This window comes from Pseudomonas sp. UTLPPB19802 (assembly GCF_059730225.1).
Genome location: NZ_AP048545.1, coordinates 4,209,506 through 4,324,848, shown reverse-complemented (window position 1 = coordinate 4,324,848; position 115,343 = coordinate 4,209,506). Strand labels below are relative to the sequence as shown.

Sequence of the window (115,343 nt, the reverse complement as noted above, 5' to 3'; positions counted from 1 at the left end):
GCCTGGGCAAATGGCATTGCTGCGAATGTTGCGGTCGCGGTACTCCACCGCCAGTGCGCGGGCGAACATGTGGCAGGCACCCTTGGTGGTGCAATACAGCACCTCCATTGGCGTACCGGCCACCGCCGAGATCGACGAGGTGCAGACAATGCTGCCGCCACCGGCCTCAAGCATGCCGGGCAGCACCGCCTGGGTGACCAGGAACATGCCCTTGACGTTGATGCCCATCAACCGGTCCCACTGGGCCTCCGTGGTGTCCAGGAACGGCCCGGCGGCGATGGTGCCGGCGTGGTTCATCAGTACCGTGATCGGCCCGAAGGACGCCTGGCCCTCGGCAACCGCGCGCTTGACCTGTTCGGCGTTCGATACGTCGGCGGCGACGAAGCGGGCCTGTCCGCCGCGTTCATTGATCTGGCCGGCGACACGCTCGCCATCGCTGGAGGGCAGGTCGAGGATGATCACCTTCGCACCTTCGGCGGCGAACAATTCGCTCGCGGCCAACCCGCAACCGCCAGCACCGCCTGTGATCAGTGCCACCTTGCCGTTCAATCGACCCATGTGGGAACTCCTGTGTCTGGATGGGATTCGATCGTCAAGCTATGGGCTGGGCGGCAGGGCGTCCATATACCACTGGATATACGCCTGGGCATGAACACGCTGGCCGGGCCTTGCCAGGCTGAAATTTTGCGGGGGTCGTTCGTAAGGTTTATATCGCTTCCGCAAGTTGGGCGGCATAATGCCATTGCCTGGGTTCAACGGAGGCGGAGCCCATTCACCATCACCCGCTTTATTTGAGGTTTGCAAGTATGCAGTTCAATGACGATTCAGATGCCATGTACCGCCTGCTCATCCAGAGCGTGGTCGACTATGCCATCTACCTGCTCACTCCCGAGGGCATCGTCTCGAACTGGAATCCTGGTGCTCAGCGGGCCAAGGGTTATACCGCCGACGAAATCGTCGGCCAGCACTTCTCGGTGTTCTACAGTGAGGAGGAACGTGAGCGCGACCAGCCGGCGCAGAACCTGGAGACCGCCCGCCAGACCGGCCGTTTCGAGGACGAAGGCTGGCGGCTGAAGAAGGACGGCAGCGCCTTCTGGGCCCACGTGATCATCGATGCCGTTCGCGATGCCGACGGCCGGCTGCTGGGTTTTGCCAAGATCACCCGCGACTGCACCGAGCAGCAGAAGCTGATGCTGGCCCAACAGGAGCAGGAGCGTCGATTCCGCTTGCTCGTGCAGGGCGTCAGTGACTATGCGATCTACATGCTCGACCTCGATGGGCATGTGGTCAACTGGAACGCCGGGGCCGAACGCGCCAAGGGCTACCGGGAAGAGGAAATCGTCGGCCAGCATTTTTCGGTGTTCTACACCCCCGAGGATCAGGCCGCCGGGCTTCCCGCACAGGGGCTGGAAACCGCCCGTAGCGAAGGTCGCTTCCATGCCGAAGGTATTCGCCAGCGCAAGGACGGTTCGAGCTTCTGGACCAGCGTGGTCATCGATGCGATCCATGACGACGACGGGCAGATGATCGGCTTTGCCAAGATCACCAAGGACATCACCGAAAAACGCGAGAATGAGCTGCAACTGATGGAGGCCAAGGTGCTGGCCGAGCAGTACAGCGTCGAAATGGCCTCGCTGTCGCGCTTTCTCGATTCGGTCATTTCCAATATTCCCGCCAGCGTCATCGTCAAGGATGTCCGGAGCAACAAGGTGCTGCTGGCCAACCAGCAGGCCGAGGCGCTGTTCGTGCCCAATGGCGGCAGCATGGTCGGCAAGCTCCTCTGTGACTGCCTGCCGGCCGAGTCGGCGGCCTACATCGAGCAGCAGATGAACCAGGAGCTGCGACTCGGCCAGGTCCGGACCGTCGAGACCCTGGTCCATACCACCCGCGGCCACAAGACCCTGAGAAGCCGCACGGTGCTCAACCAGGACCCCGGCAACGCCTCCGAATACGTGTTGTTCGTCGCCGAGGACGTCACGGTCGAACTGGCCGCCAACGCCAAGATCCATCACATGGCGCATCATGATGCGCTCACTGGCCTACCGAACCGCGTGCTGTTCCACGAGCGACTGAAGAACGCGCTGCAGGAGGCCGAGGGCAGTGGCAAGATCACCGCGACCTTGTGCCTTGACCTGGATGACTTCAAGAACATCAATGACGCCCTTGGCCACGGCTTCGGCGACAAGCTGCTGCGTGTGCTCAGCGCTCGCCTGCGCGCCGAACTGCGCGAACACGACACCCTGGCCCGACTGGGGGGCGACGAATTTGCGGTGATCCTGCCGGAGCTGGAAACCCCCGAGGCCGCCGAGCTGACCGCGCAACGGCTGATCCAGGCGATTCGCCCGCCATTCCTGATCGATGGCCATAGCTGCTCGGTCGGTGTCAGCATCGGTATTGCCCTGTCGCCGGAAGACCACGACAACCCCGAACAACTGATGGGCTATGCCGACATGGCCCTGTACGAAGCCAAGCGCAACGGCCGCAACCGCTTCGAACGCTTCAAGCCCCAACTGGACGAAGCGGCGCGCTACCGCCGGACCATGGAAACCGACTTGCGCACCGCGCTGCACTTTGGCCACCTGCAACTGCACTACCAGCCGATCGTCACCCAGTGTGGCGAGGAGATCTCCGGCTACGAGGCGTTGCTGCGCTGGCGGCACCCGAGCAAGGGTACGATCATGCCCAGCGACTTCATTCCCATGGCGGAAGAAACCGGCCTGATCCACGAGGTCGGCAATCGCGCACTGAACCTGGCCTGCCAGGAGGCCGCCAGTTGGGGGACCGGGCAGACCGTTTCGGTGAACCTGTCGCCGATCCAGTTCAAGAACCCCGGCCTGGTGGACTCGGTAGCGCTGGCGCTGGCGGACGCCGGCCTGGATCCGTCACGCCTGGAGCTGGAGATCACCGAGTCGGTGCTGCTGGACAACACCGACGAGAACGTCAACATGCTCCGGGCGCTCAAGGCGCTGGGCGTGGCCATTTCGCTGGATGACTTCGGTACCGGTTACTCGTCCCTTGGCTACCTGCGCTCGTTCCCGTTCGACCGGATCAAGATCGACATGTCGTTCGTGCGGGAGATGGCGCACAGCAAGGAAGCCCTGGCGATCATCCGGGCGATCACCGGCATGAGCAACAGCCTGCTGATCAAGACCACGGCGGAAGGGGTGGAAACGGCCGAGCAGATGGAGCAGTTGATCTCCGAGGGCTGCTCGCACTTCCAGGGCTACTACTTCGGGCGGCCGATGCCGGCGGACATGCGGCTGGACAATGCCCGGCAGAAGGACGAGCTGTTACCGGCAGCTCCCCAGCTCAAGGCGCTGGAGAAGCTGCCGGATAGCCAGGATTGAGAGGGGGTGCCTAACCGACATGTGCTCCCTGGCGCAATGCCAGGTAGTAGCACGAGCCGGGACCATTTTCGGAAGTGGCCGAGAATGGGGCCTGCCAGTTCGATGACTGGTATTGCGAAACCATGCTGACGCGGCTGCAAGGGCCGATTCCGCTGCGTTTGGTGAGCTGAGCTGCGGCACGGGGCGGATCGGCTGCAGTACAGCCGGATCCACCTAGTGCGGGATTTAGACGACTTCGTCGATCAACGAAGTTTTCTCAGGGGTCGTTGTGACCGGGGGATTGACTGGCGGCTTGAGCAGATCCCTGAGTTTTTGCGCGGCTTCTTTCTGTTCATCGGTCAGCGGCGGTGGCGGTGTGCTGGACGGCGGGAGGTTGATCGGCGACTGGGTGCCGCCACTGGTCAACGGCGGGAAAGGGCGATTGCTTATTTCCATGTCACTGCTTCCGTGAGTGAGGGTTGAATCCAGGTTAACGGCCACTTTCCGCAGAGCTTTAGGGTTGGATGCGATTTTGTAGCGCCTTGATGTGTTGCCACATCAGCACGGGGTTGGAGTACATCGGAAAGTGCCCGCACGCGGGGATGCACGCCAGGTCCACGCCTTGCGCGGCGATGTGCTCCAGGTAGGACAGGTGCGAGTTGGTAATGCCGTACTGGTACTGGCGCGGAAACGGCAGCGCCAGGAATTTTTCCATCAGGTCGCCATGGTCGGACAGCTCGACCATCGACTCGAAAATACCTCGCACTGCGCCGGCACGCACCTTGTGGGCCAGGCTGGCGGCGTACAGCGCGCTGGCCGGGTCTGGCGCCAGGCGGGTGCGCTCGATGAAGTCCCGGAAGAACCGCGCATCGTCGTCACGCGGGTGGTCGTGGATCTGCCGGCTGAGGAAGCAGTCCTCCGGAGCGATGTTGCCCTCGATGTCGACAAAGCTCAGCACCCGTCCGGGGGCGGCGTGGGCCAGCAGCAGGCCGGTGAGGCCACCCATGGAATGGCCGACAAGGTGGAACCGGTCGATGCCGAAGTGGGCGAGTACCGCCTGGGCGGTCTTCACCAGGAAGGGAATGGTGATGCGGGAAAGATCGGCACAGTCGGTTTCGCCGCAGCCCGGTGCATCGTAGGCAATGAACGGATGGCCATCGAACGCCGCTTGCAGGGTGATGTCGGCATAGTCCTCCTTGGTCGAGCCGAAGCCGTGCAGGAACAGGATCGGCGCTTTCGGACCGGCGCGGTGGATCACTGCCAGGTCGAGTGACACGCCGTCGATGTTCAACGGCAGTTTCTCGTGGATGAAGCGGGCTGGGTGGGGCACGTTGGGGACTCCTTCTACGGAAAGGCCAATGTCCATTCCAGACGGTGATTTGTAAAATACGAAACCCTGAAGCCTGTCATATGCCGAACCTATGGCAGGGTAGGCTCCCTGACCTGGTCGATCATGGCTGCGACCAGCGGGTTATTGTGTTCCCCATGCCAGGCCATGGCTGTAGTCACTACCTTCACTTCCGGATGCAACGGGCGGATCACCACGTTCTCCGGGACCAGCTTGCCGGTCGAAGCGGGCACCAGCGCAATGCCCTGGCCGCAACTGACGAACGCCACCTGGGACGCCACCGAGCGCACCTGGTGGAGGATCCGTGGCGGGAAACCACTGGCCTTGCACAGGCCCACCAGATAATCGAAGTACACCGGGCTGACGTCGCGCGAAGCCATCACCAGTGCTTCGTCGGCCAACGAATTCAGTGCGACGGTTTCGCTCGCGGCCAAGGCGTGATCGGCGGGCAGCGCAACGGCCAGGCGATCCTCGGAAAGCGGCAACGACTGAACATGGCGGCCCAGGCTGCCTTCCAGCCGTGCGAAAGCCAGGTCGATGTCGCCCGCTTCCAGCGCCGGTATCGCCTCGACGCTATCGATCTCCCTGACCGACACCGTGATCAGCGGATGCGCCTGCTTGAAGCGCTCGATCAGCGGTGGCAGCACATCGATCATCGCCGGGGTGATCGCGCCGATGGTCAGTACACCGGCGTGGCCGGCGACCGCTTCATGCACTGCCAACTCCAGCCGTTCCAACTGCTCGGCGAACTTGCGCACTGCCGGCAGGATCGCCGCACCGGCGGCGGTGAGTTGCGCACCACGCCGCGAGCGGGTGAACAACTGCACCCGCAGGGACTGCTCCAGGGCCTGGATCTGCTCGGTCAACGGCGGTTGAGACATGCCCAGGCGCTTGGCCGCGCGGCTGAAGTTCTGGTCTTCGGCCACGGCCAGGAACAGCCAGAGGTGGCGAATCAGGCGAAAGTTGATCACTGGCAATTATCCATAGGTTTGGAGTATGACAAGCTTAGCTTCTTAGTAATATACGTATGAAAACAGCTTGCCGATACTCACGTCTCCCTGACAAGAGGTCTGCAACCGATGAGCCTGAAAGCCCCGCTTGAGCGCCTGGCGGCCCTGGACACCAACACGGTTTCCGATGCGCTGGATTTCCTCGACCTGCCTGGCGCCACCAATGGCCTGCGACCGCTGTGGAACTGCCCGAAGATCGTCGGGCGAGCCAGCACCGTCCAGCTCGGTCCGAAGCAGGATGCGGCGCCTACCGTCCACCTGATCACCCCCGTGGTCGAGCAGGTCACCAGCGATGACCGGGTGCTGGTGATCGCCGGTGGCGTCGACGGCATCTCCAGCTGGGGCGACATCCTGGCCAACGCCGCCCGGCGCAAGGGCATTCGTGGTTCGGTCATCGACGGCTTCAGCCGCGACATCCGTGGCAGCGCCGACATCGGCTACCCGGTGTTCGGCCGTGGCGTCACCATGATCAGCGCACGTAACCGCCTCATCCAGCTCAACGCCGCCGTCAAGGTGCGCATGGCTGGCGTGGAGGTGGATGAGGGCGACTACGTGATCGCCGACGAGTGCGGCACGGTATTCATCGCGGCAGCGGCCATCGACCAGGTGCTGGACCTGGCCGAGCGGATCGACCGGCGCCAGGCCGGCATGGTCGAGGCGGTGCGCGCCGGGCGCTCCGTGGAGGAAGTGATGCACGACAGTCAATTCGAAGCCATCAAGGTGGAGCGCTGATATGAGCCTGTCCGATAAGGAACTCGTTGCCCTGTTCGAAGGCCTGGATACCCCAGGCGTCTCCGATGCCCTGGACAAGCTTGGCCTGCCGGGCCAGGCCTTTGGCATTGCGCCGCTGGCCAATTACAGCCAAGTGGTGGTCGGCCCGGCCTTTACCGTGCAGTACGTTAGTGCCAGCACCCCGCCCGGCACCGTTGGCGACTTCATCGATGACGTGGCGCCGGGGGACGTGGTGGTTATCGCCAACGACGGTCGCATCGACTGCACCGTCTGGGGCGACATCATGACCCAGTACGCCCTGGCCCGTGGTATCGCCGGCACGGTTATCGACGGTGTTTGCCGCGACGTGAACAAGGCACTCGGCGAGGGCTACCCGCTGTTCAGCAAGGGCCGCTTCATGCGCACCGGCAAGGACCGCGTGCAGGTGCTCTCGGTCAACCAGCCGGTTTCGCTCGGGCAGGCCCGCGTGTGTGCCCGGGACATCGTTGTCGCCGACGCCAATGGCGTGGTCATCGTGCCCCGTGAGCGCGCCCGTGAAGTCGCCGAGACAGCCCGTCGTATCGAACATGTCGAAGCGCAGATCCGCGAACAGATATTCGGGCTGCGGCGATCAATGCGATCCAGCTGGGCCATACCCGCTATACCCAGGTGGCGGGCCTGCGCGCGCTGCGCGAGGCGATCGCGCGCAAGTTCCGGCGCGAAAACGACCTGGACGTCGGCTGGCAGGACACCCTGGTGTGCAGCGGCGGCAAGCAGGTGATCTACAACGCCTTGGCCGCCACCCTCAACGAGGGTGACGAGGTGGTGATTCCGGCGCCGTACTGGGTCAGCTACCCGGAAATGGTCCAGCTGTGCGGTGGCGAGTCGCGGATTGTCGCCTGTGGCGCCGAGTCCGGCTTCAAGCTGACCGCCCAGGCGCTGGCCGAGGCAATCGGACCCAAAACCCGCTGGCTGATCCTCAATTCACCGTCGAACCCGACCGGCGCGGTGTACGATCGCGGCGAACTCCAGGCCCTGGCCGGAGTGCTGCTGGCCCATCCCCAGGTACTGGTCCTCGCGGACGATATCTACGAGCACCTGATCTTCGACGGTCGTGAGTTCCTCACGCTGGCCCAGGTCGAGCCACGGCTGGCCGCGCGTACGCTGACCATGAACGGCGTATCCAAGGCCTACGCCATGACTGGCTGGCGCATCGGTTTCGCCACAGGCCCGCGCTGGCTGCTGGAGGCGATGGAAAAGCTACAGGGCCAGCAGACTTACGGTGCCTGCTCGATTTCCCAGCACGCGGCGATTGCCGCGTTGGACGGGCCGAAGGACTTCATTAGCCATAGCCGTGAAGTGTTCCAGCGTCGCCGGGACTTCATGGTAGAGCTGCTGAACCAGGCACCGGGCATTCGTTGCGAGGTCCCAGGGGGAGCCTTCTATGCGTTTGCCGATTGCTCGGGGCTGATCGGCCAGCGTTCGCCTGCGGGCCATGAACTGGTCGATGACGAGGCGGTAGCCCTGGCGCTGCTGGAGGAGTCCAACGTGGCCGTGGTGCAGGGCAGTGCCTTTGGCCTGCCGGGGTATCTGCGCATTGCCTATGCCCTGGATGACGAGTCGCTGCGGACGGCGTGCGCGGCGATACGCAGCTTTGGTGAAGGTGCGCGTTGAGCCCGCTGCGGGGCAGTCACGCTGACAGTGTGCCTTTCCACAAGTCATCGATATTGCGAAATCCCCAGCTTTCCGGGGATTCACGCCCGACGATCCGCTCTGCACCGACCAACTTGGCCAGGTCGACCACTTTGGGCAGGATTGGCGTGCGCCCCTTGGTCATGAAGAACACCTTGACCTTGGGTGTCAGCAGCGACCGCTCGTGCTGTTCCATCACCACCCCCAGTGCGCCGCTGGCAAGCCGGACCAGCGAGCCCACCGGGTAGATGCCCACCGTACGGACAAAGGCCTGGAAGACATTTTCATCAAAGTGCCCTTGCCACTCGGCCATCTTGTGGATCGACTCGGCAGGGCCCCAACCCTTTTTGTAGGGACGGTCCGAGGTGATCGCATCGTAGACATCACAGACCGCGCCCATGCGGGCAAACAGGCTGATCTGCTCGCCACACAGCCTGGAGGGATAGCCCGAGCCATCGACCTTTTCATGGTGATGCAGGCAGACATCCACGGCCAGCGCGCTGACATGCTGGCTGAACACCAGGATCTGGCCGCCGGCCCGTGGGTGCTGGCGTACCAGCTCGAATTCCGCGTCGTCGAGCTTCCCGGGCTTGTTGAGGATGGTGTCCGATACGGTGGCCTTGCCAATGTCGTGCAGCAGGCCGGCAATGCCCGCTTCATGCACCAGATCCTCGGAAAGTCCGAGCTGCCGGGCGAGGGCGATCATCAGGGCGCACACGGCGACGGAATGCAGGTAGGTGTATTCGTCGGCGGTCTTCAGCCGCGCCAGGCTGATCAGGGCGTTGGGATGTCGGTGAATCGAGCTGGCGATATCATCGACCAGTGTATCGACGCCTTCGAGCTCGATCACCGCGCCCATCCGCGCATGATTGAACATCTCCAGCACGGCAGCCTTTGAGCGCATGCAGATCTTGAACGCCGAGGCCAGCTCGTCCTCCATGCTCGAGCGGATGACGGTGGTCTTCTCGGTAATGCCCCCGAGGCGCTCATCCGCCTTTTGCCCAACCTCCTCGGGGGACAGGCTGGCCGTGCCAAGTGGCACGTCGAGCCCCTTGCTGGTGTCGATCCAGACCTGGGTGACGGAGGAAACCAGGATCTGCTTGAGATCCTGCTCGCTATCGAGCAGGAAGCGCCCCCTCAGGAACGGATGATTCAGCCAGGAACCGCATAATTCCTTGATGTACATGCCAACGCAAAGATCGGTTGTTCTTATACATTTCAACATGGCAGGCAGCCTTTTCAAGGTGAAAACTCAAGTCCTTGATTGGATGTGCCTTCCCTTGGCCGCCATTATTTGGCCATCACGACTCATTGTTTGTGCCATTTGCTGTCGATAGTCAAGGGGCACGTGCAATCGAACCACTCGATGCTTGCCGAAGTGATGGCGCGGGGAGACGAAGATGTGTCGCAAACGACAAGCAGGTCAGGAGCGGGAGTGATAGCCTGCAAGCTCAGACGTGACGGGCATTCAGGCAGACCGCCTGCTTTCGCCGAACGACACGGATTTCGAACGCAACGTCGAGGACACTCATGTCGCAGACCCTGGCCCGTGTGCAACCCCGTGCGGACTCCCATGCCAAGGGCATTGCCTATTGCATCCTCGCCATGCTGGTGTTCGCCGCCCAGGATGCGATCACCAAGACCCTGGTAAAGGACTACGCCGTCGCGCAGTTCGTCATGATCCGTTATTGGGTATTCGCGGTTTTTGCCGTCATGTATGTCAAATCCCGCGGTGGGCTGAAGCCGGCCTTCAAGACGCAGCATCCGTTTCTGCAGTTGTTGCGTTCAACGCTATCGATCGTCGAAATCGGCGTGTTTGCCCTGGGCCTGAAGTACCTCGGCCTGGCGGAAAGCCATGCCCTGTTCGCGGTATTTCCCCTGGTGACGCTGGTACTGGGCGGTTTGTTCTTTGCCGAGCGCGTGACGCGCAAGCAATGGTTGGCCGCAGTGGTCGGTTTTCTCGGCACGCTGATCATCCTGCGCCCTGGCCTCGGTGTATTCGATCTGGCTGCAACCATTCCGCTGAGCGCGGCGTTGATGTTTGCCGTGTACAACCTGATGACCCGCCATATCAGCCGCCAGGACAGCTTCAATACCAACATGTTGTACATGGCGCTGGTCGGGGCAGGGCTTTCGACGGTCGTCGGAGTACCGAGCTGGAAGCCCGTGGCACCCGGTGACTGGCCGTTGATGTTGACCTTGTCGGTGACCGGGGTGTTCGCCCATCTGCTGCTGGTCAAGGCGCTGGAGTATGCGCCGGCGACGACGTTGCAGCCCTTCAACTACAGCCTGCTGGTGTTTGCGATCATCATCGGGTTCGTGGTGTTCGGTTCGGCGCCGGACCTGTATACCTTGCTGGGCGCGGCGCTGGTGGTGGCGGCGGGGTGGTATGCGTTCAAACGGGGAACGTCGGCGGGTTGATGTTCCAGCTGCTGGTGGAAATGATTCTGAACACTTCGACAGAGGCAACAGTCTACCCGTGCACAACACCGCAAAGGTAGGCGTGGAAAATGAAGAAAGCTACTGAGGCACCGTCGAAAACCCAGGGTGAGCAGGAACGCGACAACGATGCCCATCGTCCGGATGGCTCGACCGGCACCGCTCACGATTCGACCGCACAGAAAACGGCACGGGGCCAGGGCCCGCACTCGTCCGAACAGGCCAATGCCAAGCATGACCTCGGGTTCGACCCCGACTCGCCGGATCTCGAAGACCCGCAAGTGGATCCCCAGGGGCCGGCGATAGCGCCCAGGGACAACGAAAAAAACAGGTAGGCAGGATGGTCCCGGGGGCCGGTTGGCGCCCCCGGACTCAGCTTATCGACAGGCAGCGACTGTCACTTGTCGTGAGTGGCCTTCAGCGCCTTGGCCTGCTCCAGATGGTGTTCAAGCGTCGGCAGGGTTTCGCTGGCGAAAGCCTTCAGCTCGGCCTTGTCCGAAGAAGCCGCTTCCTTCTTGAACAGCTCCACGGCCTTTTCATGGGCATTGACCTGGTTCTCGACATAGGACTTGTCGAAGGACTCATCACGCCATTCCAGGATCATTTTCTTGACCTTGTCGGTCAGCGCCGCCTCATCCGGCACCTTGATATCCAGCTTGTGGGCGATCTCGCCCAGCTTCTGGTTGGCCTTGGTGTGATCGCTGACCATCTTTTCAGCGAACTGCTTGATGTCGGCGCTGTGGCTCTTTTCCTGGGCCAGCTTGCCGATCACCACTTCAGAGATGCCCGCTTCGGTGGCGGCATCGACGAAATCGTTGGAGGTGGCTGCCTGCACCTGCAGCGAAGCCAGGCCCAGCATCAACGACAAACCTGCGTACTTGAAGAATGGATTGCTCATCTTTCACTCCTTGTTATCGGTGGTGCGACCTCTGTGTCGCGAAGGGTGGACCCAGGGCGTTGACAAAAGGTTTAGTTTTTTTGCATGCGCAGCCGACCAGGGCCACAAGTCACAATTAAATAAAACCTTCGCGGCACGGGTGGGTCAGTCTTTGTAAGGGCCCTATTTCCAAGGGCCAGGGAGGTGTCAGATGAAACTCATCTGTCTGTTGTCGGGCTGCCACTGGCGCAGCCTGCTGATCGGTGAAATCGCCGGGCTCAAATGCGAATGCTGTGAACGCTGTGGCGCGTTGCGCTACAGCCAGTCCGGTCAGCCGATCAACGTGTAGGGACGCGCTATCACGTAAAAACTCTGAATTATCCGGGCGGCAGGCCGGTCCACCGATTGAAACCCAATGCCGCCCCTGTGGAAGCTGGCTTGCCAGCGAACCGCCAAGGCGGCCATGCAAACGGAGAACCCTCATGCCGACACCCGAGAACCCAAGAACCCCGGTCGAAATCGACGACACCGAAGACCGCATGGGCAGCGTCCATGAACTGGACTTCAGCGAACGTCGCGATGAACGCCAAGGCCGTGTTGGCGATGAACGCCCGGCGCGGGAAGTGGCGGAAGACTACCCGTCCCGCCGCGTGGCCGAGAGTGGCATGACCGGCGGCGAAGTGCTGAGTGACAGCCTCCACGAAGACAACGTCACCCTCGATGACCTGAGCCCCGACACACTGTTCGACGAAACCGGCGCGCGTGACCCGGATGAGCCCGGCAACGGGGGAGGCCCGGCCGACAGGCGTCTGCGCCGCGTCGATGCCGACGAGATTGGCGGTGGTATTGGCCTGGACGAGGCCGAACTGGCCCGCTCGGCACCGCTCGATGGCGAGCCATGGACCGACGATGTGGTACCGGAAAAGGGGAGAGAGCCTAAATGAACGAACAACGCTGCGCCTGTCATCATTGCTCCTGCACTGTAGGCGCCAACGCGGTGATCCGCGATGGCAAGCGTTATTGCTGCGAAGCCTGCGCAAGCGGACACCACCATGGCGAACCGTGCTGCCAGGGCTCCTGCCAATGTGGTCTCGCAGACTCATCCACGCGTGATTCGATGTCGCCTTGAGGTCGGGCAGGCGCCCACCTGCCGGGCAGGCGTTTGCCGGTGGTATTGACTCTGACAGGAGTCATCGAGACCCAGTCGACCCACCCGCAAACAGTTGTCCCGGTTCTGCCTGGTCGCAGAACGGGGCAACGCCCGACCTCATCGGAGTCACCCATGACTTATTACCCCCTTAGCCCCACCAGCACCGATCGCCACATCCTGTTCATCAATACGCAGGCCTCATTGCTGGATTTGCACGCTTACGGCAGCGAACGGCTGCGGGCCGGACGGGACATGATCGACAGTCTGTCCTGCCTGAACCTGAGCAAGATCGACGACGAGGACCTGACGCACTTCATCCAGGGCGCGGCGCTGCTGTTGCGCGATGGCTACGACATCTGGAAGGTGATTGAAATGCGCGCGAGGGAAGCGGAAAGAGAGGCACCCTCGTTGCAGCCTTGACCGACCGAGGGCGCCTGTCGTGCAGGTGCCTACCGATTCACATCGACAATCAGGCGGCCGCGAATTTTTCCGGCAATCAGATCAGCGGCAGCGGGTAGCGCTTCCTCCAGGCCAATGTCCTGGGTAATCAGCGACAGCGCCTCCAGGTCCAGCTCGTTGCCCAGCCGCTCCCAGGCCTCGACCCGCCGCTCATAGGGCTGCGTCACACTGTTGATGCCCAGCAGGCTCACACCGCGCAGAATGAACGGCGCAACCGTGGCAGGAAAATCCATGCCCTGGGCCAGCCCGCAAGCCGCCACCAGCCCCTCGGATCGGGTGCCCGCACAGGCATTGACCAGCGTATGACTGCCCACCGAATCAACTACCGCCGCCCACTTCTCCTTGGCCAATGGCCTACCCGGAGCGGACAGCTCGGCCCGATCGATAATCGTCGTGGCTCCCAGGCTCTTGAGATAAGCCTCTTCACTGGCCTTGCCCGTCGCCGCGATGACCGTATAGCCACGACGTGCCAGCAGGCTGACCGCGAAACTCCCCACGCCCCCCGTGGCGCCTGTCACCAGCACCGGCCCGTCGGACGGTTTCAAGCCATGACGTTCCAGCGCCATCAGGCAAAGCATCGCGGTGTAGCCGGCCGTACCGATGGCCATCGATTGGCGTTCGGTCAGTTGCCTGGGGTGGGGGATAAGCCAGTCGCCATTCAGGCTGGCTTTTTGCGCCAGGCCACCCCAGTGACCTTCACCCACGCCCCAGCCGTTGAGCAGCACCCGGTCGCCCGTTTGGTAGCGCGGGTCGCTGCTGGTTTCCACGGTGCCGGCCAGATCGATGCCCGGTACCATGGGAAAACTGCGCACCACCGGGCTCTTGCCAGTGATGGCGAGGCCATCCTTGTAGTTCAGCGTGCTGTACGCCACCTGCACCGTGACGTTGCCGGCCGGAAGCTGGCTGTCCTCCAGGTCGGCGAGTCGGGCGGTGTAATTGTCATCCTGCTTGTCGACCACAATGGCTTTGAACATGACCTAACCTCTTTTAGACCGATCGTATTTAAATCACCCAAGAAAGATCATCGGGTGATGCCTGCGAGAAAACCCTGGAAAAAGATGTCGAGAGGGCGCACCTGCTGAGCGAGACGGGCACGCAGCACGGCGCCTTCCCAGCCGACCCAGAAGAATGCAGCCAGCGCCTGGCAGTCGTGCCCGACGCCCACCTCACCTTGCTGTGCAGCTTCCTCCAGGCACGCTGCCAGGCGCTGTTCCCAGTCGAGCAGCGTCTGTTCAAGCTGCTGGCGAAAGCTGTCTGGCAGCATCAGCACTTCCTGCCCCAGGTTGCCGACCAGGCAGCCGCGGCGGAACTGGTACTTGGCCATGCCGACCTTGGCCTCATCGACGAACCGGGCCAGCCGGCCCAGCGGCGACAGGTTCTGGTCGAGGAAGCAGCGATCGAGCTTGCGCGCGAAGTACTCCGCATAGCGCTCCAGCACGGCCCGGCCGAAGGCTTCCTTGCTGTCGAAGTAGTGGTAGAAGGACCCCTTGGGCACCTGGATCCGCTTCAGCACCGTGTCGATGCCGGTGGCGGCGAAACCCTGTTCGGTGAGGGTTTCCATGCCGCAACGCAACAACAGCTCCAGCGTGTCGCTGTGCTCACGGGCGATCTTTGGTGGCCGGCCTCGGCGGGCGGTGGGCTTTGGAAGTGTCATGGAGGTAATTTAGACTGATCGTCTCTAATGTCAACGACTGTATTTCACCTTTGGATCTGCATACCAATCCCATAGGTGTTTCAAGTCAGGTAGCACGATAAGCTGCCCGAGGCTCAGGTGTTTCACGCCGCTCCGTAGAAAAATGTGTCCACGACTGTTCTGGGCAAACTGGCGCGATTAATCAGTCATGTAGGAAACGGAATAGTCTTCAAAAGGTCATTTTACGCGGTTGTCAGCGATTGTGGGCTTGAGAACCGAGTCACGGGGAATGACCTACTTTCCAATCGGAAAAATCGCCAGGCCCACGCTGTCTTTGGTGAATTGTTCCGGATGGATGAGACCGTTCATGCTCGGTCCTATTCTTCGGCTGATCCCGAGGAGCCGGGTTTCGCAGCCCTGAGCAAATTATGGAGTCAAGCACCATCAAGCATTTGCTGGCATCCTATGTGCCTAGCACCGTTTATGGTGGCTGTGTGGGGGAGATCTCCGGATCTGCCGTGTTTCCATATGCTCGGTCTGCGAACCCGCACACAGCCGCCACCCATTCGTTTCGCAGCGAACAGGCGGCTCAGTTTCATACATATGGAGTTTTGACTATGAATACCGAGCATGCCCCTAGACGCTTTATCCCGATGGACAGTGTTTCCACTCAGTTCCCCGTTCTCTATATTGACAGCAATGCACCGCTGGTCGATCTGCATGCGTGCGTCGCTGAGCGGATGCGTGCGGTCAATAAGTTGATGACGCTTTTCACCTGTAGTCGATTGAGCGATAGCGATCCGCGAGATTTGGGCAATATCGCGGCGATTTCAAGATTGCTCTTGCAGGATGCAAATGATGTGTTTGATGTGATCGAAAGCCGAGGCCTGGAGGCGAAGCGTAGGGCGTCGCCTTCGTAAGTCTATGCCTAGGGAGGCTGGCGTAAGAAAGCCCTGAATCGGATCAGGGCTTTCGGGATATGTTCTGCCTATCTCGCTGCCCCCCTACATCCCCCAACCAGCTAAGGTAGCAACCCTTAATGAAAGCGCTCTATCACACCTGACATTATCGTTTTCACAGACGGTATGTCCTCTATCACGATATTTTGTGGCTCAGTGGACTGCAAACGAACACCAATAACGACATGTTTGTCTTGTTCCTCGCGAGCAAAAGCAATGAAGCCATTTTCCAGCGGGTGAATATACTCAGCGGTGTGTCCCCCTGGATAGTTCGGAGTGATATGAAAATCGCTCCGTAGCGCAATAATTTTCGTTACTGCCTTGAATGCAGGGCTGAAATTATTGGTGAGATAGCTGTAGCTAAACGCAAGTAGTATACTACTGATCAATGCACCTATGCTGTGGAAAATAATTATATTCCGTGAGGCTCTCTGGGTGGTTTTATAGCCGAACAACGACAATATCGGCGTCATATTTTTCCAAACGGTATCGAGCAGAAGGCCTGCCAAGGCAACGATCAGCATCAATAGTGCAACCCCAAAAAGGATAACCGCCACGACACCTAGTAGTGATGGGATATAAAATAGCAGCGCGAGAAAACCGACCGTTAGGTCAAAACTCTGCGGTGGCAGTCCGAGCGACTCGGCAACGGCGAAACGCGCGCATGCTGTCGAAACCAGCAGCGCAAGCAGATGTAGTATGATAATGGGGACTTTAGAGAGCGGTTGATCCCAAACAGTATGCAACCAGCGGGCGATGGGAAAGCACCACGCAACGAAACCACAAATTATAAATGCAGATGCAACCGTAGTCCCAGCTGTTAATGCAGGCGGTCCGGCATGTGAATAAGCTGTGAGCCCAATAAGGTATGTGAGTATCGAGGCAAGATAGAAGCGGTAAGAGACAGAGGTTTGCAGGTACTTGGTTATAAGCTTTGCTAGTAAGGCTTTCATTAATGCTCCCTGAGTTCTAATCCAGTTTCGCTGTTTGCGTCCGGATTTATGGACTAGCCGTATCAGCTCATTTAGAACAAACGGCCCAGCTGAGATCATCATTTGCTGCTGTTTTCTATGTTAATTGTTAAGCCACCTCCGCATGGTGACAAGTCTCAGGTGAGGCTACAGTTCAAGGACCCTGCAACTCCACAAACCCCAACTCCCGGATAAACAACGAAAACAGCTCCGGCTGCGAAGAAATATCCAGCTTCGCGTACAAATGCCGCCGGTGCGCCTTGATTGTCTCCGGTGAGATCCCCAGTCGCTGCGCCATGGCTTTCGACGAATACCCCGCAGAATCAGCCGGGCGATTTCCAGCTCCCGCTCCGATAACACCCCCTGGCCAAACTTCGCCAACGCATCACCCGCCGGAGGCTGCACTGGCAAGGAGATGCCGATGCGGGTCCAGTTCTGGTTCAGCAGGGCCAGCACCCAGCCACTGACCAGGCTCAGTTTCCCCAGCTCCGCCGAATCGAACGCCCGGCGCATCCCCAGGGATAGCGACAACACCCCATCCGGCAGTTGCAACAGGTATTGGACTTCATCCACCAGCACATGGTCCTGGAAGTAGTTCAGGTAATAATCCGCTTGCCAGAAGTGGTCCGGCGCAACTTCTTCCAAATGGTAGAAACCGCTGGCCAGGCCTTCGCGAGCCGCCTGGTAGAAGGGGTCCAGCAGGTACAAGCCATCCAGATACAGCTCACCCGCCGCGGGTGCCGGCGCCGCGTCGTATTCCTCCAGCACATGGGGCGCGCCCTGGGACGGAAAGTGAATTGCCAACGCATTGTCGAACGGTACCCAATGGCGCAGCACCAATATCAGCTGCCGCCAGAAGCGCGGGCTGCCGATCTGCTCGATCGCGCGGGCCAACGCGGTGTGGCTGGCGACTTCATTGAAGAGAATGTCCACGGTTGCATCCTTGAAACAGGTAGGGCATTGGCGCCCGATTTGCAGTGGCTGTCAAACGGGGGTACCCCTTAGGGGGAATTGTCCAACCTGGAGTACCTGCCTAGATTTCAAACCCATCAAGCGAGCCAACGAGCCCGCAACCGATCGAATCCTGGTTCTGCCTCCTAACACCTACAACAACGTGAGGATGAACATATGACGTCCAGTAATGCACCATCCCCTGAGCTCAAGCCGACGCTGAGCGTTCCCGATGTGGTCGCCATCACCGTTTCCTCGGTGACGCCGGCCAGTTCCGTCTTCGTCATTGCGCCCTTTGCCATTGCCCAGGCCGGCACCGGCGTGATCTGGGCGTTCATCCTGGGCGGCGTATTGGCGCTGATGTTTGCCCTTTGCTACGCCGAACTGGGTCGGGCACACAGTGCCGCCGGTGGCGAATACGTGTTCGCCAAGCGAGTATTTGGCGGCCTGGCCGGCTATGCGACGTTTCTCACCGTGCTGGCGATGCTGCTGTTCATTCCGCCAGTGCTGGCCACGGGCGCGGCGACCTACCTCAACGCGGCACTGGGTACACAGTTCGATGGGCAGGTCGTCGCGCTGGTGATTGTGGCCCTGAGTTATCTGCTCGGCATTCTCAATATAAAGCTCAATGCCTGGGTCACCGGCAGTTGCCTGTTCCTGGAAGTGGCGGCACTGATGGTCATCGTGGTGTTGGGCTTCGGGCATGCGCAGCAACCGGTCAGCAGCCTGCTGAGCCCGGTCATGCTCGACAAGGGCGTGTTGCACGCGGCGCCCTGGGCGCTGGTGATCGGTGCCGTGGGTACCGCGCTGTTCTCCTTCAATGGCTATGGCGGCGCGGTGTTGCTTGCCGAGGACATGAAGTGTGCAGGGCGCGGCATTCCCAAGGCGGTGCTGTGGTCGCTGGTGCTGGTGGTGGCCATCGAAGTGATTCCCCTGATTGCGCTGCTGGTGGGGGCGCCGTCGCTTGAGGCGATGCTGGCCAGTCCCGACCCCATTGGCTACCTGCTGACGGCCCATGGCAACGAAACGCTGTCCCGGCTGGTGAGCGCGGGGATTTTCCTGTCGGTGTTCAACGCGATCATTGCCCTGGTGATCCAGATCGGCCGGGTGATCTACAGCAGCGGACGTGATGAGTTGTGGATGCCGAGCCTGAACCGCGCCTTCACCCGTATCCATCCCAAGTGGGACTCGCCCTGTCTGGCCACGCTGTTCCTGGCGATCCCCTCGGCGGCCTTGACCTTCAGTTCCAACCTGTCGGAACTCACCTCGTTCACCGTATTGCTGATTCTTTGCGTGTACCTGGTGGTCGGCCTGTGCGCGTTGTTCAGCCGGGTGCTGCGTCGTGATCGGGAACACCCCTACCGGATGCCGCTGTGGCCGCTGCCAGCGATCGCTGCGGTGATAGGGGCCGGGTATCTGCTGGTGGCCTTGCTGGGTACCGCTTCGTCCCGAGACATCTTTATTATCCTGGGCATCCTGCTGGCGTCCCTGGTGCTCTATGGCACCTACGGCAAGCTGAGTCCGGCTTTCCAGAAACTTTGAGCGAGAGAAACGATGCGAGCACGCGACTTTGGTATCACCCTGGGCCTTGGAAAGCCGGGCCCTCTCAACGCAATCACCGATGTACCCGGCGTAAGGGTTGGCCATGCCACGCTGGACAAGGTTCATGACGGCAAACCCGTGCGAACCGGTGTCAGCGTCATCGAACCTCGCGCCGGCGCCGCGCGGTATGAGCCCTGTTTCGCCGGCTGCCATGTGCTGAACGGCAATGGTGATGCAACAGGCCTGGAATGGATTCGGGAGGCAGGCCTGCTGACGACGCCCATTGCAACCACCAACACCCACAGCGTCGGTGTGGTGCGTGATGCGCTGATCGCCCATGAGCATGCGACCCTGGCGGACTCGTCGACCTACTGGTGCATGCCGGTGGTGATGGAAACCTACGATGGCGTGCTGAACGATATCTGGGGCCAGCATGTGAATGCCGAGCTGGTTCACCAGGCTCTCGCGGCGGCCAGTGCCGGGCCGGTGACCGAGGGCGCCGTGGGTGGCGGCACCGGCATGATCTGCCACGAGTTCAAGGGCGGGATCGGTAGCGCTTCACGGGAACTGCCGGTGGAGCAGGGCGGCTGGACCGTGGGTGCCTTTGTCCAGGCCAATCACGGCCGACGTCGGGAACTGCGGGTGGATGGTTATCCCGTAGGGCGGGTATTGGTGGATTTGCCGTCGCCTTTCGTGAAGCAGGATACGCCGGGGATGGGCTCGATCGTGGTGGTATTGGCCACCGATGCGCCATTGCTGCCGCATCAATGCCAGCGCCTGGCCCAGCGGGCATCGCTGGGTATCGCGCGCACGGGCGGTGGTACCGATGATTCCAGTGGCGATATTTTCCTGGCGTTCTCGACGGGGAATACCGGATTGGCGCCGGCGGACTACAACCGTCGCGACCTGCCGAGGACGGCCCAGGTGGACATGGTCAACAACGATCACATCTCACCGTTGTTCGCGGCGGCGGCCGAGGCGGTCGAGGAGGCCATTATCAATGCGCTGCTGGCAGGCCGTTCGATGCGGGCAGCAGATGGGCGCGAGGTGCCGGCGCTGCAGGGCACGAACCTGATTGAGGCGCTGCAGACCGTGGGGTGGCAAGCGGGTCGTTAAAGCCACCTTGGAATCTCTGCGGTTGGAGCCATCCTGGCCCCTGGATTTTCGGATCCAGGGGCTTTTTTGTGCCTGGTTACTGGCAATTTAATATTAACTTTCAGGACTTTCTTGGTTTTCCCCGACAAAACAAACAAATCAAAAAAATGTCTGTAGGACGGTTGCTTTGACTCGTACAGACGAGTATGTTCTTTACGAAATGTTACTCAGCGCCACCCACAAGATTTTCAAAACAAGATCCTGAACAGGGAAGGGGAAAGAGCATGAGCCACCATCACTCGAAGACCGACTGCCCACCTGCATTTCCCCGTTGCTTGTCACCCTGAGCCATCCGCGCCACCTACCATTGACTGGACAAGTTGATAGCTGATCAATTGCCAAGGGAGAAGTGCGCCTAAAACATTGTCTGAACTGAAGCGGGTCGCCGATTCGACAATCGTCGGAATGATCACGCAGCGTTTTATCGCCCTGAATTATAAAAAACTGGTCATTTTAGTCCGTGAAGATCAATGCATTCTTATTGGTTCGAGAGGTATTGTCATGCCTGCTGGAGCGATATTCATATCATTCGATGCTGTTGCAGTATCAGGTATAACCGTCGAAGCGTTGAAGTTGGCGAAGCATCTCTTGAACAAGGGAGTTACTTCGTATCTGGACCTGGGTTATGAAATAAAGGTAGATAAGGGCAACTTCAACAAGCCTTATGACCACGAGAAAGACATCTATCGAGAGCTTTTTAGCCTGGTGCGGGTTGAACGTATCGACAGTGTGCCTCACTACAACGTGGACTTTATCGAGCATTCCCACAATGTCCTGATCGCACAGAAGACCCAGGTCTCGCCGCAAGAGCAGCAGCGCTTGCTCAAGGCCATCGATGAGTCGGCCCAGGCCTTGTCCCTGCGGATTGTCCAGTTGTGGGAGCAACTCGATATTCGCCATGTGATCGTGGAAAACGCCACGCTGCCGGAGAACATCATCTACACCCAGGCGCTGTACCTGGCCATCGAGCGCTACGGGCACCAGCATGGCCTGGGACACTTTGTGATCTGGCGCGACCACGACCTGATGTGGAGCAGCGAAAAGACCGTGATGAAGTACGGTCCCGAGCCTTATCCCCATGCGGTCAAGCCGACCCCTTCGCCCCATATCACCTATGTCACGCTCAACAACGACCTGAAGAACAAGCTTGAACACTGGTGCGATCACCAGGTGCAGGTCCAGGTGCGCAGGAACACCTATGACTTCAGTGGCCAAGGCCGCGAGGGCAATCTCAAGGAAAACCTGGATATCCGCGACAGCGACCTTCTGATCGCCCGCACCACACGGATCATTCCGCAAAAACGCCAGGACCGTGATATCCACCTGGTGCAGCGACTGAACCAGCGCTTCGTCGAGGACGGCAGTCGGCGGCGGGTGTACCTGGCGCTGGCGGGCGATCCCGGAGAGCATCCGGACTACTTCGCCCAGTTGAACCAGTTGGCCCGCGAACTTGAGGTCGAAACCTATATCAAGTTCGTGGGGGCACTGTCCCACGATTATATGCCGTCGAATGAAAGAACCCTCACCGTCGAGGATCTTTATCACGCCTGTGACCTGGTGTCGTTCCTCACCTCCTGGGGTTACGACAGTTATGGCAATCCGGTGGGAGAGGCTATCAGTAGTCAGCGTTGTTATATAGCCAGCAACTATGAGTACTACCACGAGGTATATGGCCAGCATGGTTTCGAGGCGCCGATCATGGCGATCTCTGAAGAGCACGATGGTTTGCCTGACGATAATTTTATCGAAGAAGTCTACCGACTGTTGAACGACAAGGCGCTGAGGGAGCAGGTGGCCCAACATAACTTTTCCATCGGCCGGCGGGTACTCTCCAACAATGTCATGGATATGCTTGACCTGAATGCTTCTGGAGGAACTATGCGTGATACTGTTTTTGTCTCGGTGGTGCTGCCACTTTATAATGAAAGCGATCGAATCGATGTCGTGCTCGAGTCGTTGTTCAACCAGAAGACCCAGGGCGAACTGATTACCCACGGAAGTTATGAACTGATTATCGTCGACAATAACTCGACCGATGACTCGGTGGAAAAGATCAACCGTTTCAAGGAACACAATCCGTCCCTGGATATCCATGTGATCCAGGAACGTATCCAGGGTGTTTCTTCGGCCCGCAAGCGCGGCATGGACTACGCCTCGTTGCGCTCGAAAGAGCGGGATATCCGCCTGGGGGTCAGCAACCGACACTATATTGCTTCCGCCGACGCCGACTGCACCGTCGATCCGTACTGGCTACACGCGCTGATTGAAAAGATGATCGCCGAACAAGGCGACCTGGGCACCTGCAACTATTACTACAACGAAGCGCATTTCAGCCGGCGGCCGAACCTGTACAAGGAAATCCGGAAGACCCTGCGCTGCCGCGAAATGTCCTTCTCGCTGTTCGGTGGTTTCCCGGATGGCAAGGGTTTCGCCGTCGAACGCGGCCTCTACGACCGGGTCGGTGGCATCGAAATCTTCTACCAGTTGGACAAGGGCCGTTTCGTCGAGCATCTCTCCGATGACTGGGACTTCGGCATCCGGGTGATCGCCTGGGGCGGCAAGCCGGTGTATGCCCACGAATCGCGGATCGAGATCAACAGCCGGCGGGTCGACACCATTCTCGACGAGGTGATCACCGGCAATGCCTACGGCCAGGACGGCATCATTATCATGAAGGACGTGCGGCCGGAGGTCGAAAAGCAGACGCCAACGCTGCGCGACACCACGACTGCAGAGTCGGTGCAGGTCTGGGAGTACTCGATCAAGGACTACGTGCCGAAGAACATCGTGCTGCCGGCATTGCTCAATCCCCAGATACTGCTGGAGAGCCCGGCGGTACGGGCATTCTTCGGCGAGCCGGTGGCGGACCGCCTGTACCAGCGCATCCACGAGATCAAGCAGCAGTCGCGGGTGATCGACTTCAAGCCGATCCACGCCTACAAGACCCCGTCCTATCGCCTGTATTTCGAGTTCCGCGAGGAAATCTTCAGCGCCCTGCGCCGCGCCGTCGGCGACGATATCGGCTACCCGCCGCCATTGCCGGCCTGCTTCGACCAGGTCCAGCCCGAGGATTTCGAGCGTTTCGTCTACTACTTCGCCGAAGACCGCGAGTCCGGTGAAGCTCATAACTACTTTGCCAACGGGGGGGTGTTCTGATGAACGGCGAAGCCCTGCACTCACTGAACGATATCGACCCGAACTACCCGGTACCGCGGGTCCATGAGTTCCTCGCGCACCCGGACAACAGCGCCATGCTGGACTACGTGTTCAACGACCCGTTCGGCTGCCATGTGTTTCCCGGCGACATTGCCGGTTATCCCTTGCCATCGTTCTTCGAGAACATGGACCGGGAAATCCGCGAGGCCAAACAGATCCACCTGTGGTCCTACATCCCCACCTGTCGCTACCGCTGCCATTTCTGCCAATACCCGACGGTGATCCTCAACCCCAAGGCGGCCTCGTCCCAGGTCGTGTTCCGCGATGTGGTGGACTACAACATCAAGGAAGCCACGATGTGGCTGGAGAAGGTGCCGAGCCTGGCCCAGGCCGAGGTCGGCGAGTTCAATATCTTCGGCGGTACGCCATCGCTGTTGCCGGAGCTGGAACTGCGCCGATTGATGGCTTTCTACCGCAGCCACTTCAATTTCTCGGCCGCGACCCTGCGCTTCGAGGGCGAGCCGGGCACCCTGGACAAGACCTACCTGTCGCTGCTCAAGGAGCTGGGCTTCACCAAGATCAGTTTCGGCGCGCAATCCTTCGACGACCGGATCATTTCCGCCTGCGGGCGCATGCACTCGGCCGAGGAATGCGTGGACACCATTCTCCATGCCCGTTCCATCGGCCTGGAGTGGGTCAGTGTCGACCTGATCTACGGCATGCTCGGCCAGAGCGTCGACGATGTGAAGTACGACCTGGAGAAGTCCCTGGAGCTGGAACTGTCCCATGTGGTGATCAGCAAGCTGCACATGGAGGAGTTCATGAAGACCCGCACCGGGGTCTCCGGCGAGAAGCAGAGCCATTGGCAGCGCAAGGGCCTGATCAGCATGAATGACATGACCTTTCCCGGCCTGGGCAAGCAGTACCAGATGCGCGAGCTGGTGGAGCAGTACCTGGCGCCAAGCTATCGCGAGCACCCGACCATGTACTTCCACCAGAACGATCTGCCGGCGGAGAAATGGAAGGGCCTGATCACCGATCTCGGCACCCAGTATCCCGAAGTGGCGATCGGCCTGGGCGGCAGTTCCAAATGCACGCGCGCCGAAGCGATCAATATCACCGGCTACGCCAAGTACAAGCAGGCGCTGGACGAAGACCGCCTGCCAATTGATGAAAGCCGTGGTATGTCGCCGCTGCAGCGGGAGGTGAACGCCTTCAAGATGGCCCTTTCGACCCTGGTGCCCGTGGACGACCAGGTGTTTCGCCAGCGTTTCGACGGGCGCAGCTACCACGACAACCCGATCATCCGCCAGACCCTCCTGAGCCTGGTGGCCAAGGCGCTGGTCAGCGTCGATGGCGACCTGGTCCGGCTGACGCCCAATGGCGTGACCCTGGTGGAAGCCATCATCAACACCCAGTTCATCATCCCCGAGGCTTGAGGAGCGCATCCATGCCAGAACACAACAGCCGATCCAAACCGGTGTTCAGCCTGCACTACGTCGCCATCGATACCGAGGCCGGGGTAACGCCGGAGCAGTTTGAAACGTTCGTGCGCGAAAAGGGCGTGCACCTTCCCTGTTATCCGGGTTGGAGCTGGACCCTGCTGCGCGGGCTGCGGGGCGAGCGGGTAGGGCAGTACCTGATGCTGTTCGAGATCGCCAGTGCCGAGCAGCGTGATTTGTATATCGGTGCCGATGGCAACAAGACCGGGCTGGCTCGCCAGTTCTGGCATGACAATCCGCAGGCGCTGGATATTCTCGGCGAATGGAAGCGCTACGGCACCTATGCCGAGCTGCCGACGCTCTATACCGACTACCGGTTGCTGGCCGAGAACCGCAAGAGCACGGTGCTGCCGGGTCCACGTTACCAGGAGCGAGCAGGGCAGGCGCCAATCGCCCGGGTGATCGGTATCCATAACCTGGCGCTGCGGGCAGATGTGCAGGCGCAGACGTTCGAGACCTTCATCGCCGAGAACCACCAGCGCATCGAGGATTACCCGGACTGGAAGTTCCACCTGCTCAAGGGCGAACGCGGCAATCGCCTGGACCAGTACGTGGTGATGATGGAGATCGCCAGCCTCGAAGCGCTGGATGTGTTCTACCCCGAGCCGGATATCGCCACCGACGAGGCGGCGAAATTCGCCCGGGCCCACCGCGACACCAAGCAGATGTACGAGGAGTGGAAGCGGCTGGCGTCGTTCTCCGGTTCGCCGCAGATCTACACCGACTACCTGTCGGTTGCGCAGAGCCTGGGCTGATGACGGTCCAAGTACTCGACTCGCGACTGACGGGAAATCTGCGCCAGCAGCAGGCTACCCGGCGGATTTTCTTTGTCGCCGGGCTGGGCATGGCCGCCTGGGCGCCGCTGATACCCTTCGTCAAGGGCCGGCTGGCGATCGGCGACGGCACCCTGGGCCTGCTGCTGTTCTGCATCGCCGCAGGGTCGATGCTGGTGATGCCCTTCACCGGCCGACTTATCGCCCGGTTCGGCTGCCGGGCCCTGATTCTCGGTTGCGCGACGCTGTTCTGCCTGGTGCTGCCGTTCATGCTGTACGCCAGCGCCACCCTCGAAGTCGCAGCGGCCTTGCTGCTGTTTGGCGCGGTCAACGGCCTGCTCGATGTGTCGATGAACGCCCAGGCGGTGATCGTCGAGCGCGATAGCGGCGAAGCCAGGATGTCCGGCTTCCATGGTTTCTACAGCATTGGCAGCGTGGCCGGCGCAGGCGGCGTCAGTCTGCTGCTCTGGGCCGGGCTGGAGCCGTTGCAGGCGATCCTGCTGGTGGTGGCGCTGATCGCCTGGCTGGCCCTGCAGGCCTCGGCGCATCTGCTCGGCCGCCAGCCCCAGGAGCCTGGTGCGTCCGGAGGACTGCTACGGGCGCTGCGCCAGCCGAGCCTGCTGTTTATCGCGCTGCTGTGCTTTTTCATCTTCATGATCGAAGGGGCGATGCTCGACTGGTCGGCAGTGTTCCTGCACAGCGAGCGGGGCATGGACAAAAGCCACGCCGGGTTCGGCTACACCTTGTACGCCGTGGCCGTGGCGCTATGCCGGCTGTACGGCGATCGCCTGGTGAATGCCGGTGGCCAGCGGCGCATGCTGATCGCCGGTGCCGGCTGCGCCGCCCTTGGCCTGTTGCTGATCGTCTCGATCGATCGGCCGGTGGTGGCACTGGGCGGTTTCGTCCTGGCGGGCATCGGCCTCTCCAATATCGTGCCGATCCTGTTCAGCACCGCGGGCAATCACCCGCGGGTGCCCTCGGACATGGCCCTGTCGGCCGTGACCCTGATCGGCTACAGCGGTCTGCTCGGTGGCCCGGCGCTTATCGGTTTTGTGGCGCGGCATGCCAGTCTGTCCACGGCTTTTGCCGCCGGAGTGGTGATCATGCTGCTGATGTGCGCCAGTGCCCGGTTTATCACGGGCCGGGACCCGAATGCTTCGCGCTAGACACCGTTTCTATTGTCCATCCATGGAGTCAACATGAGTCAAGAATCCGCTGCGGTATTCAGCCTGCACTACATTGGCCTAAACCTGAAAAAGGGCGTCACGGCCGAGGATTTCGAGGACTTCGTGCGCGAGCGCGGTGTCGCCATTCCGGCTTACCCTGGCTGGCGCTGGAGCCTGCTCAAGGGCCTGCGCGGCGAACGGAAGGATCAGTACCTGATGCTGTACGAGGCGCCCAGTGCCGAACAGTACGCCCACTACATCGACCGCAACGGCGACCAGACCGCCCATGCCCACGAATTCTGGCAGCAGCACGGCGAGGCGCTGGCGCTGATTGCCGAGTGGAAAACCTTCTCGACCTTCGCCGAGCTGCCGACGCTTTTTTCCACCTATTCGCTGCTGGCGCAGAACAACAACAGCTCCCTGGCCGAGGGCCCCAACTATCGCGTCGTGTCCGGCGAGAAGCCGGTGGCGCGGGTGGTGGGTATCCATAACCTGGCGCTGCGTTCCGGGGTGGCGGCGCAGACCTTCGAGGACTTCATCACCGGCAATATCCAGCGCATCGAAGACTATCCTGGCTGGAAGTTCCACATGCTCAAGGGGCAGGGGGGGAATCGCCTGGACCAGTACGCGGTGATGCTGGAAATCGAGAGCCTGGAATCACTGGATTCCTTCCATCCGGAACTGGACGTCTCGACGGAGAAGGCGGTGACCTTCGTGCGCGAGCATCAGGAGAGCGAGCGCATGTACGAGGAATGGCGGCAACTGGCGTCTTTCTCCGGCGCGCCGCAGGTCTATACCGACTACATCACCATTGCCGGGAATGGCGACTGAGTTTCCCGGAGCATCCACGCCGGCGCCAGGCGTGGATGCCGCCCGCGAGCGGCGCCGCAACTGTTCGGCGCCGGGTCGCACTCCGAAGCGTTTTCATGGTCAATGGAACACGCATCAGTTATCGGAGGTGAATCTTGGCAAGAAAGCAAAAGCCCGTGCTCGATCCTGTCGATTTGGCGAGGCTTTCTTCCAACCGCAAGGACGGGTTCTTTGCCACCATGGAAACGCTTGCCAAACCTTACCAGCCTGCCGATCTGCCGGGAAAAGTGCGCGCGGTGCTCGACGCCTAGTTGCGTTGGCGCAACGGCCCCTTGTGTCAGCGCCAAAAAAAAGCCCGCACTGAGTACGGGCAAAACAGGAGTGCCTACCTAGTCTGGAGTGAGCAGACTCAGTATTGAGAGGCAGCAGACCCGACAGCAGTTTGGTTTTTCTCATCGACGACCGACGAATGGCCTTGGGTGACGTGGACCTGCCAGCGGCGCAGGAGGCGGCGGGCTAGGGTACTATGCTCATCGCGGGAGCCAGGCTCAGCCCGGAAAGCCCATGGCACCTACCCGAGAAGGCCCTGGACAAGGGCTGTCCACCAGGTCGCAGCGAGACGCAAGCATGCTCGAAGCCAACCCAAATTGTCCCATCCGTCGTCGGCTGGCCCACCTACCGTGGGTCGGCGATAACCGTGCAGGCGCGCGCCACTGGCTGGAGATCCAGCGCGACCCGTTGGCGTGGCTGCAGAAAATGCAGGCGATGCAGCCGGACGTCGCCGTCATGCGCATGGGGCCACAACGGGTCTGGTGCCTTTTCCATCCGCAAGCGGTGCACGAGCTGATGGTCGAGCATCGCGACGACCTGCGCCGCTGGGCGCCAGCACTGTGCATGCTCAAGCAATGGAACGGGCGCAGCTTCATGATGCGCGAGGGCGAACCGGCACAGGCACAGCGCAAGGCGGTTCGCCCGCACATAACGGCACCGGCGGCCAGTGATGTGCGCCAACTGGCCGCGCAGTGGGCGGAGCGGATAGAGGAGGGGCGTGAGTATGACCTCGACCTGGAGATGGCAGCGTTCAGCGCCACCCTCAGCGGCCACGCCCTGTTCGATGTCGACCTGGAGCCGGCGGCCTACCGGATTGCCAAGGCGGTTCGCCTGCTGTCGCGGGTGGCATTGCTGGAAATGTCTACCGGGCTGCCGCTGGGGCACTGGTTCCCGAGCAAGCTCTGCCCACGCAAACGCTGGGCCCTCGGGCAATTGCGAACAGTGGTCGACGAGGTTGCCGAGCGGTCTCCACGACCTCTCGCCGAAATGCGTGATGAGCTTTGCACGCTGCTGATGGCGTCGCACCAGTCCACGGGCGTTACCTTGACCTGGTGCCTGCTGCTGTTGGCACAGCGCCCGGAATTATCCGAGCGACTGCGTACCGAACTGGCGCCCATCGACTGGCCAGCCATCCGCTCGGTCAGCGACCTGCGCAACTGCCCCTTGCTGCGGGCGGTGCTGCAGGAATGCCTGCGTCTGTATCCACCGGCCTACGGCCTTGCGCCGCGACAGGTGACGGCAGATATCGACGTGTCTGGCCATTCGCTCAAGCGTGGCGACGTGGTCATGGTTTCCAGCTGGATCACCCATCGCGACCCGCGCTGGTTCGACGCACCGCTGGAGTTCCGTCCGGAGCGCTTCCTGGATTCGGCAACGTGGCCCCGCGGCGCCTATTTTCCGTTTGGCCTGGGGGATCGTTCCTGCCCCGGAACGGCCATGGCGATGATCGACCTGGCTGCGGCGCTGGCCTACTGGGTGGAGCATTGGGACATCGTGCACGACGGCGAGCTGGCACCGCGGGGGTGGTTCTCCCTGCGTCCGCAGCGGGCTCGGGTTCGGTTCGTGCGCAGAGCCGGGTCAACGAGCGTTTGAAATCACCCCGGTCATGTACTCATTCAAGTCGCGGAAATCCTTGACGGTCCAGGCGTGCGCCGGAATTTTTACGCCGTTTTCCTGCAAGGTCCTGGGAATCAGGTCTCCATTGGGACGCAGTATGACCGAAGAAACGATAACGCCAGGATAGTCATGCAGTCGCTTTTTGAAGGCTAGCGTTGTCAGGTCAGGGGTAGGGGGGCTGCTTTTTTTCGCCAGCGGCCCGGTTGCCTTGATATCCGGGCCGTGGCATACGGCGCATCTCTGCAGGTAGAGGGCTTTCCCATTGGCATTATCCGCGAAGGATAGTGTTGTTTGAGCTAACGACAAAATCCCTAGCAGCGGGATGAATAGTGCTTTCATATTTCCTGATAAGCCTTCTGATCACGGTTTTTTCCTGGTATTGCGCCCAGCGCCGCCTCAGTGTTCCTGAGGCACAGAGGGCTTGTCGTCTTCTTTTTTAACCAGAATTTCGACGCTGTAGTCCTTCAGCGGAATGATCTTGGGGCGGCCATTTTCATAGAGGGCCAGCCTGGAGCCTGAGGTTGCCACCAGAAAGCCCGAAGCAATGATTTTCTCGCCGTCCTTGACCACGTAACAGTGCTTTTTGGCCTGTTCCGAGAAGTCGCAGCCCTTGGCAAAGATCTCACGGTCGCGCTTCAGGGTCTGATCGGCGCCGTAATTGCCGATGCCGGCCGGAAGAAGCACGACAGGCAGCAGGATGAGCGGTATCAGCATCACTACAGTCGTGATGGCCGCGGAAAGCACCACGAGCCCACTGGAAAGCGCGACATATCGATTGCGCGTGTACTTTTCGACAACGCTCTTTATTCGAGCATTTTTTTCCAGCTTCTTGATGACCACCAGCTCAGCGGAGAGCGCCAAGATAAAACCGGCGATGCTGAGCCAAACAAACGGATTGCGCAGAAAACCGGTCCAGTTGCCCAACGACTCGATCAAGGCCACGTAGGCGAACACGAAATAATCCCGAGCTTCAGCCTCGAACAATCCAGACGGAACGCTGAGAACGCGCAGGTAATGTTGCCAGTAGATCAACCCGGTCATGTACGGTACGGCGTAACCGACGAAGCCAAGAAACGGCAGTACGAGCATCCAGGGGAATTGGCTGGCGGATTTGGTGACGACGGCAGGCGCAGTCGTATCGATCTTTTCTTCAGCGCTCATCGGAATCCTTTCGTGTGGTGGCTGATCAAGTTGAGAGCGCATAGCGCCCGAGCTGAATTTGAGCAGGCGCATTCTACGTTCCAGCGGGCAGATTCGACGAGGGGCAGTGTGAGCGTTGGTTATCCATATATGTTATTTAACATAATATACATTATGCGTAGTATCATATGCGCCGCTCAGGCCGCTTCCCCTCAGAATCCACGAGCCAAACCTTACGAAAATCACCGCCTTACGATAACGTCTCGCTGTTGATGATTTCACCGATCACATCGCCACGGTCAAGGACGCTTCATGAAATGGATGCCCGCCACACTGATGCTGTTTGTCTGCAGCACAGGATTTGCTCAATCGATCACACAGCCTTTTGCTGCCCAGGTCCAGAAAGTTTCAGATACCGTACTTTGCGAAACCTACAAGGGAATCCACACGGAATTCGGCAACGTCATGAACAAGCAATGCCGTGATCGTGATCGCGCTCGCGCCGCGTTCGACAGCCGGCCAGATGAAAAGACGCTCAAGGACTGCATCAAGCCCGGTAATGTGATCGACGACGATGTCAGGAAATGCATGAAAGGCCTTTGATCTGGATAGACTATGGAATGGTTCACGCCTGTAGGCTTCAGGACCACGGCGTGTTACTGAATCCTGCCTCGTGTGGATCGCGGTGGCTGGCCGCTTGCAGCGGATCGCCAGCAAGCCGGCTCCCACCTTGATCGAGTTATCTTTGGGCTTGGGGGCTTTGCCAATGCCGAGCAGTAAAGGTCGCAACTTGTTTACTGGGAAAAATTCCCCTGCTACAGCGACTTCAGGCAGTTCAGGTAATAACTCAACTAAATAGAGATTTAGTTGAGTTATTGAAAGTCCCCGTCAAATCGAAATAAATGCCAGAAGCTCATTCCGAAAGTTGGCTGGAGTCAAAACCTGCTGTTTGGTATGCAAGCTGAGGGCCTTGTCGAAACCGTACTGCTTTGTGTCATGTACAACCGCCACCGCACGTCTGTACTCATCAGCTAATAGATGCGGCCCATTGTCTATTTGATAGCCAGGATGCAGTTTGGCATTCTCCGCTACTGCATGAGCGAAAAGCCCTCCCCATATCTCGTAAAGCGCATCGAACGGTGGAAGACGCATGTTGAAGGGTATATAGCGTGTCATGAGCAGATACCGCTCTGCGCCGGGTAGACGAGCCATGGCATTGAGGTCTTTCTGAAGCTGGTCCGCATTCCATGACAGCGTCTGCTGGGAGAACGCAACGGCCATGCCCTCGGAGAACCAGGTTGGTAAGGAATACATCTTCTCTTCGCCCAGCACTTGATGCTGAAAAACATGCACCAACTCATGATGGATCAGACGCTTTGCCTTCTTGAGTTCGTAGATCCCCTCTTCATCCGAATGCTGCGGATTCAGATTCAGCGTTGAGGATAGATGCAGTTCCAACTGATGAAACCGTGCTTCTCCTCCGTCACCCTCCTTTACAACGATACTCGGCATCTTCCATTCCACTGACACCGCGTCAAACTGCTCGGCACAGCGTGTGAACGCGCGTCCGATTTCATCCTCGATCCACGTTTTTACACTGGGTGAAAACTCACCCTCGAACCGGATGTTGCTGTCCATCAGTGAATTTCCTGTGTGTACGCATGTCCTTGTATAAATGGGGCATTTTCGCAACAGGACAAGGTCGCGACAAAAATTTTCGGCGCTCCCGTTTAATGAACGAAGCCCCCCCCTGGTGCTCAGATGCTACGCTGAAGCAATCTGCTATCAGCCAGGCAACTGCCGAATGACACCTGCCGTGCTAGAGATACCTGCCATGCAATCGATCAAACACTCATCGACTGCCCGTTCCTGGCTGCTTGGCCTGAGCCTGTCACTGTCGTTGCCGGTTGCACAGGCCGCGTTTACCGCGCCCTCTCCCATCGAACTGTATATTCTCGACGCGCCGCCGCTGACCTTTGTCGATGACTCACATGGCCATGGAATCGTCGGCGAAATCGTCGTGCAGGCCATCGCCGAGATCGGTTATGTCGCCCACATCCAGGCGCCGCCCTGGGCCCGGTCGCAGCGGCATGTCAGTGAAAGGCAGGATCTGCTGATCGCACCGCTGACCCGCACGCCGGAACGCGAGGACCGTTTCACCTGGATCGCGCCGATCATGAGCATGGATCGGGCGTTTTTCAGTCTCGACCAGCCGGTGAGCAGCTACGACGAGGCGAAGAAGGCCTACCGGGTGATCGGCGTCGGCCTGGGCAGCGCGCAGGAAGAGATCCTGCGCAGCCAAGGTTTCAGCGAGGACCAGATCTATCCATTGACCATCGGCGACAACCCCGCGCAGATGCTGCTCAAGGGGCGCATCGATGCCTGGTTCAATGGTGTTCCGGAGAGCCGGCATATCTGGCCCAAGAACTCCGATCGCCCGCTGTTCATGAGCCCGGTCATGAGTTCCGCGGATGTTTACCTGGCCTGTTCGAAACAATGTTCCGCGCAGTTGGTGAAAGGTTTGCGGGCGGCAGTCGAGGCAATGCGCCGTGACGGGACATTGCAGCGATTGCAGGCCCGCTACATGCCAGAGTGATAGCAATGCTCCCTTCCCTCCTCCTGTGCAGTGAACTCAGCAATACCAATACAATTTTCTTGTTTGTGTACACCTTGTTTCCGCTGGGTGGAACTGGCCCAATGTAGTTGTACGATGTCTTTAGGCAAATCGGCAGGACGCCCAGCGGTTTCCACCCATTGCCAGACAGCCCCCCGAGCCGGACAGGAGCACCAATGCAGCTCAAACACAAAGTCGTCGCCCTCGGCATCCTGCCCCTGGTGCTGGCGATCGCGGTGATCTGTGGCCTGGTGATTTCCCTCAACCGCCAGTTGGGCGACCAGCAGGCGCACCTGATCGAAAGCAGTATCCTGGCCAGCAAGCGCGCCGACCTGAAGAACTACGTGGCCCAGGCGCAAAGCCTGATTGCCCCGCTGTATGACGACGGCAACGGTGATGAACACGCGCGGGAGCAGGTGCTGGAGATGCTGCACAAGCTCAACTTCGGTATCGATGGCTACTTCTTCGTCTACGATCGCGAAGGCCGCAGCCTGATGCACGCGCGGCAGGCGGAGCTGGTGGGCCAGGATCTCTGGAACATGAAAGACCTGCACGGCGTGACGGTGATCCAGGCCCTGCTGAAAACCGCGCAGTCTGGCGGCGGCTTCCAGCGTTATGCCTGGAACAAGCCGTCGACCGGGCAGGTCACCGACAAGCTTTCCTATGTGGTGATGCTCGATCGTTGGGGCTGGATCGTCGGCACCGGTATCTATCTGGAGGATGTCGACCAAGCCACCCGTCAGGCCCGTGATGAGGTGGCCCGGGGCATTCACCGGACCATGCTGGAGATTGCCGTGGTGGCCCTGGTGGCGGTGTTGCTGGTGTTCGCCGGCGGGATGCTGCTGAATTTCAGCGAGCAGCGCCTGGCCGACCGCAAGCTGCGGCACCTCACCCGGCGTATCGTCAGCCTGCAGGAAGATGAACGTGCCCGGATCGCCCGTGAATTGCACGACGGAATCTGCCAGCTACTGGTGGCGATCAAGTTCAAGTTCGAGCTGGCCGGGCATGTGTTCGAGAAACAGCAGTATGCCAAGGGCCTGGGGATCCTGAGAGACGCGACCGAGCGCATGGGCGAAGTGATCGGCGAAGCACGCAACCTGTCCCACGACTTGCGTTCGTCGCTGCTCGATAGCCTGGGCCTGCCGGCGGCGATCGGTCATCTTGCGGCGGAATTCGAGCAGCGCACCGGGTTGCGGATGAGCTGCCGTGTCGACGAGTTCGATGGGCACCTGGCCGATGATGCGGCGGTTTCGCTGTTCCGTATTGTCCAGGAAGGCCTGGCCAATATCGAGCGGCATGCCCAGGCGAGGAACGTGTCGATCAGCCTGCGTTGCAGCGAAACCTCGATCCGCCTGACGATGGTCGACGACGGCATCGGTTTTGATGTGCTCCAGGTCACACACAGTCAGACCGGTATCGGCTTGAGCAATATCCGTGAGCGGGTCGAACAGTTGGGGGGACGCCTCGAACTGACATCAATACCGGGTAGAAGTGAACTGGATGTGTTGTTGCCAGCGAATCAGCCAGGGGCGAACGCCAGCGCCTAGAGGCATTCCTGGGCCGCCTGCTCGAACGGCGAAGCCTTGAAGGTCGAGGCGAGCAGTTGACGTTCATAGATGAAGACCTTGCCGCCCGTAGGCGCCTTGTAGGCCTCCAGCACATTGTTCGCGGCAAACTTGCTGGCCACGACGATCTTGTAGTGCCGCTGGCTCTGGGAAACCATCGGGGCCAGGGCGCGATTCTGCAGTTTCGGCACCACGCACTCGGTGTATTCTTCCGGCGTCTTGCTGGTTTGCAGGGTCAATGTCGGGTCATTGGGGGCTGATGCGCAGCCCTGGAGTAACAAGGCGGCGAAGGCCAGAACGGGAAGCAGTAGGCGGCGCATGGGCAAATCCTGGAAAGATACTGTTCGTTGGAATGGCGCCATTTTCCGGTTTGTTCCGCTTGAACGGAACTTGCGATGCTCAATGGTCACTATTACTGGAACCGATAGTTAAGCGCCCGCCCCCTGCCCCACGCTGATTGCACAAGCCTGCTTTCCAAGCGTTCAGTTTGTTGATCAAGTGGTCAGTCATCGCTACACTCGGGGGTTCAGCCTGGAGACCAATTAATGCCTGAACTACGCCCGCACTACTCGAGCCCCGATGCCCGCGACCTGATCCTGGATGCGGCGCTGAAGATATTTTCCGTCTCGGGTTTCGAGGGTGCATCGATTCGCCAGGTCGCCCTGGCCGCGCAGGTTTCACCGCCCCTGATCCACCACCATTTCAAGGACAAGGAAACCCTCTGGGAGCAGGTTGGCGAGCGTGTCACCGCCGACTTCCAGGTCTGGTTCAAGGATCTGTCGCTGACGGAAAACACCATTGATGCGCAAACCATCCCGACCCTGGTAGGCGCCTACATGGAGTATTGGAAGTCCCACCCCAGTGCCCTGCGCTTCCAACTGTGGCGCATCATGGGCAAGCAGGACGAGGAACGTAAAAGGCGCTCCGAACAGCTCAACCATCTGTTCGTGCCGATTTTTGCCAAGGCCCAGGAAGCGGGCCATGTGCGCAATGACATACCGCCCGGGCAGGCGATGATCACGGTGGGAGGGTTGATCCAGTACTGGCTGCACAGCCAGATCGAGGCCCACGACGCCATTGCGGTGACCGGTCATCCGGTGCCGGATGACCAGGCTTTCCTGGCCTATGCCCTCAGCCTGATCACCCGTCCTGCCTAGGCTATGTACGAAATCGCTTGAAACTTGGTTATGCGGCGTTAAAAAGCGGCTCGGAATGCTCATTGACAACCAGTCAACTGCGCTTCCTCGCCGCTTTTTGCCTTGCCTAACCTGCGTTTCAAACAATTTCGTACACAGCCTAGCAGTCAATCGATCGACGACTCCCTACACAGAAGTTACGCCGTGGGCTCGTGCTTGCTGATGTCGCCAACAGCGGCGATCGGAAACACATCGCACAAGAATATCCGGTCGAGAGCGTTGTTCACGAACCCGTTCTGCGGCACTGACCTGTAAAAACAGCCGCATGATGGAGTTCAGGAGAGCTGCAGAGTCAGAACTTCCATTGTTAAAGTCGGCAATTGCGAACTCCACGTTTTCACGCAAGACGAGGTAGTCGGATTTATTCATTTTCTGCCACCGGCGTCAGTGCCTTTTGCGCTATTGGCTTGCAGTCCTGAGCCTTGGCCACCCTCCCCCTTAGATACTGTCCCTTTGTCATCCAGTCCTCGCTTGGCATATGTCACTTTTAAACCTCCTGTTATCAAGTCAGTCAAGTGCCGTTGAATGGGGTTCAGCTACCGTCGGGTTGCTCCCGTAGGGTTCGACTCAACAGGGTCACGGCCAGCGGCAACGCCAGCAGTCCGATCCCGTAGAACACTGGCCAGCCCAAGCGGGTCAGGCCTTGCATGAGGGTCATCAGTACAATCAGGGCGATCAGCCGGCTGATGCCGTAGAGCGCCGCATAATCGGTCGCGGCCTGGCGGCTGTTGGCCCAGCCGAGGATCACCGCGCAAATCACCACGTACAGCCCGCTGACACCGAGGTTGATGCTGATGGCACCGAGCATCGCCAGCGTCTGATGGCCCTGCCAGGCGCCCAGCAGGAGCAGCGCCACCGCCAGCAGGCCGAATACGCAGAAGACTGCCAGGCTGGTGCGCAACCCCAACTGGCGCAGGGTCCAGGGCGCCAGCACGGCAGCGAACAGGCCACACAGCGGTGCCAGCAGGCCCACCACCGAGCCGACGGTTTCCAGGGGCACGCCCAGGTCGATCAGCATTACCCGATTCAGGCTGAACAGGCTGATCAGCACGCTGGAAACCACCGACAGCAACAACAGGCGTCGGCGCATCATCGGCTGGGCCAGGGCCCGGAACAGGCTGGCGGAAGGTTCGGCTTCATGTCGCTGGCTGACGGCGGGACGCCAGCCGAGGATCGGCAAGGTGGTCAGCGCCAGCAAGCCGGCCACGGCGAGAAAGATCGCCTGCCAGCCCAGGCGGTCGAAAAGCATCACGAACACCCCGCCACCGGTCATTGCGCCGATGCTCAGTGCACCGACCTTCATCGCCCCCGCCAGCGACCGGCTATGGGCCGGGGTGGTTTCGGTGACCAGCGCATCGAGGGCCAGGTCCATGGTTGCGGCGGCCAGGGCCACTACCAAACCCATGGCGAGCAGTGCCATGGCTGGAAGCTGCTGGCCGAAGCCGATGATCACCACGGCGATGATTGCCAGGGCCTGCATGGCCAGGATCCAGCCGATGCGGTGTTCGAACCACGGCCAGCGCCAGCGATCCACCCACGGCGCCCAGAGAAAGGTCATGCCGAATGGCAACAGCAACAGGAACAGCCAGCCCATCCGCCCCAGTTCCAGGCCCTGAGCCCTCAGCAACGGCGGCAAGCCACCCTGGACCAGCCCGAACAGGATGCCGAAGGCCAGGTACAACAGACCGATACGTGGCAACAGGCGCCAATAGTCCCGATGCCCCTCTTCCCTGGCGGCGGCGAGCGTGGAAACTTCTTCAGGCATGCCCATCGTCCTCAGAAATTCGCCGTCAGGCCGACGCCGACGACTCGCCCGGTGCCGATCTTCACCGCCTGGACCGAGGCGCTGTAGTAGGCCCCCATGGCTTCGTAGCGACGATCGAACAGGTTGTTGCCGAACAGATAGACGCCGTAGTCCTTGTTCTGCCAACCCAGACGTGCGTTGGTCAGGTCGTAGGAGCCGAGGTTGAAGGAGTTGGCGACGTCGGCCGCACGCTTGTCGAGGTAGTGGTAGTCGACATTGCCGTAGAACTCGCCACTGATCGGCACGCCCCACTGCTGGGCCGGAACCCGGTAGTCGAGCCCGAGGTTCGCGGAGTATTCCGGTACGTTGGGCACCTGGTTGCCGTCACTGGCACCGCGGGTCAAGGCGGTCACCGAGGCGTCGACATGCTTCAGTTGGGCATGGGTGTAGCCGACGCCGGCGTTCAGGCTCAAGCGCTCGGTCAACTTGAGCCGGCTTTCCAGTTCGGCCCCCACCGAGTCATAGTCAACGGTCACCGGCTGGTAGTTGACGCCGTTGTAGACGTAGAGGTGGCCGTCCTTGACGTCGTTGTAGAACACCGCTCCATTGAGTGCGATCCGATCCCCCCACCACAGGCTCTTGAAGCCCAGCTCATAGCTCCAGCTTTTCGAGGCGTCGAAGGACTGCTCGTCACGCCCGAACGGCGTGTTGGAAGAGTTCCATGGATAGTCGGCACCGACCACCCCGCGACCGATACTGATGTAGGTCATCAGGCTGTCGGACCAGTCGTAGCTGAGGCTGCCGCGGCCGGTGAGAAAGTTGTCCGACATCGACGCGTCCTGGTGGTACTGGCCGATGGTGCCCAGGTCACCGCCGCTGTAGCGATAGGCCGCGTCCTTGCTCTCGTGGGTACCGCGCAGGCCGACGGTGGCCTTGAGCCGATCGGCCAGGGGCACCGTCGCTTCGCCGAACAGCGAGTAGCTGTCGGTGCTGAAATCGTTCTTCTGCTGGCCGCTGAAGACTGCGAAGCGAGGCTGGGTAAAGGCTTCGCCATTGGTGTGGGCAGTGAACTCCGAGTGCCAGAGGTTGACCCCGGTCACCCATTGCACGTAGCTGTCTTCCCGCGACGCCAGGCGGAACTCCTGCAGGTAGGCAACATCGCGCAGGGTGCCGCGATAGCGATCGGTATCGCCGTTGAATGCCGCTTGCGGGCTGCCGGTCAGTGCCGAGTAGAGCACGCTGTCGATCATGTCCATGCGCTGGCGGAAGGTCGAATACTGGACACTCGACAACGAAGTCAGTTGTGCCCAACCCAAGTCATGGGTTACCCGCAGGTTGACCGCCGAGCTCTCGCGACTGAAGTCGTTGCGCGGGTTCAGTCCGCTGTCAGGCGTGCGCCCGCTGCGCAGGATGAAGCGTGGCGCATCGTCGTCATTGCGGTTGTAGGAGAACGTCAGCAGCGCCTGGGTATCGCCGTTGGGCAAAAACAGCAGCGAACCGCGCATGGCGCTGATCTGCGAGCCACCGTCCTTGCCGCCTGCGGCACGATTGGAAATGTCACCGCCCTGCTCGCTGTAGCGCAACGCCAGGCGCCCGGCGACGTTATCACCCAGGGCCTCGTTGCTGATCAATTCGCCCAGGGCATAACCACGGCTGCCCCCCTCAAGCCGCACCGAGCCTTCATGCTCGAATGATGGGCGATTGGGTACCACGTTGATCGCCCCACCCTGGGTATTACGCCCGTACAGGGTGCCCTGCGGGCCACGCAGCACTTCGACTCGCTCGATATCCAGCAGCGCCGGTGGCACTCCATAGGCGGACACGGGCACTTCGTCGATATTGAATACGATGGAGGTGTCGTCGGCTGACAGCGGCGAGAACGAGCCGACCCCGCGGATGTTGCCGGAGTTGCTGTACTGGCCTCCGGATTCCATGTAGTTGAAGTTGGGTACCTGCCGCGCCAGGTCGGCGTTGCTCGAAGCCGGGGAAATATTCTGCTTCGCCTGCTCCGGGGTGATCACGCTCATGCTGACCGGGACCTTCTGCTCGGTTTCCTCACGCTTGCGCGCGGTGACCGTGACGCTCTGCAGCTCAAGGGCGGGTTCGGTGCTTTCCTGGGCAACGGCCTCAGACATACTCAGGCCTGGACTCAAGATGGCGCCATACACCACCCCTAGAGCAGCCCTACCCTTTAACGATTGCCACATTGACCCGTTCCCTCGTCGATCCGTTGAGTACGCGTTTAAGAATGAGATGCAATAGTATTTTTTGACTGAACGAATAGTCAATACACTGAACACGCAAATAATAATGCCCACAGATGACACATCTGCAATCCCGTGCGCCGGTATCCGAGGGGAAATGAGGGGGAAAGTACGGGAAGCTGGTGCTAACGCGCCGATTAATCTTTCAAAGTGGCGGTAGGAAAATTTCGATGGGAATCAGTTGCCGGCAGATCCCCGGCAGCCATCTGGATCACGGGGTGTCGAGCAAGCGCCTAGCGTTTCGCCTCGGCCAGGGTTGCACACAGCCGACTCACGCAGACCGAGCCGACTACTGCGAGGATGATCGGCACCAGGAAGTCATGGTCGATACGGGTGAACTCGACCACCAGCACAATGGCGGTGATCGGCATGCTCATCGAGGAGGCAAGAAACGCCGCGGCCCCGACGATAGCGAATGCTCCCAGCGGGATGCCTGGCCAGGCCAGGCTCCACAGTCCACCGAGTATGATCGCCAGCAGTGCACCGATCGCCAGCCCTGGCGTCAGTAGGCCACCTTCGGCCCCGGCCCGCAGGCTGCTGCTGGTGATCAGCACCTTGACCACCAGCAGCAGCGCCGCCAGGCCAATCGTCAGCTCGCTGTCGAAGCCCAGTTGCGCGGGCCCCTTGCCGTTGCCGAGCACCTGCGGCAGGTAAACCGCGACACAACCGATGAGGGTGAAGTTGATCAGCGATAGAACCGGCAGTTGCCAGCCCCGCGCGGCGTGGGTCCGGGCCTGGCCGGTCAGGCGCCCGAATCCATGGGCTGCCAGCCCGAACAGCGGCCCGGCGAGCAGTGCCCAAGCGACCAGACCAGGGCTCAGGGGCAAGGTCGGTACCACGTACTGCACTTCGGCGCCCAGGCCGATCCAGGCGACACAGGCACCGATCGCCGAGGTCGCCAGGGCAATCATCGCCGCCGGCCAACTGAAGCTGCCGATCAACACCTCCAGCACGAAGATCGCCCCGCCCAACGGCACGTTGTACACCGCTGCCAAGCCGGCCCCGGCACCACAGGCAATCATCAGTCGCCGGGTTTCGGCCGGCAGGCCGGCCTTGCGCGACAGCCAGGAGCCGACCAGGGCGCCGACTTCCCGCGGGGCAACTTCGCGGCCCAGGGGGGAGCCCAGGGCGACGGTAACGATCTGCAGCAAGGCGTGGACCAGCGTGGTCTTGGCGGGCATTTCGGCGCCATCTGGGGCGACGGCCTTTTTGATGCTGACCAGTGGCCGGCCGAAGCGATACAACAACCACCAGCCCACGCCAGCAACCAGGCCACAGAGGGCCAGGACCAGGACGCGGCGTTCGGGAGAGGCACTGCTGACGCCGATCAGAAAGCTTTCATGGCGGGTCAGGCTATCCTGGCCGTAGCCATAGGCGAGGTGCTGGATGCCGTGCAGCAGCATCGCCAACAACATGCCACCCAGGCCGGCACCGATACCGGTGAGGATCACCACGCCGCCGAGCATCAGCGACTGGCGTATTTTCGAGGGGGTGTCCGGGCGGACTGCCGGTCCCTGCAATGCCTGCTGCGCCAAAGCCATTAGAGTCCCCGCATTGTCGACCGCGCCAAATACGCCTGGCACCCAGTATGGAACCTGGGTGCGGGTCTGCAAATGCTTGGGGCGGGTCGAGTCAGGTGGGGTTCAGGAAAGCGGGGAAGGCATTGCTGTAAACGGACAGATCAGCTATCCAGGCCCTGCAACGCGTTGAATTTCAGTTCGTCTCGCAGCTCTTCGAGCAGGCGTAGGGCGTCTCCACGCTGGCGCAAGCCACTCAGGGCGATGCCCGCCACCATCAAGTCGACGCGACCGGTCTCGCGGTCATAGACCCGCACGCTCAACGAGGCATCGCCCAACACGCAGTCACAAGCCAGCGGCGCGAAACCCTGTTCGAGCAGTGCACGTAGATCCATTAAAGAAAACACCAGCGAAGTCCTTCAGCAGGTTGGCTGCGAGTCGGGCAACAGGCCCGATCGCCGTGTCTCCATGCTGAGACGCCAAGCCTGCCGAAGAAACCTGAATATGAACTAGTGGCGCTGGTGCATTTGCACTAGGCGTCCTGGGGTCGGGTGCCAAACAGCCCGCGCTCGCGCGCCCAGACGATGGCCTCGCTGCGGCTGTGCACGTCGAGCTTGGAGTACACCGTCGCCACGTGGTTGCGCACGGTGTTTGGCGCCAGTTTCAAGCGTGCGGCAATCTCCTTGTCGGCGAGCCCCTCGCAAATGAGTTCCAACACATCGCGCTCGCGCGGCGTCAGGTCGGCGAAAGACAGGCCAGGCAGTTTGCGGGAATTGACGTTCTTCACCGTCGCCAGCTTTTCGATCAGCTTCTGGCTGAACCAGGACGTGTCCTGCATCGCCGCCTCGATCGCCGCCACCAGTTCCAGCTCCGAGCGCTTGCGCTCGGTGATGTTCATCAACACCAGCAGATAGCAGGGTTCATCCTGGATCTGCACACTGTCGGCCGACAGGGCGCAGTCGATCAGTTCACCGTCCTTGCGACGGATACGCAGGTCGAGGCTTTCCAGGCGGCCGGCCTTGGCCAGCGCGGCGAAGATCTGCTCGCAGAGCTTGCCATCTTCGAACAGGCCCACCTCGTCGACTCGTATCCCCAGCAACTCCTGCGCCTGATAGCCCGTGCTGCCGAGCAAGGCTTCGTTGACGTCGAGCAACTGCCGGCTGGCAGCACCACAGAGCAGGGTTGGCGCTGGTGCCAGCCGGAAGGCCTTGGCAAAGCGCTCCTCGCTGTGGCGCAGTGCGGTTTCCGCGCGCCGGCGGGGTTCGAGGTCCATGAAGGTGAACAGCATGCAGTCCTGCTCGTTGATGTCCAGCGGCTGGCCGGCCACGACCACCAGCTTGCTGCTGCCGTCCGCCAATTTCAGTTCGGCCTGCATCTGCGGGATGGTCGCGCCCTCCCCCAGCCGCTGGATCGCCAGCTCGCGACGCTCGGCGTCTTCCAGTACATCGAGCTCGTAGACCGAACGCCCGATCACCTGTTCGCGACTGTAGCCGGTCATTTCGATGAAGCCCTGGTTGACCTTGATGTAGCGCAGGTCGCTGAGCCGGCAGATCACCGCTGGTGCGGGGTTGGCGCCAAAAGCTTTCTCGAAGCGCTGCTCGGCGCTGGCCAGCTCGGTGGCGTCGCTGATGATCAGCACCAGGGACTCCGGTTCACCGGCGCGATCGGTAAGAATCATGCTGCGGATATTGTGCACCCGGGTGCGGTCCGGGTCGGCCTGGGCGGTGACCTCGACCAGCAGGTCGCTGAAGGTTTCACCGTTGGCCACCCTGGCAATCGGGTAGCTGTCGGCAGCCAGCGCGTGGTGATTGCGGTAACGCAAGGCAAAACGTTCACGGTACTGCTCGGCATTCGCGCCCAGTTCACTGACCTCGCTGACGCCGTGCATGGCCAGGGCGGCCTCGTTGGCCCAGAGAATGCTCTGGTCGACCTCGATCAGGATCACGCCATCGGACAGGCCGGCGATGATCTGTTGCAGTTGGCGACGGTTGGTTTCGGTGGCGAGGAAATCCTGGTTCATCGTTTCTCCCGAGGTATCTGAGGACGCAAGGGCCGGTGTTTATTCCGGCCGTTGGGACTTCTGACACCCCAGGGATGCGCAAGTGCCTCACAAGATGGCTGGCCAGCGGGCTGGTGCCAAGCAGCCTGGTGGCGAGCGGGCTTGCCCGCGTTGGGCTGCATGGCAGCCCTCAGGTCGACTACCTGGTTATGTCTGATCGAGCGAGGCGCCTGATGATGGGGCTGCATGGCAGCCCAGCGCGGGCAAGCCCGCTCGCCACTAAAAGAGCTGCCACAGCCGGTGCACTCACCAGCCAGCAGCAGGGCTTTCTCAGGGCTTGAGCGAGGCGGCAATCCAGTTCGCCAGGTCGCTGACTTCGGCGCCGCTTATAGTATGTACCACGCCATGGTATGTATGAAGTTGCGGTTCGATCGATAGGCTCTTGAGATAGACCTGCGCGTCGGTCGCCCCGGAATACGGGACCTGCGGGTCGGCGGTACCGTGGCCGATGAATACGCCCAGCCCCTGATAGTCCGTCGGCGCCTTGGCCTGCGTACGTACTACCGGTAGCACTCGTCCGCTCAACGCGGCGATTCCGCGCAGCACTTCAGGGTGCCGCAGCGCCACTTCGTAGGTCATCATCGCGCCCTGGCTGAAACCGACCAGGAAGACCTTGTCCGGCTCGGTGTGATATTTGCGGGTGGCCCGCTGGATGAAATCGGTCAGCGCCTCGGCACTCAGCTTTAGATCATCGCTGTTGCCGTCGTATTGCGCCGAATCGGTACGCCTGTGGAACCACTGGTAGCCGCCCGCGCCCAGTTCCAGCCTGCCGCGCACCGACAGGACGGTGTAGTTGCCAGGCAGGCTGTCCTTGATGCCGAACAGGTCTTGTTCGTTGCTGCCATAGCCGTGGAGGAAGATCACCAGCGGCTGGTCGTGGGTCTCGGGGCTCGCCTGTTCCAGGTAGGTCAGCGGCATGTCAGCGAGCAACGCGGGCTGCTCCGCCGCCTGGGCCAGGGAGCAGGACAACAGCAAGGCCAGAGCCAGGGGTTTGAACATGGTCGATCCTTTCAGGTAGTCGGTCTGTGCTGGATTCAAAGCAGGAAACGGTCGGTCACGTTGCGCCGCTCGTTGTCGTCGCGCATGTCGTAGCCAGCGGTGGTGGCGATGTTGGCGTGGTGCGCCAGCTTCTGGGCAATCGACACATCGTACTCTTCGATCACGCGGGTGATAAAGGAACGCCGGAAATCGTGCGGCATGATCTCGACGCCAACCTGTCGACCGCGCTGCTTGGCGATGTAGTAGATCGCGTGCTTGGTCAGCCGTTCCCGGGTGATGTGATGGCCGCGGCGAATCCGGTTGAACAGGAACGTATCGTCGGCCATGCCTTCGGGCAACTGCCCGCGGCGAAAGCGCAGCCAGGCGTCGAGCTTGTCGAAGGCCCAGGCCGGGGCGAACTTGATCAGCTCGCGGTTGCCCTTGCCGATCACCCGCAGGCTGCGCTCGGCGACATTGACGTGGTGCAACTCGATATCCACCGACTCGGACTTGCGCATGCCGGTGCCATACAGGATCGCGATGATTGCCGCGTCACGCAGGCCCTGGGGCCGCGGGTCGGCGGCACAGGCTTCCATCAGGTCGCGGATCAGTGTGCGCCGCAGGTTGCGCCCGGGGCTCAGGCGCGAGCCGCCTGCAGCCTTGACCGCACGGATCTTCATCAATTGCTCGGGAGTGATCAGGTCCTGCTGCCAGGCCTGGTTCATCACGCCGCGAATGGCGTTGACATACAGCGACGAGGTGTTGGGGGCGAAGCCGTCTTCGCGCAGGGCCGCCACCAGGGCGGTGATATGAGCCGGCTGCAGATGGTGCCAGGCGATTTCATCGATGGGTGTGTCCTCCAGGCCCAGGCGATCGGCTGCATCCTGCAGCACATAACGCATGGTCTGGCGACTGGAGGGCGCCAGCCGGGCCAGGTACAGCGTGACCGGCGGGAGCGCCTGGGCCAGGGCGGTGGGCGCGGTGATCGGCGATGGAGAAGACAAGACCTGCTCTCGAACGGAGGTGAGGTCGTCACTATAACGCAACTGGATGGATATACAGACCGGGTATCACTGTTCGCGGATGAATCCGCCTCCCAGAGGGTGGTTCGGTGATCAAAAACAGGATGATCACCGCCAAACTGTAGGAGGCGGATTCATCCGCGAAGAGATCCTACGGGGTACCCATCAGGACTCGGGAACGCCCTGCTCCCACTCCGCCCAGTTGCCAACGATCTCCTGGACCAAGGTGTTGCCCACCCGGTAGAGATTCTCCAGCGCCGGGGCAAACCCGCCCTGCTCGGCGTAGTTGAGCAGGTTGTCGGCATCGCTGTAGCCTGGATAGGGCCGGTCGAAGTTCGAGCCGGCGCGCACTACGGCCAGGCGTTCGATGTCCAGCAGGCCGGCTCTTGCCGCTCGCGACAGGGCTTCGTAGGTGGAGTTGTCTTCCTGCTGGGTGGTGCAATAGTCCCCTTCCCCGTCGGTCAACAACCGGGTCCAGGCCCCTGCCCGCTCACCCAGGCGCGTGCCGGAGAACCAGGTGCAGCTTGAGGCGGTATCGCCACGAATCACCTGCGGCGGCTGGTTCGCCGGCGCGTCGGGATACTTCATCCGCCAGGCGGCCGATTCGGTGCTTTCACTCAGGGCCACCTGCCGCGTCAAGGCATACGCCCTTGCCTGCAGCCTGGCATTGAGTTCGAAGATTTCGGTACGGTAATCCAGGGGCGGTTTTTCATCCGGCCCTCGGGTGTTGACGCCGATGTAGCCACTTGGCCAATCCTGCGGCGCATCCCGCGAGTCGAGCGCCCACTGGGTGCCGAAGTCCACCAGGTAGCGGGCCCAGGCCGCGGTACCGAGGGTGCCGCGGTGCGGGTTGATCCCGGCGATACCGGCAATCAGGAAATAGGTCTGGCGCAGGTCGAACTGGGTCGACAGAGCCAGCGCCAGGGTTGAAGTGGCAGCGTTGGTCTGGCCCATGCCAGTCACCAGCAGGCAGACGCCCTGGTCGTTACAGAGAATATTCGGGTAGTCGGCGCTCAGCCCCGGCAGCGGGACCTGCCGATTGAATGCCAGGCGGTCGATCCAGGCCTGGGCTTCGGGCGCAAACATGGTGATCAGCACGACCTTGGGCCGGATCGGCTCCTCGGCCGTAGGCGGCATCGTCAACGACATGAAAACTCCATTCAAAGAGCTGCGGGCCGGGATGCCCGCAGCGTGGCTCAAGCGGCTCGCCTGATCAGTGCGGCTGTTCCAGCTGGCGAACGATCTTGTCCTTCACCAACAGCCGTTTTTCCTTGAGCTTCCTGACATCATCATCTTCTGCCAGCGCGGCCTCGGCGGCCAGCACCTGCTTGTCGATCTCGTCGTACTCGTCGAGCAGATGGTTGAGCTTGCTGTCCTGGGCCCTGCGCTCCGTGACCTGTTCCCGGGTCACATGCAAATCTGCGAACAAGTCGTGCTTAACCGGCATATCTTCACCTCGTAAATCTTGAAACTGATGGTTGTTCAGGGAGTTACCCCCTATCAATAGCACGCCGCGCAATCGATTGCTTCACTGCTTTGCCTTGCGACGGCGAATCCACAGCCAGGCGATACCACCAATCAGCGCTATCGCCCCGGCCCATACCAGCACCTTGTAGGGACGCAACGCCGTGCGTACGGCATTGATCGGCTGTGTCAGGTAGCGCCGGTTGGCCTGGTCGAACCGTGGCTCCTCGCACTGCTGACCGAAATTCCCCGCCCAGCTGACATAGGGGCCCTGCTCGACATAACGCTGGTACAGCGAAATTTCCTGGTCGGTGCCGGCGACCCAGCCCGCAGCCTTGCACAGCACTGCCGCAAACGCCTGGCTGCTATGAGGCAGTTGATCGGCCGCCTGGCTGGCCAGGTCGACGGCGACGTAACGGTAGTGATAACGCTGGTTGGGCTTGGCCTCGGTACCCTGCTGACGCTTGATTTCCGCCTCCGCCAGGAACGGGGCCGGCTTCAGTTCAGGACTGTCGAGGCTGTAGCTGCCTTCCAGCCAGCGGTAGTCCGGTGCCATTTCGTAGCCGAGCAATTGCATGCCCGACTTGCGCGCCCGTTTCGCGGCGGCATACAGCGCCTCGGCGCGGCCGGTGGCGGTCCAGCGTGAGGCGGCGTCCTGGCGGTCCTTGCCGTAGGCCTGGGCGCTGGCCCGCAGTTCGGGCGTGTCGAAGTAGGCTGGCGCTTCGTCGTAACGACCTTCGCGCAACAGCCGGCGGCCCAGCAGCTCGCGCAGTTGCGCGGCTACCGGACGACGCACGTAGTTGTCCTTGTCTTCCTGGGTGGCCGGCGACGGCGCGACCACATGGGCGTCGACGTAGCCTTTCAGCTCATCGAGGGTCAGCACCCGCTCGGCCACGGTCGCAGCATCCGGCCAGTAGATATCCTGGCTGCGGTAGAGTTGGTCGAACGCCTGCAGGTAGTCGCCACGATCCAGCGCCAGGATCGCGCCTTCGCCTTCGACCCGGCAGCCGGGCTGGACGCTTTCGTAAGCCCAGTCCGGTGTCCGCCGCGAGCCCCAGCTTTCGTCCTTGGGAAATGCCGCAGCCGCCTTGGCATACGCGGCAGCCGCCTGGACCTTGTCGCCATCGCGCAGCGCGAGCTTGGCCCGCACCCACCAGGCGAGGCCGCCATCGCCGGCGTGTTCGAGGAAGGCCTTGGCCATGGCGAAGTCACCCTTCTGGTAACTCAAGGCCGCCAGCCGATCGGCGTACCCCAGGTTGCCGACGGCACTGTCGAGGACCATCCGGGTCAGGCGCACCGTGTATTCGGGCTGCTCATCGAAGGACCAACCAACCCGGCTCAGCAGGAACGCAGCCAGGAGGTTCTGGACAGAGGGGTGCTGCAACTGCTCGCGCAACTGCGCATCCGGTAACTGATGCAATTCACCGGCAACCTGTTGCAACGAGCTATAGCCGGTGCTGGAACCAAGCCGGCTTTGGCTGGCGTACAGTTGCACGGCGGTTTCCCAGTCGCCATTGAGCTTGGCCAGCCGTGCCTCCTCACCCAGGCTGGCAATGCCCAGCTCCAGTGGGTCGCTGAAATCACCGGCACTGAGTTCACGCACCTTCTGGAACGCCAGCCGAGCCTCGGCTTGCAGAGCGACCGGCGTTTGCTGCGGATCGTCGCTGGCCTCGGCGCTCAGTGCCACCAGTGCCCGCCCCAGGGAATAGGCCGCCCAGGTACTGCGAAGTTTGCGCTGTTCGGCGGGCAAGGCCAGGACCTTGCGGAAGTACTCGGCCGCCTGGGCCTGGCTACCGCTTTCGAAGGCCACCGCACCTGCGATGTACAGTCTCATTTCATCCGGCAGATCGGCGCCTTGCTGTTCCACCTGCTGCGGGTCCTGCAAGGTGCGTAGTTGCGCTGCCTTGGCCCGCAGGTTTTCCGGCAGCTCGCTGGCCTCGACCGTGTCGCGCTGCTCCCGGTAGACGTTGGTGTTGTCGTCGGTGTACCAGTACATCCTGAGCGTTGCATCGGTAGCCGGCTTGAGGCCGGTGATCGCCTGGCCGAGACGGCTCACCTCGAAGGCGAAGTTGGTTTCCGGCAACTCGGCCAGCGATTGCGCACGGTTGTCCAGCAGCCGCAATGGAAAGTCCGGGCCGCAGGCCAGCGCCGAGCCGAGTGGCAGGCTGAGGGACAGGCACAACAGGTGCCGGGGCCAGTTACGGGTAGACATGCCACGCTCCTTGATCGATTCGGATACAGCGCGCCCAACCGAGGGCACGCCGGCCACCAGCGGCGACGCGGGCGCTGGACTGGCGGTTGAAGACGAGATGTTGCGTTGATTGCTGCAAGGTGTAGCCATTGAGCCCATCGGCGCCGTCGCATTGCCCGGCGCTCAGCTCGACCCGTTCGGGCAATGGCTGGTCGAGGTTGCCGACATTACTCAGGCTGATGTCATAGAGTCCATCGTGCTGCGACAGTTCGACCTGCCAGTGGCCGGTGAGTGCCTCGCCCCGCGCCACCGCTCGCAGCGTCGTCAGGCTCCAGGCGCGGCGATCGTCTGGTAATGGCAGGCGGAACCAGATCACGCCGGACAGATGCGCTGGTGGCTTGTCTCGCAGTTGCCGGCCCAGGTCCGCCAGTTGCCGGGGATCGGCGAGCAGCTCGCGCCGCTCCCCGCCCAGATTCAATGGCGCCTCGCTCTCCACCACCGGCGAGCCCCCCGTATCCGGCAGCAGAGCCACGCCATAGGCCGGCAAGGCCAGGTAGAACGGTTTCTCAGTGACATGGCTCCAGCGATCGGCCCATTTCCTGGCCTGCACCGGGTCGAAGAGGCCCTGCCTTGGATGGCTCACGGCATGCACTTGCAACACGCTGCTATCCACTGCCTGCAACAGTGCCGGCAGTTGCGGACTGTCGAGCCAGGCGGGCAAGGCGGTGATGCTGAGCTTCAGGCCTGGCGGCAGTTGCTCGCGCAGCTTCAGCAGGAACTCGGTATAGCCCGGCAGGCGGGCACTGGCGCTGTCGTGGTCGATTTCCAGCCCGCTCGGCGTCACGCCGGCCGCCTGCCAGTCTGCCAATAGCCGGGTGATCTGGGCATGCGCCACTTCCAGGTCCAGGGCGGAGAGCTGGCCATCAAGGCGGACGACGGCAATCACTGGCCGGCCATCGGTCCTGAGCTCTGACAGGTCAACCAGCGCCCTGCTCCACCCGGCCTTGGGTTGGGCCTGCAGCGCCAGCACGCGCAAGGTCGAGAAGTCCGCCCGGCTTTCGGCCAGGGCGTGTTCATGGGCCGGCCGCCATTGGCGCTGCCAGACATAGAGTTGCTGGTCGAGGGGCGTTGCCGGTTCGGGTTGGCAGCCGACAAGCAGCCCCAGTACAACACAGGCAGACAAGCGGCGAAGGGACGACGTGGCGGGCATACAGTCCTTTGTCGGGCGCGTTCGGGCGCCGTTTCGAGGGACGATATTACCTCAACACGTCGGTCGCTGGCAGGCAGGGGTAACCATTTGCCCGCTGGTGCTGGGCGACGGATGGCGACAAGGATGCAACGCCTGGCTTGCGTCTGGAAAAACGCGATCTAGTCTCTATTGATAGCGCTTGAAAGAGAGCGATCCCTCAAACGTATTCTGGTCGGCAGTTTTGTCCAGTGACAACGACACAGCGGAGTCCGAGTCATGGAAGAAACCCTCATCCTGGTCGATGAGGATGATTGCGAAACCGGTAGTGCGCAAAAGTTGTTCATCCATCAGCAGGGCCTGCGGCATCGGGCCTTCTCGATTTTCATCTTCGATGAACATGGCCGTTTGCTGCTGCAGCAACGGGCCATGGGCAAGTACCACTCGCAAGGCTTGTGGAGCAATACCTGTTGCGGGCACCCGCGGCTGGGGGAACAGACCCATGCGGCCGCGCAACGGCGCCTGTTCGAAGAAATGGGGCTGACCTGTCCGTTGAAGAAGGTGGGCTCTCTGCTCTACCGGGAACAGGTATCGGAGCAACTGGTCGAGCATGAATTCGATCATCTGTTCGTTGGGCTCAGCGATCTCCCCCCGGTTGCCAACCCCGATGAGGCCATGGCCTGGACTTGGCTGTCACTGTCGGATCTATCGGGGTGCATCGCCGCCGAGCCCGAGAAATACACCGTGTGGCTACGCAGGATTTTCGATATCCACACGCTTTCGGCCTTGCGTCACTGGCACGAAATCGCCCTCGTGCACCCCTCCTCCAATCACCTGGCACAGTAAGAGACTCGCTACCATGACGACAGACGCGCATCGGGCGCTGGTGAGCTTGTTGCCGGACGAAAAGTTCGAATATGCCTTTGACGACTGGCGGCGCTCGGTGCTGGTCCGCCTCGAGCAGCGACTCGAGGCGGAACTTGCGCCGCCGCACACCGCTCCCGCGCGCCTGCACGAAGCCATGCGCCACGCGCTTCTGACGCCGGGGAAACGGCTACGCCCGCTGTTGTGCCAGGCCAGTGGCCTGGTCAGCGGTGCTGCAAGCCAGGCGCTGGACATTGTCGGCGCCGCCGTCGAAATGGTGCACGTTGCCTCGCTGGTCCACGACGACCTCCCCGCCATGGACGATGATCGGTTGCGCCACGGTCAACCGACCACGCATGCCAGGTATGACGAAGCCACTGCCATCCTGAGCGGCACCGCATTGTTGACACAGGCCTTCCTGACCTTGCAGGGCGCGCCCCTTTCCCATCATCGGCGGATGCGGCTCATCGCGGAGTTGGCCAAGGCAGTAGGGTCGCAGGGAATGTGTGGTGGGCAAATGCTGGACCTGCACCCGGCGAAGCCCATCGACATCGACAGCCTGGAGCGCCTGCATCGGCTGAAGACCGGTGCACTGTTCAGTGCCGCCGTGCGCATGGGGGCACTTTGCGGCCATACCGCAGCAGCCGATTTCGAAGCGCTGGAGCGTTATGCAGCGGCGGTCGGACTGGGTATGCAAGTGGTTGACGATATTCTCGATGTCACCCAGGACTCGACGACATTGGGCAAGACGGCCGGCAAGGATACCCGTGATGAAAAGCCGACCTATGTCTCGCTCATCGGCCTGCGGGCTTCGCTGCGCCTGGCCCGGCAGCTGAAACGGCAGGCGCATGTTGCCCTGGCAGGTTTTGGCGAGCGTGCGGGCTACTTGCGTGTACTGGCCGATCGGGTCATCGACCGCCAGCACTGACTCATGGAGACGCCTACGTCATGTTCGAACTGCTCAATACCATCGACAGCCCCGTCGACCTTCGGGCCCTGCACCCAGGGGCGCTCCCTCCGCTTGCCGATGAACTGCGTGCGTTTATCCTGCACAGCGTGTCGAGAACCGGTGGGCACCTGTCAGCCAACCTGGGCAGTGTGGAGATCGCCATTGCACTGCATTATGTTTTCGACACGCCCAACGATCGACTCGTATGGGATGTCGGCCACCAGTCCTATCCGCACAAGATACTCACCGGTCGCCGCCAGGCCATGGCCGGCATCCGCCAATTGGGCGGCATTTCAGGATTTCCACGGCGACAGGAATCGGCGTACGACACCTTTGGCACGGCCCACTCCAGCACTTCGATTTCTGCGGCGCTGGGCATGGCCCTCGGCATGCGGCTGACGGCCAGGCAGCAGCATTGCATAGCGGTCATCGGTGACGGTGCATTGAGCGGCGGCATGGCCTACGAGGCGATGAACAATGCCGGCAGGTACACGGATTTGCCACTGCTGATCGTGCTCAACGATAACGACATGTCCATCTCTGCGGCTGTCGGTGCCTTGCGCAACCACCTGGCCAGCCTGGCGGACTCACGGTCAGCGGCAGATTCGGCGAGCCTGTTCGAAGCCCTTGGCCTGAGCTACAACGGCCCCATCGACGGCCATGATCTCAACGCGTTGATTCCCGCCCTGCAAGCGCTGAGAGACCGGCGAGGCCCGCAACTGCTGCATGTCATCACGGAAAAAGGTCATGGATACAGTCCTGCGGCCCTTGACCCCATACGCTATCACGCACCGGGAAAGTTCAGCGCCGAGCAGGGTCTCCAAGCCTCGCCTGCGGATCGACAGAGCTTTACCCAGGTGTTCGGCAATTGGCTCTGTGACGAGGCTGAACAGGACTGCCGCGTTGTCGCAATCACTCCGGCGATGCGCGAGGGCTCCGGCCTGGTGGAGTTCGAGCGACGCTTCCCCGACCGCTACTTCGATGTCGGCATCGCCGAGCAGCATGCACTGACATTTGCCGCCGGCCTTGCGACCGAGGGCCTGAAGCCCGTGGTCGCGATTTATTCGACCTTCCTGCAACGGGCGTACGACCAGTTGATTCACGACGTCGCCATCCAGAACCTGCCCGTGTTGCTGGCCATAGACCGTGCTGGGGTGGTGGGTTCGGACGGTGCCACGCATACCGGAGCATTCGACATCGCCTACCTGCGCTGCATCCCCAATCTGGTGATCATGACGCCGTCCGATGAAAACGAATGCCGGCAGTTGCTGCACAGCGGCCTGCTTCACAGTGGGCCGGTGGCTGTACGTTATCCAAGAGGAAGCGGTTGTGGGGTTGCGGTGCAAGTTCAACTGACGGCCCTGCCTATTGGTCGCGGCGAGATTCGTCGGTGGTCGAAGCAATCCCCCGGCCACAGAATCGCGATCCTGGCCTTCGGCAGCGTGTTGCCCGCCAGCTTGAGCGCCGCCGAGCACCTGGATGCGACGGTGGCCAACATGCGCTACGTCAAACCCCTGGACATGGATCTCATAGAAAGCCTGGCAAGCAGCCACGATTTACTTGTGACCGTGGAGGAAGGCTGTGTGAAAGGCGGTGCCGGCACCGCCTGTCTCGAACACCTGGCCGCATCGCTGATCTGCAAACCGACCCTGCAGTTGGGCCTGGGCGATCAGTTCATCGAGCACGGCACCGTGGAACAGCTGTTACAGGCCTCTGGTCTGGACGCCGAGGGGATTGTCACTTCGATCCAGGTCTTTTGCGAACAGGCCCGAGCCAGCGCGGAGCGCCAAGACGACGTTTGGAGCGACCGGCCATGAGCCACGCTGCGTGAGCGAAAAATCACCCTTCCAAGGAGAAAACAGCATGCCTGCATTCAACCTGCCGTCACTGTACCTGCCTTTCCCTGCGCGTATGAATGAACATTGCGCCGTGGTCAGCCAGACCTGCAGATCCTGGTTTATCTCCATGGGCTTTGAGGACCAGCCGGGCATGCTGCGTGAATATGAAGGCAATCGTTCCTGCGAACTGGTGGCTCGGGGATTCCCCGGCATAGGGGCGACCGAGCTGGAAAACGTGACGAACCTGACCTTCTGGATGTTCCTGCTGGATGACGGACTTGACCAAGGCAGCAAGAGCCTGCCCCATGTCGCCGCGAGGCGACATCTGGACCGGATGTTTTCCCTGATCAGCGGCGAGGACAAGCACCCGCAAACGCCGCTGGAACAATCGGGTGTGATCCTGATGTCCCGGATGCTCGATGAAATGACCGCAACAGGCCGCACCCGCTTTCTTGATGAGATACGCCAGTTGTTCGACTGGGTGTCCCATGAGGTTGAAGTCCGCAGTCGCTTTCCCGACCGGGTGCCTGATCTGACGAGCATCGTACAGCAACGTCGCATCACCTGCGCCGCGATGGTCATCTTCCGGGCCGGCGAATATGCCCATCATGCCGAGCTACCGGAAGCCTTTTGCCGCAGCATCGTGTTCGAAACATTGCAGGACAGCGCCACTGACGTGATCGCGATGGTCAATGACCTGGCTTCCTACGAGAAGGAACAGCAGCATATAGACACCCAGAACTATGTCGTGGCCTGTCAGAACCTGTTGGGTGGCGGCCTGGATGAGACGGTAGCGTTCCTCGCCCGATTGATCGACTCGCGGGTCCGCTGCTTCCTGCAGGCCCGCGAACGCTTGCCGGAACTGCTCCGGGCCCAGCCATTTTCCAACCACGAACGGCAGGCCATCAGCCTCTGCGTGGATATGATGGAGAATTGGATGCGTGGCAACCTCGACTGGTCGATGCAGGTGCCTCGCTATAACGCCATCCGCCAACAACAGAACGGCTAACCCGAGCGCTCAGGCCTGCCACCAGCGCGGCAACAGGTTCCTGACCTTGGCTTCGGCAAAACGATCGTCGATCAGCATCACCACCCCCTGGTCCTGCTGGCTGCGGATTACCCGCCCCGCCGCCTGAACCACCTTCTGCAGGCCGGGGTAGAGATAGGTGTAGTCATACCCCGAGCCGAACAGCGCCGCCATCCGCTGCTTGATCTGCTCGTTGAGCGGATTCAGCTGCGGCAGGCCGAGGGTGGCGATGAAGGCGCCGATCAGCCGTTGTCCCGGCAGGTCGATGCCTTCGCCAAAGGCGCCGCCGAGCACGGCGAAACCGATGCCCTGGCTGTGCTCGGTGAACTGGTCGAGAAAGGCCTGGCGCTGGCTCTCCTCCATTCGCCGCGATTGCAGCCACAACGGGATGTTCGGGTGGGTGTCCGCCATCAGTTGGGACACCTGCTGCAGATAGTCGAAGCTGCTGAAGAAAGCCAGGTAATTGCCGGGGCGCTGGCGGAACTGCTCGGCCAGCAGTTCGACGATGGGCGCCAGCGACGCCTGGCGGTGTACGTAGCGGGTGGAAATCCGGCTGACGATGTGCAGATCCAGTTGCTCGCGGCGAAACGGCGATTCGACATCGATCCATGCGGTGTCCACCGGCAACCCCAACAGGTCGGCGTAGTAGTGCCGGGGGCTCAGGGTCGCGGAAAACAGCACGCTGCTGCGGGCGGCGGTCAAGCGCGGGCGAATGAAGGCTGCCGGCACCACGTTGCGCAGGCACAACTGCGACAAGCGTCGGCGACCCTGCTCGCGCAGGCTGATATCGAACAGGAAGTGCTCGTCGAACAGTTCGCCGACCCTTGCGAACTGCAGCAGCTCGAAATAGAACCCCTGGAGTTCGCCGTCCAGGCCCTGGGGATGGTCGTTGAGGTAGTCGCCGATGGCCGAGGTGCACAGGGCAATGGCCGTCAGCAGCTTGCCCGGCGCCTGGTCATGGGCCTGGTAGCTGGCGACCTGCTCCTTGTGCAAGGCGTTCCATTCGCGGTTCAGTCGTTGCAGGGATTTCTGTAACGGTTGCGGCGCATTTTTGCGTATCTGTCCGAGCACCTGCTGGTCAAGGCTGGCGCTGTACATCTGGCGACCGCGCTCCACCAGGTTGTGGGCCTCGTCCACCAGGGTCGCGACCCGCCACTGGTTGGCCTGGGCCAGGCCGAACAGCAGCGCGCTGAAGTCGAAGTAGTAGTTGTAGTCGGCAACCACCCAGTCGGCCCAGCGGGCCATTTCCTGGCTCAGGTAGTACGGGCAGATATCGTGGGCCAGGGCGATCTCGCGCAATGCCTGGCGATCGAGCAAGGTCACCGCGGTCGCGGCCTGGCGGGCGGCCGGCAGCCGATCATAAAAACCGCGGGCCAATGGGCAGGCATCGCCATGGCAGGCCTTGTCCGGGAGTTCACAGGCCTTGTCACGGGCCACCAGCTCCAGCACCCGCAACGGCAAGCCGGGCCGGCTGGTTTGCAGCAACCGCGCGGCATCGAGGGCAAGCTGGCGCCCCGGAGTCTTGGCGGTGAGGAAGAACACCTTGTCCAGTTGCTGCGGGGCCAGGGCCTTGAGCATGGGAAACAGCGTGCCGAGGGTCTTGCCGATCCCGGTCGGAGCCTGGGCCATCAGGCAGCGGCCGGTGCTGACCGCCTTGTACACCGTCTCGGCCAGGGAGCGCTGGCCAGGGCGAAACTCGCGTTGGGGGAATGCCAGCTCACGGGCGGCCTGGTCGCGGGCATTGCGATGGAGCATCTCCTGTTCGGCCCAATGCAGGAACAACGCACACTGCTGTTCGAAGAAGGCCTTGAGGTCATCGGCTCTCCAGGTTTCGCGCAGCAGGGTTTCCTTTTCGCTGACGATGTCGAAGTACACCAGGGCAAGGTTGATCACGGGCAGTTGCAGGTGTTCGCAGGCCAGCCAGCCGTAGACCCGCGCCTGGGCCCAGTGCAGCGCACGATGGTTGGCCGGCTGGTTGGCCAGGTCGCCACGGTAGGTCTTGATTTCTTCCAGCTGGTTTTGCACCGGGTCGTAGCCGTCGGCCCGGCCCCGGACCCGTAGGTCGCGGTAATGCCCTTCCAGCGCCAGTTCGGCGCGGTAGCCCTCGCTGCGGCGCGCGGCAACGGTGCGGTGGCCGGTGATGCCCTCCAGGGCTGTCGGCGACGGCGTGAAACGCAGATCGAGGTCGCCGGCCTTGGCGGTGAATTCGCACAAGGCCCGTACGGCGATGCTGTAGCTCAAACGCTCGGCTCCGCCCATTGCACATAGCAGACGGTGACCGGCATCTGGTGCTGGTGACAGAACTCCAGCCAGCGCAACTGGTTGTCCTGCAGGCGATCGCCAGGCCCCTTGACCTCGATCATCCGGTAGGTTTTTCGCTGCGGCCAGAACTGGATCAGGTCCGGCATGCCGGCACGGTTGGCCTTGATATCCCGCAACAGGCGTTCGAACCAGTGTTTCAGGTGCTCGGCCGGCAGGCATTCGAGAGCCTGTTCGAGCAGTTCCTCGGTCAGCACGCTCCAGAACACGAATGGCGACTGCAGGCCCCATTTGGCGACGAAGTTCTGGCGGATGGTCTGTTTGTAGCGTTCATCCGCCAGTTGTCCGAGGCAGGCAGCAAACAGCTCCGCGCGGCGGGCATGGAAGTCCTCGCTGTGCAAGTCGGCAGGGCCGCTCTGGAACGGGTGGAAGAACGCCCCCGGCAACGGCGCGAAGATCGCCGGCCAGCACAGCAGGCCGAACAGCGAATTGACCAGGGTGTTTTCGACGTAGTGCACCGGACCCTGCTCTTCGTGGAGGTGCCGGGCAACCCGCTGCTCGACCGACTCATCGGCCTGGAAACTCAGGCTGAAATCCAGGCGTGTCACCGGCGCCGGCGTGCTCCGTGCCACGGCGGGCAAGCCGAGTCGACGGCGCAACCGCGGCAGAATGCGCTGCACATGCTGTTGTTCTTCGGCGGTTTCCGGCGCCGCCTGGGCGTCGTCGGCAAGGACCATGGCCGCCTGGTACTCGCCGAGGCGCTCCAGCACCCGGATATGGCGCAGACGCGCGCCTGGGTACTGGCATTCCTGGTAGATCGCCAGCGCCCCGGCAAGGTCCTCCAGGCGTTCACTGTGCTGCCCCAGTTGAAACAGCAGCTTGCCGCGGCGGCGCTCCAGCCAGGGGTTGTCGGTGACCAGCCCATTGACCTGCTCCAGCACCCGTTCCATCGCCTCCCCGACCTCCAGCGCCTGGCGGGCGGCATGCAGGTGCAGGTAGCCATCGACGTCGGCCCGGCTGCGCAAGCCGCGCGAATCGGCATGCAACTCGACCTTTTCATAGTTGAAGATGCCCAGGTCGGCGAGCACGAACTCCGACCAATCCTGGTACAGGTTGCCGAAGAACATCAGCCGCAGGCGATCACACAGCTCCATCACTTCCAGGCTGTAGAGCCGGTCCGGGACTTGCGGGCACCACTGGGCGAACGGCCGCAACTCATCGAACAGCGGTGCCAGTTGCTCATAGAGTTCGGTTTTCCTGAGTTTGGGCTGGGCAATCTCGCTGCGGAACGCCTGGATGATCTCGGCCTTTTGCAGCAGCGCGAAGACACTCTGCAGCTCCAGTGGTCGATCTTCACGAACCCAGCCTCGTGCCAGCAACGGCTGCATCGCCGTTTCTATATCGCCGATTTCCGCGTAGCTGAGCTTGCTGCCGCGAAAGTGCTCGCCCTTGCGCATCACCATGCGCACGAGCAGCGCCTGGGAGGCCTTGGGCAGTGTCGCGAAATCGTCGATGAATGCCTGTTCCCGCTCATCCAGCAGGTCGGCATAACGCGGGTTGAGCCAATCGAGCACGCACTGGAAATTGTTCAGGTAATAAAACGGATCGTCTAGAGGAGCAGTTGTCACGGGCAGGCAGGACCACGGTTGTCGAATGCTGGTTATGCATACAGATAACAGCCCGCCCCGCGTCTGGCAAACACAATTGGACAAAGGGTCATCAATGGCTCCCCTCCAGGCGCAAGGCGTTGCCCAGTGCGCCCAGCGCCTGTTCCAGATGGCGATGGGCGTTGGTGGTGCTGCTCAGGCGCAGGCAGTCGCGGTGCAAGCCGTGCAGGCTGAACAGTTCGCCGGGAGCGATGACGATCTTCTGCTCCAGCAGGTGCTCGAATACCTGGCGCATATCCACCGCCCGCGTCGCTCGCGCCCAGATCGTGGCACCGCCCTGGGGCGGGACGAAGTCCAGGCTTTCGGACAGGCGCTCCTGCAACAACTGGGTGACCTGCAGCATGCGATCGTGAAGCAGGCGCCGCAGCGTGCACAGATGCTGGTCGATGCGTCCGCTGCTGTACAACCGGGCGATTGCCTTCTGCCGGGTCGGTGACATGCGAAACGAGCGCAGCAGGAAATGCCGTTGCAGCTCCCCGCCGAAATGTCGTGACAGCAGATAGCCGAACGGTGCCTCGCACCCCATGAAACGCTCGAAACCGGCCAGGACCAACAGGCGATCCGGGTCGACCAGGTCGCGCATGTGTATGCCATCGCCCTCGAAGGCCAGCTCGCCGTGGCTGTCGTTCTCCAACAGCCAGACGCCGGAGTGCTCCAGCAGTTTGGCGACCTGCTGGCGTTGTGGCACCGACATCCGGCTGCCATGGGGCATGTTGACCCCGGAGGACATCAGCAATAGCTTGACCGCGTGCGTCTGGAGCAGTTGTTCGAGCTGCTCCAGATCAAACGCCCCAGTCTGGTCCAGGGGGAGTTCGATGACATTGACCCCACCCGCCTGTAGCAACCGCAGAATCACCCAGTCGCACGGCGACTCCACCAGTACCGTGGCATTTTTCAACGACAGCGCCGCCATCACGGTATCCAGTACGCTGCGCAGGTCGGCTCCCACATAGACATCGTCGGCATGCCAATACCGTTGGGCCGAGGTGGTATAGCGCGCCGCCAGGGCCACACGCAGTTCTGCCTCGCCGAATGGCTGCAACTGCGGCTGCTGCTGTCTTGGATACTGGCGCACCAGTTCGCGCTCCAGCAACAGCAGCGGATTGTCCAGCGACAACAGCAGGACCGGTTCGTCATTGCCCAGCACCAGGGTACCGGGCCGGCGCGAATGCACATAGATCCGCTCCAGCAGATCGGCGCTGCCGCTGATGAAGGCGCCGGCAGAAACCGGCAAGGCGTAGTAGCCCGACTTGGCCTGGGAATAGACCCGCCCTTCTTTCTCCAGCAGGGAATAGGCGTACTGGATGGTGGAAATCGAGACGTTCAGCCGTTCGGCCAGCTGTCGCAACGAGGGCAGCTTGACCCGGGCATCGGTTTCCACCTCATTGATCAAGCTGACCAGGTAACGATACACCGCCTGGTAGGCGAACCCCGATTGCTTGCGATCACGGGCTGTTCGTGGCGTCTGGCCGTCCAGCCCGGCAGGGCTCGAAACAGGTCCGGGGAATTCTGAAGCTGTCAATCGCAAACCCTTTAGCGTCCCGACAGGACTTCCTTGCGGACTTCGCCGCTATCGGGATGGATGATATCGATACGATGCTTGTCCGGATCACTGGCCCGGACCCGGGCAATCAGCGAGGCGGCAGTGCTGAAGTCGACCTGTTTTTTCTGGTAGAGATCCTGCAGGCGCTCGAGGGGCAATCCGCTGATCTCGACCAGCCACTGTTCGACCTGCTCGCCGACCGGCTTGGCGGACAACGCCTTGTGCAGGTCCGGCAAGGCCACCAACATGCCCGGATGGCAGCGGCGCAGGAACAGTTCCAGGCCGCGACCGTGATTGACGAAGGGTGCGAACAACAGGCAGATCAGTTGCCCTTCACCCAATCCATAGGCCTCTTGGGAATAGGCCCTGGCCAGGGCGCGACGGCCGAGGATTTTTTCCGGTGTGTCATAGGCCGCCATGGCCTGTTCGATCAGGCGCGCCGACATGCGTTTCTTGCGCATCACCACCACCGCCAGTTGCAGGTATTCGGCGATGCCGGCCTGATAGTTCAAGCCCCTGACGTACTGTGCCTGCAGGCCACGCATATGTGCCATCAGCAACGGATTGGCGCAGTCGGACTCACTGAAGTGAAACGCCAGGTCATCGAAGCGAAACCCGAGGAACTCGGTCAGCAATGGCCAGCGTTGCTCGATATCGCTGCCCACCAGGTCGTGAACGCCAACGAGCATCGGTCCCTGGCTACGACTCGAGTGGCTGATGGCCGGCGCCGTCGCTTGCGCCGGGGTATCGCCATAGACCTCGCGGTAGTACTCCAGGCTCAGCTCGTTGCAGGTTCTGACAGCCTCATCGAACTCCAGCGGACCAACAGGCGGATTGCGCTCGGTCTTGTCGCTCGAACGCAGCAACCATGTCAGGTACTGTTTCTGCTCACGCGGAGGATCGCCGATGATCAAGGCATCGACCCCCTGGTCCCATGCGCTGGCGCGCTCGTAGAAATCGGCCATCGCCAGGTAGCAACTGTTGCAGAAGGTCGTCCGGCTGTCTCCCGCTGTCAGGTGGCCATTCATCAACAGGTTGCGCCGGTTGAGTTCACGGCCCGGTTCGGACATCGGTGTGCGGTGGTGAAATGGACGGACATGCTGATTGTCCACCATCAACAACTCAACCCGAGGATCGTCATAAACGAACAGCGCGCAGTAGCCCTGATGGATGTTGTTCATCACCGTCGAAGTCAGGCCGCCATGGCGCGATGTGACGATACGCAGGTTGAAGGTGGCCGGAGAGCGCCCGGCGATGCTCAACTGTGCGGCACGCAGGAAAGCCAGCGTGTAGCTGCTGTCCTTGCCACCGCCATGGGCCAGCATGATCTTGAATTCGCCGATGCGTTCTATGCCGCCAGCCGCGACAATCAAGCGCTGGATCAACAATTGCAGCGCGATACGCTCAGCTCGGGTGAAATAACTCATCAACCGTTGCAGGACCTGCTGATATACATAGTTCATTGCCTGCTCATGAATAGAGCTCATAGCCTTTACACCTGGATTGGGCTCAGTGTCGGGCCGGCAGCACTCGTATTGTCCATGCCTGCTATGTCTTGCCATGTCCAGGCGCATGTTTTCAATTCGCCACCGGAACATGTAGGGCAACAACATCGCGTGCTGCCCTGAACCTATAATATCCACAGCAGGATATACGAAAGTGCCCTGGCCACTGATTGCCGATTAGCATTGGGTGTTTTCGAAAAAGAATTTCCTAGGAATATTCTTACATCTACCTACAAACTTAACTTACCTGGAGTTTTTTAATCGGAAACACCCTGCGCTGCGAAAACACCCCTCCTTGCCCGGTTCCTGGCAGCATAACGCGAAAAGCCTGTACAGCGGGGCGTAGCGGTACAACAACTGACACTCGATCATGACTCATTCCTTGAGCTGAAAGTTACGGGTTAATTATCAGTGCTTACCGCGCGATTAACAGATACAGAATTTTCAGAAAAACCAGTTCAGTTGCGAGGAAACGGTTTACCCGATGGAACTTTCCACGAGGAAACGCCATAAATACGGGAAAAATAAAAAGCCCCGTATCAGTCGGCTGATACGGGGCTCGATAAAACAGCGGGATAATCAGGCGGGGTCGAGTTGCAACGCCACGCGACCGCGACATGGACAGGCATCCATGAAACGATGGGCCTCGACGAACTCGTCGAAAGGAAACGCGCGAATCTCCATCGGCGGCAATACGCGGTCGGCGGTCAACTGGTTGATATCACGCAGTGCCCGTTGCAGGGCGGCCTGATCCTGCACGATCCCCAGTTCCGGCTTGCCGGTGAAGTTGCCGATGCAATGCACGAAGAACTGGATGTTCTTCTGGAACGCCGCACAGGCCGGGAAAGGTGTCTGGTTGCCACCCTGCAGGCCATAGAGAACCAGGCTGCCGCGGGGCGCGAGGACATCGCCGAGCAATGACATCTGCGGACCACCCAGGCCGTCGAAGACCATGTCGACGCCACGGCCATCGGTGTACTTGTTGATCTGCATCAGCAGATCCTGTTCCTCGGTGACCACGACCTTCTCGGCACCCAGGGCCAGCAGGCACTCGCGCTCCTCGGCGGTCTTGGTCGCGGCGATCACCTTCACGCCCAGGGCCTTGCCCAATTGCACAAAAGCCGGGCCTGCACAGTGACTGGCGTCGGTGACCAGGGCGAACTGCCCCGGCTTGACCCGTGCCAGGTCGACATAGGCGAAATAGGCAATCAGCAACGGCGTGTAGTGAACGCTGGCCTGCACCGGCGTCAGTACGTCCGGGTAGCGGGTCAGGGCCGAACGCGGCATGACGATCACTTCGCCATACACCGGATAATCGTTGGGGCTCTCGGCCGGGAAGCTGGCAACCTTGTCGCCGACGGCCAGGTCATCCACGCCATCGCCGATCGCCGTGACCACGCCAGCCATCTCATGGCCGATACCGGCCGGCAGGCGGGCATGGGAGGACGCCAGGTTCTGCCGCCAGAGCACGTCATACCAGCTGATACCGATCGCTTCGACACGCACCTGCACTTCACCGGGTGCAGGCAAGGTCGTCGCATGCTCTTCGCACTTGAGCACCTCGGCCGAACCAAACTTGTGAAAACGGATCGTGCGGGACATCGCAAACCTCGCCAAATGAACTTCTAATGACACGAACTCTATCCGGGCTTTGTCTTGAACACTATCCGTGCCCGTTAATAGTCGACATGCCTGTCATTGATTCGGGGGCATTGTACACAATGTGGGCCGTAGGGGGCCGTTAGCGTGAGAAAAGCCTGCATGAACTGCCAGGGAAACCCTCGACATAGCGCCCTTGGCGCTGCAATGACCCTGTTATGCAGGAAAGTTCATTTTTCCAGTACGAATCGAACGCTTTTGCCCGTAAGATTCATCTCTTACGTTATTGACCGTCTTGTGAAGCGAGCCCGATGAACCGTAACGACCTGCGTCGCGTCGACCTGAACCTGCTGATTGTGTTCGAAACCTTGATGCACGAGCGCAGCGTGACCCGGGCTGCGGAAAAGCTGTTTCTCGGCCAGCCGGCGATCAGTGCGGCGCTGTCGCGCCTGCGCGGGCTGTTCGATGACCCGCTGTTCGTGCGCACCGGGCGCAGCATGGAGCCGACGGCCCGTGCCGAGGAAATCTTCGCCCTGCTCTCGCCTGCCCTGGACTCGATCTCCACGGCGGTGAGTCGTGCTTCCGAGTTCGATCTGGCGACCAGCACCCAGGTTTTCCGTATCGGCCTGTCCGACGACGTCGAGTTCGCCCTGTTGCCGCAACTGCTCAAGCGCCTGCGTGCGGAAGCACCGGGCATCGTGCTGGTGGTGCGGCGCGTCAACTACCTGCTGGTTCCGGCCAAGCTCAGTTCCGGCGAGATCTCCATCGGTGTGTGCTACACCTCCGACCTGCCGGCCAATGCCAAGCGCAAGGTATTGCGCCGCAGTTCGCCGAAAGTGCTGCGAGCCGACACCATGCCCGGCCCGCTGACTCTGGACGACTTCTGCTGCCGTCCCCATGCATTGGTGTCCTTCGCTGGCGACCTGAGCGGTTTCATCGATACGGAACTGGAAAAGCTCGACCGCAAGCGCCATGTGGTGCTGGCGGTACCGCAGTTCAACGGCCTGGGCACGCTGATCAGCGGCACCGACATTATTGCCACCATCCCCGACTACACCGCCGACGCCTTGACCGCTGCCGGCGGTGTACGGGCCGAGGATCCGCCGATTCCGGTGCAGAGCTTCGAGCTGCACATGGCCTGGCGCGGTTCGCAGGATAACGATCCGGGCGAGCGCTGGTTGCGCTCGCGCATTCAGATGTTCTGTGGCGATCCAGACAGTCTCTGACCCACGCACCGCCAGCAGTACCTAGCCGAGGCGCCCCTCACCCTCCTCCTTCAGCCATGCGGCCAGTTCCGCTACCGACTTGGGCTTCGAGTAGTAATAACCCTGACCCTGATCACACCCCCAGCCCCGAAGCAGGTGATGGTGCAGGTCCGTTTCTATGCCCTCGGCAACGACGGTGAGGCGCAAGTCGCGCATGAGGCTGATCAGCCCGCGGATAATGTGCCACTCGCTGTTACCCGGCTGCAGGTTCGCCAGCAGCGAGCGGTCAAGCTTGACGCTGGTGGCCGGGATGCTGCGCAGATACGCCCAGTTGCTGTAGCCGCTGCCAAAATCGTCGATACCAATCGCGACCCCCAGTGAGCGGAAACGCTGCAGTTGTTCTCGCACCATGTCCAGGTCGGTCACCAGCACGCTCTCCGTGAATTCAAGCTCGATATATCGAGCATCCACGTTGTATTCGCCCATGGCACGGCTCAGGTCGTCCACGAGGTGGCCGTCGCAGAGGTCGAGTGCAGAGATGTTCAGCGATACGATCAGTTCCAGTCCCTCGGCCCGCCACTTGGCCAGTTGTTCGCAGACGTGCCGAACCACCCAACGCGTGATACCGCGGATCGATGCGGTGGTTTCGGCCAATGGAATGAATTCGGCGGGACCGATTTCACCCAGTGTTGGATGCCTCCAGCGCAAAAGCGCCTCGACGGCAACACAACGATTGCTCGCCAGGTCTATCCTCGGCTGATAGACGAGTCGCAGTTGGTCTGGAGCGACCAGCGCCGCCTCGAGAGCGTTGAGCAGGACGGTACTGCGACGCAGGCTGGCATCGATCAGCGGGTCGTAGCCCAGCCAGCGATGTTCGCTCTGGCGCGCCGCGTCAGTCATGCTGGCCAACAGGCGCAGATTGTCGATCGATGCGTCGGCTTCGACGCCGAGCTGCAGAACGCTGATGCCGACGTCCGCGAACACCGGAATGTTATCGCAGTAGAGCGTTCGGCTCAGCGCCGACACGATGCTCCCGAGGCGCTCCGGCAATGAGGTCGCCTCGCCGGCCTCGACCAGGGTCAGGAAGCTCAGGGTGCTGGTTCGATACAGGCGCGAGCCTTCGGGTAGCGCCACCAGCAAGGCTTCCTTGACCGCCAGCATGAAATTGGCAAAGAAGTCGACGCCGAGGGCTTTTACCAGCCGGTCCATGCCCGAAGCCGAAACCGGCTCGATGAACACCGCCACCTGGCCCACAAATGCCGCGTGATGCTGGTCCGCTTCGAAGCGTCGGCGGTTTGGCAGGCCGGTCATCGGGTCGTAGAAATGCTGCTGGTGAATGGACTGCAAGCGCGACACCACGATCCGCGCAGCGTCACTGAGCAGGGCCTGGTCCCGCTCGCTCAGGGTCGGTCGCGACTTGTTGTCGATGATGCACAGCCGACCCAGGCTCAGCCCTGGTTCAATCACCAGTGGCGCCCCGGCGTAGTAGCGTATGTAGGGGGCTCCCGTCACCAAGGGGTTGTCGACCACGCGGGAATCGCTCAGTGCATCGCAGATCTCCAGCACCGCATCGCCCAGGTCAAGGGCACAGAATGACATCTCCCTCGGCGTACGCTCCGGCACCATGCCCAACCGAGCCTTGAAGATCTGATAGTCGCGGTCGATGATGCTGACCAGCGCGGTCGGAACATCGAAGTAGGCGCAGAGCATCGACACCACGCTATTGAGCACCGGGTCGGAACCGCTCGAAAGCTCGGACGTCAAACGATCCACTTCGACCAGGCGCAAGCGTTCATCTTGCAGGATTGTCGAATTGTCCATGGTCACTCCAGTTGCGATATTGAAAACACGTGGTCATGGACCGCGCTGCCAGCCTATGCATTCCTGGTTCAACAGGGCCATGCGACGTGCTGGGCATTGAATATGAAAAAAACCATTGGCCGGTCCAGGCCAAATCGCCTATCTGTCCATGGTGCGGCGTAGGCGGTGAACTACAATGCGGCAGTATAGAGGCTTGCCGCCATGATCAGTGCCAGCCCATGCCGGAGTAATTCTTGACTCGCTTTTTCAGATGGACCGCCAATACTCTTCAACGTTGGGAACGAGCCCGGCTCAATCATGTGGCGCGTTACCTGGGGGCCGCACTGGTAGTCGCATTCTGTTGCGCGGCGCGTGCACAGATGCCCGCCACTGCACTCCCCTATCTCTTCTTCATACCCGGCCTGATGTTCATCGGTTTCTGGTTCGGCTTCGGGCCATCGGTGTTGGGATGCACGTTGGCCATGCTGGCGGCGGAGTATTTCTTCATCGGCCCGATCGGATTCGAGGCAGAGTGGACAGCCTGGATCAACAGCCTGAGCTTTGGCTTGGTCACCTTGGGCATGGCGGTCGTATGCTCCATGTTCCGCCGCAGCCTCAGGGCGCTGGAACGCGTCAACAAGACCCTGGAGGATGAGGTCGAGCGGCGTACGGATGAGCGCGACAGCATCTGGAAAGTCTCTCCCGACCTGATCTGCACCTTGTCCGACAGCGGTGAGGTACTGGCGATGAACCCTGCGTGGCAGGTCGAGACCGGCTGGACCGACCAGCAGCTCAGGGAGGGCGCGTTCTACAGCTTCATTTCACCTGCGCAATTATCGGACGCCCTGCGCAGCCTGAATGACCGGCCGATCGCCGAACTCGACACGCACAGCGTGCGCAGCAATGGCCAGCCCCTGCTGCTGAACTGGCGAATCGCTGGGCGGCCAGGCCGTTACTTTGCCGTAGCACGCGATATCACCCAGTACCGGGAGCGACAGCAGGCATTTGAACAGGTCAGTTCCCAGTTGCAGCAGAGCCAGAAAATGGAGTCGCTGGGACAACTGACGGGAGGGCTGGCGCATGATTTCAACAACCTTCTCACGGTTATCAGCGGCACCCAGGACATGATCGAGCAACGCCTCGCGCAGGGACGGCTCGGCGAGCTTGATCGCTACCTCGCCCTGTCCAGGACAGCCACTCGCAGGGCCAGCTCACTGACCCACCGCTTGCTGGCCTACGCCAAGCGACACCCCCTCGCGAGTGGAACGGTCGACCCTGCCCTGCTGCTCCAGGACATGAAGGACCTGATTGCCAGGACGCTGACGCCGCGTATCGAGTTCGAGTTGTTGACATCAACTAACTCGGCGCTTTGCTATTGCGATACCCATCAATTTGAAAACGCCCTGTTGAACCTGTGCATCAATGCTCGCGACGCGATGCCTCAAGGCGGCCGGCTGGAGATCGAGGTGCTCGGGACTAGCCTGGACGCCGATTCGACGGACCGTGATTTGCCCGCGGGAGACTATGTACGGATTCGCATCACTGATACGGGGATGGGCATGCCGGCCAGCGTGGCCGAGCGCGCGTTCGAGCCGTTCTTCACGACCAAGCCCCTGGGCGCGGGTACGGGGCTGGGCTTGTCCATGGTCCAGGACTTCGTGCGTAAAGCCTCCGGGGCTGCACGAATCGACTCGGTGCTGGGCAAAGGTACTTCGGTCAGCCTGTTTTTACCGATCCACCACGGCAGCGCGCCGACCGAGGCGCTCCCCCCTGCAAGCGAGAACGCTGGCGCGGCCTCGATAACTCGCGGCTCGGCAATAGTCATCGATGATGAAGTCGCCATACGTGAACTGGTGGGAGAAGCCTTGCAGGACCTGGGCTTCAAGGTGACCGAGGTGGGCACGCCCAGCGAGGCCTTGCAGCGGATGAACGACATACCGGATCTTCAACTGGTAGTGACGGATCTCATCCTGCCCGGAGACATGAATGGTCACGGGGTGGCCAAGGCCGCCTGGGCCATCCGGCCGACCCTCAAGATCCTGTTCATTTCAGGTTTTGTCGGCGCGGCAACCGAGGCTGCGGAGCAGCATGAGCAGGCCCGACTGCTGGCGAAGCCATTCACCATCAACGAGTTCAACGCGAGCATTGCGCAGTTGCTGAACTGACCAGGCAGCCTTTACGCGTGTACCCACCAGTCATGAACGCCGCCGCAGGCAAACCTGCGGCGGCGCTTTCGATCAACGTTCCAGCGAAGCCGCCATTTCCAGGGTCATGCCTCGGGTTTCCGGGGCCAGCCAGACCGACACGACCAGGCCGACGAGCGAGACCAGTGCGGCAATCAGCATGGTGTTGCCGATACCGATGCCCTGCAGCGAGATAGACACCAGCCAGGTGCCGGCGGCAGACCCGATACGGGACATGGACGAGCCCATGCCAACCGCGAATGCGCGGATTTCCGTGGGGAACAGTTCGTTGGGATACACCAGTTCCAGTACCTGCGCGCCGCCAATGAACAACGCATAGGCACCGAACAGCACCAACACCAGGATTTCGGAGCCGCTGGAAAACAGGCCGAGGCCGAGCAACGCCAGGGTTGACCAGAGGAAGCTGTGGATGATCAGCGGGCGTCGGCCGAGGGTGTCGATCATCCGGGTGGCGACAATGCAACCGACCACGAACAACAGCGTAATCAGCACAGAGCCAAAGGACGCCCATTCACCCTTGAGATTCAGCGCCTGCAACACGACCGGGGCGAACGAATACACGGCGAACATCGGAACGACCGCCGCGCTCCAGAACATTGCGACAAAGAACATCCGCTTGCCGTAGCCCGAGCGCATCAGGTCACTCAGGGAGACCTTTTTCTCTACCGCCTGTTCGGGCATGTTCGCCAGGGAAAATGACGCCCCGTAGACCTTCTTGATGATGCTCTCCGCCTCGCCCAGGCGGCCCTTGCTCATCAGCCAGCGTGGGGATTCGGGAGTGCCCAGGCGAATGACGAACAGCAGCACGCCGAGTACCGCCGAGCTGGCCAGCACCAGTCGCCAGGCATCGTCCCCACCACGGGCCAGGATGAAGTTGCCGACCATGTAGGCCAGCGCCGCACCGGCAAACCACAGGATGGTCAGCGCTGCGAGGCGACGACCGCGATGTTTCTGCGGCAGGAACTCGGTGAGCAACGAGCCGGCCACCGGGTATTCAAGGCCAACGCCAACCCCGACCAGAAACCGCAGGATGAACAGCGCCATGCCCGATTCGACCCAGAAGGAGCCCACCGAGCCGACGATAAAAAGAATCGGGCCGACAAAAAACAGCCGGCGCCGGCCGATCCTGTCGGTCAGCCATCCACCGAGAAAACCGCTGCAGAAGGTCCCCAGCATCGCCGACGCGGCAACCAGGCCCTGCCAGAACGAATCCAGCTTCAGGTACTCGGAGAACTGGACGATCACCACCCCGATGATACTCAGGATGTAGCCATCCAGAATCCAGCCGCCGCCAGCGCGCACCGTCATCAACTGATGGAAGTTGTTGATCGGTACGTCCTCGATGGAAATAGTGCTTGTAGTCACCGCGATGTGTCTCCTGTGATAATTGTTTTTGGCATCTAAAGACATTCGTTCAATTGCAGATCTTTAACCTCAAGAAGCCGAACCCAAGAGCTATTCGCGCACGAGCAAGTTGAACTCAACTTGTAAGTTCAAGAAAACAAAGTCGTGAGCGGCCAATAGCCAAACATCGACGGTGCTCGCCCGTTGGGGCGACGTTCAAGCCGACGGGAATGCATTCGAGAGGAAAGTAACGGGCGAAAGCTCTGTTCAGCTGGGCCCCAAGGCAATGTATACCTTATGTCTACAATTTATTGACGCAGAATAGTCGAAGCTTTTGTGAAGGGTCAACGGTATTTTCAACCCCACATCAGATGAGGAATTATCGCCCGCCAGTTTATTGTCAAGCCATCCTCCATCTCAGCGTCAATATATTTAACAGTCTATGAAATATAGGCCTGAATTGACGCAAACTGACATGCCAGTGACGCAGCGGGAAGGTTCGTGATTGGTTGAAGTTGAAACTTTTGCATGAATCAACGATAAAGCTTTCCGACATTAATTCGGCGCACCCTCCTGAAGTAATGGAAAGCCCCCCGAAGTCGCGCCCCTTTCACAACGCCTGTCCATCGTCCAGCCGCGCCAAGAGGACTTGGCCGCGCGCCCACAACGCTTCGCGCCGAGCCTGCGGCAGGCTGTCGAGATTGCGATAGACCAAGGCCAGTCGCGGGTTCTCCGCCAGGGGCTGGCGATGGCGAATGAGGAAATGCCAGTACAGTGCATTGAATGGACAGGCATCCTCCTCCACCGCCTTTGTGACCTTGTAGCTACATGCCTGGCAATGATCGGACATGCGCTGGATATAGCGGCCACTGGCGCAATAGGGTTTGGAACCCAGGTAGCCGCCGTCGGCATGCATCACCATGCCCAGGGTGTTGGGCAGTTCGACCCAGTCGAAGGCGTCCAGGTAGACCGCCAGGTACCATTCGCAGATCGCGGTAGGCGCAATGCCGGCCAGCAGCGCGAAGTTGCCGGTGACCATCAGCCGCTGGATATGGTGGGCATAGCCCAGTTCCAGGGTCTGGCCGATGACCTGTTCCATGCAGCGCATGCGGGTATTACCGGTCCAGTAGAACGCCGGTAGCGGGCGCTCGTTACCCAGGTGGTTGAGCCTGGCATATTCGGGCATGCGCAGCCAGTAGATGCCTCGCACGTACTCGCGCCAACCGATCAGTTGGCGAATGAAGCCCTCGGCGGCGTTGAGCGGCACCCGTCCCTCGCGCCAGGCGGTGTCGACGTCGTCGCACAGCTGGCGGACATCCAGCAGGCCAATGTTCAGCGCGGCACTGATACGCGCATGGAACAGATAGGGTTCGCCCTCGGCCATCGCGTCCTGATAATCACCAAACGCCGCCAGGCCGAACTCAAGGAAATGCGTCCACAGTTCCCCGGCCTGTTCGTGGGTCACCGGGTAGTCGAAGGCATCGACCGTACCGTAATGCTCCGGGAAACGTACCCGCACCAGGTCAACCACTGCGGCGGTGATCGCATCCTGGGTGAAATGCGCCGGAAATGGCCCACGCAGGCCGCGCGGCAACGATTTGCGGTTGTCGCCGTCGAAATTCCACGCACCACCGACCGGGTTGCCATCGGGCTCCAGCAACAGGTTGCAACGTTTGCGCATGCCCCGATAGAAGTGCTCCATGCGCAACTGTGTGCGACCTGAGGCCCAGCGTGCGAATGCCTGCCGTGAGCAGAGGAACCGCGTATCGCGATGCCAGGTCAGCGGCAGCCCGGCTTCGCGCAGCGCCTGCTCCAGGCGCCATTCGCCGCATTCAGTCACATGCAATTCGTCCACGCCGAGTCTGGCCTGCCAGCGGCGCAGTTCGCCAGCAATGCTGCCCGTGTTGCCCGGTTCGTCCAGTCGTACATAGTGCACTTGCCAGCCCCGGTCACGCAGGGCCTGTGCGAAATGGCGCATGGCGCTGAAGATCAGCACGATCTTCTGTGGGTGATGGGGCACATAGCGCGCCTCCCCCTCGACCTCGGCCATCAGCAAGGCGTCGCGCGCCGGGTCCAGCGCACGCAACACCGCCAGGTCGAACGAGAGCTGGTCGCCGAGCACCAGGCCCAGCCGCATGTCCTGCGCTACCACTGGATGGCCAGCGTTACCGGCACCCGCAATGGTTCCATCGGTCCACTGCGCTGTCCGCACATCTCGTCGTGCACCACCTGCTGTACCAGCGTACAACGCAGCGGCGGCACATCGGCGAGCAGTTGGCGCAACTCGGTTGTCGAGCGCAGATGCAAGGCTTCACCGCGAGCATCACACAAGGTTCGTGGTCCGCGGCTGGTCATGGCACGCAAGATGTAGAAGCCGCCCTCCAGGGACAGCAGTTCAAGCTCATCGATCGCGCCGGCGCTCGCCAGCTCGGTCAGGTGCTGCAGGTTCATGGGAAGTCCTCCGGCGGATAACGACGATCACCCATATTGTACAAGTATAATTTCTTGTACAAGTTTTGCCTGAGCATCCAGCAATCGGACACCGACTCCGGCACTTGAGTGCTGCTCTTTTGGACATCAGCCGTTTCCAACAGGCAGAACGCAATCAGCGGGGCTAATCTGCTTTTGTCAAGGCCAGGCCTTGCGAGAGTTTGTCGCATTTTTTCAAATTAACTATTTAGTTAATTAGCAAGCTAAGGGTATAGTCGCCCCCGCATTCACACAGCGAGATGTTCCGCAATGACACAACCTCCTCGGGCCAGCGGCCCCAGCAGATTCATCCTTTCCGGACTGGGCGTGATCATCGCCCTGCTTGGCCTTGCCCTGGCCGCAGGCGGTGTACGCCTGGTCACCCTGGGCGGCAGTGGGTACTTCCTTGTCGGAGGCCTGGCCATGGCCATCGCCGGCCTGCTGATCGCCCGCCGCAAGCCGGTCGGTGCCTGGCTGTTCGCTGCCTTCCTGGTGGGCACCGCCGTCTGGGCGATGGTCGACACCGACCGCAGCTTCTGGCCGATGTTCTCCCGCCTGTTCATGTTCAGCGCCATCGGCCTGGTCGTGGCGCTGATCTACCCGACCCTGGTACGCGCTGCCGGCGGCACTGCCGGGCGCGGTGCCTACGGCCTGGCCGGGGTACTGGCGGTCGGGCTGGTGTGGGCTGTGGGCAACATGTTCGTCGCTCACCCAAGCGTGGCAGCCAAGGGCGACGGCCCGGCGCTGACACCGGTCGACCCGGCCAAGGCGCAGAAGAACTGGGCGCACTATGGCAACACCGAGGGTGGTAGCCGCTTCGCCGCGCTGGACCAGATCAACCGTTCCAACATCAACCAGCTGAAGGTCGCCTGGACCTACCACACCGGCGACGTGGCCATCAGCGACGGCAACGGTGCCGAAGACCAGCTAACCCCGCTGCAGATCGGCAACAAGGTGTTCATCTGCACCCCGCACAACAGCCTGATCGCGCTGGATGCCGATACCGGCAAGGAACTGTGGAAAAACCCGATCAACGCCCAGTCCAAGGTCTGGCAGCGTTGCCGCGGCATGGCCTACTTCGATGCGACCCAGCCGCTGGTGCAGCCGAGCCAGCCGAACAGCGTGCCAGTGATCGCCGCCAGCGTGCCGGCCGGCGCCAACTGCCAGCGTCGCCTGCTGACCAACACCATCGACGCCCGCCTGATCGCGGTCGACGCCGACACCGGTGCCTTCTGCGAAGGCTTCGGCAACCACGGCCAGGTCGACCTCAAGGCCGGTCTCGGTGACGTGCCGGACTCCTACTACCAACTGTCGTCCGCACCACTGATGGCCGGTACCACCGTGGTGGTCGGCGGTCGTGTCGCCGACAACGTCCAGACCGACATGCCAGGTGGCGTGATTCGCGGTTTCGACGTGATCACCGGCGCCATGCGCTGGGCGTTCGACCCGGGCAACCCGGAGGACAAGCAGGCGCCGGAAGCCGGCAAGACCTACGTGCGCAGCACCCCGAACAGCTGGGCGCCGATGTCCTACGACCCGGCGATGAACACCGTGTTCCTGCCGATGGGCAGCTCGTCCACCGACATCTATGGTGTCGAGCGTACCGACCTGAACCACAAGTACGGCGCTTCGGTCGTCGCGCTGGATGCCAGCACCGGCGCCGAGAAGTGGGTCTACCAGACCGTGCACAACGATCTCTGGGACTTCGACCTGCCGATGCAGCCGAGCCTGATCGACTTCACCAAGGATGACGGCAAGCAGGTACCTGCCGTGGTCATCGGCACCAAGGCCGGGCAGATCTACGTGCTCGATCGTGCCACCGGCCAGCCGCTGACCAAGGTCGAGGAAGTGCCGGTCAAGGCCTCCAACATCCCCAACGAGCCCTACTCGCCTACCCAGCCGAAATCGGTCGGCATGCCGCAGATCGGTGCCCAGACCCTGACCGAGTCGGACATGTGGGGCGCGACCCCGTTTGACCAGTTGCTGTGCCGTATCGACTTCAAGAAGATGCGCTACGACGGTCTCTACACCGCACCAGGCACCGACCTGTCGCTGAGCTTCCCGGGTTCCCTGGGCGGCATGAACTGGGGCAGCCTGTCCACCGACCCGGTGAATGGCTTCATCTTCGTCAACGACATGCGCCTGGGGCTGTGGATCCAGATGATCCCGTCGGCCAACAAGGGCGCCGCCGCAGGTGGCGGTGAAGCGTTGAACACCGGCATGGGCGCGGTGCCGCTCAAGGGCACGCCGTATGCGGTGAACAAGAACCGCTTCCTCTCGGTCGCCGGCATTCCGTGCCAGGCTCCGCCGTATGGCACCCTGACAGCGATCGACATGAAGACCCGCCAGGTCGCCTGGCAGGTTCCGGTCGGCACCGTGGAAGATACCGGCCCACTGGGCATCCGCATGCACCTGCCGCTGCCGATCGGCCTGCCGACCCTCGGTGGCACCCTGTCGACCCAGGGCGGCCTGGTGTTCATCGCCGGCACCCAGGACTTCTACCTGCGCGCCTTCGACAGCGGCAACGGCAAGGAAATCTGGAAATCCCGCCTGCCCGTGGGCAGCCAGGGCGGTCCGATGACCTACGTGTCGCCGAAAACCGGCAAGCAGTACGTGGTGATCACCGCCGGTGGCGCGCGGCAATCGACCGATCGTGGCGATTACGTCATGGCCTACGCCCTGCCGTGATCCCGCTGCCCACCTGCGGGTGGGCATGCAACAAATCTTGCGGGGTGGCCCAGGTCGCCCCGCAAGCCCGCCATGTACCGGGCGGATACAGACTTTCACAATCGCTCACACCCCTCTCGACCGTTGCGAGGCACACTGGCCTTCCTGCAATGATTTGCGTCGAGTTCACATGTTCGCTTCCCCCTCCTCCGCCAGACGCTGGCTGATCCTCTTCGCCGTGATGCTGGCCTTCCTGCCGGTCGTGATCGACATGACGATCCTGCACATCGCCATTCCACCCTTGACGCTGGCCCTTGGCGCATCCGGCACCGAAGTGCTGTGGATCATCGACATCTACCCGCTGCTGATGGCCGGCCTGCTGGTGCCCATGGGAACCCTGGCAGACCGGATCGGCAACCGGCGCATCCTGCTGGCGGGCCTGTTGGTGTTTGGCGTGGCCTCCCTACTGGCGGCCTTCGCCCTGACCCCGGCGATGCTGATTGGCGCCCGAGTGCTGCTGGCCCTGGGTGGCTCGATGATCATGCCTTGTGTGCTGGGCATCATCCGCCGGACCTTCGAGGACGAAAAGGAACGGGCCATGGCGCTGGGCCTGTGGGGTACCGTCGGGGCTGCTGGCGCGGCGGTCGGGCCGTTGATCGGCGGGATGCTGCTGGAGCATTTCTGGTGGGGCTCGGTATTCCTGGTCAACGTCCCGGTGGTGCTGGTCGTGCTGCTGTTTGCCTTTGTGTTGCTGCCACGCAATGAAATCACCACGCCCGGCAGTTGGGCCTTTGGCCAGGCACTGCTGTTGATCGCCGGGGTCATTTCGCTGGTGTATGGCATCAAGGCCGGTGTCGGCGCCACGCAGCCACTCACGGTCGCCCTGTTGATCCTGGCTTTCGGCCTGGCGTTGCTGGTGGTATTCGCCCGCCTGCAACTGCGCGCGCAAAACCCGATGCTGGATCTGTCGTTGTTCTCGCACCCGGCAATCCTCGCGGGCATGATCATGGCCATCGTTGCCTGCGGTGCGCTGGCCGGCGTCGAGCTGACCCTCGCCCAGGAGCTGCAGTACGTACTGGACAAGACACCGTTGCAGGCCGGGATCTTCATGATCCCGATCATGACGGCTGCAGCCATCGGCGGTCCCTGTGCCGGCTACCTGACCAACCTGTTCGGCCTGCGCCTGGTGGCGAGCCTGTCACTGGTGATCTCGGCGGTGGTCCTGGCGCTGCTGGCCAAGGCCGACTTCCATCATCCCGGGATATGGGTACCGGCATTGCTGGGCGTACTCGGCCTGGTGCTGAGCATCGGGCTGACGGCCTCCTCCATTGCGATCATGGGCTCGGTCGACGCCAGCAAGGGCGGTGCGGCGGGATCGTTGGAGGCGACGGGTTATGAACTGGGCAGCGGGCTGGGCATCACCTTTTTTGGCGTGTTCATGTCCAGCGTGTTCGGGCGCACGCTCCAATTGCCGCCGGACCTCGCCCAACCGCTGGCAAGCCAGGCGACCCGTTCCATCGGGGACGCCCACGTGGTGGCGCAACAGTTGGCAGAAGGCCAGGCCACGGAGCTGATCGAAGCGGCCAAGGCTGCCTTCTCGACGACGCACTCGGTGCTGCTGACCACCTCGGCCGTGCTGATTGGCGTACTGGCGGTGGGCGTGTTCTTCATGCTCGCCAACTACGCGCCAAAGAACAGCCCGCACGGCTAACCCGCCACGATCACTTGGCCGCGTGCTTGGCCTGCACTTCCGGCATGGCCGAGGAGTGATGGTTGAGAATCTTCCACTGGCCGTTCAACTGCTCGTAGACGAAGGTGTAGCGTGCCTGCACCTGGCGGGTCGCGCCGTCGGTCCCGGTCAGGATGAAGGTGTAGACGCCGCTGTCGATGGCCACGTCGTTGCCCAGGCGGTGGATGTCGCGGTAGTTGATCTGCCCGATCGGCTTGAGGGCCAGGAAGTGGTCGAAGTAGTCCTTGATCTGCGCCGGAGTGGTGCGCACCTGGTTGGACACCGTTGGCTGCAGCATCGCATCCGGTGCGTAGAGGTCGACCACCGCCTGGGCGCTGCCGGTCTTCAGGGCGGCGTTCCAGCGGTCGAACAGGTCGGCGATCTCGCGGTCCTTCTGGTTGGCCGGCTGCGCGGCGACGTCGCTGTAGACATAGGGGGCCGTTTCGACGGCCTGGGCGAACGGGGCGCTGAGGGCCGCCAGCAGAACAAGGGCCGAGGTCTTCATTTTCATCATGCAACTCTCCAGTGGTGTCCGATGGCTGCACTTTGCCAAGCGACAGGCCGCCGGCCATCGGCCAACCGGAGTCTTTTGCCTATGCCATTCGGCAGATGGCCGTGGCCGCGGTTACACGGTTTAATAGCGCCCTCGCCCGCACGGGCACGCCTATTCGACGCGTCGGAGCCCGACCATGCAAAACCTGCCTCATGATCCGGGCAGCGCCCTGGCCATCCGGACCCAGTACCGACAGTCACAAAGTCGCGCGGCGCGCCTGCGCCTGCTGGTCGATACCGGCCAGGAGCTCATTCGGTTGCCGCCTGCCGCCATGCGCGAGCGTGTACTGACCCGTGCCTGCGGGTTTCTGGCCATGGACCACGGGCTGCTGCTGGAGCGCGATGCCGAGGGTCGGGTCGGCCGCACCGCCAGCCTGGGCAGGCCGGAACGCCTGAACAGCCTCGACGACCAGGTGGATAGCTCCATGCGCAGCCCCTGCTGGCAGGAGCAGCCGGGCGCATTGCTGTCCCAGGTGCTACGGGTGCCGCTGCGTGGGGGCGACGACCAGACCTTCGGCATCCTGGTGCTGGCCAACAGCGCCCGCATCGCCACACCCGACAACGAAGACCTCGAATCCCTGCAACTGCTCGCCACCCTGTTGGCAGCACACCTGGAAAACGACCGGCTGTTGAGCACGCTGATCGTCCGCGACCGGACCCTTTCCGACCTGGTCAGCCAACTGTTCCGGGCCCAGGAGGACGAACGCAAGCGCGTGGCCTACGACCTGCATGACGGGCTGGCCCAGTCGCTCGCCGGGCTGCATCAGCGCCTGCAGGGGTTTGCCGGCCGTTGCCCGTCCCTGCCCGAGGCGCTGGACACGGACCTGCAGGCGATCCTGAGCCTGGCCCAGCAATGCGTGGTCGAGGGACGCCAGCTGATCGGTGGCCTGCGCCCTACCGTTCTCGACGATTTCGGCCTGCTGACCGCACTCGACAAGGAAGCCGACCGCCTGCGCGACGCAGGTATCAAGGTGCAGTGGACTGCACGCTGCCAGGCGCGGCTACCGAGCCCGGTGGAAATCGCGCTGTTTCGCATCGCCCAGGAAGGCATCAACAATATTCTCAAGCATGCCCAGGCGAGCCAGGTACGGATGGCCCTGGCCTTGAAAGCAGGCCAGGCCTCGCTACAAGTGATCGATAACGGCAAAGGGTTCGCCGCGGCGGCGCCACTCGACAATCACGATTCCCGTCACCTGGGACTGGCAACGATGCAGGAGCGCGCCAGCCTGCTTGGCGGGACATTCACTTGCCTCAGTAAGGTCCGACACGGCACGCAACTGTTGGTCGACGTACCCTGCATCCTGGAGGAAAGCATTCAATGACAGCCGCCCTGCGCCTGGTCCTGGCCGACGACCATGAAGTCACCCGCACCGGTTTCGTCGCCCTGCTCGCCGGCCATCCGCAATTCGACGTGGTCGGCCAGGCCTGCGACGGCCAGCAAGCCGTGGAGCTGTGTGAGCGCCTGCTGCCCGACATCGCCATCCTCGACATTCGCATGCCGGTGCTCAATGGCCTGGGCGCGGCGCGTATCCTTCAACAGAAGCTGCCGGCGCTGAAAGTGGTGATCTTCACCATGGACGATAGCCCGGACCACCTGGAGGCGGCCATGCAGGCCGGGGCCGTAGGGTATCTGCTCAAGGACGCCCGCCGCGATGAGGTGATCGACGCCCTGCAACGGGTCGCGCGTGGCGAAGAAGCGCTGAACAACGCGGTCAGCGCACGCCTGCTGCGGCGCATGACCGAGCGCCACGGCAATGGTGCACCGGCCAGCGAAAACCTGACCGCCCGCGAGCGCCAGGTCCTCGGGCTGGTGGCCGGCGGGCTGAGCAACCGGGAAATCGGCGAAAGGCTCGGCATTACCACCGGGACGGCCAAGGCCCATGTCGAACGGGTCATCGGCAAGCTCGGCGCCGCGGATCGCACCCAGGCCGCCGTGCGGGGTATTGCATTGGGCCTGGTGGCCCAGCCATGAAGCTGTTCCGTGCCCGACGCTGGATCGACCTGCCGCTGCGGGACAAGGCATTGGTGGTGATTTCCCTGCCCCTGGTGATCCTGCTGATGTCACTGGTGCTGATCTACATCACCGAACGCCAGACTGCCCACGCCGAAGAGGATGTGCGGCGGGTGCTGCGGGTACAGGGCGATATCCAGACCGTGCACACCCTGCTCGCCGAGGCGGCAGCCAGCGTGCGCGGCTATCTGCTGACCCAACGCGAGGACTTCCTGCCGGGCTACCTGAAGGCCCGGCCACTGATCGACGCAGCCCTGCAACGGCTGAACCGCAACGTCCGTGATGAGCGGGTGCGGCGGCAGTTGGAGGCCATCGAACCGTTGATCAACAGCAAGGTCGCAGGCCTGGAGGAGATGCTCGCCGAACAGCGGGCCAATCCGCAGACGATCACCCCGATCCTGATCAGCAACAAGCACATCCTCGATGAGTTGCGCGAGCATATCGGCACCATCCTTACCCTTGAAGACACCTTGCTTGCCGAACGGACCGCCGCCGCCGCCGCGACCCGCCAGCGGCTACTGCTGTCGACGTTGCTGGCGGCCTTCTGCGGCCTGTTCGGCGCCATCGTCGCGGTGCTGTTCCTGTCCAAGGGCATCGTTGCACGGGTGCAGCAGGTCAAGGGCAATGCGCAACGCCTGGCGCTGGGCCAACCCCTGCAACCGCAACCACCGGAAAACGACGAGATCGGCCAACTCGGCACCCGCCTGGTCGAGGCCGGCCTGCTGCTCGCCGAGCGTGAGCGGGCGTTGCGTGACAACGAAGAGCGGCTGCGGCTGATCATCGATGGCGTGAAGGACTATGGCATCTTCGCCCTCGACACCCAGGGTTTCGTCACCAGCTGGAACGCCGGCGCCGAACGGATCAAGGGCTACACGGAACAGGAAATCATCGGCCAGCATTTCTCGCTGTTCTACCTGCCGCAGGAGTGTCCGGCGCACCCCGAACATGCCCTGCGCGAGGCGACCCGCGATGGTCACTACATGGAGGAAGCCTGGCGCATCCGCAAGAATGGCAGCCGCTTCTGGGCCAGCGTGGTGATCACCGCCCAATACGACAGCCGCGGCGCACTGCGGGGCTTTTCCAAGATCACCCGCGACATCACCGATCGCCGCACAGCGGAAATCGCATTGGGCACCGCTCGCGAGGAAGCCGAGCGGGCCAGCCGGGCCAAGAGCGAGTTTCTTTCGCGCATGAGCCATGAGCTGCGCACCCCGCTCAACTCGATCCTGGGTTTTGCCCAGTTGCTGGAGATGGACGCCCAGCCGGGGCAGCAAGCCAATGTCGGGCACATCCTGCGCGGTGGCCGGCACCTGCTGGGGCTGATCAACGAGGTGCTGGACATTGCCCGAATCGAGGCCGGGCACCTGCAGTTGAATCTAGAACCCGTGCCCCTGGCCCAAGCCCTGCAGGAAGCCCTGGCGCTGGTGTCGCCGATGGCCGCCAGTGCCGGCATCCGCTTGCTGCCGTTACCTGCACTGCCAGCGGACAGCGGCATCTTCGCCGACCGCCAGCGCCTGACCCAGGTGCTGCTCAACCTGCTGTCCAACGCCATCAAGTACAACCGGCCCCAGGGCCAGGTAAGCATTGAGGCCAGGGTGGATCGACAGCGTATCGCCGTATCGGTCAGCGACACCGGCAAGGGCATTGCCGCCGAGCGCCTGGGGCAGTTGTTCAAGCCATTCGAACGCCTGGACAGCGACCCGAATATCGAAGGCAGCGGCCTGGGCCTGGCGCTGAGCAAGAACCTGCTGGAAATGATGCAAGGCAGCCTGACGGTGCACAGCCAACCCGGCCTGGGCTCCAGATTCACCCTTGAGTTACCGTTCGTGCGCCTGCAGGAACACCCGGAGCCTGCCGTCGCACCGGTGGACACGCCAGCCGACATCTCCGTGCCTGTCGCGCCGAGCTGGCGCGGGCAGGTGCTGTACATCGAGGATCATCTGTCGAGCCTGGCCCTGGTCGAGACCCTGTTGCAAAGGCGGCCAGGCATCCGGCTGCTGTCGAGCATGCAGGGGCAACTGGGGCTCGACCTCGCCGCGCAGCATGCACCCCAACTGATCCTGCTCGACGTGGCGCTGCCCGACATGGATGGGCTAACCGTCCTGCAACTCTTGCGTCAGTCGCCCATCACTCGCTCGGCGCCCGTACTGATGATGACCACCGACACCAGCGAAACCAGCCGCCAGGCTCTGTGTGCGGCCGGCGCGACAGCGGTGCTGGGCAAACCGATCCATATTCCCTCGTTCCTCGCCCACCTCGACCAGTATCTTGCGGAGCCCGTGTGAACAACGACCTGCGTATCCTGATCATCGATGATCAACGGCCCAATCTCGACCTGATGGAGCAATTGCTGGTGCGCGAAGGCCTGAGCAATGTCCTGAGCAGCACCGAGCCATTGCGGACCCTGGACCTGTTCAACAGCTTCGAGCCGGACCTGGTGATTCTCGACCTGCACATGCCGGAGTTCGATGGCTTCGCGATTCTCGAGCAGTTGAACCGGCGCATTCCGGCGGGCGAATACCTGCCGATCCTGGTGCTGACCGCCGACGCGACCCGCGACACGCGCCTGCGGGCCCTGGCGCTGGGAGCAAAGGATTTCATCAGCAAGCCCCTGGATGCCTTGGAGACCATGCTGCGGGTGTGGAACCTGCTGGAGACGCGTGCGCTGTACAACACCTTGCGCACGCTGATTCCGGCGGATCAGATCGCGCTGATACGGCCTGCCAACAGGTCATAGACGCATGGATGCGTTCCAGGATAAGCCAGGATCGGCGTTCCAGTTGCAAGCGCACCGCTGGTTGCCGGCCAGCAGCGAATTCACTTATGCAGAATCGCCTGGTGAATATCCTGCAAGGCCATGATCCGCTGTGCGGCGTTGAGCTTGATGGCTTCCTTGGGCATACCGAACACCACGCAACTGGCTTCATCCTGGGCCACGGTGGCGGCGCCGGCGTCGAGCATCTCCTTGAGACCGCGAGCGCCATCATCGCCCATGCCGGTCATGATGATGCCGGTGGCGTTCCTGCCGGCAAACTTGGCCACCGAGCGAAACAGCACGTCCACTGACGGCCGATGGCGGTTGACCAGGGGGCCATCGATGACCTGGGCATGGTAGAAGGCGCCGCTGCGGGTCACCATCAGGTGTTTGCCGCCGGGGGCGATCAGTGCCAGGCCCGGCAGGACGCGGTCGTTGTTGCGCGCTTCGCGCACCTCGATCTCGCACAGGCTGTTGAGGCGCTCGGCGAACGACGCCGTGAACTTCTCCGGCATGTGCTGTACCACCACCATCCCCGGACATACCCGTGGCAACGCTGTCAGTACGGTCTCCAGGGCCTGGGTACCGCCGGTGGAGGTGCCGATGGCGACGATGCGCTCGGTGGTCTGTGCCATGGCGTGTCCGGTGGCGGCAGGCAGGATCGCGTCTGCGCTGAGCTTGCTGGCCGGGGTCAGCGTCGGCGGCGCTGGAGCACTGCGTTTGCCCAGGTTCCCGAGGTTGGCTTTCGCAGCAGCACGGATTGCCGCCACCAGTTCGGCGGCCGAGTCGATCAGGAAGTTTTTCAATCCGGTGGTCGGTTTGGTGATGATCTCCACGGCACCGGCCGACAATGCCTGCAGGGAGGTTTCCGCGCCTTTCTGGGTCAGGGAAGAGCAGATCACCACGGGGGTCGGCCGCTCACTCATGATTTTACGCAGGAAGGTGATGCCGTCCATGCGCGGCATCTCCACGTCCAGCACGATCACATCCGGCCATTCCCGGGCGAGCTTGTCCATGGCAAAAATCGGATCGGAGGCGGCCCCAATGACGTGAATATCCGGTGTATCGCCGAGGATCGCCAGCAACACCTGGCGCACCACCGCCGAGTCATCGACCAGCAGCACACTGATTTTTCTATTCGGCATATCTATCGAGTGTTCCCATTGGTTGGTGTCGGACCCAGACGTTGCCGTTCCACAGGTCGAATAAAATCGTGCGGTAGCCGGTACTGCCCATGTCCTGGGCCGCCAACTGCAAGTGATGATGCTCGGCCAGGTCCAGCGCCGCGCGGATGTTCAGGCTGGCCACGTCCTGGGCGGGCAAGGCGCGGCGATGCCCGGGGAACATCTCGCCGCCGCCGAACAGCTTGACCTGGTAGTCCTGCGGCGTGGTGCCATGGGCGCGGGCGTGCCCCAGCAGCATCTCGACAGCCTCGTCGGCATACCTGCCGTCCAGGGAATGTCCCCTGCGCAAGCGCGTCGGCAGCATGAAATGGCACATGCCGCCGATCCGCCGCTGCGGGTGCCAGAACGTGAACGCCACGCACGATCCCAGCAAGGTTCTCAGGCGAGTCGGCCGGATGGCAAAGCTGACCTCTCCGGGCGCCAGTACCACTTCGCTCACATCCACGGGCATTTTCATGGCTTGCGGTAAATCGACGGGGCCACCAGCTTGAGCGTGTCATTCACGCCATGGAGGCTTTCCGAGTGGCTGATGATGAAGAAACCGCCGCTCTTGAGGCGTGGCAGCAGGCGCGCGACGACCTGGCGCTTGGTCTTCTGGTCAAAGTAGATCATCACGTTGCGCAGGAAAATCACCTCGAACTCACCCAGTTCGGGCAGGTTTTCGTTGAGGTTGACCTGGATGAAACTGACCCGGTTGCGCAGCGTCCTGTCGATCAGAAAGGTGCCCTCCTGGCGACCGATGCCCTTGAGGCAGAACCTGGTCAGCAACGGCATCGGCAAGGTATTGGCACGCTCCATGGGGTAGTGCCCCGTACGCGCCCTCGCCAGTACCTGGGTGCTGATATCCGAGCCGATCACTTCCCAGGGGGTGGTGCCCAGGCACTCGGCCAGGGTCATGGCCAGGCTGTAGGGCTCTTCGCCAGAGGAACTGGCAGCGCTCCAAACTCGAAACAGCTTGCCGGGCGACGCCTTGGGCAGCACCTGTTGCCGCAGGAAATCGAAATGCTTGGGCTCGCGAAAAAAGTAGGTTTCATTGGTGGTCAGCAGATCCAGGGCCACCTGCAGTTCGCCCTTGCGCTGATCGCTCATGATCAGCTTGAAGTACTCCCCGTAGCTCTCCAGCTCATAGTGCTTGAGGCGCTTGAACAGGCGTCCGGCCACCAGGGCCTTCTTGGCCGGCGACAGATTGATGCCTGCCGCACGGTACAACCAGGACTGGAACTGGCTGAACTCACGATCGTCGAGGACGGTGGTGTCTGACATGATCGGGCCTTAGCGCGGGTCGAGGTCGAGCCCCGGCGCCTGGGCAGCCTCGGCGAGACTGGACATCTCGTCAATGGACAGCACCTTGTCCACCTGCAGCACGATCATGAACTTGCCTTCGACCTTGGCCATGCCACTGATGAAATCGGCGCGAATCCGCGCGCCGAAGCTGGGTGGCGGTTCGATCTGGCTGGCCGGAATTTCCTGCACGGCGGAGACGGTGTCCACCAGCAACCCGATATCCTGGGGCATGCCCTCCTCGCTCCGGGCCTCGATGATGATGACGCAGGACCGCCGGGTGATGGTCGAATTCGCCCGACCAAAGCGCGCCGACAGATCCACCACCGGCACCACGGCGCCACGCAGGTTGATCACGCCACGTACAAAAGCGGGCATCATCGGCACCACGGTCAGGCTGCCGTACTCGATGATTTCCTTGATACCCAGGATGCCGAGGGCGAACATCTCGCCACCGAGCATGAAGGTCAGGTATTGCGCATCCTCGTCTGTCGAGACCGCGGTTTGGCGGGTGGTCACTACTGCGCCCATGTCATTCTCCCTTTGAGCCCACATCGATCCTGCGATCAGAAGCGGGTGAATTCCGATTCATCCAATGCACCGGCGGTTTCCTGGGCGAACGCCTTGCGCGAAGCTGGCACCACCGGGCGCGGTGGTTGCCGATCAGGCTTGCTGCCGGTGCCCTCCACGCTGCGACTCAGCAAGGCCTTGGGACTGGAGTCGAGTACGAAGAAACTCATGGCCTGCTGCAACTGCTCGGCCTGGCTGCTCATTTCTTCCGCAGTCGCGGCCAGCTCCTCGCTGCTCGAGGCGTTCTGCTGGGTGACCTGGTTGAGCTGGGTCATTGCCATGTTGATCTGCGAGACACCAGCGGCCTGCTCTTCGGACGCGGCGCTGATTTCCTGCACCAGGTCGGAGGTCTTGGTGATCGACGGGACCATTTCATCGAGCAGCTTGCCGGCCTTCTCGGCCATGTCCACGCTGCTGGAGGACAACTCGCCGATTTCCTGGGCGGCCACCTGGCTGCGCTCGGCCAGCTTGCGCACTTCGGCGGCTACCACCGCGAAACCCTTGCCATGCTCGCCGGCTCGCGCGGCCTCGATGGCGGCATTGAGGGCGAGCAGATTGGTCTGGTAGGCGATGTCATCGATGATGCTGATGCGCTGGGCGATTTTCTTCATCGCCACCACGGTCTGCTGCACCGACTCACCCCCTTCGGTGGCTTCCTTGGCGGCCTTGCTGGCCATGCCATCGGTGACCTTGGCGTTCTCGGTATTCTGGTTGATGCTGGCGCTCATCTGCTCCACCGATGCACTGGTTTCCTCGACGCTGGCCGCCTGTTCGCTGGTGGCCTGGCTCATCGATTGCGCGGTGGCGCTGACCTGCTCCGAAGCGCTGGCCAGGTTGTCGGCGGCGTTGCGTACGTCGCCGATGATGTGCGCCAGCTTGCCGACCATGTTGCGCATGGCGTTGAGCACCATGCCGGTCTCGTCCTTGGCGCCCGTCTCGATGTGGGCGTTGAGGTTGCCCTGGGCCAGGTGTTCGGCGGCTGCGGCGGCATGGCGCAAGGGGCGCGAGATGATCCGGGCGATGAACAGTGCCAGTCCCAGGCCGACCACCAGCGCGACGATCAGTGCGGCGATGATCGACAGGCGTGAATTTTCGTACAGCACCGAGCCCCTGTCACCCGCCGAGGTCGCGCCGGCGTCGTTGAGTTCGATCAGTTTCTGCAGGCGCCCCGTCACCTCGTCAAAATGCCCCCTGGACTCACCGCGCAGTTGGGTACGGGCCTGGGCTTCCTCATTCTGCCGAGACAGTTCGAACAGTTTCTGGCTGCCTGCCAGGTAGGTGGCCCAGGCGCTTTTGACACTGCCAAGCAGTTGACGATCTTCGTCGTCCGACAGCAGTTTCTCGTAGGTGTCGAGCCGCGTTTCGAACTGCTGGCGCGCCTCGACGGCTTCGCGTTCTGCCTGGTCCTTTTCCTCGGCGACATCAGTGGTGATGTGGCGGTATTCCTTCAGGCGATAGCTGGCGGCATAAAAGCGCATGCCTGCCGCGGCGCGCATGGACGGCATCCAGTTGCTCCGGATGTCCTGGGCGGCCTGGTTGACGCTACCGAGCTGGATGATGGCAAAGGCGCCCATCGCCGCGGTCAGCGCCAGGACCACCAGGAACGAGCTGATCAGCTTGATGGAAATCTTGAGATCGTAGAACCATTTCATCGGGGAACCTCCATGGAAATGCAGATACGTCAGCGACCAACGACAGGAGACGACTGAGGTGACTGGGCCGTACGGGCTTCCAGTTGCACGATTTGGTTGAGCAGTGCCGGTATATCGAGAATCAGGGCCACCGCGCCGCTGCCCAATATGGTCGAACCGCTGATACCGCGCAGTGAGCCAAAGAGCTTGCCCAGGGGCTTGATCACGATCTGGAACTCGCCGAGCAACTCATCCACCACCAGCCCGGCCTTGTGTTCGGCGTAGCGCACCACCACCACGTTCTGCCGCCTGGCGGCGGGCCCTTCGTGGCGGAAGTGATCACGCAGGTCCACCAGGGGCAACACCTCGCCACGCAGGTCCAGGTAGCCCTGGCTACGGCTGGCCTGGCGCTGCGGCTCGTCCAGTTCGATGCATTCCTGGACCATGTCCAGCGGAATCACGTAGGTGGCGTGGTCGATACCCACCAGGAAGCCATTGATGATCGCCAGGGTCAGCGGCAGGCGAATACGCACCACGGTGCCCTGGCCGGGACGGCTGTCCAGGTCGACGGTGCCTCGCAACAGGGTGATATTGCGCTTGACCACGTCCATGCCAACGCCACGCCCGGACAGGTTGGTCACAGCTTCGGCGGTCGAGAAGCCGGCTTCGAAGATCAGGTTGTAGATCTCCTGGTCGGTCAGCACCGTGCCATTGGCGACCAGCCCGCGTTCCTGGGCCTTCGCCAGGATTCGCTCGCGGTTCAGGCCGGCTCCATCGTCGGCAATCTCGATGACGATGCTCCCCGAGTCGTGATAGGCATTGAGGCTCAGGTGCCCCTTGCCCGGCTTGCCAGCCGTACGTCGGGCTTCGGCACTTTCGATACCGTGGTCCATGGCATTGCGCAGCAGGTGCATGAGCGGATCGCCGATTTTCTCCACGACCGTCTTGTCCAGTTCGGTTTCCGCACCGTTGATGATCAGTTCGATGTCCTTGCCCAGTTCCTGGCTGACATCGCGTACCACACGCCGGAAGCGGTTGAACGTGTCGCCAATGGGGATCATGCGCAGGTGCAGCGCACCATCGAGGATTTCCTCCACCAGCCCGGACACGGTCGAGGTGGCTTCCTGCAGTGGATCGTTGTTGCAGGAACGGGCCAGCAGGCTTGCGCCAGCGCTGGCGATCACCAGTTCGCCGACCAGGCTGATCAGCTCGTCCAGTTTGTCGGCATTGACCCGCACATAGTTGCCATCCCGGCTTTTCACCTCGCTGGTCGCCGGTAGCCGCTGCGGCGCGGCAGTCGCGGCTTGCGGCTCAGGCAGCGGGACCAGGTCGGTAGTCTGGGCAACCGGGCTGTCGGCGGCTTCGTCGACGGCGCTGATCTGCACGTCGCACTCGTCACGGACGAAGTCGAAGACTTCATTGAGGGTCGCATGGCTGGCGGTGGAGCGCAGGTCGATTTCAAACCCCAGGTAGCAGCTCTCAGGATCCCAGGTTTCGAGGGCCGGGATACCCTCGGTCAGCGTGCTGACCTGAACCATCTGCCCCAGGGTGTCGAGGTAGCGCAGGAACGACAGTGGGTCCATGCCATTGCGGAACACATCCACGCCAAAGCGCAGGGAGATATGCCAGAGCACTTCGCCGTGGGTATCCGCATCGACGACGGCAACCTCGTTGCTTTCGCCGCCTCCGGCAGGGGCCTGGTAGGCCGTGAGCGCCGCCCGCAGTACCGCCTCGCGCTCCAGCGCCGCAGGCTGCAGCGCCTCGCCGCGGTTGGCGACGACCTCGATCAGCTCAAGCATATGATCGCCGCACTTGAGCAGGATCGCGATCAGCGCCGCATCCACGGCCACGCTCTCATCACGAATGCGATCAAGCACATCCTCGACGATATGCGTGAAGCCCACGATAGGCTCCAGGCCGAACAGCCCGGCGGAACCCTTGATGGTGTGCGCGGCGCGGAAGATCGCACCAATGGCATCCTGGTCGCCGGGCTCGCTTTCCAGTTGCAGCAGGGATTGCTCCATGGCCTGCAACAGTTCGCGTGCCTCCACGATGAAGGTCTGTAGTGCCTGATCGAGATTGATGCTCACCTGGACTTTCCTTGTCGATCACTGAACGGTCGCAGCGCCGGCTACAAGGCGCTGCTGCGACAGAGTTGAAGCGTCTGCGTGACCACCTGACTCTTGCCGGTCAGGCTCAGGGCCGTACCGGCCAGGCCGGCTTCACGCTCGATGACGGCGAGCAACTGCAGCCCCGCGCCATCCATTTCGGTGACCTGCGACAGGTCCAGTTCCAGGCGCGGCGTCGCACCAAGCTGCGGCAACAGCGCAGCCGCCAGCTCGGCGACGGTGTAGATCGTGAGCTCGCCGTCAACGCCTACGCGGGCCGTGTTGTCGACGGTTTCGCGGGTAACGGACATGGAACCTCCTAGGGCCGTCTGTCAGGGCAGGATCAGCTTGGACACCGCCGCCAGCATCTGTGCCGGTTGGAAAGGCTTGACCACCCACGCCTTGGCGCCTGCCGCCTGCCCTTCTGCCTTCTTCGACTCCTGCGATTCGGTGGTCAGCATGATGATAGGCGTGAACTTGTAGTTGGCCAGTTTCTTGACCTCCTTGACGAAGGTGATGCCATCCATGTTCGGCATATTCACGTCACTGATGATCAGGTGCACCTTCTGCCCGGTGAGCTTGCTCAGCGCATCCTTGCCATCGCTGGCCTCGATCACGTCGTATCCGGCGCCTTTGAGGGCAATGCCGACCACTTGTCGCACGCTGATGGAATCGTCGACCACTAATACGCTCTTCGCCATGTTGGACTCCTAGAAGAAGGTGATGTCTTGGGAATTCTGCTGGGTGGCGACTGCGCCATGGTGCGTGCGCCGCTGCTCATCGGTCGCATAGGTCGACTCCATGCTCGCCAGCCATTGCCGGACGTCTATCAACGCGGCCTGGTCCGGCGACTGGCTGACCTGCGACAGGTGATCATGCAAGGCGTTGATGTTGTCGCGCACGTGGCTGAGGATCTGGCTGACCCGGTCCTGGAATTGCAGGTTGACCAGTACGTCGGTCATCTCGTCGCGGATCCCGTAGCTTTCCTGCTTGAGCAGGTCCGCAGAGTCGGCCAGGCGGCCGGTGATGTTCTGGAAGCGTTCGAGTACCCGTTGGATGCTCTGCTCGGACGCCCCCACCGAATGGCTGTCCAGATCGGCACTGCTGGAGGCGGCCTGCACCAGTTGGGTAATGGCATTGTTGATGATGTCGACCTTGGCCGACATCTGCTGGCCGGTATTGCTGGACTGGCTCGACAGGTTGCGCACCGCATCGGCCACCACGGCAAAGCCGCGCCCGGCTTCACCGGCACGGGCGGCCTCGATGGCAGCGTTGAGGGCCAACAGGTTGGTTTGTGCGGCAATCGCCGCGACATCGGCGGCCATGGTCCGCAATTCCCCGGTGTAGGCGGTCAACCCGCGCACCTGCCCGAGGATCTGGTCACGGCTGGTCTGGGTGGCCTTGAGCGAGTCGATCACCTGGCTCAGTTCGCTGTCGCTGCGTGCCAGCACCTTGAGCGCACCGTCGGCGGCCTGGCCATCCAACTCGCCAGCCGCATCCTGGGAAGCCTGCACCGTTTCCTGCAGGCGCGCGGCGATGCCACTGAAGCGCTCGACCAGGCTGACAATCGCCTCTTCGGTCTGCAGCCGCGAGCTTTCCACCTGCTTGGCCCAGATCGGCATGGCGCCCAGCAATACTTCGTCGAGCTTCGCCCGCGTTTTCGCGCCGTTGTGCGTGGCATCCGCAGCATTTTGCTCGGCCAGGGCCCGGGCAGTGGCGCGAAGCACGGTTTCACGCTGGGAAATTGCACTCCAGGCGCAGGCCCCGAGGCCGATCAGCACCAACACCGCGCAGGCCACCAGGTTGCCCACGGAGGTTGACTGCACGAGTATCCAGATAACGGCAGGGACCACAGGGACCAGGGCGAACCAACGAAAACGCGGATAAGCGGAAACGGGGCTGGATTGGCGCACTATCATGAATTCGATCCTTGAACGTTTGTTGCCAATACAAACAACATAGGAGTTATCTGCCCCCTGTGGGACAACTTTATGGATTCCTAGCTGCCTTCCGTCTGGTTTATTGCCAGTCGCTATATTGGTGAGTGCGTTCAGGACCTTGAGCCCGTCTTGGCCAGGCTCGCCCGATGAGCCTGGCCAAGACGGGTAGATCAGCCTCTATCCAACCCACCCAACTGCGGTTTTCGGAATGATGTCGGACTCCTCCAGCTTGGACGCGAACATGCTCACCGCCTCTACCGCATCACTGGTTCCACTGCGGACCTGCAGGATCACCGCGCCAGCCTGATCCGCCAGGGTGACGCCACGCTGCGCGCCTTCCTGGGTGATGTGCATGCTGGCCACCGCATCGCGGGTTTCCGCCAGGATCTTGCCGATCACCTCGGCGATCTCGGTGGTTGAACGACTGGTTCGCCCGGCCAGTTGGCGCACTTCATCGGCGACGACGGCGAAGCCCCGCCCCTGGTCACCCGCCCGTGCCGCTTCGATGGCGGCGTTGAGGGCCAGCAGATTGGTTTGTTCGGCGATGCCACGGATGGTGTTGACGATCGCGCTGATCTCCTCGGATCGACCACCCAGTTGCCCCACCAGGCGCGACGAATTGCCGATGTTGTCGGCAATCAGGCGCATTTCCTTGGCGGTCTGCTGGATCACCTGCTCGCCCTGTTCGGCGACCCGCTCCGTCTCGGCGGAAATATGGTAGGCGCGCGCCGCGCCGAGCGAGTCGGCCTCGAACTTCTCGACCCGCTCGGTGATGTCGCTGGCGAATTTGACGATCTTGCTCAATTTGCCGGCGGCGTCGAAAACCGGGTTGTAGGTCGCTTCCAGCCAGACGGTCCGACCGTGCTTGGCGACCCGCTTGAACTGGCCACTGAAGAATTCGCCGGCGTTGAGCCGGCGCCAGAAGTCGCTGTATTCGCTACTGTTGATCAGGCTGGGTTCGCAAAACAGCCGATGATGCTTGCCCTTCAGCTCCGCCTGGGAATATCCCATGGTGTCGAGAAAGTTGTCGTTGGCCCAGAGGATGTTGCCACCAAGGTCGAACTCGATCACGGCCATGGCCCGGTCGAGCGCTTCCAACTTACCGGCGGTCTCAGCTTCCCTGACCATCTGGCCGGTGACATCGAGCGCATATTTGACGACCTTGCAGACCTGGCCCCGTTCATCCAGCACCGGGTTGTAGCTGGCCTCCAGCCAGACATTCTGGCCTTGGGCGTTGAGACGCTTGAAAGTACCGGAAATGAAGTTCCCGGCACGCAGTTGACTCCAGAATTCGTTGTACTCACGACTGCGAACCAGTTCCGGGTCACAGAAATCCCGATGGGATTTACCCGGCAGTTGATCTGCCCGGTAGCCCATGGTTTTCGAAAAATTCTCGTTGGCACGGATGAGTTTGCCATCGAGGCTGAACTCCACTACCGCCATGGAGCGCTCAAGCGCCGCGATCAGTCCCTTGCAGTCTTGCACTTCGGCCGTCCTGGCCGCCAGTTCACCTTTGAGTTTTTTATTGAACATGACACACCTCGGCAACGGACGGGCCCTTGAATGGCTATCGGCCAATAAATATATGGCTAAAGGCCACTTAGAAAATAGAGGGCACGCCCGCTCCGGGAAGCAGAAAGGGACGAATGGCGATCCTGGTTTTTTTTGCCGCGGTGACGCGCTATTGGGCAAGCCGGGTGAACACGTAGTCGCGATCCTTCACCAGCGCCTGGTGACAGGCAAAGCAGGTTTCATGCTGGCTCACATCAGCCGGCTTGCCGTTGATGAAGCGGCCGAAACCCCAGCCGCCGGTGGCGGCATATTTCTTCGAATCCTTGACCATGAATTGCACGGTAGTCGAGTCCGCAGGAACCAAGGCACTGGCGGCCTCGGGCGACTGCATGTGTTTCCAGGCCAGTTTGGCGAGAACGGTGCCGTCGGGGAACGGTTGGGTGTCGTGGCTGCGATAGGCCTTGAGCGCCGTGGGGTTGCCCAGGATCGCGCGCAGTTCGTTCAGCGGTGGCCCTTGCAGTGAGGGTGCCACCAGTTCCCATTGGCGGTAGCCGTCGGGAATGGTCACGCCGTAGATCGGCGAGGCATTTTCCGCGCTTGAGGCAGGGGCCGATGTCGGCGCCGCGAGGGCGATGCCTATCGACAATGCCCCGCCAGTGGCGGCCAATCCGCAATAAAGCCATTTCATGTCAGCGTTTCCTGTTTACCTGGAAGGGCTCACAGTCAATCGCAGCCATGTATCGCGGACATGTCCTGATCCGCTCGAAGCGCCGGCTACTGTATCAACCCGCACTCCAGACACATTGTGATACAGCGAGCGTCGGGCAAAAACGCAAACGCCCCGGCAGGTTCGACCGGCCGGGGCGTTTTTCGAAACCGCCCGGGGGCGGTTAGTGCATCATCTTGCCATGATCGTGCATGGGCATTTCGGTGAGGGCCCGCGCCGTGGCCTTGACCTCGATCGATTCCTTGACGCCCTTGGCGTTCTCCACCACCAGGGTCAACGGCACGCTATCGCCCTCCTTTACCTGGCCGACCAGGTTTATCAGCATGATGTGATAACCCTCGGGGTCGATTTCGACAGCCTTGCCGGCTGGCAACTCGACCGCGTCGACGGGCTGCATGCTCATGACGTCGTTCTGCATCTTCGACTCGTGGATCTGCACCAGCCTGGCCACCGGCGATTTCGCTTCCAGCAGCTTGCCGCCTTCGCTCGAGGTAATTCGCATGAAGGCACCGGTCGACGGTTGTCCCGGCACGGTGGCACGGACCCAGGCGTCTTCCACAACGGTTTGCGCCGAAGCCTGCAGGCTGATCATTCCAAGAACGGAAAAAGCTATGTATTTCAAATAGTTCATTTAAATATCTCGAATCATTCTAGCTGGCGTCTGTCAGCAGACGGACATGACGGTGAGCAGGTCTTCGGCACACTGCTGGGCGGTCAGCGACGGCGACAGGCCCAGGCGCAGGCGGCCGCGGCTGTCATAGACGAAGCTGGTCGCGGTATGGGACATCGTATAGGTGTCACCGGCCGGAATCTTCTCGTAGAACACCTTGAATTCCTTAGCGACCTGCGCGGTTTCTTCCAGGGTGCCGTACAGGGCGACGAAGCTCGGATCGAAGGCCTTGACGTAGGCATCGAGCACCTGGGGCGTGTCGCGCTCGGGATCGACGGTGATGAACACCACCTGCAGCTTGTCGCCATCGGGGCCCATCAGTTTCTTTGCCCGGGCAGCCCGGGCCAACGCGGTTGGACACACCGCCGGGCACTGGGTGAAGCCGAAGAAGATCATCGGCATCAGGCCGCTGAAGCTGCCAAGCAGAGTGACATTGCCCTCGGTGTCCTTGAGCTTGAACTTGCGCCCGAGGATTTCATCGCTCAGGTCCTTGCCGTACTTGTAGGACAGCTTGCCGGAGCTGTCGCAGCCCGCCAGCAGGCCAAGACCCAGGACGCCGAGGCCGGCAACCACCTGGCGGCGAGTCAGTAACTCATTCATCTAAACGGCCCTCTAGGTAGCCTTTTTCGCAACATAAGTGTGCAACGCAGGTTGTGGCGACGTGCAGGGCCTGGCGCAAAGATGCGCCGCCACGATGCCGACCACGATTGGCAGGGATGGTCAGGCGCGGGGGCCAGGTGGTGCCCGGGAGCGCGAACCGGGGAAGACCGGCGCTGCGGCCTGCTGCGGGCTGAATGTCGCAGGCGGGTAGCCGAGCGGTCGAACATCGGCAAAGAACAGCGCACCCTGGGACTCGGCCAGCGCCGGATGCTGGAACAGCAACGAGCAGTAGCCGCATTTTTCCCACAATGCGAGGTGATGGGGAGACGGTTCGGGGCCCCGCTCCGGCAGCAGGCCGGAACCGGCCAGTGGCCCTCCGCAGATATCCTCCAGGGCGGCCTGCGTCGCGCGAGCCTGGCTCATCTCCTGGCCGATCAACGGGCCGGCGAACACCAGCAGCATGGCGAACAGGCTCAGCCAGGCTCCGAAGCGGTGCCTGAGTGTTCCAGAGGGAAGAAAGGAGGTCATGGGCCGGCAATTTACCACTGTCGCGCGCTCGACGTTGGCCTATGCGACAAAATGGCACATGGATAGCATTGTCATCCGTGCCATTGGGAAGATGCGTCCGATAAGCGGGCTATACCGACCTGGCGCAGCAACTACGCTCTAAGGTGGATACATCCCTTGAATACCAGGAGCGTACGATCATGCGTCGCGTAGTGCTGGCTCTCTCGATTGCTGTCCTGTTCCCCGCCGGTTATGCCGTGGCCGGGGTCGATGCTGGCGATGTGGCGACCTCGGCCGGGGTCTCTGCGTCGCTCTATTCCACCTTCAAGAAAGACAAGAAGATGGTAGCGCCCTCTCACGATGATGCCTCCAGCTTCATCGCCAGCGGTGGCGCGATTCGCGGCGCCTACCTGGAGGCTGCCCTGAAGCAGATCCGCCAGGAACATCCGGGCCTGCAGGCCAGCGACCAGGACCTGGCCGAGGCGATTCTGCTACAACCCTGAGCACCGCGCCGCTGCGGTTATCGAAGCGCTTGCCGCGAAGCCTGCGCCAGGCGCCGCACCGCTTCGCGGATCTCGTCCGCGTCGAGAGAGGCGAATCCCAGGCGCAGGCCGTTCTGCGGCAGGTCCCATGGCGAGAACTGCCGGCCGCTGCGCACCACCAGTTTGTGCCCCAGGGCCTGCGTAACCAGCCGATCGACATCGGTCGCGGCTTCGAAGTCCACCCACAAGGCCAGGCCGCCCTCTGGCTGGCGAATCGCAATGCGCTCGCCAAACGCGTCCACCAGGCATTCCTGGAGTATCTCCCGTCGTTGCCGGTAGGTTTTCGACACGCGCCGCAGGTGTTTTTTCAGTTCACCGGCATTGATCAGTTCCGCCAGCATCGTCTGCATCACTGCATCGCCCTGGGACAGCATCAGTGCACTGCGTTGCTCCAGTACCCGGATCACACTGACCGGCGCCACCACGAAACTGCAGCGAAAGGTCGAACCGAGAGCCTTGGACAGCGAGCCGACATAGATCACGTGGCGTTGGCCGGTATCGCTGGCCAGCGGCAAATAGGGCCTTCCTTCGAAATGGTATTCGTGATCGTAGTCTTCCTCTATCACGCAGAAATCATGACGCCGTGCCAGCAACAACAGCTTCTGGCGCCGCTCGGCACGCAGGCTGACAGTGGTCGGGAACTGGTGATGGGGCGTGAGATAGATCATCCGTACCCGGTGCTGTTGGCACAGCGCCTCGATCTGGTCGACCTGGCAGCCTTCGCTGTCGATATCGACCGTCACCAACCGGGCGCCCAGGGCACGGAACACCGCCCAGGCCGGCGGATAGCTCAGGCGCTCCACCAGGACCACGTCTCCCGGCTCGATCAGCGCACTGGCCACCAGGTACAGCGACATCTGGACCCCCTGGGTCAGGCAGATGTTCTCGGCGCCGACCGACAGTCCACGGTTGTTGCGCAGCATCTCGGCCAGGGCCGTACGCAGCAGATGATCACTGCCGTCGCTGCCATGACGCACGGTGTTGGAAGCAAAACTGCTGCGCAGGGCATGACGGTAGTAACGGTGCAGCACCGCCTGGGGCAACAGGCGATGGTCGGCTGCACCATTGTCGAAAAACAACGCGTCTGGCAGATGTTGCAGCTCCCGCCCGCTCGCTTGCAGGTAAGGCACCGGCGCGTTCACAAGCAGGCGCGGGACGAAATCCTGGGGCACGGCCTGGCGCGGCGCTACCGCCTCCAGTTGTGTGTTGACGAAGGTGCCGCGACGCGCTTCGCTGACCAGCCAGCCCTTGGAGAGGGCCTCTTCGTAGGCCAGGATCACCGTCTTGCGGTTGACGTCGAGCAGTTGCGCCATTTCCCGCGTGCCCGGCAGAAGGCTGCCAGGCTCCAAGCGCCCCTCGCGAATGGCCGCGACCAGGCCTTCGACGATGCGTCGATAGGAGGCTTGGCCCTGGGTCGTATCCAGGTTGAGTAAAGGCCGCCACTTGCGTAACTGGACCATCTGAAGTTTCCAAAACTGGAGGTTCTAATGGTCCTAGTCTACCGCAACAATGATGGCCTTCCCTGCCCAGAGGTCGCCATGCATCCACATCGCCATGTCATCGAACTGTCGCCCTCGGGCAAAACCTTCAGTGCCGGCGACGAGCTGCTGCTCGATGCCATGCTCGCCAGTGGCCTGCCGGTGCCGTTCTCTTGCCGTCGCGGTGCCTGCGGTTCGTGCAAGGTCAAGGTGCTCAGCGGCGAACGCCGGGCCAAGCGGCTCGGCCCGGATGATCCGCTGCCCTCCTTTCCCCTGGCGGCCGACGAGGCGCTGCTGTGCCAGAGCCATGCCTGCAACGACATGCGCCTGGAAATCCCTGGCTGGTCGTTGGATAGGCCGACCCTGGAATTGGCCGCGGTGGTCATCGGCAAGCGTGCACTCGGTGCCGATGTCAGCGAGTTGGTGCTGCGGGTTGAAACGCCCGAGAACCTGCAAGTCCGCGCCGGCCAGTACCTGAGGTTCCGTCTCGACGATGGCGACAGCCGCTGCTTCTCGGTGGCCAACCTGCCGGAGCAGGATCAGGGCACACTGGTTTTCCATATCCGCCGGGTTCCGGGCGGGGTATTTTCCGAAGGTATCCTCGACCGGTTGCAGAGCGGACAGCGCTTGAACCTCGAAGGACCGTTCGGTGCGTGCACCTGGCAGCCCGACGGCGATCGCCCGGTCGTGCTGTTTGCCACCGGTACCGGTTATGCCGGTATCAAGCCCCTGCTGTTGATGGCCCTCGCCGAGGGGGCTGATGTCACCCTGTACTGGGGCGGTTCGACGGCAAGGGACTTCTATGACCACGAGTTCCTCGACATGGCTCGCGAGGCCTATCCGCGATTCCGCTGGTTTGCGGTGCTGTCCGCCCAGGCTCGGCTCCAGCAGGTTGCGCTGGAACACGGCCATCCCTGGTCCAGCGCGCAGGTCTACGCCTGCGGCAACAGTCGGATGATCAGTGAGGTGCAGGCCCGATGTGTCGCCGCCGGCCTGCCGCCGCAGCGGTTCATTGCCGAGGCCTTCGTCGCCAGCGGTGGCAACCCGCGCGCCCGGCAACTGGACCCGGTCCTGGAGAAAGTCGGTCCGCGTTACTCCCTGGAAGGCATGCTCGCCGCCCGCGCGCAGTCGATTCGCGCCCTGGCGCAGATCGCCAGCAAGCTCAGGGTCGGCATGACCACCGGCGAGGCCCTGGAGATGGCCAATCACCATCTGCAGGCGGTGGGCGCCTCCCATACCTGGCACCCGACCTACGTGCGCTTCGGTCCGGACACCGTTCGCATACCGCGCCAGGGTGTCGACCTGCAGCGTACCCTGCAGGCGAACGACATTGCCGTGGTCGACCTCGGCCCGGTCTGGGATGGCTATGAGGGCGACTACGGCGATACCTTCGTCTTCGGCGACAATCCGCTGCACCAGGCCTGCAGCCAGGCCTTGCACGAAGTTTTCGACGAAACCTGCGAGGCCTGGCGCAGTGGCCTGAGCGGTCGTGAGCTGTACGATTTTGCCCAGTCCCGTGCCGAGAGCAAGGGCTGGGTGCTGGAGCGCAATATCGCCGGTCATCGGCTGGCCGACTTTCCCCACGCCTTGCACGGCCCGGCCACCCTGGCGGCTCTGGAGATCGTCCCGAGTGAGGTGGTCTGGGTGTTGGAAATCCAGTTGCGCCATCCCACCGAGGCAGTCGGAGGATTCTTCGAGGATGTGCTGATCGGCCAACCCGGCCAGACGGTCACAGCCGACCGAGCAACGGGGGCGTCGGCTACTTGCTAGCCACCTTGGCGCCCGACGACTGGCCCAGACGAATTTCGTGCTGGGTTTCCAGAACCTTTTCCAGCGCGCTGGCCGCCTTGTGGTCCTGCATCGGTGCATGGATCGCCGCGGACACCAGGCTGATCAGCTTGGCCATGACCTCGGCATCGGTTGCCGGACGCCCCAGGCTCATGGCCTGCATCAGGAAGCGCAGCTCGGTACCGGCGATCACCCCGGAGATGGCCTTGAGGGCAAATTGCAGGCGGACACCGACCTCATTGCGCGGCATATCCGGCAGGGCCAGGGCGAAGGCATTGAAAAACCGCTCGAATACCGGCTGGTAGTGCTCCTTCAGGTACTCCTGGATAAAGGGCGAGGTATCGCTATAGACCCGCCCGAGAAAACGTACGAAGGAGCGCCCTTCTTCACCCGCACCGCTGCGTTCCAGGCCCATGGCCGGGGCGAACAGCACCCCGAGCAGGGTATCGCAGTCCAGCGGGCCGTCGGCCTGCTCCTCGCAACGGGCGAGCAACTCCAGGCGCTGTTCGTTGAGAGGGCCGAGGCGCTGCTCGAGCAGAGCGGTCATCAGGGAGTCCTTGTCCCCGAAGTGGTAGTTCACGGCGGCCAGGTTGACCTGGGCTCGTTCGGTGATCTGGCGCAGCAGTACGGCGTCATAGCCATACTTGGTAAACAGTGCCTCCGTGGCATCCAGCAAGCGAGTCTTGGTGACATTGGGAGCACTGAGTTTCTTTGCGACCATATGGAGGGAGCCCTTGCAAGGAGATAGCTGACCGAACGAACAGCGTTTTAAAAATAAATTTGATTTTTTATACCTCTGAAAGCCTTGGAACGCAAGCTCCTCGCCGATTCGCTACCCTCGCGCAAGGTCCCGCAAGACTCACGAAAAATACGATGAAGCGCCTCTTAAAAGTGTTTCTTCTTGTCACAAAACCGAGACAAAAAACCCTCATTTTCCTTGCGCTAGACGGCTAGCATCGGACTGGGATCGCGGCTACTATTCAAACAAATTTTTAAAATAAGAAAACAAAACCTGTACTTGACCCCACCCCGCATCATGCCTGGACGCTTGCAGCGCGCTCAGGTTTCGGCTGGATCATGGACGGGCCTGCCGGCGCTATCAGCAATGACTGAAACGACAGCTCACGAAGGTCTCATTTCCCTGCAAGGCATCGGCAAAAGCTATCGGCTCGCCGAGCAGCCCTTGACCATCCTCAAGAACGTTTCGTTGTCCATCGAAGCCGGGGAAAGTTGTGCCATCCTCGGCGCCTCCGGTTCCGGCAAAAGCACCCTGCTCAATATCCTCGGCCTGCTCGACCTGCCCAGCAGTGGCCGCTACCACTTCGCCGGCCACGATATCTTCAGCGCCAGCCCCGATCAGCTGGCGGCGATCCGCAACCAGCAGATCGGTTTCGTGTTCCAGAGTTTCAACCTGCTGCCACGCCTGGATGCACTGGATAATGTCGCCCTGCCGCTGAGCTATCGCGGCGTGCCCCGTGGCGAGTCACTGGCACGGGCGAAGGCCATGCTCGACCAGGTCGGTCTCGGCGAGCGCGCCCATCACCGCCCGGCCGATCTGTCCGGCGGCCAGCGCCAGCGGGTGGCCATCGCCCGCGCGCTGGTCGGCGAGCCCTCGGTGATCCTCGCCGACGAACCCACCGGCAACCTCGACAGCAGTACCGCCCGGGAAATCATGGACCTGTTGCTGGAGCTGAACCGGGTGCGCCAGGTCACCCTGATCATCGTCACCCACGACCCGCATATCGCCGAGCGCCTGCAGCGGCAGATCCGGGTCCAGAACGGTGTGGTGCACGAAACATGCCCGGCATGAGCCTCAAGGTCGAGCAGAGTGCCAGCCAACTGCTGCACGAGGCATTCGTCAGCCTGCGCACCCTTGGCAAGCGCTCGATACTGGCACTGCTCGGTATCGTTATCGGCAGTTCATCGGTGGTCGCACTGATCAATATCGGTCATAACGCGGCACTTGAAGCGGCGGCGATCTTCAAGGACATGGGCACCGATACCCTGGCCGTGCAGTTTCCCGGCGGTAGCGGCAGCCGCGAGCCAATGCCCGCGAGCCTCGACACTTCGCAGTTGCAGGCAATGGTCCCGTCCGTGCTGTACCTGGCACCGATCGCCGTCTCCAGCGGCGCGGTGGTGTTCCGGGGGCACACGACCAATGCCAACTGGGTTGGCAGCACCGCGCCGTTGGCTGCAGCGATGCGCCTGAAGTTGCGCGAGGGACGCTTTCTGAGCGACTTCGACCAGGGCCAGACCTACGTGGTGGTCGGTGACCGCGTTGCCCATACCCTGGGCAGCGGTGGCTTGCCTCTACGAACCGGCGATCGCATTCGGCTCAACGACTATCTGTTCCAAGTCATCGGTATCCTGCATAGCCAACCCGCGGCGGCCCTGATCCCGGTCCAGACCGATGACTCGCTGTTCCTGCCGCTGGAAGGAATGCGGCGAATCGCCGTTTCTCCGCAGATCAGCAGCGTGATTGCCCGGGCGGTCCCAGACCAGGACATGGAAGCCGTTGCCGGCGATCTGACCCAGGCACTCAAAAGCACATTGCGCGGGCGTGAGGTCGACGTGCAGATACCCCAGCAGATGATCGATGGCATGACCCGGCAGAGCCGGACCTTCGGTTACCTGCTGATGGCTCTGGGGGGCATTTCATTGGTGGGAGGTGGCGTGGGGGTCATGAACGTGATGCTGATGAATGTCTCCGAACGCCGCCGGGAGATCGGCGTTCGCATGGCCCTGGGGGCGCGCCGGCGAGACATTCGCAATCTGTTTCTGCTCGAGGCGGTGACGCTCACGGCGGTCGGTGCGGTATCCGGGGCGATCCTCGGCGTCACCGCGGCCTATCTGTATGCCCGGCTGTCCGGCTGGCAGTTTTCCCTGGCGACCGCCTCGCTGCCACTGGGCGTCGGCAGTACCTTGCTGGTGGGGCTGTTCTTCGGGCTCTATCCGGCAGTCTCGGCGTCACGGCTGCAACCGGTGGAGGCGCTGCGCGATGAATAGCCGCAGGCCATGGACGGCCGCCCTGCTCTACCTGTTCTGCTGCCAGGCACTCGCCGCCAGCACGCTGGTCGGCCAACCCTCGGCGCCGTCGCTACGCAATACGCAGACGCGCGGCGTACTGCTCAGCGAGCAGATGACCAACCTGACGCTGGGTGACGCGGTCTACCTGGGCCTGCGCAACAACCGCGGCATCCGCAGCGCCTACCTGCAACGTATCGCGCAGAAATTCGACCTGCGGGTTTCCGAGGATGCCTTCAACCCCAAGTTGCTGCTTTCCGGCCAATACCGTACGACCAAAGGCTCTGAGGACAATGCGCGCAACGCCACGCTGTCGCCGACCACCAGTCTGCTCGGCGAATACGGCACCCGCCTGAGCATGGCCTGGACCCAGCAGTTGAACAACGCCGACGTCGCCGGTCGCTACCGCAGCGACGGCCTCGACCTGGCGATCGTCCAGCCGCTGCTGCGTGGCGCCGGCTGGGACGTGACCACCGCGCCGTTGCGCCTGGCGCGCATCTCCGAACAGATCAATCGGCTCAACCTCAAGTCCAGCGTGTCCCAGACCATCAGCGACATCATCAGTGCCTACCGGGAAATGCTCAGGTCCCAGGAGCAACTGGTGATTACCCAGGAAGCCCTCAAGCGCGCCAAGGCACTGCTGGAGGTGAACAAGGCACTGATCGCGGCCGGGCGCATGGCCGAGTTCGAGATCGTCCAGACCGAAGCCGATATCGCCACACAGGAACTGGGTGTGGAGGAAGCGCGCAACCAGGTCGATATCAATCGCCTGTCGCTGCTGCGCCTGCTGGCCCTGGACCTGTCGACGCCGATCCATGCCAGCGAGGCGCTGGAGGCAGCACAAGTCAGCATCGACAAGCAGGACGCCCTGCGCGTGGCCAGGGTCCAGCAGCCAGGCTACCTGGCCACCCTGCTGGGCAGCCAGCAGGCCGACCTCAACCTGGTGATAGCCAAGGACCAGAGTCGCTGGGATGTATCGCTGGTGGCCGGGGCCAACCAGATCCGCGATCGTCTCGACAACGATGCCGGCAACAATGGTTCGCGGCGCTGGGACAGTTATGCCGGGGTGCAGGTGCAGATCCCCATTGGCGACCTGAGCACCCGCCAGGCCGAAGTGCATGCGCGGGTCGACGTGGAAAACCAGGAACTGATCCAGGCCGACGCCCGCCAGGCTCTGGAACGCAGCGTCAATGACGTGGTTCGCGATCTGGGAACACGCTGGCGGCAGTACGAAATTGCTCGCCGGGCGGTGGACCTGTCCCGTCGCAAGCTGGATATAGAAAGGGAGAAACTCAGTGCCGGACGCTCGAGCAACTTCCAGGTGCTGAGCTACGAGGGCGACCTGCGCAACGCCGAAAACGCCCGCCTCAATGCGCTGATAGCCTACCTGAACGCCCAGACGCAACTGGATCTGACCCTGGGCATGACTCTGGAGAGCTGGGACATTGCACTCAATGACTACTGACAAGCTGCGGCGCAAGCGCTGGATACTAGGTGCAGCCCTGCTGCTGGCTGTGGTGCTGGCCGGCGTGGCGGCGGCGACCCTGCAGGCGCCGGCCGCCGATCAGCCACGGGATGGCCGCTGGGTAGCGGTGCAGGTCGCGCCGCTGACGCACCAGATCGGCCTGGTGGGCAAGATCGAGCCGCAGAAAACCATCATCCTGACCGCCCCCTTCGAAGGCAACGTGCGGGCGATCCTGGTGGAACAGGGGCAACGGGTCGAGGCCGGACAGACCTTGCTGCAAATGGACCCGGGACTGCTGGAGATCCAGTTGCGCGATGCCCTGTCCGCCCAGCTCAAGGCCCGCCGCTCGGTGCAGGAGCTGCAGGACTGGAACAACAGCCAGCAGGTCGCCCGGGCCCGGCGCACCCTGCGCAGCTCGCAGATGACGGTCAGCAACTCGGAGCGCAAACTGAACGAGAGCCAGAACCTGTTCGAGCGCGGCATCATTCCGCGCAATGAACTGCAGGACCTGCAGCAGCAGTTGCAGAGCCAACGCATGGACCTCACAGCCGCCGAGGGCGACCTGCAACAGGCACTGGACCAGGGCAAGGGCGAATACCGACAGATCGCCGATATGGAACTGACCAATGCCACCGTCAAGTACGAGGCGCTGAAAGCCCTGCTCGACGGCAAGGATGTTGTCGCTCCGTTTGCCGGCATCGTTGTCCCCGCTCCCGGTGGCGGCAGCTCGCAGAACTCGGCCAGCAACAATTCGGCACCGGTTCAGACCGGCAGCCGGGTCAACCAGGGGCAGGTTCTGTTCGGCCTGGCGAACATCGAGCAGTTGAAGATCGTCAGCAAAGTCTCCGAACTGGATATCAACCAACTGCACCAGGGCCAGAGCGTGGAGATCCTCGGCGACGGCTTCGACGGTGAACGGCTCAGCGGCTCGGTCGATATCGTCAGCAGCCTGGCGCTGCCCAATGATGCGCCGGGCAGCAGCGCCCAGTTCCCGGTGACCCTGTCGGTTCCCAAGCTGAGCCGCGAGCAGTTGCAACGCGTGCGCCTGGGCATGAGCGCGCGCCTGACTATCGTCACCTACCGCAACGACCAGGCGATCGTCGTGCCGGCAGCGGCGATCCAGCGCGATGCCAAGGGGATGACGGTCGACTATCGCGAAGCGCTGGACCAGCCCGCCAGGCGTGTTCCGGTCACCACCGGACAGTCGACACCCGACGGTGTCGAAGTGTTCGGCTTGCAGCCAGGGCTGGTCCGTGTCGCGGAGTGAGTCCGGGCCGCTGGGCCGCAGTGGTCATAGAAAGGTAGTTAGAAAGTTCCTACGCACAAACCCGTAAATATGACGGCTACTTCAATCCTTGCCCAACCGGCTCGGACAGACTGCTGACTTACACTGAGTTCGGCGATCGACTGAACTCAAACGCCGGCTTTTCCTACTAGCAAGCCGGGCATTTCCGATTTCGTCACGACGTATCTGATTCTTCCCGAGCGAATGCCGCAGCCATTGGCAAGGAACTTCCATGTGCGACCCAAACGAGCAAGACCCCATCCAGTCCCTGGCTCGCAGCGTCCTGCCGCCACCGGCAGCGGACGTGGTTGCACCGCCCGGCATCGCAGCCTCGGCATTGCTCGGGTTGATGGGATTGCGCGATGCACTGGTGGCCTTCAAGGGGCCACTGGCCGATGACCCGGAATTCCGGCGTGTCATCGAACGTTTGCTGTTCGGCAACGAAACGCGCGAGCGCATTCTCGGCATACCGGACAAGGAACGGGGATTGGATTACCTGCCTGGCCAGTCCCCCATCATTTAAATTCAATAATAATGAAGTTAAAGCGCATTATTATGAATTAGTCACAGTTCGAGGGGCACGGCACACTGGGCTCGTTCCTTCCCCCAAATGTTGGAACTTTCAAAGGGCTTTGCGCCAGTCGCACAAGCCCATTTTTTTTCCCAATGTCTATCGAAGTGGATCGTTCCCGACATGCTTGCCCGCTGGTCTCGTCGTCTGTTGCCGCCCTCCCTCAATACCCGTCCTACTGAATGGAGTCGTGCTGCCATTGGCGTTGCCCTCGGTACGGTGATCAGTGTCTGGACCTGCGGCCAGCTGTTCGGCTTGCCGGTGGCACTGCATCTGATCGGACCATTGGGCGCATCGGCGGTGTTGCTGTTCGCCGTCTCTTCGGGCGCCCTCGCCCAGCCCTGGTCACTCATTGGCAGTTATCTCTGTGCCACCCTGGTCTCGATGCTGGTGGTGCATTTCCTGGGCCGCAGCCTGGAAAGCGCCGGCCTGGCGGTCGGGCTTGCCATACTTGCGATGTGCCTGTTGCGCTGCCTGCATCCGCCGGCCGGAGCCCTGGCGCTGCTGATGGTGATCGCCGATCCGGATACCGTCGCCCTTGGCTGGCAGGTACTGGAACCGGTAATGCTCGCGGCGGCCTGTCTGCTGTCGGTTGCGGTCGGCTACAACAACCTGACTCGTGTGCGTTATCCCAAGGTGCATGTCGAGCCGCCCAGCACCTTCATCAGCAGCCCTCAGCCAGGTGAGCCACCAGGCATCACCCGTGCGGACATGGAACAGGCCCTGGCACAGATGGAGGAATTCATCGACGTCACTCCCGAGGACCTGGAGCAATTGATCTGCGCCTGCGAAGCCCAGGCCAAGCGCCGCAGCATTGGCGAGGTGTTTGCCTCGCGCCCCTGATTCATGCCCCAAGCTGGAGCAGGCGCACCACCCGATAACCTTTGACGGTGCAAATCGGCCCTTCGCGGGAGCCGGCTTGCTGGCGACAGCGCCCGACCAGGCGCCCCGGAACCTGCTGATTCAGGCTATCGCGCACATTGGCGCAAAGCTTGCTACAACCGGAACAACAGTCGTCAACGCGGACGACTGATTTCACGACAAAGGCGTTGTGTTGCCCCGTTTCGACGGTGTGCGACACAGCGCCTTTTTCATTTCCGGCAGTTTTCGGCAGGAGCGGCAAACCATGGCCCAGACCAGCGTACGCAGCGTGTGCCCCTACTGCGGTGTCGGTTGCGGCATCGTCATGGAGGTGCGCGACAACCAGGTGATCAAGGTCAGCGGCGACAAGCAGCACCCGACCAATTTCGGTCGCCTGTGCACCAAGGGCAGTACCTGCGCCCAACCGCTCAACCATCCCGGACGGATGGCCCAGGCCTTCATGCGCCATGAGCGCCGGCGCGACCCCGGCCAGGTCGGCATGGACCAGGCCATCAGCGAGACCGCCCGCCGGCTTCGGTCTATTCTCGACGAGCATGGCCCGGATGCGCTGTCGTTCTATGTCTCCGGACAGATGTCACTGGAGGCCCAGTACCTGGTCAACAAGCTGGCCAAGGGTTTTGTCCGCACCAACCTGATCGAGTCCAATTCGCGCCTGTGCATGGCCAGCGCAGGGGCCGGCTACAAGCTGTCGCTGGGGGCCGACGGACCGCCCGGCTCCTATCAGGATTTCGACAAGGCCGACCTGTTTTTCGTGATCGGCGCAAACATGGCCGACTGTCACCCGATCCTGTTCCTGCGCCTGATGGACCGGCTCAAGGCTGGTGCCCGACTGATCGTGGTCGACCCGCGGCGCAATGCCACCGCCGATAAGGCCGACCTGTTCCTGCAGATCAAGCCGGGCAGCGACCTGGCCCTGCTCAACGGCCTGTTGCACCTGCTGGTGAAGAACGACCATACCGATCCCGAGTTCATCGCCCGTTTCACCGAGGGCTGGGACGCACTGCCGGAGTTTCTCGAGGACTATCATCCGGCCCGGGTCGCCACCCTCACCGGCCTGCCCGAGGCGCAGATCCGCCAGGCCGCACAGTGGATCGGCGAAGCATCCGAGTGGATGAGCTGCTGGACCATGGGCCTGAACCAGAGCACCCACGGCACCTGGCACACCAATGCACTGTGCAACCTGCACCTGGCCACCGGGGCGATCTGCCGTCCCGGCAGCGGGCCGTTCTCCCTCACCGGCCAGCCCAATGCCATGGGCGGCCGTGAAATGGGCTATATGGGCCCTGGCCTGCCTGGCCAGCGCTCGGCCCTGGTGCCCGCCGACCGTGCGTTCATCGAAGACCTCTGGCAGATCCCCCGCGACAGCCTCAGTCAACGGGTCGGTGGCGGTAGCGTCGCCCTGTTCGAGGATATGCAGGCCGGCAAGGTCAAGGCATGCTGGATCATCTGCACCAACCCGGTGGCCTCGCTGCCCAACCGGCAGAAGGTCATTGCCGGGCTGCAGGCCGCCGAACTGGTGATCGCCCAGGATGCCTTTCTCGACACCGAGACCAACCGCTACGCCGATATTCTCCTGCCGGCTGCGCTGTGGGCCGAGGCCCAGGGCGTGATGATCAACTCGGAACGCAACCTGACGCTGATGCGCAAGGCTGTCGACGCGCCGGGCCAGGCCCTGCCGGACTGGCAGATCATCGCCAGGGTGGCCTGTGAGATGGGCTATGCCGAAGCCTTCAGCTATGCCAACGCCGCCGAAGTGTTCGAGGAGATCAAGCGCGCCTGGAACCCCAAGACCGGCTACGACCTGCGTGGCGCCAGCTACGAACGCCTGGAGCGGACACCCGTACAGTGGCCCTGCGGCCCCGAACAACAACAGGATCGCAACCCGATCCGCTACCTCAATGACGGCACACAGGCCGCGGCCGATGGCAGCCTACCGCGCCTGCTGTTCCCCACCGCCAGCGGCAAGGCGATGTTCTTCGCCCGGCCCTGGCAGCCTGCGGCGGACCAACCCGACGATCAGTTCCCGCTGGTGCTCAACACCGGTCGCCTGCAACACCAGTGGCACACCCTGACCAAGACCGGCAAGGTGCCGGCGCTGAACAAGCTCAACCCCGGTCCCTTCGTCGAGATCAACCCGCTGGACGCGGCGCGCCTGGGCATCCTCGAGAAAGATGGCGTCGAGGTTCGCTCCCAGCGTGGCCGTGCGGTGCTGCCGGCGCAGATCAGCGAGCGGGTGGCACCGGGCAACTGTTTCGCGCCCTTCCACTGGAACGATGTCTACGGCGATGACCTGGCGATCAATGCCGTCACCAGCGACGCCGTGGACCCGATCTCGCTGCAACCGGAATTCAAGTTCAGCACCGTGGCCCTCAGCCGGGTCGACTCGCCCAAGCCTGATCCACTGCCCTCGCCCACGCGCACGGAGGCTCCGCATACCATGCAGACTCAAGCCCTGGCCCGGATCCTCGGGCTCGACACCGCCCCCAGCATCCAGCTGGCTCCCCAGGAAAATCTCTACCTGCAAGGTTTCCTGCTTGGGCTCGGCAGCAGCCAGGCCGACACCGGGGTACCGACGCTGCCGGCCAATGCCCCCTTGCAGCCGTCGAACCGACTGATCCTCGAAGGCATCCTGGCCGGCCTGTTCGCCCGGCAGGCCCAGCCCCAGGCGCTGGCGAGTCCAACCCTCGCGGAGGAAAAACCGCCCCTGCTGCTGCTCTGGTCGTCCCAGACCGGCACCGTGGAGGCGTTCGCCAAGTCGGCCGCCGAGCGCCTGCAGGAAAAGGGGCACCGGGTGCGCCTGGCGTCGATGGACAGCATACAGGCCCAGGACCTGAGCCAGGCCGGTCGCGCCCTGTTGCTGACCAGCACCTTCGGCGACGGTGATCCACCGGATAATGCCCATGGCCTGTGGCAGGCGCTGGAAGCGGACAGTGCCCCGAACCTGGCGAACCTGCGCTTTGCCGTGCTGGCCTTTGGTGACTCCAGCTACGACCAGTTCTGCGGCTTCGGGCGCAAGCTCGACGAGCGGCTGCACAGCCTCGGCGCGCAACGCCTGGCAGCGCGGGTCGACTGTGAGCCGGACTACCAGGAACCGGCCAGCGCCTGGCTGGACAAGCTCGACTCGGCCTTGGCCGACAAGCCCGCACCGATTGCCGGCACCCCGCGCTACAGCCGCCAGCAGCCGTTGCCGGCCCGGTTGAAACACAACCGCCTGCTCAGTGGCCCGGAAGCGGGCAAGGAAACCCGCCAGTTTGTCTTCGAGCTAGGCGACAGCGGCCTTGAGTATCAGGCCGGCGATGCCCTCGGCGTGTGGCCCAGCCACTGCCCCGAGCAGGTGGAACAACTGCGGCGTTGCCTGGGAGCGACCAGTGCCGAAACCGTGGTGACCATCAAGGACCAAACGCCCATGCCACTGGTCGAAGCGCTGAGTCGTCACCTGGAGATCGGCCGCATCAGCCCGGCGCTGCTGCAACTGGTGTTTCAGCGTTCGGGCAGCAGCCAGCTCAAGCGCCTGCTGGCCGACGAACACAAGACCGAACTCAAGGACTGGCTCTGGGGCCGGCAACCGGCGGACCTGTTGCGCGAGCTGCAGGTCGAGCTGGGCGCCCAGGAACTGGTCGATTGCCTGAAACCGCTGCAACCGCGGCTGTATTCGATTTCTTCGAGCCCCAAGGTGCATCCGGGCGAAGTGCACCTGACGGTTTCCACCGTACGTTATGAAAGTGCCGGACAAGCGCGGGCCGGCTGCTGCTCGGGGTTCCTGGCCGATCGTGCCGACGGCCTGGAGGTGCCGGTCTTCGTGCAGAAATCGGCGAACTTCCGTCCGCCGGCCGATCCCCAGGCACCGATGATCATGGTCGGGCCGGGGACCGGGATCGCGCCGTTCCGCGCCTTCCTGCAAGAGCGCCAGGCGATCGGGGCTACCGGGAAAAACTGGCTGTTCTTCGGTGAACAGCATGCGGCCAGCGACTTCTATTACCGCGAGGAACTGCAGGACTGGTGTGAACAGGGGCATCTGCAACGGCTCGATACCGCGTTCTCCAGGGACCAGGCAAAAAAAATCTACGTGCAGCAGCGGATGATCGAGCAAGGCGCGCAATTGTGGGCCTGGCTGGAGGAAGGTGCCGGGTTCTATGTGTGTGGCGACGCCAGCCGGATGGCACGGGATGTCGATGCCGCGCTCAAGCAGGTGGTGCGTACCCATGGCGGGTTGGATGCTGATCGGGCACAGGCGTATGTCACTGCGCTGGCGGCGGACAAGCGGTATGTGCGCGATGTGTATTGATAGAACGCCCTCATAGCTGGCGAGCCCGGTACGACATGCACCAAGAACGGTCGCTTTTTCCCCAATAACAGCGCCAAACCCTGGGAAAACCGAGAAATCCGCACTTGGCACGCTCCCTGCTTTTATCTCGCTACCCTCTGCCATGAATGACCAGGCAGACCGTTCCGGTGGTCAACGGCGATCACACAAGGAACAGGCATAAAAACACCAGGCAAAGGCGCCTGGAGCTTCGGCTCCAGGCGTTTTTTTTTGCATTTTTTCTGGCTGGGCCAGCCCGTGATTGGCCGTGATCCGAGGAAGCTCCATGAACGCTATCGTGAATGTCGAACATCGCAAGAAACTGGTGATCGTGGGTAATGGCATGGTCGGCCATCACTGCGTCGAGCAGTTGATCGAGCGTGGTGCCCTGCGTCACTTCGAGCTGCATGTATATGGTGAGGAATGGCAGCCGGCCTATGACCGCGTGCACCTGTCCGAGTATTTCGCCGGCAAGGATGCTCACGCCCTGGCCCTTGGCGAACCCGGCCTGTATGAACGCAATGGCGTCCAGTTGCACCTGGGCGTCGAGGTGCTGGAGATCGACCGCGAGCAACGGGAGATCGTCACCCGCTCCGGCCGCCAGCCTTACGACCAGTTGATCCTGGCCACCGGTTCCTATCCGTTCGTGCCGCCGATTCCCGGTTCCGAAGGCTCGGCACGCCTGGTCTACCGCACTCTCGACGATCTCGATGCAATCCGTGAGGCTGCCGCCCAGGCCCGCCGCGGCGTGGTGGTCGGCGGCGGCCTGCTTGGCCTGGAGGCGGCCAATGCGCTCAAGTCCCTTGGCCTGGAGGCGCACGTGGTCGAGTTCGCCCCGCGCCTGATGCCGGTGCAACTGGACAACGATGGCGGTGCCGCGCTCAAGGCGCAGATCGAACAACTGGGCGTCGGCGTGCACCTGTCCCGGGCAACCCAGGAAATCGCCGCCGGCGAGCAATACCGTTATCGGATGAATTTCGACGGCGGCGAATTTCTCGAAACCGACCTGATCGTATTTTCCGCCGGGATCCGTCCGCAGGACCTGCTGGGACGCAACAGCGGCCTGGAAATCGCGGCACGCGGCGGCATTGTCATCGACGCCCATTGCCAAACCAGCGACCCGGCCATATCGGCTATCGGTGAGTGCGCTTCATGGAACGGCAGCGTGTTCGGCCTGGTGGCACCGGGCTACAGCATGGCGCGCAATGTCGCCGCGCGCCTGGCCGGCGACACCGCCGATACCTTCAATGGTGCCGACATGTCGACCAAGCTCAAGCTGCTCGGCGTCGATGTCGGCTCCATCGGCGATGCCCACGGCGCCACGCCAGGCGCGCGCAGCTACCGTTTCATCGACGAGGCCAACTCGGCCTACCGCCGCCTGGTGGTCGACGCCGAGGGCAAGAAAGTCATCGGTGCCGTACTGGTCGGCGATAACAGCTACTACGACACCCTGCTGCAGTACGTGCAGAATGCTATCGCCCTGCCCGAGGACCCGGCCGGCCTGATCCTGCCGCTGAGCCAAGGCGCCCCGGCCCTCGGTGCCGACGCCCTGCCCGAGACGGCGACCATCTGCTCCTGCCACAACGTCACCAAGGGCGCGATCTGCTGCGCAGTGGACGCCGGCTGTAGCGATCTCTCCGATCTCAAGGCCCAGACCAAGGCCGCCACCGGCTGCGGCGGTTGCAGCGCACTGCTCAAGCAGGTCTTCGAACACGAACTGGTCGCCCGTGGTGTGGCAGTCGACAAGAGCCTGTGCGAACACTTCGCCTATACCCGCCAGGAGCTGTATGCGCTGGTACGGGTGGGCGCCATCGAGACCTTCGAGGATCTGCTCGCGCGTCACGGCAAGGGCCATACCGGCTGCGACATCTGCAAGCCGGCGGTGGGCTCGATCCTCGCCTCCTGCTGGAACCGGCCGATCACCAACAAGGCGCTGGTGCCGCTGCAGGACACAAACGACACCTTCATGGCCAACATGCAGAAGAACGGCACCTACTCGATCATCCCGCGGATCGCCGCCGGGGAAATCACCCCGGACAAGCTGATTGTCCTCGGGCAGGTGGCCAAGAAATACGACCTCTACACCAAGATCACCGGCGGCCAGCGCATCGACCTGTTTGGCGCGCAACTGCACGAACTGCCGCAGATCTGGGGCGAGTTGATCGAGGCCGGCTTCGAAACCGGCCATGGCTACGGCAAGTCGCTGCGCACAGTGAAGTCCTGCGTTGGCAGCACCTGGTGCCGCTACGGCGTGCAGGACAGCGTGGCCATGGCCCTGCTGCTGGAGAATCGCTACAAGGGCCTGCGTGCACCGCACAAGTTCAAGCTGGCGGTATCCGGTTGCACCCGCGAATGCGCCGAAGCGCAAAGCAAGGACATTGGCGTGATCGCCACAGAGAAAGGCTGGAACCTGTATGTCTGCGGCAACGGCGGCATGCGCCCGCGCCATGCCGAACTGTTCGCCACCGACCTGGATGACCAGACGCTGATCCGCTACATCGACCGTTTCCTGATGTTCTACATCCGCACCGCCGACCGGCTGCAACGCACCTCGGTTTGGCGCGAGAACCTCGAGGGCGGCCTCGACTACCTCAAGGCGGTGGTCATCGACGACAGCCTCGGGCTGGCCGCCGAGCTGGAAAGCCAGTTGCAACTGGTGGTTGATCGTTACGAGTGTGAATGGGCCAACGCGATCAGCGACCCGGAAAAACTCAAGCGCTTCCGCACCTTCGTCAACGACCAGCGCGGCGACCCGGACATCCATTTCGTCAAGGAACGCGCGCAGCGCCGGCCGGTGCGTGCCAATGAACTCAACCTGATTCCCGTACACGAGGAGGTGGTCTGATGGGCCAGTCAACCGTACAACACAGCTTTGCCAACGATATCCAGTGGCAGGCGGTCTGCCAGCGCGAAGACCTGGTGGAAAACTCCGGCGTGGTGGTCTGGTTCCACTGTGCCCAGGTCGCCCTGTTCTACCTGCCCGACGGCGCCGAGGGCCGCACCCTGTATGCGATCGACAACCATGACCCGTTGTCCGGCGCCAATGTGATCGGCCGCGGTATCGTCGGCCACATCAAGGGCCAGCCAGTGATCGCCTCGCCGCTGTACAAGCAGCATTTCAGCCTGGAGGACGGCAGTTGCCTGGAGTATCCGGAGCAGCAATTACGCGTCTGGCCGGTGCGTTGGGTGGGCGACCAGGTCGAGATCGCGGTGACCTGAGCAACGTAACGAGCGGTGATGGAGCAACGCCATCACCGTTCCGGACTACTGGGCAGCCACCGGCTCGGTGGCGCCATCCCAGCCGCCGCCGAGGGCGGCGATGAGCTGCACGCTGGCGAGCAGGCGGCTTTGCAGCAGGCTCAGCACGCTACGCTCGTTGCTCAAGGCAGTGGTCTGCACCGTGACCACGTCCAGATAGGCAATCAGCCCGGCCTTGTACTGGTTCTCGGTCAGGCGCAACGACTCACGCGCCGCGTCCAGTGCCTGCTGACGTACCCCGGCCTCGTTCTCCATGACCTTGAGTTGCACCATGTAGTTTTCCACTTCGCGGAAGCCATCGAGAACGGTCTGCCGGTACTTGGCCACGGTCTGGTCGTACACCGCCTCGGTGCGCTGCACTTCCGCGGAGCGCTGGCCGCCGTCGAACAGGGTCATGGCCAGTTTCGGCCCCACCGACCAGAAGCGGTTCGGCAGGCTGATCCAGTCGGCGTAGGTACTGCTGCTGTAGCCGCCGGACAGGCTCAGGGTCAGGTCCGGATAATAGGCGGCCTTGGCCACGCCGATCTTGGCGTTGGCAGCGATCACCGAGCGCTCCGCCGAAGCGACGTCCGGGCGCCGTTCCAACAGTTGCGATGGCAGGCCCAGTGGGATCTGCGGCAAGGCCGGGATATCGCGGGTAGCCACCAGCTTGAAGTCCGCCGGGGCTTGTCCGGTGAGCACGGCAATGGCATTTTCAAACTGGGCACGCTGCCAGATCAGGTCGATCAGGTCGCCCTGGGCGCTTTTCAACTGGGTTTGCGCCTGGGCGATCGCGGCCTTGCCCGACACGCCGAAACGGTACTGGTTCTCGGTGGTTTTCAGCGAGCGCTCGTAGGCCTGCACGGTGGCTTCGAGCAGGCGCTTCTGCTCGTCGATCACCCGCAGTTGCAGGTAGTTCTGCACCAATTCCGACTGCTGGCTCAGACGCATCGCCGCCAGGTCGGCGAAGCTCGCCTGGGCGCTGGCCTGGTCCGCTTCGAGGCCACGACGCAACTTGCCCCAGACATCCGCCTCCCAGCTCACGCCCAGTTGCGTGTTGTAGGTATCGCGGATCCCGCTCGATGAACTGCTAAGGCTCGAGTTGCTGCTGCCGGTACCCTGGCTGGAGCGGGTCTTGCCGGCACTCAGGTCGACACTGGGAAAGAACGCACCGCGAGAGCTGCGCACCAGCGCCTGGGCCTGGCGGAACTGCGCCTCGGATTGGGCCACGGTCTGGTTGCTGCTGTTGAGTTTCTCTACCAGGCCGTTGAGCACCGGGTCGCCATACAACTCCCACCAGGCGCCACGGGACAGAGAGTCGCTGGGCTGGGCCTGGCGCCAGCCGGCCGCTTCCTTGTACTGCGCCGGGTTGGCGGCTTCCGGGCGCTTGTAGTCCGGGCCGACGGCGCAGGCGCTGAGCATCAGCCCGCACAAGGCCAGGCTCAGCAGGCGCGAGCCACGGGCCATTTCCAGGCGTTGGGCAGCCCGAGCGGGCACGTTGCAATGAGAATGGTCAGTCATAGCGGAGTTTCCA

95 protein-coding genes and 6 pseudogenes (2 of these 101 running past the window's edge) are annotated in these 115,343 nt (G+C 62.1%); 47 read left to right on the top strand and 54 right to left on the bottom strand.

Annotated features, from left to right (window positions below; translation table 11 throughout):
• On the bottom strand, positions 1-558 hold the 5' portion of the coding sequence (locus tag AC6I6U_RS19170; RefSeq protein ID WP_497877595.1) for an SDR family NAD(P)-dependent oxidoreductase. The gene continues 207 nt to the left of window position 1, outside the view; only the first 558 of its 765 coding nucleotides appear in the window; the start codon lies at positions 556-558; its stop codon lies off the left edge, out of view.
• Between the two features lie 248 nt (positions 559-806).
• Between AC6I6U_RS19170 and AC6I6U_RS19165 the strand changes: the two genes are divergently transcribed.
• Positions 807-3,347 carry a sensor domain-containing protein gene (locus tag AC6I6U_RS19165; RefSeq protein ID WP_497877594.1) on the top strand — a complete coding sequence of 847 codons (2,541 nt, stop codon included), beginning with the start codon at positions 807-809 and terminating at the stop codon, positions 3,345-3,347.
• A 225-nt stretch (positions 3,348-3,572) separates the two neighbouring features.
• Here the strand turns inward: AC6I6U_RS19165 and AC6I6U_RS19160 are convergent, their stop codons facing one another.
• From AC6I6U_RS19160 to AC6I6U_RS19150, 3 genes are all read right to left on the bottom strand, one after another.
• Positions 3,573-3,782 (bottom strand): hypothetical protein, encoded by a 210-nt coding sequence (locus AC6I6U_RS19160; protein ID WP_497877593.1) that lies wholly within the window; start codon positions 3,780-3,782, stop codon positions 3,573-3,575.
• 58 nt (positions 3,783-3,840) lie between these two features.
• Complete coding sequence (locus tag AC6I6U_RS19155; protein ID WP_497877592.1) at positions 3,841-4,656, bottom strand: alpha/beta fold hydrolase; 816 nt, start codon at positions 4,654-4,656, stop codon at positions 3,841-3,843.
• An 89-nt stretch (positions 4,657-4,745) separates the two neighbouring features.
• Positions 4,746-5,645, bottom strand: coding sequence for a LysR family transcriptional regulator (locus AC6I6U_RS19150; RefSeq protein WP_497877591.1), 900 nt, complete (start codon positions 5,643-5,645; stop codon positions 4,746-4,748).
• A gap of 108 nt (positions 5,646-5,753) precedes the next feature.
• Between AC6I6U_RS19150 and AC6I6U_RS19145 the strand changes: the two genes are divergently transcribed.
• The 3 genes and pseudogenes from AC6I6U_RS19145 to AC6I6U_RS19135 all read left to right on the top strand — a co-directional run.
• On the top strand, positions 5,754-6,416 hold the full coding sequence (locus AC6I6U_RS19145; RefSeq protein WP_497877590.1) for an RraA family protein: 663 nt from the start codon (positions 5,754-5,756) through the stop codon (positions 6,414-6,416).
• A gap of 1 nt (position 6,417) precedes the next feature.
• Positions 6,418-7,011: pseudogene (locus AC6I6U_RS19140) on the top strand (RraA family protein); the annotation flags it as partial.
• A gap of 2 nt (positions 7,012-7,013) precedes the next feature.
• Positions 7,014-8,069, top strand: a pseudogene (locus tag AC6I6U_RS19135) (pyridoxal phosphate-dependent aminotransferase); the annotation flags it as partial.
• A 16-nt stretch (positions 8,070-8,085) separates the two neighbouring features.
• Here AC6I6U_RS19135 and AC6I6U_RS19130 read toward each other — a convergent pair.
• A complete protein-coding gene (locus tag AC6I6U_RS19130; protein ID WP_497877589.1) occupies positions 8,086-9,312 on the bottom strand; it encodes a cyclic di-GMP phosphodiesterase in 1,227 nt (408 codons plus the stop codon).
• Between the two features lie 305 nt (positions 9,313-9,617).
• Here AC6I6U_RS19130 and AC6I6U_RS19125 point away from each other — a divergent pair, with 305 nt between their 5' ends.
• Positions 9,618-10,508 (top strand): DMT family transporter, encoded by an 891-nt coding sequence (locus AC6I6U_RS19125; RefSeq protein WP_497877588.1) that lies wholly within the window; start codon positions 9,618-9,620, stop codon positions 10,506-10,508.
• Between the two features lie 215 nt (positions 10,509-10,723).
• Positions 10,724-10,861: pseudogene (locus tag AC6I6U_RS19120) on the top strand (DUF6021 family protein); the annotation flags it as partial.
• Between the two features lie 62 nt (positions 10,862-10,923).
• On the opposite strand, the gene AC6I6U_RS19115 reads toward AC6I6U_RS19120, so the two are convergent.
• Complete coding sequence (locus AC6I6U_RS19115; protein WP_497877587.1) at positions 10,924-11,424, bottom strand: DUF4142 domain-containing protein; 501 nt, start codon at positions 11,422-11,424, stop codon at positions 10,924-10,926.
• Positions 11,425-11,614: 190 nt separating this feature from the next.
• On the opposite strand from AC6I6U_RS19115, the gene AC6I6U_RS19110 reads away from it, so the two are divergent.
• The 4 genes from AC6I6U_RS19110 to AC6I6U_RS19095 all read left to right on the top strand — a co-directional run bounded on the left by AC6I6U_RS19110 (position 11,615) and on the right by AC6I6U_RS19095 (position 12,973).
• Positions 11,615-11,752, top strand: a complete 138-nt coding sequence (locus AC6I6U_RS19110) for a PSPA7_2676 family Cys-rich small protein (RefSeq protein WP_497877586.1) — start codon at positions 11,615-11,617, stop codon at positions 11,750-11,752.
• Between the two features lie 133 nt (positions 11,753-11,885).
• Entirely contained in the window at positions 11,886-12,347 is a 462-nt protein-coding gene (locus tag AC6I6U_RS19105) for a phosphotransferase system, HPr-related protein (RefSeq protein WP_497877585.1), read from the top strand.
• Complete coding sequence (locus AC6I6U_RS19100; RefSeq protein ID WP_497877584.1) at positions 12,344-12,532, top strand: metallothionein; 189 nt, start codon at positions 12,344-12,346, stop codon at positions 12,530-12,532. The genes AC6I6U_RS19105 and AC6I6U_RS19100 overlap by 4 nt, the downstream gene beginning before the upstream one ends.
• A 153-nt stretch (positions 12,533-12,685) precedes the next feature.
• Positions 12,686-12,973 (top strand): hypothetical protein, encoded by a 288-nt coding sequence (locus AC6I6U_RS19095; RefSeq protein ID WP_497877583.1) that lies wholly within the window; start codon positions 12,686-12,688, stop codon positions 12,971-12,973.
• Positions 12,974-13,002: 29 nt separating this feature from the next.
• Here the strand turns inward: AC6I6U_RS19095 and acuI are convergent, their stop codons facing one another.
• Together acuI and acuR are read right to left on the bottom strand one after the other, a co-directional pair.
• Entirely contained in the window at positions 13,003-13,986 is a 984-nt protein-coding gene (gene acuI / locus AC6I6U_RS19090; RefSeq protein WP_497877582.1) for an acrylyl-CoA reductase (NADPH), read from the bottom strand.
• Between the two features lie 47 nt (positions 13,987-14,033).
• Positions 14,034-14,666 carry an acrylate utilization transcriptional regulator AcuR gene (gene acuR, locus AC6I6U_RS19085; protein WP_497877581.1) on the bottom strand — a complete coding sequence of 211 codons (633 nt, stop codon included), beginning with the start codon at positions 14,664-14,666 and terminating at the stop codon, positions 14,034-14,036.
• Between the two features lie 596 nt (positions 14,667-15,262).
• Between acuR and AC6I6U_RS19080 the strand changes: the two genes are divergently transcribed.
• The gene (locus AC6I6U_RS19080; protein ID WP_497877580.1) at positions 15,263-15,565 is read left to right on the top strand and encodes a fructose-bisphosphate aldolase; all 303 of its coding nucleotides are present in this window, start codon (positions 15,263-15,265) and stop codon (positions 15,563-15,565) included.
• Between the two features lie 116 nt (positions 15,566-15,681).
• On the opposite strand, the gene AC6I6U_RS19075 is transcribed toward AC6I6U_RS19080, so the two are convergent.
• Positions 15,682-16,557: a hypothetical protein gene (locus AC6I6U_RS19075; protein ID WP_497877579.1), complete on the bottom strand. Its 876-nt coding sequence runs from the start codon at positions 16,555-16,557 to the stop codon at positions 15,682-15,684.
• Positions 16,558-16,729: 172 nt separating this feature from the next.
• Positions 16,730-17,508: pseudogene (locus AC6I6U_RS19070) on the bottom strand (helix-turn-helix transcriptional regulator).
• Between the two features lie 195 nt (positions 17,509-17,703).
• Between AC6I6U_RS19070 and AC6I6U_RS19065 the strand changes: the two are divergent.
• The 9 genes from AC6I6U_RS19065 (at position 17,704) to AC6I6U_RS19025 (ending at position 29,553) form a co-directional block, all read left to right on the top strand.
• Positions 17,704-19,068, top strand: coding sequence for an APC family permease (locus tag AC6I6U_RS19065; protein ID WP_497877578.1), 1,365 nt, complete (start codon positions 17,704-17,706; stop codon positions 19,066-19,068).
• Positions 19,069-19,080: 12 nt separating this feature from the next.
• On the top strand, positions 19,081-20,184 hold the full coding sequence (locus AC6I6U_RS19060; RefSeq protein ID WP_497877577.1) for a DmpA family aminopeptidase: 1,104 nt from the start codon (positions 19,081-19,083) through the stop codon (positions 20,182-20,184).
• A gap of 627 nt (positions 20,185-20,811) precedes the next feature.
• Entirely contained in the window at positions 20,812-23,379 is a 2,568-nt protein-coding gene (locus tag AC6I6U_RS19055; RefSeq protein WP_497877576.1) for a glycosyltransferase, read from the top strand.
• Positions 23,379-24,818, top strand: a complete 1,440-nt coding sequence (locus AC6I6U_RS19050; RefSeq protein ID WP_497877575.1) for a radical SAM protein — start codon at positions 23,379-23,381, stop codon at positions 24,816-24,818. The genes AC6I6U_RS19055 and AC6I6U_RS19050 overlap by 1 nt, the downstream gene beginning before the upstream one ends.
• Positions 24,819-24,829: 11 nt before the next feature.
• Entirely contained in the window at positions 24,830-25,636 is an 807-nt protein-coding gene (locus tag AC6I6U_RS19045) for a hypothetical protein (RefSeq protein WP_497877574.1), read from the top strand.
• On the top strand, positions 25,636-26,820 hold the full coding sequence (locus tag AC6I6U_RS19040; protein WP_497877573.1) for an MFS transporter: 1,185 nt from the start codon (positions 25,636-25,638) through the stop codon (positions 26,818-26,820). Before AC6I6U_RS19045 ends, AC6I6U_RS19040 begins: the two co-directional genes overlap by 1 nt.
• 33 nt (positions 26,821-26,853) lie before the next feature.
• Entirely contained in the window at positions 26,854-27,651 is a 798-nt protein-coding gene (locus tag AC6I6U_RS19035; RefSeq protein WP_497877572.1) for a hypothetical protein, read from the top strand.
• Positions 27,652-27,785: 134 nt separating this feature from the next.
• Positions 27,786-27,941 carry a hypothetical protein gene (locus AC6I6U_RS19030; protein WP_497877571.1) on the top strand — a complete coding sequence of 52 codons (156 nt, stop codon included), beginning with the start codon at positions 27,786-27,788 and terminating at the stop codon, positions 27,939-27,941.
• A gap of 316 nt (positions 27,942-28,257) precedes the next feature.
• Entirely contained in the window at positions 28,258-29,553 is a 1,296-nt protein-coding gene (locus tag AC6I6U_RS19025; protein WP_497877570.1) for a cytochrome P450, read from the top strand.
• On the opposite strand, the gene AC6I6U_RS19020 is transcribed toward AC6I6U_RS19025, so the two are convergent.
• Together AC6I6U_RS19020 and AC6I6U_RS19015 are read right to left on the bottom strand one after the other, a co-directional pair.
• Positions 29,539-29,916, bottom strand: a complete 378-nt coding sequence (locus AC6I6U_RS19020) for a c-type cytochrome (RefSeq protein ID WP_497877569.1) — start codon at positions 29,914-29,916, stop codon at positions 29,539-29,541. The genes AC6I6U_RS19025 and AC6I6U_RS19020 overlap by 15 nt on opposite strands.
• Before the next feature lie 57 nt (positions 29,917-29,973).
• Positions 29,974-30,810: a hypothetical protein gene (locus tag AC6I6U_RS19015; protein ID WP_497877568.1), complete on the bottom strand. Its 837-nt coding sequence runs from the start codon at positions 30,808-30,810 to the stop codon at positions 29,974-29,976.
• A 219-nt stretch (positions 30,811-31,029) separates the two neighbouring features.
• Between AC6I6U_RS19015 and AC6I6U_RS19010 the strand changes: the two genes are divergently transcribed.
• The gene (locus AC6I6U_RS19010; RefSeq protein WP_497877567.1) at positions 31,030-31,320 is read left to right on the top strand and encodes a hypothetical protein; all 291 of its coding nucleotides are present in this window, start codon (positions 31,030-31,032) and stop codon (positions 31,318-31,320) included.
• Between the two features lie 285 nt (positions 31,321-31,605).
• On the opposite strand, the gene AC6I6U_RS19005 is transcribed toward AC6I6U_RS19010, so the two are convergent.
• The gene (locus AC6I6U_RS19005; RefSeq protein WP_497877566.1) at positions 31,606-32,355 is read right to left on the bottom strand and encodes a hypothetical protein; all 750 of its coding nucleotides are present in this window, start codon (positions 32,353-32,355) and stop codon (positions 31,606-31,608) included.
• 196 nt (positions 32,356-32,551) lie between these two features.
• Between AC6I6U_RS19005 and AC6I6U_RS19000 the strand changes: the two genes are divergently transcribed.
• Together AC6I6U_RS19000 and AC6I6U_RS18995 are read left to right on the top strand one after the other, a co-directional pair.
• On the top strand, positions 32,552-33,313 hold the full coding sequence (locus AC6I6U_RS19000) for a substrate-binding periplasmic protein (RefSeq protein ID WP_497877565.1): 762 nt from the start codon (positions 32,552-32,554) through the stop codon (positions 33,311-33,313).
• Positions 33,314-33,507: 194 nt separating this feature from the next.
• On the top strand, positions 33,508-34,878 hold the full coding sequence (locus AC6I6U_RS18995; protein ID WP_497877564.1) for a cache domain-containing protein: 1,371 nt from the start codon (positions 33,508-33,510) through the stop codon (positions 34,876-34,878).
• Here the strand turns inward: AC6I6U_RS18995 and AC6I6U_RS18990 are convergent.
• Positions 34,875-35,216 (bottom strand): hypothetical protein, encoded by a 342-nt coding sequence (locus AC6I6U_RS18990; protein WP_497877563.1) that lies wholly within the window; start codon positions 35,214-35,216, stop codon positions 34,875-34,877. The two genes, AC6I6U_RS18995 and AC6I6U_RS18990, sit on opposite strands and share 4 nt — an antisense overlap.
• Before the next feature lie 225 nt (positions 35,217-35,441).
• On the opposite strand from AC6I6U_RS18990, the gene AC6I6U_RS18985 reads away from it, so the two are divergent.
• The gene (locus tag AC6I6U_RS18985; protein ID WP_497877562.1) at positions 35,442-36,053 is read left to right on the top strand and encodes a TetR/AcrR family transcriptional regulator; all 612 of its coding nucleotides are present in this window, start codon (positions 35,442-35,444) and stop codon (positions 36,051-36,053) included.
• A gap of 571 nt (positions 36,054-36,624) precedes the next feature.
• Here AC6I6U_RS18985 and AC6I6U_RS18980 read toward each other — a convergent pair.
• From AC6I6U_RS18980 to AC6I6U_RS18930, 11 genes are all read right to left on the bottom strand, one after another.
• Positions 36,625-37,857: an MFS transporter gene (locus AC6I6U_RS18980; protein ID WP_497877561.1), complete on the bottom strand. Its 1,233-nt coding sequence runs from the start codon at positions 37,855-37,857 to the stop codon at positions 36,625-36,627.
• A gap of 11 nt (positions 37,858-37,868) precedes the next feature.
• Positions 37,869-39,971 (bottom strand): TonB-dependent receptor, encoded by a 2,103-nt coding sequence (locus tag AC6I6U_RS18975; RefSeq protein WP_497877560.1) that lies wholly within the window; start codon positions 39,969-39,971, stop codon positions 37,869-37,871.
• Between the two features lie 362 nt (positions 39,972-40,333).
• Complete coding sequence (locus AC6I6U_RS18970; protein WP_497877559.1) at positions 40,334-41,641, bottom strand: chloride channel protein; 1,308 nt, start codon at positions 41,639-41,641, stop codon at positions 40,334-40,336.
• 140 nt (positions 41,642-41,781) lie between these two features.
• A complete protein-coding gene (locus tag AC6I6U_RS18965) occupies positions 41,782-42,012 on the bottom strand; it encodes a DUF1652 domain-containing protein (protein ID WP_497877558.1) in 231 nt (76 codons plus the stop codon).
• A 137-nt stretch (positions 42,013-42,149) separates the two neighbouring features.
• Entirely contained in the window at positions 42,150-43,637 is a 1,488-nt protein-coding gene (locus tag AC6I6U_RS18960; protein ID WP_497877557.1) for a helix-turn-helix transcriptional regulator, read from the bottom strand.
• Between the two features lie 309 nt (positions 43,638-43,946).
• The gene (locus tag AC6I6U_RS18955; protein ID WP_497877556.1) at positions 43,947-44,675 is read right to left on the bottom strand and encodes an alpha/beta hydrolase; all 729 of its coding nucleotides are present in this window, start codon (positions 44,673-44,675) and stop codon (positions 43,947-43,949) included.
• A gap of 35 nt (positions 44,676-44,710) precedes the next feature.
• Entirely contained in the window at positions 44,711-45,658 is a 948-nt protein-coding gene (locus tag AC6I6U_RS18950; RefSeq protein WP_497877555.1) for a site-specific integrase, read from the bottom strand.
• A gap of 183 nt (positions 45,659-45,841) precedes the next feature.
• Positions 45,842-46,825 carry a purine-nucleoside phosphorylase gene (locus AC6I6U_RS18945; RefSeq protein WP_497877554.1) on the bottom strand — a complete coding sequence of 328 codons (984 nt, stop codon included), beginning with the start codon at positions 46,823-46,825 and terminating at the stop codon, positions 45,842-45,844.
• 64 nt (positions 46,826-46,889) lie between these two features.
• On the bottom strand, positions 46,890-47,123 hold the full coding sequence (locus AC6I6U_RS18940) for a DUF465 domain-containing protein (protein WP_497877553.1): 234 nt from the start codon (positions 47,121-47,123) through the stop codon (positions 46,890-46,892).
• A gap of 81 nt (positions 47,124-47,204) precedes the next feature.
• On the bottom strand, positions 47,205-49,352 hold the full coding sequence (locus AC6I6U_RS18935; RefSeq protein ID WP_497877552.1) for a hypothetical protein: 2,148 nt from the start codon (positions 49,350-49,352) through the stop codon (positions 47,205-47,207).
• Positions 49,339-50,541: a DUF3142 domain-containing protein gene (locus AC6I6U_RS18930; RefSeq protein ID WP_497877551.1), complete on the bottom strand. Its 1,203-nt coding sequence runs from the start codon at positions 50,539-50,541 to the stop codon at positions 49,339-49,341. Before AC6I6U_RS18930 ends, AC6I6U_RS18935 begins: the two co-directional genes overlap by 14 nt.
• A 255-nt stretch (positions 50,542-50,796) precedes the next feature.
• Between AC6I6U_RS18930 and idi the strand changes: the two genes are divergently transcribed.
• From idi to AC6I6U_RS18910, 4 genes are read left to right on the top strand one after another with little or no spacing between them, the layout of a single operon-like run.
• Complete coding sequence (gene idi / locus AC6I6U_RS18925) at positions 50,797-51,363, top strand: isopentenyl-diphosphate Delta-isomerase (RefSeq protein WP_497877550.1); 567 nt, start codon at positions 50,797-50,799, stop codon at positions 51,361-51,363.
• A gap of 13 nt (positions 51,364-51,376) precedes the next feature.
• Complete coding sequence (locus AC6I6U_RS18920; protein ID WP_497877549.1) at positions 51,377-52,309, top strand: polyprenyl synthetase family protein; 933 nt, start codon at positions 51,377-51,379, stop codon at positions 52,307-52,309.
• Between the two features lie 20 nt (positions 52,310-52,329).
• Positions 52,330-54,147, top strand: a complete 1,818-nt coding sequence (gene dxs / locus AC6I6U_RS18915) for a 1-deoxy-D-xylulose-5-phosphate synthase (protein ID WP_497877548.1) — start codon at positions 52,330-52,332, stop codon at positions 54,145-54,147.
• Between the two features lie 46 nt (positions 54,148-54,193).
• Positions 54,194-55,177, top strand: a complete 984-nt coding sequence (locus AC6I6U_RS18910) for a terpene synthase family protein (protein WP_497877547.1) — start codon at positions 54,194-54,196, stop codon at positions 55,175-55,177.
• 9 nt (positions 55,178-55,186) lie between these two features.
• Here AC6I6U_RS18910 and AC6I6U_RS18905 read toward each other — a convergent pair whose 3' ends face one another.
• The 5 genes from AC6I6U_RS18905 to AC6I6U_RS18885 form a co-directional block, all read right to left on the bottom strand.
• On the bottom strand, positions 55,187-57,436 hold the full coding sequence (locus AC6I6U_RS18905; RefSeq protein ID WP_497877546.1) for an ATP-dependent DNA helicase: 2,250 nt from the start codon (positions 57,434-57,436) through the stop codon (positions 55,187-55,189).
• Positions 57,433-59,082, bottom strand: a complete 1,650-nt coding sequence (locus AC6I6U_RS18900) for a VRR-NUC domain-containing protein (protein ID WP_497877545.1) — start codon at positions 59,080-59,082, stop codon at positions 57,433-57,435. The genes AC6I6U_RS18905 and AC6I6U_RS18900 overlap by 4 nt, the downstream gene beginning before the upstream one ends.
• Before the next feature lie 91 nt (positions 59,083-59,173).
• Positions 59,174-60,535 (bottom strand): aminotransferase-like domain-containing protein, encoded by a 1,362-nt coding sequence (locus tag AC6I6U_RS18895; RefSeq protein ID WP_497883067.1) that lies wholly within the window; start codon positions 60,533-60,535, stop codon positions 59,174-59,176.
• Positions 60,536-60,654: 119 nt separating this feature from the next.
• Positions 60,655-62,151 (bottom strand): hypothetical protein, encoded by a 1,497-nt coding sequence (locus AC6I6U_RS18890; protein WP_497877544.1) that lies wholly within the window; start codon positions 62,149-62,151, stop codon positions 60,655-60,657.
• Between the two features lie 597 nt (positions 62,152-62,748).
• A complete protein-coding gene (locus tag AC6I6U_RS18885; RefSeq protein WP_497877543.1) occupies positions 62,749-63,771 on the bottom strand; it encodes a zinc-dependent alcohol dehydrogenase family protein in 1,023 nt (340 codons plus the stop codon).
• Positions 63,772-64,079: 308 nt separating this feature from the next.
• On the opposite strand from AC6I6U_RS18885, the gene AC6I6U_RS18880 reads away from it, so the two are divergent.
• Positions 64,080-64,994 carry a LysR family transcriptional regulator gene (locus AC6I6U_RS18880; RefSeq protein ID WP_497877542.1) on the top strand — a complete coding sequence of 305 codons (915 nt, stop codon included), beginning with the start codon at positions 64,080-64,082 and terminating at the stop codon, positions 64,992-64,994.
• 21 nt (positions 64,995-65,015) lie between these two features.
• On the opposite strand, the gene AC6I6U_RS18875 is transcribed toward AC6I6U_RS18880, so the two are convergent.
• Positions 65,016-66,794: a sensor domain-containing phosphodiesterase gene (locus tag AC6I6U_RS18875; RefSeq protein ID WP_497877541.1), complete on the bottom strand. Its 1,779-nt coding sequence runs from the start codon at positions 66,792-66,794 to the stop codon at positions 65,016-65,018.
• A gap of 359 nt (positions 66,795-67,153) precedes the next feature.
• On the opposite strand from AC6I6U_RS18875, the gene AC6I6U_RS18870 reads away from it, so the two are divergent.
• Positions 67,154-68,938, top strand: coding sequence for an ATP-binding protein (locus AC6I6U_RS18870; protein ID WP_497877540.1), 1,785 nt, complete (start codon positions 67,154-67,156; stop codon positions 68,936-68,938).
• 72 nt (positions 68,939-69,010) lie between these two features.
• Here the strand turns inward: AC6I6U_RS18870 and AC6I6U_RS18865 are convergent, their stop codons facing one another.
• From AC6I6U_RS18865 to AC6I6U_RS18855, 3 genes are all read right to left on the bottom strand, one after another.
• Positions 69,011-70,342: an MFS transporter gene (locus AC6I6U_RS18865; protein WP_497877539.1), complete on the bottom strand. Its 1,332-nt coding sequence runs from the start codon at positions 70,340-70,342 to the stop codon at positions 69,011-69,013.
• Between the two features lie 589 nt (positions 70,343-70,931).
• Complete coding sequence (locus AC6I6U_RS18860) at positions 70,932-72,458, bottom strand: cryptochrome/photolyase family protein (protein WP_497877538.1); 1,527 nt, start codon at positions 72,456-72,458, stop codon at positions 70,932-70,934.
• 8 nt (positions 72,459-72,466) lie between these two features.
• Positions 72,467-72,772, bottom strand: a complete 306-nt coding sequence (locus AC6I6U_RS18855) for a DUF6482 family protein (protein ID WP_497877537.1) — start codon at positions 72,770-72,772, stop codon at positions 72,467-72,469.
• A 288-nt stretch (positions 72,773-73,060) separates the two neighbouring features.
• Between AC6I6U_RS18855 and AC6I6U_RS18850 the strand changes: the two genes are divergently transcribed.
• Together AC6I6U_RS18850 and AC6I6U_RS18845 are read left to right on the top strand one after the other, a co-directional pair.
• Positions 73,061-75,478 (top strand): glucose/quinate/shikimate family membrane-bound PQQ-dependent dehydrogenase, encoded by a 2,418-nt coding sequence (locus AC6I6U_RS18850; protein ID WP_497877536.1) that lies wholly within the window; start codon positions 73,061-73,063, stop codon positions 75,476-75,478.
• A 169-nt stretch (positions 75,479-75,647) separates the two neighbouring features.
• Positions 75,648-77,168 carry an MFS transporter gene (locus AC6I6U_RS18845; protein ID WP_497877535.1) on the top strand — a complete coding sequence of 507 codons (1,521 nt, stop codon included), beginning with the start codon at positions 75,648-75,650 and terminating at the stop codon, positions 77,166-77,168.
• 10 nt (positions 77,169-77,178) lie between these two features.
• On the opposite strand, the gene AC6I6U_RS18840 is transcribed toward AC6I6U_RS18845, so the two are convergent.
• Complete coding sequence (locus tag AC6I6U_RS18840) at positions 77,179-77,697, bottom strand: SgcJ/EcaC family oxidoreductase (protein ID WP_497883066.1); 519 nt, start codon at positions 77,695-77,697, stop codon at positions 77,179-77,181.
• A 178-nt stretch (positions 77,698-77,875) separates the two neighbouring features.
• On the opposite strand from AC6I6U_RS18840, the gene AC6I6U_RS18835 reads away from it, so the two are divergent.
• From AC6I6U_RS18835 to AC6I6U_RS18820, 4 genes are read left to right on the top strand one after another with little or no spacing between them, the layout of a single operon-like run.
• Positions 77,876-79,060 carry a sensor histidine kinase gene (locus AC6I6U_RS18835; protein WP_497877534.1) on the top strand — a complete coding sequence of 395 codons (1,185 nt, stop codon included), beginning with the start codon at positions 77,876-77,878 and terminating at the stop codon, positions 79,058-79,060.
• Positions 79,057-79,710 (top strand): response regulator, encoded by a 654-nt coding sequence (locus tag AC6I6U_RS18830; RefSeq protein WP_497877533.1) that lies wholly within the window; start codon positions 79,057-79,059, stop codon positions 79,708-79,710. The genes AC6I6U_RS18835 and AC6I6U_RS18830 overlap by 4 nt, the downstream gene beginning before the upstream one ends.
• A complete protein-coding gene (locus tag AC6I6U_RS18825) occupies positions 79,707-82,034 on the top strand; it encodes an ATP-binding protein (RefSeq protein WP_497877532.1) in 2,328 nt (775 codons plus the stop codon). The genes AC6I6U_RS18830 and AC6I6U_RS18825 overlap by 4 nt, the downstream gene beginning before the upstream one ends.
• Positions 82,031-82,486 carry a response regulator gene (locus tag AC6I6U_RS18820; RefSeq protein ID WP_497877531.1) on the top strand — a complete coding sequence of 152 codons (456 nt, stop codon included), beginning with the start codon at positions 82,031-82,033 and terminating at the stop codon, positions 82,484-82,486. Before AC6I6U_RS18825 ends, AC6I6U_RS18820 begins: the two co-directional genes overlap by 4 nt.
• Positions 82,487-82,566: 80 nt before the next feature.
• On the opposite strand, the gene AC6I6U_RS18815 is transcribed toward AC6I6U_RS18820, so the two are convergent.
• From AC6I6U_RS18815 to AC6I6U_RS18745, 15 genes and pseudogenes are all read right to left on the bottom strand, one after another.
• Positions 82,567-83,649 (bottom strand): protein-glutamate methylesterase/protein-glutamine glutaminase, encoded by a 1,083-nt coding sequence (locus AC6I6U_RS18815; protein WP_497877530.1) that lies wholly within the window; start codon positions 83,647-83,649, stop codon positions 82,567-82,569.
• Positions 83,639-84,145, bottom strand: a complete 507-nt coding sequence (cheD, locus tag AC6I6U_RS18810) for a chemoreceptor glutamine deamidase CheD (protein WP_497877529.1) — start codon at positions 84,143-84,145, stop codon at positions 83,639-83,641. The genes AC6I6U_RS18815 and cheD overlap by 11 nt, the downstream gene beginning before the upstream one ends.
• Positions 84,142-84,951 carry a CheR family methyltransferase gene (locus AC6I6U_RS18805; RefSeq protein WP_497877528.1) on the bottom strand — a complete coding sequence of 270 codons (810 nt, stop codon included), beginning with the start codon at positions 84,949-84,951 and terminating at the stop codon, positions 84,142-84,144. Before AC6I6U_RS18805 ends, cheD begins: the two co-directional genes overlap by 4 nt.
• A 9-nt stretch (positions 84,952-84,960) precedes the next feature.
• Positions 84,961-85,500 (bottom strand): chemotaxis protein CheW, encoded by a 540-nt coding sequence (locus AC6I6U_RS18800; protein WP_497877527.1) that lies wholly within the window; start codon positions 85,498-85,500, stop codon positions 84,961-84,963.
• A 35-nt stretch (positions 85,501-85,535) separates the two neighbouring features.
• Entirely contained in the window at positions 85,536-87,191 is a 1,656-nt protein-coding gene (locus tag AC6I6U_RS18795) for a methyl-accepting chemotaxis protein (RefSeq protein WP_497877526.1), read from the bottom strand.
• A 29-nt stretch (positions 87,192-87,220) separates the two neighbouring features.
• On the bottom strand, positions 87,221-89,260 hold the full coding sequence (locus tag AC6I6U_RS18790; protein WP_497877525.1) for a chemotaxis protein CheA: 2,040 nt from the start codon (positions 89,258-89,260) through the stop codon (positions 87,221-87,223).
• A 41-nt stretch (positions 89,261-89,301) separates the two neighbouring features.
• Positions 89,302-89,589, bottom strand: coding sequence for an STAS domain-containing protein (locus tag AC6I6U_RS18785; RefSeq protein WP_497877524.1), 288 nt, complete (start codon positions 89,587-89,589; stop codon positions 89,302-89,304).
• A 21-nt stretch (positions 89,590-89,610) separates the two neighbouring features.
• A complete protein-coding gene (locus AC6I6U_RS18780; protein WP_497877523.1) occupies positions 89,611-89,979 on the bottom strand; it encodes a response regulator in 369 nt (122 codons plus the stop codon).
• A 9-nt stretch (positions 89,980-89,988) separates the two neighbouring features.
• Positions 89,989-90,900, bottom strand: a complete 912-nt coding sequence (locus tag AC6I6U_RS18775) for a methyl-accepting chemotaxis protein (RefSeq protein WP_497883065.1) — start codon at positions 90,898-90,900, stop codon at positions 89,989-89,991.
• A gap of 495 nt (positions 90,901-91,395) precedes the next feature.
• Positions 91,396-91,869 (bottom strand): annotated as a pseudogene (locus AC6I6U_RS18770) (methyl-accepting chemotaxis protein); the annotation flags it as partial.
• 117 nt (positions 91,870-91,986) lie between these two features.
• Positions 91,987-92,751, bottom strand: a pseudogene (locus AC6I6U_RS18765) (PAS domain-containing protein); the annotation flags it as partial.
• Positions 92,752-92,899: 148 nt separating this feature from the next.
• Complete coding sequence (locus AC6I6U_RS18760; RefSeq protein ID WP_497877522.1) at positions 92,900-93,418, bottom strand: cytochrome P460 family protein; 519 nt, start codon at positions 93,416-93,418, stop codon at positions 92,900-92,902.
• 202 nt (positions 93,419-93,620) lie between these two features.
• A complete protein-coding gene (locus AC6I6U_RS18755) occupies positions 93,621-94,088 on the bottom strand; it encodes a copper chaperone PCu(A)C (RefSeq protein WP_497877521.1) in 468 nt (155 codons plus the stop codon).
• Between the two features lie 33 nt (positions 94,089-94,121).
• Positions 94,122-94,727 (bottom strand): SCO family protein, encoded by a 606-nt coding sequence (locus tag AC6I6U_RS18750; protein ID WP_497877520.1) that lies wholly within the window; start codon positions 94,725-94,727, stop codon positions 94,122-94,124.
• 120 nt (positions 94,728-94,847) lie between these two features.
• Positions 94,848-95,255 (bottom strand): DUF2946 domain-containing protein, encoded by a 408-nt coding sequence (locus tag AC6I6U_RS18745; protein WP_497877519.1) that lies wholly within the window; start codon positions 95,253-95,255, stop codon positions 94,848-94,850.
• Between the two features lie 179 nt (positions 95,256-95,434).
• On the opposite strand from AC6I6U_RS18745, the gene AC6I6U_RS18740 reads away from it, so the two are divergent.
• Entirely contained in the window at positions 95,435-95,737 is a 303-nt protein-coding gene (locus tag AC6I6U_RS18740; RefSeq protein WP_497877518.1) for a DUF2388 domain-containing protein, read from the top strand.
• Between the two features lie 17 nt (positions 95,738-95,754).
• Here the strand turns inward: AC6I6U_RS18740 and pdxR are convergent, their stop codons facing one another.
• Positions 95,755-97,236, bottom strand: coding sequence for a MocR-like pyridoxine biosynthesis transcription factor PdxR (gene pdxR / locus AC6I6U_RS18735; protein ID WP_497877517.1), 1,482 nt, complete (start codon positions 97,234-97,236; stop codon positions 95,755-95,757).
• Between pdxR and AC6I6U_RS18730 the strand changes: the two genes are divergently transcribed.
• Positions 97,237-99,024, top strand: coding sequence for a M24 family metallopeptidase (locus AC6I6U_RS18730; protein WP_497883064.1), 1,788 nt, complete (start codon positions 97,237-97,239; stop codon positions 99,022-99,024).
• Here the strand turns inward: AC6I6U_RS18730 and AC6I6U_RS18725 are convergent.
• Complete coding sequence (locus tag AC6I6U_RS18725; RefSeq protein ID WP_497877516.1) at positions 99,014-99,763, bottom strand: TetR/AcrR family transcriptional regulator; 750 nt, start codon at positions 99,761-99,763, stop codon at positions 99,014-99,016. The genes AC6I6U_RS18730 and AC6I6U_RS18725 overlap by 11 nt on opposite strands.
• A 384-nt stretch (positions 99,764-100,147) precedes the next feature.
• Here AC6I6U_RS18725 and AC6I6U_RS18720 point away from each other — a divergent pair, with 384 nt between their 5' ends.
• From AC6I6U_RS18720 to nirD, 9 genes are all read left to right on the top strand, one after another.
• Positions 100,148-100,852 carry an ABC transporter ATP-binding protein gene (locus AC6I6U_RS18720; protein ID WP_497877515.1) on the top strand — a complete coding sequence of 235 codons (705 nt, stop codon included), beginning with the start codon at positions 100,148-100,150 and terminating at the stop codon, positions 100,850-100,852.
• Entirely contained in the window at positions 100,849-102,048 is a 1,200-nt protein-coding gene (locus tag AC6I6U_RS18715) for an ABC transporter permease (protein ID WP_497883063.1), read from the top strand. The genes AC6I6U_RS18720 and AC6I6U_RS18715 overlap by 4 nt, the downstream gene beginning before the upstream one ends.
• A complete protein-coding gene (locus AC6I6U_RS18710) occupies positions 102,041-103,531 on the top strand; it encodes a TolC family protein (RefSeq protein WP_497877514.1) in 1,491 nt (496 codons plus the stop codon). The genes AC6I6U_RS18715 and AC6I6U_RS18710 overlap by 8 nt, the downstream gene beginning before the upstream one ends.
• Positions 103,521-104,798, top strand: coding sequence for an efflux RND transporter periplasmic adaptor subunit (locus AC6I6U_RS18705; protein ID WP_497877513.1), 1,278 nt, complete (start codon positions 103,521-103,523; stop codon positions 104,796-104,798). The genes AC6I6U_RS18710 and AC6I6U_RS18705 overlap by 11 nt, the downstream gene beginning before the upstream one ends.
• Positions 104,799-105,048: 250 nt before the next feature.
• A complete protein-coding gene (locus AC6I6U_RS18700; RefSeq protein ID WP_497877512.1) occupies positions 105,049-105,339 on the top strand; it encodes a hypothetical protein in 291 nt (96 codons plus the stop codon).
• A 171-nt stretch (positions 105,340-105,510) separates the two neighbouring features.
• Positions 105,511-106,230, top strand: a complete 720-nt coding sequence (locus AC6I6U_RS18695; RefSeq protein ID WP_497877511.1) for an HPP family protein — start codon at positions 105,511-105,513, stop codon at positions 106,228-106,230.
• 283 nt (positions 106,231-106,513) lie between these two features.
• On the top strand, positions 106,514-110,554 hold the full coding sequence (locus AC6I6U_RS18690; RefSeq protein ID WP_497877510.1) for a bifunctional nitrate reductase/sulfite reductase flavoprotein subunit alpha: 4,041 nt from the start codon (positions 106,514-106,516) through the stop codon (positions 110,552-110,554).
• 304 nt (positions 110,555-110,858) lie between these two features.
• Complete coding sequence (gene nirB / locus AC6I6U_RS18685) at positions 110,859-113,417, top strand: nitrite reductase large subunit NirB (protein WP_497877509.1); 2,559 nt, start codon at positions 110,859-110,861, stop codon at positions 113,415-113,417.
• The gene (gene nirD, locus AC6I6U_RS18680; protein ID WP_497877508.1) at positions 113,417-113,791 is read left to right on the top strand and encodes a nitrite reductase small subunit NirD; all 375 of its coding nucleotides are present in this window, start codon (positions 113,417-113,419) and stop codon (positions 113,789-113,791) included. The genes nirB and nirD overlap by 1 nt, the downstream gene beginning before the upstream one ends.
• A gap of 45 nt (positions 113,792-113,836) precedes the next feature.
• Here nirD and AC6I6U_RS18675 read toward each other — a convergent pair whose 3' ends face one another.
• Together AC6I6U_RS18675 and AC6I6U_RS18670 are read right to left on the bottom strand one after the other, a co-directional pair.
• Positions 113,837-115,330 carry an efflux transporter outer membrane subunit gene (locus AC6I6U_RS18675; RefSeq protein ID WP_497877507.1) on the bottom strand — a complete coding sequence of 498 codons (1,494 nt, stop codon included), beginning with the start codon at positions 115,328-115,330 and terminating at the stop codon, positions 113,837-113,839.
• A protein-coding gene (locus AC6I6U_RS18670) for an efflux RND transporter permease subunit (RefSeq protein ID WP_497877506.1) crosses the window boundary here: on the bottom strand, positions 115,327-115,343 show its final stretch. The gene runs 3,091 nt beyond the window's last position; the window shows 17 of its 3,108 coding nt (coding positions 3,092-3,108); its start codon lies beyond the right edge, outside the window; it ends in the stop codon at positions 115,327-115,329. Before AC6I6U_RS18670 ends, AC6I6U_RS18675 begins: the two co-directional genes overlap by 4 nt.

Coding starts and splice junctions, on each gene's coding strand:
- AC6I6U_RS19040 (WP_497877573.1), top strand. CDS start 25,636: ATGACGGTCCAAGTACTCGACTCGCGACTGACGGGAAATCTGCGCCAG.
- AC6I6U_RS18910 (WP_497877547.1), top strand. CDS start 54,194: ATGCCTGCATTCAACCTGCCGTCACTGTACCTGCCTTTCCCTGCGCGT.
- AC6I6U_RS18835 (WP_497877534.1), top strand. CDS start 77,876: ATGCAAAACCTGCCTCATGATCCGGGCAGCGCCCTGGCCATCCGGACC.
- idi (WP_497877550.1), top strand. CDS start 50,797: ATGGAAGAAACCCTCATCCTGGTCGATGAGGATGATTGCGAAACCGGT.
- AC6I6U_RS18800 (WP_497877527.1), bottom strand. CDS start 85,500: ATGGGCGCAGTAGTGACCACCCGCCAAACCGCGGTCTCGACAGACGAG.
- AC6I6U_RS19165 (WP_497877594.1), top strand. CDS start 807: ATGCAGTTCAATGACGATTCAGATGCCATGTACCGCCTGCTCATCCAG.
- AC6I6U_RS18940 (WP_497877553.1), bottom strand. CDS start 47,123: ATGCCGGTTAAGCACGACTTGTTCGCAGATTTGCATGTGACCCGGGAA.
- AC6I6U_RS18935 (WP_497877552.1), bottom strand. CDS start 49,352: ATGTCTACCCGTAACTGGCCCCGGCACCTGTTGTGCCTGTCCCTCAGC.
- AC6I6U_RS18890 (WP_497877544.1), bottom strand. CDS start 62,151: ATGAGCTCTATTCATGAGCAGGCAATGAACTATGTATATCAGCAGGTC.
- AC6I6U_RS18920 (WP_497877549.1), top strand. CDS start 51,377: ATGACGACAGACGCGCATCGGGCGCTGGTGAGCTTGTTGCCGGACGAA.
- AC6I6U_RS18795 (WP_497877526.1), bottom strand. CDS start 87,191: ATGAAATGGTTCTACGATCTCAAGATTTCCATCAAGCTGATCAGCTCG.
- AC6I6U_RS18805 (WP_497877528.1), bottom strand. CDS start 84,951: ATGTCAGACACCACCGTCCTCGACGATCGTGAGTTCAGCCAGTTCCAG.
- AC6I6U_RS19050 (WP_497877575.1), top strand. CDS start 23,379: ATGAACGGCGAAGCCCTGCACTCACTGAACGATATCGACCCGAACTAC.
- AC6I6U_RS18955 (WP_497877556.1), bottom strand. CDS start 44,675: ATGTTCAAACCCCTGGCTCTGGCCTTGCTGTTGTCCTGCTCCCTGGCC.
- cheD (WP_497877529.1), bottom strand. CDS start 84,145: ATGAAAATGCCCGTGGATGTGAGCGAAGTGGTACTGGCGCCCGGAGAG.
- AC6I6U_RS18970 (WP_497877559.1), bottom strand. CDS start 41,641: ATGGCTTTGGCGCAGCAGGCATTGCAGGGACCGGCAGTCCGCCCGGAC.
- AC6I6U_RS18740 (WP_497877518.1), top strand. CDS start 95,435: ATGCGTCGCGTAGTGCTGGCTCTCTCGATTGCTGTCCTGTTCCCCGCC.
- AC6I6U_RS19115 (WP_497877587.1), bottom strand. CDS start 11,424: ATGAGCAATCCATTCTTCAAGTACGCAGGTTTGTCGTTGATGCTGGGC.
- AC6I6U_RS19160 (WP_497877593.1), bottom strand. CDS start 3,782: ATGGAAATAAGCAATCGCCCTTTCCCGCCGTTGACCAGTGGCGGCACC.
- AC6I6U_RS19005 (WP_497877566.1), bottom strand. CDS start 32,355: ATGGACAGCAACATCCGGTTCGAGGGTGAGTTTTCACCCAGTGTAAAA.
- AC6I6U_RS19035 (WP_497877572.1), top strand. CDS start 26,854: ATGAGTCAAGAATCCGCTGCGGTATTCAGCCTGCACTACATTGGCCTA.
- AC6I6U_RS19020 (WP_497877569.1), bottom strand. CDS start 29,916: ATGAAAGCACTATTCATCCCGCTGCTAGGGATTTTGTCGTTAGCTCAA.
- AC6I6U_RS19025 (WP_497877570.1), top strand. CDS start 28,258: ATGCTCGAAGCCAACCCAAATTGTCCCATCCGTCGTCGGCTGGCCCAC.
- AC6I6U_RS18725 (WP_497877516.1), bottom strand. CDS start 99,763: ATGGTCGCAAAGAAACTCAGTGCTCCCAATGTCACCAAGACTCGCTTG.
- AC6I6U_RS18815 (WP_497877530.1), bottom strand. CDS start 83,649: ATGCCGAATAGAAAAATCAGTGTGCTGCTGGTCGATGACTCGGCGGTG.
- AC6I6U_RS18840 (WP_497883066.1), bottom strand. CDS start 77,697: ATGAAAATGAAGACCTCGGCCCTTGTTCTGCTGGCGGCCCTCAGCGCC.
- AC6I6U_RS19110 (WP_497877586.1), top strand. CDS start 11,615: ATGAAACTCATCTGTCTGTTGTCGGGCTGCCACTGGCGCAGCCTGCTG.
- AC6I6U_RS18880 (WP_497877542.1), top strand. CDS start 64,080: ATGAACCGTAACGACCTGCGTCGCGTCGACCTGAACCTGCTGATTGTG.
- AC6I6U_RS18960 (WP_497877557.1), bottom strand. CDS start 43,637: ATGAACCAGGATTTCCTCGCCACCGAAACCAACCGTCGCCAACTGCAA.
- AC6I6U_RS19095 (WP_497877583.1), top strand. CDS start 12,686: ATGACTTATTACCCCCTTAGCCCCACCAGCACCGATCGCCACATCCTG.
- AC6I6U_RS19080 (WP_497877580.1), top strand. CDS start 15,263: ATGAATACCGAGCATGCCCCTAGACGCTTTATCCCGATGGACAGTGTT.
- AC6I6U_RS19060 (WP_497877577.1), top strand. CDS start 19,081: ATGCGAGCACGCGACTTTGGTATCACCCTGGGCCTTGGAAAGCCGGGC.
- AC6I6U_RS18785 (WP_497877524.1), bottom strand. CDS start 89,589: ATGTCCGTTACCCGCGAAACCGTCGACAACACGGCCCGCGTAGGCGTT.
- AC6I6U_RS18715 (WP_497883063.1), top strand. CDS start 100,849: ATGAGCCTCAAGGTCGAGCAGAGTGCCAGCCAACTGCTGCACGAGGCA.
- AC6I6U_RS18995 (WP_497877564.1), top strand. CDS start 33,508: ATGCAGCTCAAACACAAAGTCGTCGCCCTCGGCATCCTGCCCCTGGTG.
- AC6I6U_RS18705 (WP_497877513.1), top strand. CDS start 103,521: ATGACTACTGACAAGCTGCGGCGCAAGCGCTGGATACTAGGTGCAGCC.
- AC6I6U_RS18750 (WP_497877520.1), bottom strand. CDS start 94,727: ATGAATGAGTTACTGACTCGCCGCCAGGTGGTTGCCGGCCTCGGCGTC.
- AC6I6U_RS19015 (WP_497877568.1), bottom strand. CDS start 30,810: ATGCGCCTGCTCAAATTCAGCTCGGGCGCTATGCGCTCTCAACTTGAT.
- AC6I6U_RS18930 (WP_497877551.1), bottom strand. CDS start 50,541: ATGCCCGCCACGTCGTCCCTTCGCCGCTTGTCTGCCTGTGTTGTACTG.
- AC6I6U_RS19145 (WP_497877590.1), top strand. CDS start 5,754: ATGAGCCTGAAAGCCCCGCTTGAGCGCCTGGCGGCCCTGGACACCAAC.
- AC6I6U_RS18690 (WP_497877510.1), top strand. CDS start 106,514: ATGGCCCAGACCAGCGTACGCAGCGTGTGCCCCTACTGCGGTGTCGGT.
- AC6I6U_RS18675 (WP_497877507.1), bottom strand. CDS start 115,330: ATGACTGACCATTCTCATTGCAACGTGCCCGCTCGGGCTGCCCAACGC.
- AC6I6U_RS19105 (WP_497877585.1), top strand. CDS start 11,886: ATGCCGACACCCGAGAACCCAAGAACCCCGGTCGAAATCGACGACACC.
- AC6I6U_RS19045 (WP_497877574.1), top strand. CDS start 24,830: ATGCCAGAACACAACAGCCGATCCAAACCGGTGTTCAGCCTGCACTAC.
- AC6I6U_RS18745 (WP_497877519.1), bottom strand. CDS start 95,255: ATGACCTCCTTTCTTCCCTCTGGAACACTCAGGCACCGCTTCGGAGCC.
- AC6I6U_RS18945 (WP_497877554.1), bottom strand. CDS start 46,825: ATGTCGTTGACGATGCCGCCTACGGCCGAGGAGCCGATCCGGCCCAAG.
- AC6I6U_RS18695 (WP_497877511.1), top strand. CDS start 105,511: ATGCTTGCCCGCTGGTCTCGTCGTCTGTTGCCGCCCTCCCTCAATACC.
- nirD (WP_497877508.1), top strand. CDS start 113,417: ATGGGCCAGTCAACCGTACAACACAGCTTTGCCAACGATATCCAGTGG.
- AC6I6U_RS19075 (WP_497877579.1), bottom strand. CDS start 16,557: ATGAAAGCCTTACTAGCAAAGCTTATAACCAAGTACCTGCAAACCTCT.
- AC6I6U_RS18985 (WP_497877562.1), top strand. CDS start 35,442: ATGCCTGAACTACGCCCGCACTACTCGAGCCCCGATGCCCGCGACCTG.
- AC6I6U_RS18875 (WP_497877541.1), bottom strand. CDS start 66,794: ATGGACAATTCGACAATCCTGCAAGATGAACGCTTGCGCCTGGTCGAA.
- AC6I6U_RS19130 (WP_497877589.1), bottom strand. CDS start 9,312: ATGTTGAAATGTATAAGAACAACCGATCTTTGCGTTGGCATGTACATC.
- AC6I6U_RS19100 (WP_497877584.1), top strand. CDS start 12,344: ATGAACGAACAACGCTGCGCCTGTCATCATTGCTCCTGCACTGTAGGC.
- AC6I6U_RS18755 (WP_497877521.1), bottom strand. CDS start 94,088: ATGAACTATTTGAAATACATAGCTTTTTCCGTTCTTGGAATGATCAGC.
- AC6I6U_RS19065 (WP_497877578.1), top strand. CDS start 17,704: ATGACGTCCAGTAATGCACCATCCCCTGAGCTCAAGCCGACGCTGAGC.
- AC6I6U_RS18860 (WP_497877538.1), bottom strand. CDS start 72,458: ATGCGGCTGGGCCTGGTGCTCGGCGACCAGCTCTCGTTCGACCTGGCG.
- AC6I6U_RS18975 (WP_497877560.1), bottom strand. CDS start 39,971: ATGTCTGAGGCCGTTGCCCAGGAAAGCACCGAACCCGCCCTTGAGCTG.
- AC6I6U_RS18700 (WP_497877512.1), top strand. CDS start 105,049: ATGTGCGACCCAAACGAGCAAGACCCCATCCAGTCCCTGGCTCGCAGC.
- AC6I6U_RS18830 (WP_497877533.1), top strand. CDS start 79,057: ATGACAGCCGCCCTGCGCCTGGTCCTGGCCGACGACCATGAAGTCACC.
- AC6I6U_RS18965 (WP_497877558.1), bottom strand. CDS start 42,012: ATGGATCTACGTGCACTGCTCGAACAGGGTTTCGCGCCGCTGGCTTGT.
- AC6I6U_RS18780 (WP_497877523.1), bottom strand. CDS start 89,979: ATGGCGAAGAGCGTATTAGTGGTCGACGATTCCATCAGCGTGCGACAA.
- AC6I6U_RS18990 (WP_497877563.1), bottom strand. CDS start 35,216: ATGCGCCGCCTACTGCTTCCCGTTCTGGCCTTCGCCGCCTTGTTACTC.
- AC6I6U_RS19125 (WP_497877588.1), top strand. CDS start 9,618: ATGTCGCAGACCCTGGCCCGTGTGCAACCCCGTGCGGACTCCCATGCC.
- dxs (WP_497877548.1), top strand. CDS start 52,330: ATGTTCGAACTGCTCAATACCATCGACAGCCCCGTCGACCTTCGGGCC.
- AC6I6U_RS18845 (WP_497877535.1), top strand. CDS start 75,648: ATGTTCGCTTCCCCCTCCTCCGCCAGACGCTGGCTGATCCTCTTCGCC.
- AC6I6U_RS19000 (WP_497877565.1), top strand. CDS start 32,552: ATGCAATCGATCAAACACTCATCGACTGCCCGTTCCTGGCTGCTTGGC.
- AC6I6U_RS18855 (WP_497877537.1), bottom strand. CDS start 72,772: ATGAACCTGCAGCACCTGACCGAGCTGGCGAGCGCCGGCGCGATCGAT.
- AC6I6U_RS18885 (WP_497877543.1), bottom strand. CDS start 63,771: ATGTCCCGCACGATCCGTTTTCACAAGTTTGGTTCGGCCGAGGTGCTC.
- AC6I6U_RS18775 (WP_497883065.1), bottom strand. CDS start 90,900: ATGCCGATCTGGGCCAAGCAGGTGGAAAGCTCGCGGCTGCAGACCGAA.
- AC6I6U_RS19010 (WP_497877567.1), top strand. CDS start 31,030: ATGAAATGGATGCCCGCCACACTGATGCTGTTTGTCTGCAGCACAGGA.
- pdxR (WP_497877517.1), bottom strand. CDS start 97,236: ATGGTCCAGTTACGCAAGTGGCGGCCTTTACTCAACCTGGATACGACC.
- AC6I6U_RS18760 (WP_497877522.1), bottom strand. CDS start 93,418: ATGAAATGGCTTTATTGCGGATTGGCCGCCACTGGCGGGGCATTGTCG.
- AC6I6U_RS18825 (WP_497877532.1), top strand. CDS start 79,707: ATGAAGCTGTTCCGTGCCCGACGCTGGATCGACCTGCCGCTGCGGGAC.
- AC6I6U_RS18710 (WP_497877514.1), top strand. CDS start 102,041: ATGAATAGCCGCAGGCCATGGACGGCCGCCCTGCTCTACCTGTTCTGC.
- acuR (WP_497877581.1), bottom strand. CDS start 14,666: ATGACACTTCCAAAGCCCACCGCCCGCCGAGGCCGGCCACCAAAGATC.
- AC6I6U_RS18720 (WP_497877515.1), top strand. CDS start 100,148: ATGACTGAAACGACAGCTCACGAAGGTCTCATTTCCCTGCAAGGCATC.
- nirB (WP_497877509.1), top strand. CDS start 110,859: ATGAACGCTATCGTGAATGTCGAACATCGCAAGAAACTGGTGATCGTG.
- acuI (WP_497877582.1), bottom strand. CDS start 13,986: ATGTTCAAAGCCATTGTGGTCGACAAGCAGGATGACAATTACACCGCC.
- AC6I6U_RS18870 (WP_497877540.1), top strand. CDS start 67,154: ATGCCCGCCACTGCACTCCCCTATCTCTTCTTCATACCCGGCCTGATG.
- AC6I6U_RS18980 (WP_497877561.1), bottom strand. CDS start 37,857: ATGCCTGAAGAAGTTTCCACGCTCGCCGCCGCCAGGGAAGAGGGGCAT.
- AC6I6U_RS18850 (WP_497877536.1), top strand. CDS start 73,061: ATGACACAACCTCCTCGGGCCAGCGGCCCCAGCAGATTCATCCTTTCC.